At 69.3% G+C, this 91,105-nt stretch carries 84 protein-coding genes (1 of these 84 running past the window's edge); 47 read left to right on the forward strand and 37 right to left on the reverse strand.

Going from position 1 to position 91,105, the window contains the following annotated elements:
- The 3 genes from KY661_RS19230 to KY661_RS19240 all read left to right on the forward strand — a co-directional run.
- Positions 1-996 carry the 3' portion of a 3-deoxy-7-phosphoheptulonate synthase class II gene (locus KY661_RS19230; RefSeq protein ID WP_225411583.1) on the forward strand. Its footprint begins 414 nt before the window's first position, so only the last 996 of its 1,410 coding nucleotides appear in the window; its start codon lies beyond the left edge, outside the window; it ends in the stop codon at positions 994-996.
- Positions 997-1,076: 80 nt separating this feature from the next.
- Positions 1,077-2,150: a Rieske 2Fe-2S domain-containing protein gene (locus tag KY661_RS19235; protein WP_225411584.1), complete on the forward strand. Its 1,074-nt coding sequence runs from the start codon at positions 1,077-1,079 to the stop codon at positions 2,148-2,150.
- A 13-nt stretch (positions 2,151-2,163) separates the two neighbouring features.
- A complete protein-coding gene (locus tag KY661_RS19240) occupies positions 2,164-3,444 on the forward strand; it encodes a YecA family protein (protein ID WP_225411585.1) in 1,281 nt (426 codons plus the stop codon).
- A 3-nt stretch (positions 3,445-3,447) separates the two neighbouring features.
- Here KY661_RS19240 and KY661_RS19245 read toward each other — a convergent pair whose 3' ends face one another.
- From KY661_RS19245 to KY661_RS19265, 5 genes are all read right to left on the reverse strand, one after another.
- Positions 3,448-4,119 carry a DAPG hydrolase family protein gene (locus KY661_RS19245; RefSeq protein ID WP_225411586.1) on the reverse strand — a complete coding sequence of 224 codons (672 nt, stop codon included), beginning with the start codon at positions 4,117-4,119 and terminating at the stop codon, positions 3,448-3,450.
- Positions 4,120-4,173: 54 nt separating this feature from the next.
- Complete coding sequence (locus tag KY661_RS19250) at positions 4,174-5,139, reverse strand: aldo/keto reductase (protein WP_225411587.1); 966 nt, start codon at positions 5,137-5,139, stop codon at positions 4,174-4,176.
- A 24-nt stretch (positions 5,140-5,163) separates the two neighbouring features.
- Positions 5,164-6,405 (reverse strand): cyclic nucleotide-binding domain-containing protein, encoded by a 1,242-nt coding sequence (locus KY661_RS19255; protein ID WP_225411588.1) that lies wholly within the window; start codon positions 6,403-6,405, stop codon positions 5,164-5,166.
- A gap of 16 nt (positions 6,406-6,421) precedes the next feature.
- On the reverse strand, positions 6,422-7,660 hold the full coding sequence (locus KY661_RS19260; protein ID WP_398577209.1) for a cyclic nucleotide-binding domain-containing protein: 1,239 nt from the start codon (positions 7,658-7,660) through the stop codon (positions 6,422-6,424).
- 125 nt (positions 7,661-7,785) lie between these two features.
- Positions 7,786-8,463 carry a class I SAM-dependent methyltransferase gene (locus KY661_RS19265; RefSeq protein WP_225411589.1) on the reverse strand — a complete coding sequence of 226 codons (678 nt, stop codon included), beginning with the start codon at positions 8,461-8,463 and terminating at the stop codon, positions 7,786-7,788.
- A gap of 83 nt (positions 8,464-8,546) precedes the next feature.
- Between KY661_RS19265 and KY661_RS19270 the strand changes: the two genes are divergently transcribed.
- From KY661_RS19270 to KY661_RS19295, 6 genes are all read left to right on the forward strand, one after another.
- On the forward strand, positions 8,547-9,821 hold the full coding sequence (locus KY661_RS19270) for a WD40/YVTN/BNR-like repeat-containing protein (protein ID WP_225411590.1): 1,275 nt from the start codon (positions 8,547-8,549) through the stop codon (positions 9,819-9,821).
- Between the two features lie 2 nt (positions 9,822-9,823).
- On the forward strand, positions 9,824-10,453 hold the full coding sequence (locus KY661_RS19275; RefSeq protein ID WP_225411591.1) for a hypothetical protein: 630 nt from the start codon (positions 9,824-9,826) through the stop codon (positions 10,451-10,453).
- Positions 10,450-11,697 (forward strand): YncE family protein, encoded by a 1,248-nt coding sequence (locus KY661_RS19280; protein ID WP_225411592.1) that lies wholly within the window; start codon positions 10,450-10,452, stop codon positions 11,695-11,697. The genes KY661_RS19275 and KY661_RS19280 overlap by 4 nt, the downstream gene beginning before the upstream one ends.
- Positions 11,694-12,395 (forward strand): c-type cytochrome, encoded by a 702-nt coding sequence (locus KY661_RS19285; protein ID WP_225411593.1) that lies wholly within the window; start codon positions 11,694-11,696, stop codon positions 12,393-12,395. Before KY661_RS19280 ends, KY661_RS19285 begins: the two co-directional genes overlap by 4 nt.
- 69 nt (positions 12,396-12,464) lie before the next feature.
- Positions 12,465-13,211 (forward strand): hypothetical protein, encoded by a 747-nt coding sequence (locus KY661_RS19290; protein ID WP_225411594.1) that lies wholly within the window; start codon positions 12,465-12,467, stop codon positions 13,209-13,211.
- Positions 13,212-13,279: 68 nt separating this feature from the next.
- Positions 13,280-13,687, forward strand: a complete 408-nt coding sequence (locus tag KY661_RS19295; protein ID WP_225411595.1) for a DUF2203 domain-containing protein — start codon at positions 13,280-13,282, stop codon at positions 13,685-13,687.
- 7 nt (positions 13,688-13,694) lie between these two features.
- On the opposite strand, the gene KY661_RS19300 is transcribed toward KY661_RS19295, so the two are convergent.
- Entirely contained in the window at positions 13,695-14,300 is a 606-nt protein-coding gene (locus KY661_RS19300) for a hypothetical protein (RefSeq protein WP_225411596.1), read from the reverse strand.
- 209 nt (positions 14,301-14,509) lie between these two features.
- On the opposite strand from KY661_RS19300, the gene KY661_RS19305 reads away from it, so the two are divergent.
- Positions 14,510-15,427, forward strand: coding sequence for an NmrA/HSCARG family protein (locus KY661_RS19305; RefSeq protein ID WP_225411597.1), 918 nt, complete (start codon positions 14,510-14,512; stop codon positions 15,425-15,427).
- Between the two features lie 54 nt (positions 15,428-15,481).
- Positions 15,482-16,162: a hypothetical protein gene (locus KY661_RS19310; protein WP_225411598.1), complete on the forward strand. Its 681-nt coding sequence runs from the start codon at positions 15,482-15,484 to the stop codon at positions 16,160-16,162.
- A 24-nt stretch (positions 16,163-16,186) separates the two neighbouring features.
- On the opposite strand, the gene KY661_RS19315 is transcribed toward KY661_RS19310, so the two are convergent.
- From KY661_RS19315 to KY661_RS19325, 3 genes are all read right to left on the reverse strand, one after another.
- A complete protein-coding gene (locus KY661_RS19315; RefSeq protein WP_225411599.1) occupies positions 16,187-16,483 on the reverse strand; it encodes a YgaP-like transmembrane domain in 297 nt (98 codons plus the stop codon).
- A gap of 89 nt (positions 16,484-16,572) precedes the next feature.
- Positions 16,573-17,532 carry an ornithine cyclodeaminase family protein gene (locus tag KY661_RS19320; protein ID WP_225411600.1) on the reverse strand — a complete coding sequence of 320 codons (960 nt, stop codon included), beginning with the start codon at positions 17,530-17,532 and terminating at the stop codon, positions 16,573-16,575.
- Positions 17,533-17,564: 32 nt separating this feature from the next.
- Entirely contained in the window at positions 17,565-19,217 is a 1,653-nt protein-coding gene (locus KY661_RS19325) for a M20/M25/M40 family metallo-hydrolase (RefSeq protein WP_225411601.1), read from the reverse strand.
- A 65-nt stretch (positions 19,218-19,282) separates the two neighbouring features.
- On the opposite strand from KY661_RS19325, the gene msrA reads away from it, so the two are divergent.
- Entirely contained in the window at positions 19,283-19,936 is a 654-nt protein-coding gene (gene msrA / locus KY661_RS19330; RefSeq protein WP_225411602.1) for a peptide-methionine (S)-S-oxide reductase MsrA, read from the forward strand.
- Here the strand turns inward: msrA and KY661_RS19335 are convergent.
- Entirely contained in the window at positions 19,933-20,301 is a 369-nt protein-coding gene (locus KY661_RS19335) for a DUF962 domain-containing protein (RefSeq protein WP_093520245.1), read from the reverse strand. The two genes, msrA and KY661_RS19335, sit on opposite strands and share 4 nt — an antisense overlap.
- A 16-nt stretch (positions 20,302-20,317) precedes the next feature.
- Here KY661_RS19335 and KY661_RS19340 point away from each other — a divergent pair, with 16 nt between their 5' ends.
- Complete coding sequence (locus KY661_RS19340; RefSeq protein ID WP_225411603.1) at positions 20,318-21,319, forward strand: hypothetical protein; 1,002 nt, start codon at positions 20,318-20,320, stop codon at positions 21,317-21,319.
- Between the two features lie 138 nt (positions 21,320-21,457).
- On the forward strand, positions 21,458-21,766 hold the full coding sequence (locus KY661_RS19345; protein ID WP_225411604.1) for a hypothetical protein: 309 nt from the start codon (positions 21,458-21,460) through the stop codon (positions 21,764-21,766).
- A 54-nt stretch (positions 21,767-21,820) separates the two neighbouring features.
- Here KY661_RS19345 and KY661_RS19350 read toward each other — a convergent pair whose 3' ends face one another.
- Positions 21,821-23,182: a DUF6271 family protein gene (locus KY661_RS19350; protein WP_225411605.1), complete on the reverse strand. Its 1,362-nt coding sequence runs from the start codon at positions 23,180-23,182 to the stop codon at positions 21,821-21,823.
- Positions 23,183-23,374: 192 nt separating this feature from the next.
- Between KY661_RS19350 and KY661_RS19355 the strand changes: the two genes are divergently transcribed.
- On the forward strand, positions 23,375-24,118 hold the full coding sequence (locus tag KY661_RS19355; RefSeq protein WP_225411606.1) for a hypothetical protein: 744 nt from the start codon (positions 23,375-23,377) through the stop codon (positions 24,116-24,118).
- 24 nt (positions 24,119-24,142) lie between these two features.
- Entirely contained in the window at positions 24,143-25,387 is a 1,245-nt protein-coding gene (locus KY661_RS19360) for an MFS transporter (RefSeq protein ID WP_225411607.1), read from the forward strand.
- A gap of 6 nt (positions 25,388-25,393) precedes the next feature.
- On the opposite strand, the gene KY661_RS19365 is transcribed toward KY661_RS19360, so the two are convergent.
- Positions 25,394-26,131, reverse strand: a complete 738-nt coding sequence (locus KY661_RS19365; RefSeq protein WP_225411608.1) for an SDR family oxidoreductase — start codon at positions 26,129-26,131, stop codon at positions 25,394-25,396.
- 138 nt (positions 26,132-26,269) lie between these two features.
- On the opposite strand from KY661_RS19365, the gene KY661_RS19370 reads away from it, so the two are divergent.
- On the forward strand, positions 26,270-27,112 hold the full coding sequence (locus tag KY661_RS19370; RefSeq protein ID WP_225411609.1) for a helix-turn-helix domain-containing protein: 843 nt from the start codon (positions 26,270-26,272) through the stop codon (positions 27,110-27,112).
- Positions 27,113-27,135: 23 nt separating this feature from the next.
- Here the strand turns inward: KY661_RS19370 and KY661_RS19375 are convergent, their stop codons facing one another.
- Positions 27,136-27,789, reverse strand: a complete 654-nt coding sequence (locus KY661_RS19375; RefSeq protein ID WP_225411610.1) for a DUF5701 family protein — start codon at positions 27,787-27,789, stop codon at positions 27,136-27,138.
- 326 nt (positions 27,790-28,115) lie between these two features.
- On the opposite strand from KY661_RS19375, the gene KY661_RS19380 reads away from it, so the two are divergent.
- Positions 28,116-29,489: an FAD-binding oxidoreductase gene (locus KY661_RS19380; protein WP_225411611.1), complete on the forward strand. Its 1,374-nt coding sequence runs from the start codon at positions 28,116-28,118 to the stop codon at positions 29,487-29,489.
- Positions 29,490-29,514: 25 nt separating this feature from the next.
- Here the strand turns inward: KY661_RS19380 and KY661_RS19385 are convergent, their stop codons facing one another.
- Complete coding sequence (locus KY661_RS19385; protein ID WP_075009304.1) at positions 29,515-29,799, reverse strand: AzlD domain-containing protein; 285 nt, start codon at positions 29,797-29,799, stop codon at positions 29,515-29,517.
- Positions 29,796-30,503: an AzlC family ABC transporter permease gene (locus KY661_RS19390; protein ID WP_225411612.1), complete on the reverse strand. Its 708-nt coding sequence runs from the start codon at positions 30,501-30,503 to the stop codon at positions 29,796-29,798. The genes KY661_RS19385 and KY661_RS19390 overlap by 4 nt, the downstream gene beginning before the upstream one ends.
- A 253-nt stretch (positions 30,504-30,756) precedes the next feature.
- Between KY661_RS19390 and KY661_RS19395 the strand changes: the two genes are divergently transcribed.
- The 6 genes from KY661_RS19395 to KY661_RS19420 all read left to right on the forward strand — a co-directional run bounded on the left by KY661_RS19395 (position 30,757) and on the right by KY661_RS19420 (position 39,031).
- Positions 30,757-33,105, forward strand: a complete 2,349-nt coding sequence (locus tag KY661_RS19395) for an adenylate/guanylate cyclase domain-containing protein (RefSeq protein ID WP_225411613.1) — start codon at positions 30,757-30,759, stop codon at positions 33,103-33,105.
- A gap of 10 nt (positions 33,106-33,115) precedes the next feature.
- Positions 33,116-33,667, forward strand: coding sequence for an SH3 domain-containing protein (locus KY661_RS19400; protein WP_225411614.1), 552 nt, complete (start codon positions 33,116-33,118; stop codon positions 33,665-33,667).
- Complete coding sequence (locus tag KY661_RS19405; RefSeq protein WP_225411615.1) at positions 33,664-34,557, forward strand: M48 family metallopeptidase; 894 nt, start codon at positions 33,664-33,666, stop codon at positions 34,555-34,557. Before KY661_RS19400 ends, KY661_RS19405 begins: the two co-directional genes overlap by 4 nt.
- Positions 34,558-34,814: 257 nt before the next feature.
- Positions 34,815-35,795 (forward strand): NAD(P)/FAD-dependent oxidoreductase, encoded by a 981-nt coding sequence (locus tag KY661_RS19410; protein WP_225411616.1) that lies wholly within the window; start codon positions 34,815-34,817, stop codon positions 35,793-35,795.
- A gap of 51 nt (positions 35,796-35,846) precedes the next feature.
- Positions 35,847-36,620, forward strand: a complete 774-nt coding sequence (locus KY661_RS19415) for an AAC(3) family N-acetyltransferase (protein ID WP_398577210.1) — start codon at positions 35,847-35,849, stop codon at positions 36,618-36,620.
- Positions 36,621-36,661: 41 nt separating this feature from the next.
- Entirely contained in the window at positions 36,662-39,031 is a 2,370-nt protein-coding gene (locus KY661_RS19420) for a PQQ-dependent sugar dehydrogenase (protein ID WP_225411618.1), read from the forward strand.
- A gap of 151 nt (positions 39,032-39,182) precedes the next feature.
- Here KY661_RS19420 and KY661_RS19425 read toward each other — a convergent pair whose 3' ends face one another.
- On the reverse strand, positions 39,183-40,325 hold the full coding sequence (locus KY661_RS19425; protein WP_225411619.1) for a zinc-binding dehydrogenase: 1,143 nt from the start codon (positions 40,323-40,325) through the stop codon (positions 39,183-39,185).
- A gap of 171 nt (positions 40,326-40,496) precedes the next feature.
- Here KY661_RS19425 and KY661_RS19430 point away from each other — a divergent pair, with 171 nt between their 5' ends.
- Complete coding sequence (locus tag KY661_RS19430; protein ID WP_225411620.1) at positions 40,497-41,936, forward strand: hypothetical protein; 1,440 nt, start codon at positions 40,497-40,499, stop codon at positions 41,934-41,936.
- A 21-nt stretch (positions 41,937-41,957) separates the two neighbouring features.
- Here the strand turns inward: KY661_RS19430 and KY661_RS19435 are convergent, their stop codons facing one another.
- Entirely contained in the window at positions 41,958-42,467 is a 510-nt protein-coding gene (locus KY661_RS19435) for a GNAT family N-acetyltransferase (protein WP_225411621.1), read from the reverse strand.
- A gap of 95 nt (positions 42,468-42,562) precedes the next feature.
- Between KY661_RS19435 and KY661_RS19440 the strand changes: the two genes are divergently transcribed.
- Together KY661_RS19440 and KY661_RS19445 are read left to right on the forward strand one after the other, a co-directional pair.
- Positions 42,563-43,843 (forward strand): DNA polymerase beta superfamily protein, encoded by a 1,281-nt coding sequence (locus tag KY661_RS19440; RefSeq protein ID WP_225411622.1) that lies wholly within the window; start codon positions 42,563-42,565, stop codon positions 43,841-43,843.
- Entirely contained in the window at positions 43,840-44,619 is a 780-nt protein-coding gene (locus KY661_RS19445; protein ID WP_225411623.1) for a nucleotidyltransferase domain-containing protein, read from the forward strand. Before KY661_RS19440 ends, KY661_RS19445 begins: the two co-directional genes overlap by 4 nt.
- Before the next feature lie 23 nt (positions 44,620-44,642).
- On the opposite strand, the gene fabG is transcribed toward KY661_RS19445, so the two are convergent.
- Positions 44,643-45,425, reverse strand: a complete 783-nt coding sequence (gene fabG, locus KY661_RS19450; protein ID WP_225411624.1) for a 3-oxoacyl-ACP reductase FabG — start codon at positions 45,423-45,425, stop codon at positions 44,643-44,645.
- A 36-nt stretch (positions 45,426-45,461) separates the two neighbouring features.
- Positions 45,462-46,382 (reverse strand): LysR family transcriptional regulator, encoded by a 921-nt coding sequence (locus KY661_RS19455; RefSeq protein WP_225411625.1) that lies wholly within the window; start codon positions 46,380-46,382, stop codon positions 45,462-45,464.
- A 37-nt stretch (positions 46,383-46,419) separates the two neighbouring features.
- On the opposite strand from KY661_RS19455, the gene KY661_RS19460 reads away from it, so the two are divergent.
- Positions 46,420-47,022: a cysteine hydrolase family protein gene (locus tag KY661_RS19460; protein WP_225411626.1), complete on the forward strand. Its 603-nt coding sequence runs from the start codon at positions 46,420-46,422 to the stop codon at positions 47,020-47,022.
- A 132-nt stretch (positions 47,023-47,154) separates the two neighbouring features.
- Here the strand turns inward: KY661_RS19460 and KY661_RS19465 are convergent, their stop codons facing one another.
- Positions 47,155-48,936, reverse strand: a complete 1,782-nt coding sequence (locus tag KY661_RS19465; RefSeq protein ID WP_225411627.1) for a S41 family peptidase — start codon at positions 48,934-48,936, stop codon at positions 47,155-47,157.
- A 198-nt stretch (positions 48,937-49,134) separates the two neighbouring features.
- On the opposite strand from KY661_RS19465, the gene KY661_RS19470 reads away from it, so the two are divergent.
- Positions 49,135-50,739 carry a PKD domain-containing protein gene (locus tag KY661_RS19470; RefSeq protein WP_225411628.1) on the forward strand — a complete coding sequence of 535 codons (1,605 nt, stop codon included), beginning with the start codon at positions 49,135-49,137 and terminating at the stop codon, positions 50,737-50,739.
- A gap of 74 nt (positions 50,740-50,813) precedes the next feature.
- On the opposite strand, the gene KY661_RS19475 is transcribed toward KY661_RS19470, so the two are convergent.
- Positions 50,814-52,802, reverse strand: a complete 1,989-nt coding sequence (locus KY661_RS19475; RefSeq protein WP_225411629.1) for a CBM96 family carbohydrate-binding protein — start codon at positions 52,800-52,802, stop codon at positions 50,814-50,816.
- Positions 52,803-52,955: 153 nt separating this feature from the next.
- Positions 52,956-53,840 (reverse strand): SDR family oxidoreductase, encoded by an 885-nt coding sequence (locus KY661_RS19480; protein ID WP_225411630.1) that lies wholly within the window; start codon positions 53,838-53,840, stop codon positions 52,956-52,958.
- 82 nt (positions 53,841-53,922) lie between these two features.
- On the opposite strand from KY661_RS19480, the gene KY661_RS19485 reads away from it, so the two are divergent.
- Positions 53,923-54,384: a MarR family winged helix-turn-helix transcriptional regulator gene (locus KY661_RS19485; RefSeq protein ID WP_225411631.1), complete on the forward strand. Its 462-nt coding sequence runs from the start codon at positions 53,923-53,925 to the stop codon at positions 54,382-54,384.
- A gap of 8 nt (positions 54,385-54,392) precedes the next feature.
- Here KY661_RS19485 and catB read toward each other — a convergent pair whose 3' ends face one another.
- Positions 54,393-55,037 carry a type B chloramphenicol O-acetyltransferase gene (gene catB / locus KY661_RS19490; RefSeq protein WP_225411632.1) on the reverse strand — a complete coding sequence of 215 codons (645 nt, stop codon included), beginning with the start codon at positions 55,035-55,037 and terminating at the stop codon, positions 54,393-54,395.
- Between the two features lie 51 nt (positions 55,038-55,088).
- On the opposite strand from catB, the gene KY661_RS19495 reads away from it, so the two are divergent.
- From KY661_RS19495 to KY661_RS19510, 4 genes are all read left to right on the forward strand, one after another.
- Complete coding sequence (locus KY661_RS19495) at positions 55,089-55,835, forward strand: SDR family NAD(P)-dependent oxidoreductase (RefSeq protein ID WP_225411633.1); 747 nt, start codon at positions 55,089-55,091, stop codon at positions 55,833-55,835.
- A 211-nt stretch (positions 55,836-56,046) separates the two neighbouring features.
- Positions 56,047-56,754: a Coq4 family protein gene (locus KY661_RS19500; RefSeq protein ID WP_225411634.1), complete on the forward strand. Its 708-nt coding sequence runs from the start codon at positions 56,047-56,049 to the stop codon at positions 56,752-56,754.
- An 83-nt stretch (positions 56,755-56,837) separates the two neighbouring features.
- On the forward strand, positions 56,838-57,122 hold the full coding sequence (locus KY661_RS19505) for a hypothetical protein (protein ID WP_075009356.1): 285 nt from the start codon (positions 56,838-56,840) through the stop codon (positions 57,120-57,122).
- Positions 57,123-57,251: 129 nt separating this feature from the next.
- Entirely contained in the window at positions 57,252-58,367 is a 1,116-nt protein-coding gene (locus KY661_RS19510) for a hypothetical protein (RefSeq protein WP_225411635.1), read from the forward strand.
- Positions 58,368-58,376: 9 nt separating this feature from the next.
- On the opposite strand, the gene KY661_RS19515 is transcribed toward KY661_RS19510, so the two are convergent.
- Complete coding sequence (locus KY661_RS19515; RefSeq protein WP_225411636.1) at positions 58,377-58,901, reverse strand: GNAT family N-acetyltransferase; 525 nt, start codon at positions 58,899-58,901, stop codon at positions 58,377-58,379.
- Between the two features lie 78 nt (positions 58,902-58,979).
- On the opposite strand from KY661_RS19515, the gene KY661_RS37740 reads away from it, so the two are divergent.
- Positions 58,980-59,462, forward strand: a complete 483-nt coding sequence (locus KY661_RS37740) for a glutathione S-transferase N-terminal domain-containing protein (RefSeq protein ID WP_225411637.1) — start codon at positions 58,980-58,982, stop codon at positions 59,460-59,462.
- Positions 59,463-59,607: 145 nt separating this feature from the next.
- Positions 59,608-60,171 carry a hypothetical protein gene (locus KY661_RS19525; protein ID WP_225411638.1) on the forward strand — a complete coding sequence of 188 codons (564 nt, stop codon included), beginning with the start codon at positions 59,608-59,610 and terminating at the stop codon, positions 60,169-60,171.
- A 26-nt stretch (positions 60,172-60,197) separates the two neighbouring features.
- Here KY661_RS19525 and KY661_RS19530 read toward each other — a convergent pair whose 3' ends face one another.
- Complete coding sequence (locus KY661_RS19530) at positions 60,198-60,791, reverse strand: glutathione S-transferase family protein (RefSeq protein ID WP_225411639.1); 594 nt, start codon at positions 60,789-60,791, stop codon at positions 60,198-60,200.
- A 103-nt stretch (positions 60,792-60,894) separates the two neighbouring features.
- Here KY661_RS19530 and KY661_RS19535 point away from each other — a divergent pair, with 103 nt between their 5' ends.
- Complete coding sequence (locus tag KY661_RS19535; protein ID WP_225411640.1) at positions 60,895-61,794, forward strand: LysR family transcriptional regulator; 900 nt, start codon at positions 60,895-60,897, stop codon at positions 61,792-61,794.
- 16 nt (positions 61,795-61,810) lie between these two features.
- Here the strand turns inward: KY661_RS19535 and KY661_RS19540 are convergent, their stop codons facing one another.
- From KY661_RS19540 to KY661_RS19570, 7 genes are all read right to left on the reverse strand, one after another.
- Positions 61,811-63,898, reverse strand: a complete 2,088-nt coding sequence (locus KY661_RS19540) for a hypothetical protein (RefSeq protein WP_225411641.1) — start codon at positions 63,896-63,898, stop codon at positions 61,811-61,813.
- Between the two features lie 199 nt (positions 63,899-64,097).
- Positions 64,098-64,598, reverse strand: coding sequence for a DUF2505 family protein (locus KY661_RS19545; RefSeq protein WP_225411642.1), 501 nt, complete (start codon positions 64,596-64,598; stop codon positions 64,098-64,100).
- A gap of 253 nt (positions 64,599-64,851) precedes the next feature.
- Positions 64,852-67,062, reverse strand: coding sequence for an ATP-binding protein (locus tag KY661_RS19550; RefSeq protein WP_398577211.1), 2,211 nt, complete (start codon positions 67,060-67,062; stop codon positions 64,852-64,854).
- Between the two features lie 3 nt (positions 67,063-67,065).
- Positions 67,066-68,256 carry a hypothetical protein gene (locus KY661_RS19555; RefSeq protein ID WP_225411644.1) on the reverse strand — a complete coding sequence of 397 codons (1,191 nt, stop codon included), beginning with the start codon at positions 68,254-68,256 and terminating at the stop codon, positions 67,066-67,068.
- Positions 68,257-68,258: 2 nt separating this feature from the next.
- A complete protein-coding gene (locus KY661_RS19560; RefSeq protein ID WP_225411645.1) occupies positions 68,259-68,993 on the reverse strand; it encodes an ImmA/IrrE family metallo-endopeptidase in 735 nt (244 codons plus the stop codon).
- Positions 68,990-69,367, reverse strand: coding sequence for a hypothetical protein (locus KY661_RS19565; protein ID WP_225411646.1), 378 nt, complete (start codon positions 69,365-69,367; stop codon positions 68,990-68,992). Before KY661_RS19565 ends, KY661_RS19560 begins: the two co-directional genes overlap by 4 nt.
- Complete coding sequence (locus KY661_RS19570) at positions 69,354-69,962, reverse strand: RNA polymerase sigma factor (protein WP_225411647.1); 609 nt, start codon at positions 69,960-69,962, stop codon at positions 69,354-69,356. The genes KY661_RS19565 and KY661_RS19570 overlap by 14 nt, the downstream gene beginning before the upstream one ends.
- A 278-nt stretch (positions 69,963-70,240) precedes the next feature.
- Here KY661_RS19570 and KY661_RS19575 point away from each other — a divergent pair, with 278 nt between their 5' ends.
- Positions 70,241-71,044 carry a GNAT family N-acetyltransferase gene (locus KY661_RS19575; protein WP_225411648.1) on the forward strand — a complete coding sequence of 268 codons (804 nt, stop codon included), beginning with the start codon at positions 70,241-70,243 and terminating at the stop codon, positions 71,042-71,044.
- 90 nt (positions 71,045-71,134) lie between these two features.
- Positions 71,135-71,845 carry an iron-containing redox enzyme family protein gene (locus KY661_RS19580; protein WP_225411649.1) on the forward strand — a complete coding sequence of 237 codons (711 nt, stop codon included), beginning with the start codon at positions 71,135-71,137 and terminating at the stop codon, positions 71,843-71,845.
- 82 nt (positions 71,846-71,927) lie between these two features.
- Here KY661_RS19580 and KY661_RS37590 read toward each other — a convergent pair whose 3' ends face one another.
- Positions 71,928-72,992, reverse strand: coding sequence for a LuxR C-terminal-related transcriptional regulator (locus KY661_RS37590; RefSeq protein WP_225411650.1), 1,065 nt, complete (start codon positions 72,990-72,992; stop codon positions 71,928-71,930).
- A gap of 149 nt (positions 72,993-73,141) precedes the next feature.
- The gene (locus KY661_RS19590; protein ID WP_225411651.1) at positions 73,142-73,696 is read right to left on the reverse strand and encodes a hypothetical protein; all 555 of its coding nucleotides are present in this window, start codon (positions 73,694-73,696) and stop codon (positions 73,142-73,144) included.
- A 132-nt stretch (positions 73,697-73,828) separates the two neighbouring features.
- On the opposite strand from KY661_RS19590, the gene KY661_RS19595 reads away from it, so the two are divergent.
- Positions 73,829-74,797, forward strand: coding sequence for an NAD(P)-dependent oxidoreductase (locus tag KY661_RS19595; RefSeq protein WP_225411652.1), 969 nt, complete (start codon positions 73,829-73,831; stop codon positions 74,795-74,797).
- Between the two features lie 46 nt (positions 74,798-74,843).
- Here KY661_RS19595 and KY661_RS19600 read toward each other — a convergent pair whose 3' ends face one another.
- Together KY661_RS19600 and KY661_RS19605 are read right to left on the reverse strand one after the other, a co-directional pair.
- Positions 74,844-75,407 (reverse strand): imm11 family protein, encoded by a 564-nt coding sequence (locus KY661_RS19600; RefSeq protein WP_225411653.1) that lies wholly within the window; start codon positions 75,405-75,407, stop codon positions 74,844-74,846.
- Positions 75,408-75,422: 15 nt separating this feature from the next.
- Positions 75,423-76,832, reverse strand: coding sequence for an AHH domain-containing protein (locus KY661_RS19605; protein ID WP_225411654.1), 1,410 nt, complete (start codon positions 76,830-76,832; stop codon positions 75,423-75,425).
- A gap of 171 nt (positions 76,833-77,003) precedes the next feature.
- Between KY661_RS19605 and KY661_RS19610 the strand changes: the two genes are divergently transcribed.
- Genes KY661_RS19610 through KY661_RS19625 form a run of 3 tightly spaced genes read left to right on the forward strand, consistent with a single transcriptional unit; the run spans position 77,004 to position 81,247 of the window.
- A complete protein-coding gene (locus KY661_RS19610; RefSeq protein ID WP_225411655.1) occupies positions 77,004-78,707 on the forward strand; it encodes a vWA domain-containing protein in 1,704 nt (567 codons plus the stop codon).
- A gap of 3 nt (positions 78,708-78,710) precedes the next feature.
- Positions 78,711-80,549: a sensor histidine kinase gene (locus KY661_RS37305; RefSeq protein WP_263437170.1), complete on the forward strand. Its 1,839-nt coding sequence runs from the start codon at positions 78,711-78,713 to the stop codon at positions 80,547-80,549.
- Complete coding sequence (locus tag KY661_RS19625) at positions 80,546-81,247, forward strand: response regulator transcription factor (protein WP_225411656.1); 702 nt, start codon at positions 80,546-80,548, stop codon at positions 81,245-81,247. Before KY661_RS37305 ends, KY661_RS19625 begins: the two co-directional genes overlap by 4 nt.
- 13 nt (positions 81,248-81,260) lie before the next feature.
- Here the strand turns inward: KY661_RS19625 and KY661_RS19630 are convergent, their stop codons facing one another.
- Positions 81,261-81,818 carry an RNA polymerase sigma factor gene (locus tag KY661_RS19630; protein ID WP_225411657.1) on the reverse strand — a complete coding sequence of 186 codons (558 nt, stop codon included), beginning with the start codon at positions 81,816-81,818 and terminating at the stop codon, positions 81,261-81,263.
- Positions 81,819-82,105: 287 nt separating this feature from the next.
- Between KY661_RS19630 and KY661_RS19635 the strand changes: the two genes are divergently transcribed.
- The 4 genes from KY661_RS19635 to KY661_RS19650 all read left to right on the forward strand — a co-directional run bounded on the left by KY661_RS19635 (position 82,106) and on the right by KY661_RS19650 (position 91,034).
- Positions 82,106-83,491, forward strand: a complete 1,386-nt coding sequence (locus KY661_RS19635; protein ID WP_225411658.1) for a sigma 54-interacting transcriptional regulator — start codon at positions 82,106-82,108, stop codon at positions 83,489-83,491.
- A 15-nt stretch (positions 83,492-83,506) separates the two neighbouring features.
- A complete protein-coding gene (locus KY661_RS19640; RefSeq protein ID WP_225411659.1) occupies positions 83,507-87,352 on the forward strand; it encodes an nSTAND1 domain-containing NTPase in 3,846 nt (1,281 codons plus the stop codon).
- Positions 87,353-87,429: 77 nt separating this feature from the next.
- The gene (locus tag KY661_RS19645) at positions 87,430-89,106 is read left to right on the forward strand and encodes an ADYC domain-containing protein (RefSeq protein WP_225411660.1); all 1,677 of its coding nucleotides are present in this window, start codon (positions 87,430-87,432) and stop codon (positions 89,104-89,106) included.
- Positions 89,107-89,129: 23 nt separating this feature from the next.
- A complete protein-coding gene (locus KY661_RS19650; RefSeq protein ID WP_225411661.1) occupies positions 89,130-91,034 on the forward strand; it encodes a hypothetical protein in 1,905 nt (634 codons plus the stop codon).
- Positions 91,035-91,105: the final 71 nt, after the last annotated feature.

A 91,105-nucleotide genomic window follows, 5' to 3' on the forward strand; every position in this document is an offset into this window, starting at 1 on the left:
GTGCAGCTGCCCGTGTACCGCGGCGACATCGTCAATGACGTGACGGCCCACGCGGACGCGCGGCGCTCGGATCCGCAGCGCCTGCTCCAGGCCTACCTCTACTCCGCCGCGGTGATGAACCAGGTGCGCGCCCTGAGCGGCGAGAGCCTGATGTCGCTGGGCCTGAGCGAGGACGCCTGGCACCTGTCGCGGCTGGGCGAGCTGACGCAGGAGGAGCGCAGCTACCGCCATGTGGTGCAGCAGCTCACCACCATCCTCAAGTCGGCCCCGGACGGGGCCTACGACGCCATCAACCTCTACGTGTCCCACGAGGGGCTGCACCTGGCGTACGAGGAGGCGCTCACGGGCACCGGTGACGACCACCACCCGTACAACCTGAGCACCCACTACCTGTGGCTGGGCGAGCGCACGCGGCAGCTGGACGGCGCGCACGTGGAGTACTTCCGCGGCATCCACAACCCCATCGGGGTGAAGATCGGCCCCAGCTGCAAGCCCGAGGAGCTCCAGGCGCTCATCACCCAGCTCAACCCCAACAACGAGCCGGGCCGGCTGACGCTCATCACCCGCTTTGGCAAGGACCGCATCGCCCAGAGCCTGCCTGCCCTCATCGGCGCCGTGCAGGAGATGGACGCGCGGGTCATCTGGAGCTGCGACCCGATGCACGGCAACGGCATCGTCAGCAGCCAGGGCATCAAGACGCGCCGCTTCCAGGACATCCTCTCCGAGGTCCGCTCCGCCTTCGACATCCACGACGCCGCGGGCAGCCGCCTGGGCGGGCTGCACCTGGAGTGCACGGGCTCGGACGTCACCGAGTGCCTGGGCGGCTCCGCGGACATCCAGGAGGCCACGCTGTCCGAGAACTACACCTCCGCGTGCGACCCTCGCCTGAATGCCTCCCAGTCGCTCGAGCTGGTGTTCATGATCAGCGACTGCCTGCAGCGCCAGGCGCTCCGGGGCGCCTACCAGAAGACCGGCGAGATGCGGGAAATCGGCTGAAGCGGCCGTTGACCGCCTGGCAATGGGCATAGGAGGCTTCGGCCTCCCCACAGTGCAATGTTTGACGAGGTAGGACGCACATGACCGCGACCGCGAAGGACCACTGGCACCCCGTACTCGACAGCCAGGTGCTCAAGGACAAGCCGGTAGGGGTAAAGGTGTGGAACTCGGAGATCGTCCTGTTCCGCACCGCCGGCGGCAAGGTGTCCGCGCTGGAGGACCGCTGCCCGCACCGCTCCATGCGGCTGAGCAAGGGCTGGGTCGAGAACGACAAGATCGTCTGCCCCTACCACCTGTGGAAGTACGACGGCGAGGGCAAGGGCCAGAGCCCCTGCAACCCGCAGATGAAGCCCCGCGTGCAGCGCTATGACGTGACCGAGCGCTACGGCGCCGTCTGGGTCAAGCCCGCGGAGTCCAACGCGCAGATGCCCGAGATGGAAGTCGAGGGCTACCACTACGTGGGCCTGGACACGGGCATCATGTACGCGCCCTTCGAGCTGGTGGTCGACAACTTCATCGAAATCGAGCACAGCCCCACCAACCACGGCGTCTTCGCGTTCGACGCGCAGGGCATCACCCAGGTGGTGCCGAAGGTGGAGACCGTGGGTGACAGCATCCACGTCATCTACGAGGGAGACCAGCGGAACATCCCCTGGTACTCGCCCACGCAGTACTTCATGCCGCAGAACACCCGGCTGATCATCGACTTCATGGCCCACTTCCGGCCCGTGCACTTCATCTACAACATGAAGTGGATGGACCCGAAGACCCAGGAGCTGAAGCCGCACCGGATCCGCGAGTTCGCCTTCCTCACGCCGGTGAGCGAGGAGGAGACGCACATCCACCTGTTCTTCTTCTCCACGCTGAACCTCTTCAGCCCCCAGGCGTTCTCGCCGCTGCGCAAGCTCATCTCCAGCCGCTTCCTGAAGATGGCGCACGACGAGTTCAACCTCGACAAGAACATCGTCGAGGAGGTGGCCCGGACCGACAAGCGCACGGACCTCAAGGGGCTGCAGCTGGGCAAGTTCGACCGGGTGCTGCGCGAGACGCGCCGCCTCATCTCCTCCGCCTACCACCAGGGCCCCCTGGAGCAGCAGGCTCCGCCCGAGCCCGTGCAGCTGAAGGCCACGGGCACCACCGGCGCCCAGGACTGATGCCGCGGCACACGTGAGCAAACCGGGCCGCAACGCGCCCTGCCCCTGTGGCAGCGGCAAGAAGTACAAGGTGTGCCACGCCGCGGAGGATCGCGCCCGCGCCGCCGCGCCCCCCGCGCCGGCCCATCCGCTGGCCGCCGATCTCCGGGCGGCCATGGACCTGTTGGGGGACACGGATGTCTCCCGGCTGTCCGGCGCGCTCGAGCACCTGGGCACCCTGCTCTCCCAGGGGGGGCCCACCCCCGGCCTGCGCTTCGATGCGGCCGCGTTCGACGCCCACGTCTCGCAGCAGCTGCCCACCCTCTCCGAGGCCATCGAGCAGAGCCCGGCGAAGGCCCGGCGGGAGCTGCTCGTGGGCACCGTGCGCCAGCTCGGCACCCGCGCCTTCCTCCAGGGCTTCCGCGAGGCCGTGCTCCAGCGCGCCGGGGAGCCCGGCCGCTCCGCGCAGGACCGGCAGGCGCTGTGCGTGGGCGCGCTGCTGGCCTCGGCCCAGGGCAAGAAGGGCAAGTTCCAGCCCGAGGACATCCCCGTCCTGGACGTCGTCTTCGACGTGCAGTTCCGCGAGTGGTGCGCCCACCACCAGGAGATGGCCAGCCAGTTCGAGGCGCTGGCCCGCTTCGCGGAGGAGGACCTGTCCGCCGAGGCGCGCGAGGCGCTGCGCAAGGCCCAGGCGGGGGATGTGGACGCCCTGCTCCAGCACGTCCAGTCGGACCCTCAGCTCGTCGAGCGCATCACCCGCGAGGGCCGGGAGCGCTCCGCGCGCGTCGAGGCGCGGCTGCGCGAGCCCGCCACCCCCTCGCTCTTCGCGCCCGAGGAGGAGCTGTGGTTCACCTGCGTCCTCTGGGAGCCGCTGCGCGCGGTGAAGGCGGCCTCCCTCGATGCGGCCACCCGCCGCGCCGCCGTGGAGAACCTCATCCGCGCGGTGAAGGGGGCGCTCGACGCGGAGCTGCTGGAGGGCATGCTCGCGCGCCTGCGCGCGAAGGCCGCGGACCCCACCCTCGACGAGGCCACGCGCGCGGGCTTCACCGACGCGGCCATCGCCGTGGAGGCGGAGCCCTCGCGCATGGTGATGGCCGCGCTCTTCACCGCGAACCAGGAGGCGCAGGGCCGCTCCGCCGAGGAGATGGTGCTGCTGGCGGACCTCAAGGCCAAGCCGGTGTGGACCGCGGAGGACCTGGAGCCCTACCTCCAGTTCCTGGAGGCCTCGGGGCCTGCCCCGGCCGCGCAGCGCATCCGCCGCTGCCAGGCGTGGCTGCGAGAGCACCCACTCTCGCTCGCCCCCGAGAGCGTCTGAGCCCTAGCCCTGGGCGGCCACGGGGGCGGGGGCGGACAGCACCTCGCGCTCGTAGAGCTCGGGCAGGAAGAACTCGAAGTTGCCCACCTCTTCGATGTTGTGCTTGAGCCAAGCGTAGCCCATCTCCTCGGTGAAGATGAACGGCCGCAACAGCGGCTGGAAGATGAGCATGCCGAAGGTGTTCTCCGCGCCCACCTGCATCCGGGAGCGGTAGAGCGTGCCCTCCGGGTGCGGCTCGAACCAGTGCTCCAGCCGGAACACCTCGGTGCCCAGCTTGCGCAGCACCAGCCGGATGCCCGTCTCGTCCAGCTTCTCGACGTGCTCGATGCTGTCGATGAGCCAGTCCATGTTGGCGTTGAAGGCCTCGACGATGTGGAACTCGGAGCCCTGGCCGATGGAGCCATCCGGGGCGGGCGCCGTCAGCGCCCAGTGGATGTGGTCAATCGGGTGCCACACGCGGTACCGGGAGTACGTCTTCCCCTGGTAGACCATGTCGCCGCCGATGTTCCGGAACCACCAGTCCAGCATCTTGGGCGTCACGCCCTTGATGGGGTCATGCTCGATGGTCAGCTCGAAGCTGTCATTGGGCAGCAGGTGAAAATTCGTCCGTGCGCTCTCGGGCGGCTTCATCTTCCACTGGAAGTCCACGGGCTCGGGCAGGGTCCATGTCGTCATGAGATGTCCTTTGCTCTACAAGAGCCTCCCGGGCAATTCCAGTGCCTTGGACTTTCAGAGGAAGGGCCGTGACAGCTCGTCGATGCGGCGCAGCTCGTCCTGGGTGAGGGTGAACCCCAGCGCGCCCGTGTTCTCCTCGGCGTGGTGACGCTGGGTGGCGCCCGGAATGGCCACCACCGTGTCCCCGTGGAAGTGGACGAGCCAGTTCAGGGCCACCTGTGAGGCCGTCACGCCGTGGGCGGTGGCGATTTCCCGCAGCGCGTCGATGAGGGGGCGGCTGCGCGCGAGCCCGCTGGGGCGGTACTTCGGCATGAAGCGGCGCGGGCCCACCCGGCTGCGCACGAGCGCGGGATCATCGTGGAACTTGCCCGACAGCAGCCCCTGCGCGAGCGGCGAGTAGGCGATGACGGTGATGCCCAGCGCCTTGGCGGCGGCGAGCACCCCGTTCGACTCGATGCGCCGGTCGAGCAGGCTGTACTGCATCTGGTTGGAAACGAGCGGAATGCCCCGCTGGGCGAGCGCGGCATGCATGGCGCGCATCTTCCGCGCGGAGAAGTTGCTCACCCCCACCGTGCGAATCTTGCCCTCCTGGACCAGCTTCGCCATCGCCTCGGCCTGCGCCCCCACCGAGGCGAACGCCCAGGCGTGGTGAATCTGGTGCAGGTCGATGGCGTAGGGGCTGAGCGCGGACATCCGGGCGCCGATGGTGTTGCCGATGCTGCCGGCGCCCCGCAGCGTGGGCCACCACTTGGTGGCGATGCGCACCTCGCCGGGCTTCTTGCCCAGGCTCGCGAGCGCCGCGGCGAGTGCCTTCTCGGACCGGCCGTGGCCATACACCTCGGCGGTGTCGAACCAGTTGATGCCCCCGCGCAGCGACGTCTCGACGATGTCCTTCACCGTCCCGGTGGGCAGGGCCTCCCAGAAGCCGCCCACCATGCCCGCGCCTTCGGAGAACTGCCAGCACCCCAACCCGAGGGGGGAAATTTCGATGTCCGAGCGTCCCAACCGTCGCAGCGTCATGCCCTCACCCTTGCCAAGGCCCGCTCACACGCGCAAGTCGCCGTCGTGGATTTCCTGGCCCGACAGCAGCTTGGCCGTGCGCTGGAGCCGCTCCGTTCCCACCTTCATCAGGGCGCCCCGGATGCCGGGCAGCCCGAGGATGAGCCGCTCGAAGGCGGCCCGGTCCAGCCGCAGCACCACGCTCGCGGCGTTGGCCCGCACCGTGGCCGTCACGGGCTTGCCCAGGAGCAGGGAAATCTCTCCGAAGACGGAGCCCTCCCGCAGCTCCGGGTAGGCCTTCTCCTGCCCATCCGGCTTCACGTGGTAGGGCGTGCAGCGCCCGCGCAAGAGCAGGTAGAAGGCCTCGCCCTCCTGCCCCTGCTTCAGGAGCACCTCGCCCTCCGCGGCCGCCTTGAGCGTGAACTCCCGCACCACCGCCTGCTTCTGCTCGGGCTTCAGCAGGGAGAACGCCGGGTTGCTGCGCAGCAGGTTGTCCACCATGCGCTCCCGGTAGAAGGCCTGCACCACCGGCCCCACCACCGGGTGCTTGCGCACCAGCGCCTCGAGCTTCGCCCGCGTGAACTCCAGCAGCACCACGGGGGAGGCAGCCACCACGCTCGCCAGCCGGGGCCCCTCGGAAATCAGTGCCAGCTCGCCGAAGAAGGCCCCCTCGGAGAGCGTGCCCACCTGGCGCTGCGCCCCGTCCTGGAAGTGGCGCACCACCTCCAGCGTGCCCTCCACCACGGCGAACATCGAGGCGCCCGGCTCGCCCTCCTTCACCACGGGCTGCCGGGCCGGGCAGGTGCGCACCTCCATGGCCTCCAGCACCGCCGCGAAGGGCTCCTGTCCGAGCTGCGAGAAGAGCGGCACCACCGGCATGCCCTCCGAGGGCCCGGCCCCTTCCGGCAGCAGCTCGAACTCGGCCATAGCCTTCAGGGACGCCGGGCGGCGCGCCCCGGGCTTCACCCGCCAGCCGTAGCGCTCCGCCAGCGACCGCTGCGTCCGGGTGTGCCCTGGCTCCAGCGCCAGCAGCGCCTTGCAGGCCACGATGGCGCGCAGCAACTGCCCGCCCCGCGCCCACGCCAGCGCCGCCTCTTCGTAGGCGGCCACGGCCTGCGCCTTGCGGCCGAGCCGTGCCAGGAGCGCGGCGACCTGCTGGCGGCCCTCCCCATCCCCGGGCGCCGCGGCCACCAGCTTCTCGTACTCGGCGAGCGCCGCCTCCAGGTGGTCCAGCGCGATGAAGCGCGCCCCGCGCTGGCGATGCTGCTGGAGCGTGTCCGTCGTCATCCCCCGCTCCTGCGCCTCACGTGCTGAGCGCGCGCACGCGCGCCGCGAGGTTCCGGGTGAAGAGCCGGTAGATGCGCAGCGCCGCCCCGTCGTGCGTGTCCAGGTAGTGCTGGAAGCCCGCCCGGGTGATGCGCAGCGCCCGCACCGCCGTGCGCGCGCGCACCTGCGCCGAGGTGAGGCCATCCTGGATGAGGGAGATTTCGCCCAGGTACGCCCCGGGCCCCAGGGTGTTGAGCCGCTTGGCGTCCTGCTCCGGGCCGCTGAACACGTCCACCGTGCCCTCCAGCAGCACGAAGAGGCCCGAGCCCTGCGTGCCCTTCTCCAGCACCGTGGCCCCCTCGGGGATGAGCACCTGCTGCGCCACCCGGTACAGGTCCTTCATGTCGTCGAGCGACAGCTCGCCGAAGATGGGAATGGCCTTCAGGTAGCCATAGCCACTGGTGGCCGAGGCCGGGCGGGCCACCTGCGGCACCGAGGAGGGCTGGGGGCTGGAGCCCGGCAGGCGCGCGAGCACCTCGTTGGCCTCCGTGTCCCGGCCCACCCGCTTGAGCAGCCGCGCCTGCTCGGCGAGCACCGCGGGATCCGAGCGCGCATCCTCCGAGCCCCGCAGGGTGTCCACCAGCAGCGCCAGCGCCCGCCGCGTCTGCCCTTCGTGGTCCAGCAGGGTGCAGATGCGCAGCACGGAGTCCAGGTGCCGCGAGTCATCCACCGGCACGCCGCACAGCGCCTCCACCTCGGCGTGCACGTTGCCCAGCTCGCGGTACACCCCCGCGGCCTCCAGCGGCCGGCCCAGGCGCGCCAGGCACTGCGCCATGGACTCGCGCGCCCCCAGGCCCCGGTACAGCTCCAGCGCCCGCTCCAGGGCCCCGCCCCGCTCCAGCGCCTCGGCGGCCCGGGCAATGTCCCCCGAGCGCAGGTAGGCCTCCGCGGCCTCCACCTGGTTGCCGCCCTGCTCATATAAGGATGCGGCCTCCGCCTCCGAGCCGCTGCCTTGCAGCAGCCGCGCCGCGCCGTTGAAGTCCCGCGCCCGCCGCAGCACCTCCACCAGCCCCTTGCGCTCCTCGACCGAGGCGGCCATGGCCTCGCGCAGCAGCCGCTCGCGCTGGGCGGCGCTCAGGTCCTCATAGAGCTGCACGGCCGTGTCCACCTCGCCCCGCATGGCGAGCCACTGGACCACCTGGTAGGCGCTTCCACCGGCCATGCCCACCCCCGACCCATTCTCCAAGATGTCGACCTCCGCCACGGAATGCGCCATGTCGAGTCCCTCGCTGTCCTGAACGGTCGGAGGCCATCTGACCCACACACCTACATCGGCCAACAGGGCAGCAAGCTAGCACAGCCCTTCGCGCGCGGAAGGACATGGCACGGCCCGCGGCCGGCTCAGGACGGGGGCGCGAAGAGGAGGAAGTACTGGTGGGGAAGAAAGCCGTGTGAGGCCGTTTGCCTGTAGCCGGCGGCTTCCAGTTCCTCGCGCACCTGCTCCGGCGCCAACTTGTGCGCGTCCGGCGGGCCCACGGGATGGCCTTTGCGATAGTCGACGATGGCCAGGCGCCCCCGCGGCGTGAGCGAGGCCCGGAGCTTGCGGAAGTACGCCACCCGGTCCTCGATGTGATGGTAGGTGTCCACCACCAGCACCAGGTCCACCGGCTCGGGCAGCTTCGCGTCCCCGGGCTCGCCGAGCACCGGGATGAGGTGGGCCAGCCCCTCGCGCTGGGCCCGCTCGCCCAGGTAGCGCGCCATGTCCGGCTCGATGTCCACGCCGAACACGCGCCCCTGCGGCACGGCCTTCGCCAGCCGCACGGCGAAGTAGCCGGTGGCCGAGCCGAGATCCGCCACCTTCGCATCCGGGGGCAGCGCGAGCGCGGCGATGACCTCGTCCGGCTTCTGCCACGCCTCCCGCTCCGGGTCCTCGAAGCGCCCGGCCCACACCTCCGCCTTCTCGAAGCGGTGGGGCATGCCGCCGGCGTGGGGCTCCCCGGCGGGAGCATGGGCACAGGCGCCCGCGGCGAGCATCATCAGCACAGGGACGGCACGCGGGACGGGGAAGGCTTTCGGCATGGACTCCTCCTGAAGGGACGGGCGGCCATTCTCGGGGTATCCTCGCGGCGGGTCGAGGCAGTCGTTGGTGGGGGCCTTCCGCGATGAAGACACGCTTGTCCTGGGTGGGACTGCTGGTGCTCCCGGCACTCTCCGCCTGGGCACACCTGGGATTGCCGGAGACCTCCAACGTCACCCTGCGCCGGGAGCACCCGGAGCACATGCTCGTCGGGGCCTCGTTCGGCGCCGTCATCTCGCTCGACAGCGGGCAGTCGTGGCGGTGGATCTGCCCCGAGGGCATGGAGATTGGCGCCTGGCGGCCGGAGCGCTACTTCTGGCTGAAGGGCGGCGACATCCTGGCCGCGACGGGCGGCGCCCTGGTCCGCTCGAGGGATAACGGCTGCACCTGGGCCATCGAGCCCTTCTTCAAGGAGACCTGGGTCACGGGCCTCGCCGTGCACCCCACGGACGAGCACCAGATGTTCGTCTCCACGGGAAGGCCCACCACCGGCAACAGCCTCTACCGCTCCGAGGATGGGGGCGCGAGCTGGACGCCCCTGCTGCCGCCCAGCCCGGACATCCGCTACTCCGCCATCCACCAGGCCCCCGCCCAGCCCCGCCGCCTCTACGCCTCCGGCCAGCAGGGCCAGGAGATGTTCCTGTCGCGCAGCGACGACGGAGGGCAGACGTGGACCCGGCTGCCGCAGCCCTTTTCCCAGCTCGTGCGCCCCTACAACCTCATCCTGATGCGCGTGAACGAGGCGTCCCCGGACCGGCTCTGGGTGCAGGTGTCCGCGCAGGGCCTCACCCACATCTTCGAGAGCCAGGATGGGGGCGCCACGCTGACGCCACTGATGGAGCTCCCCGACGTGCTCGTGGGCGTGGAGGCCTCGGCGGACGGCGACACCGTGTGGGCCGCGACCCCCGTCTACCTCTACCGCGCGCGGCAGGGCGAGCCCACCGCCCTCCTGCCCCGCCCCGAGGGCAATGCCTGCGCCACGCGGGTGGGGGACACGCTGTACGCGTGCGGCTCGAGCTGGGTGCACACCTGGGCCCTGGCGCGCAGCCAGGACGAGGGCAACACGTGGGAGCCCCTCTTCGGACTCTCCACCCTTCAGGGCGCGCACCAGTGCGCCGAGGGGACGCCGGTCCAGCGGACCTGTCCGCAGCGCTGGCCCCAGCTTGCCGAGCTGTTCGGCGCGCCCGTTCCCCCGCCCCCCGAGCCTCCGCCCACGGACGCGGGCCTCCCCGAGCCTCTGCCCGAGACACCGTCCAAGAAGGGGTGCGGCGCCGCGGCCGGGCCCGCCCTCGTTCCGCTGGTGCTGCTGACCCTCGCCGCGCTCCGGCCCCGCCGGCGGCGCACTTCCTGGAGCCCCTGACCATGACGATGAAAGTTCGCGTTCTGTGGAGTGCCTGCGCGTCGCTGCTGCTGCTCACTTCCGCCTGCGGCGAGGACAGCCAGACCCCTGCGTGCGGTGAGCCGCTCTATGGCGGCTCCGCCACGGACGAGGCGTGGATGACGATGACGGATGCGGCGAAGAAGCCCAAGGACACCTCGCAAGCGGTGACGGTGGACGCGCCCTCCGAGGGACAGACCTTCGCCGCCGATGCGGCCCCGCCCCGCTTCACCTGGACCCCGCCCATCTCCTCCCGGGCGGTGCCCCCCTCGCCGGTCCGCCACGCTCAGGCCCATCCCCGCCGCACGCCGGGGCCGCTCGCGTGGCTGGGCAACCTGCTGATTCCCACCGCCGAGGCGCACCTGCCGCCCTACACCGGCTACATCTATTGGGTGCAGGTGACGATGCCGGGCAGCCAGTGCCCCGTGAACGTGCTCACCTCGGAGCTGGCCTGGCAGGTGGACGCCGGCTCCTGGAAGACGATGGGCACGGCGGCCGGGAAGGACCTCTCGCTCCAGGTGACGAGCGCCTACCTCCTGGAGAACCGCATCATGGAAGGCCCCTTCCGCCAGGAGACGCCCCGGACGTTCCGCCGGGAGGCCGCCACCCCATGAGCCGCCTCCACCGCGCAGGGCTGCTCCTCGCCTCGCTCGCGCTGGGCGCCTGCCAGCAGGACGACGGCTCGGGGCCGCTGGTGATTCCCGAGCTGGACTACGGCACCGGCGCGCCCTGGCACCCGGCCACGCCCCTGCCGCCACCAGGGCCGCTGGGGCGCGCCCTCATCACCAACAGCAAGGAGGACACGCTCAGCCTTCTGGACCTGGACACCGTGGGCGAGGCGGACTGGGGCGAGCGGGCCCGCATCCCGGTGGGGCTCAACCCCGTGGAGCTGGAGGGGCCGCACCACGCCGCCGTCTCCCCGGACGGCGCCTTCTACTACGTGGGCATCTCCAACTACGTGGAGGGAGGCAGTGGCGAGGGGCCGCACGGCTCGCACGGCACCGGCACCGTGGATGGCTACAGCCTGAAGATGGATGCGCGCACCCACCGGCTCGTGGGCTCGGTGCGCGTGGACCGCAACCCCGGGGACCTCATCCTCGGCCCCGACGGCCGGACGCTGTACCAGACCCACTTCGACGTGCTGCGCATCTCCGAGGTGTTCCAGCGGGGCGGCACCGAGCAGGAGATGTCCGCGCGCCTGGCCATCGTCGACACCCAGACGATGAGCCGCCAGGCCATGGTGCCGGTGTGCCCCGCGCCCCACGCGGTCCGCCTCTCGCCGGAGGGCCGCCGTGCGTACATCGCCTGTTACTCGGACGAGGTGGCCGTGGTGGACCTGGTGTCCCCGGACCACCCCGTCACGCGGGTGAAGGTCGCCGCCAACGCGGGCTCCGCCATTGCCCCGAGACACGAGCCCTACGCGCTCACCGTCTCCCCCACCACGGGCGGGGTGTGGATCAGCTCCCTGCGGAGCCGCTCGGTGCAGTACCTGGATCCGGAGACGCTCACCGTGGACCCCTCGCGCACCGTCTACCTCGGCGGGCCGCCGCTGTTCGGCGCCTTCCGCGCGGACGGGAACCTCCTTTATATGCCCTACCAGCGGGAGGACGCGCTCGCGCTCGTGGACCCCGCCACAGGGACCGTGCTGCGCGAGATTCCCCTGGCCCCCAGCGGGTGCCTCAACGCCCACCAGGTGGAGCTGCTGCCCGGGGGCGAGCTCGGGCTCGTCGTCTGCGAGGGCGACCATGAGGGCCCCGGCACGCTGCACGTGGTGGACCTCCGGGAGGAGAAGGTGGTGAAGACGGTGGAGGTGGGCATCTTCCCGGACTCGGTGGCCCTCCTCCGGGGAACGCCATGAGGGGGGCTGCGCTGCTGATAGGGCTGCTGACCGTGGGCTGCGGCGAGTCCACCGAGCCGGCGGCGGACTTCGGCGAGGCGCTGTTCCAGGACGCCCGGCTCTCGGAGAGCCAGTACAACCGCTTCTCGTGCGCCACGTGCCACGCCACCACGCCCACGCCCCCGGCGGGACGGGTGCTGGCAGGCCACACCCTGCACAACGCCGCGTTCCGGCTGAGCTGGTGGGGCGGCTACGAGACCCAGCTCCTGGACGCGGTGAACTTCTGCTACGTGCACTTCATGCGCGGCGTGAGCCCGCTGACGCCCGAGGAGCCGAAGTCCCGGGCGCTCTACGAGTACCTCGTGCGCATCAGCCCGGACCCGTGGGCCCCCGCGCTGCCCTTCACCGTGGTGAAGGACATCCAGGAGGTGCCACGCGGCACGGTGAGCCGGGGCGCCGAGGTCTACCGCGCCGCCTGCCAGGACTGCCACGGCGAGCCCCACACCGGCCGGGGGCGCCTCACGGAGCTGGCCTCCGTGCTCCCCGAGGTGGTGCGGGACTACGACGCCCTGTTTCCGGGCGTGCCCAAGTCCCTCGTCGTCATCGAGAAGGTCCGCCACGGCCAGTTCTTCGGCGTGGGCGGCAACATGCCGCCTTACAGCCTGGAGGCCCTCTCGGACGAGGACCTGGGGGCGCTGCTTGCCTTCCTGGAGCTGTAGTGGGGGGCCGTGAACGCTCGCGGCCCCAGGGGCTGTGAAAGGGCGGTCATCCCGCTTAACCTGAAGCCCATGAGCTCGCCGCCGGGCACGCAGCTCACGCTCTTCGACGTGCCGGAACTCCCCCCGCTGGAGTCCCGGAAGCTGCCCTCGCGCGCCGAGTCCTTCCCTCAGGCAGCCCGGCTCGCCCGCCAGCTCTCGGAGCGGCTGGGCGCTCCGGTCCACCTCACGCTCACCGACAACCGCGCCACGTTGATCAGCTTCCGCCGCCACGCGCAGGCGGTGCGGCTGCGCGCCCACCACCTCTTCCTGGACGCGCCCGAGGCCGTGGTGCAGGCCATGGCGGACTTCGTGCGGGGCGATGCGGGCGCCCGCTACCGGCTGGAGGACCATGCCCGGCAGCACCAGACGCAGGTGCGGCGCACGCGCCAGCCCGGCGCCCCGCTGAAGGCGCGCGGCCGGTGCTTCGACCTGCGCGCCATCTACCAGCGCCTGAACACCACCTACTTCGACGGGCGTCTCCAGGCGGACATCGGCTGGGCCCGGCGCCCGGGCCAGAAGCGGCGGAAGACCATCCTGCTGGCGGGGTACGACGCCCGGCTGAGGGAGGTGCGCGTGCACCCGGCGTTGGATCAACCCCACGTGCCGGCCTTCGTGGTGGAGGCGGTGGTGTTCCACGCCATGCTGCACCAGCTGTTTCCCGCGGAAGCCGGGGGGGCGCACCCGCCGGAGTTCCACGAGCGCGAGCGGGCCTTCCCCCTGATGGAGGCCGCCCAACGGTGGCAGCGCGAGCACCTGCGCTCGCTGTTGAGGAGTTGAACCTCCGGGGGCCCCTGTACCCACGTCCCTTGGCGTCCCGGGGGCAGGCCAATGCATGCTGGGCGGGCATGCGCTACTTCGGCGTGGATGAGGCGAACAGGGTGGTGCCCCTGCTCACCCGGACCTTCGAGAAGGTCCGGCCATGGGTCTCGCGCGCGCAGGAGCTCTCCAAGGAGCTGGAGGCCTTGAAGAGCCAGGGCAAGCGCGATGCCTTCACGGAGACACTTCAGGAGCAGCACTCCCAGCTGCTCGAGCAGATCCGCACCGAGCTCCACCCCCTCCAGGAGATGGGCATCGAGGTGAAGACCGCCGATGGGCTGGTGGACTTCCATGCCCTGCTGGGCGGACGCACCGTCTACCTGTGCTGGCGCTACGGCGAGACGGCCGTGGGCCACTGGCACGAGCTGGACACGGGCTTCGCGGGGCGCCAGCGCATCGAGGACCCCGAGGCCTTCGCCCCCACCTACCTGAGCTGAGCGCGCCTCACGGGGTGCCGATGCCCTTGCGCAGGAGCCCCAGCTTGTTGCGCGCCGAAAGAATCTGCTGGCGCAGGGACTCGGCCTGCCGGCCCACGTCGGCGAAGTCCTGCGTCTCGGCCTGCTCGACGACGGCCCGGGCCTCCTCCGCCACCTGCCCCATGCGCTCCTGGAGCCCCTCCAGGGCCTGGTGCAGCGCGGCGTTGTGCTCCTCGCCCTGCGCCTGGGCGCGCTGCACGGCGAACTCCTGCATCCGCTGGTTGAGCTCCGCAGCGCTCTGGCCCAGGGCGCCGTAGCGCTCCAGCAGCGACTTGAACAGCTCGGCGCGCTCCTGCAGGTGCAGGGCGTGCGCGTTGACGGAGTCGGCCTCCTGCTGCTGGCGGTCGCGCGTCCTGGCCACCGCGGCCACCAGCGCGCTCACGCTCGCGTTGAGCACCCCATCCTGCTCGGCCACGTCCCGGAGCAGCTTGGAGGCGCGCTCCAGGCTCTTCTCCGAGTTCAACGGCGAGCGGCGGAACTGGTCCGACAGCGACTCGAAGCGGCGCAACTGGGCCTCCAGGGCTTCGGCGGCCGCGGTCAGCTCGGAGGAGGGCGGCTTGTCACGCTTGCTCATAGGGAAACGACCATGGCATGGCCCACGGGCCTTGCCACGCCCAGAAGCCGCCGCCGGCCCCCTTTCCGTTGCACGGTGGACGGCGCGGGCAAGGGGCCCGGCCCACCCCTCCGCGCCGCCTGGCTGCCCTCCACCCGGGCACAGGCCATGTGCTCGCGACGATGACACGGCGAGTCCAACTTACGGGACAGGGATTGGGGAGGAACCACATGGAATCGCATCTTTCAGTTCTGGTGACGGGGGCCACCGGCCAGCAGGGGGGCGCGGTGGCGCGCCATCTCCTGGAGCGCGGACACCGCGTCGTGGCCCTCACCCGGGATGCGGACTCGCCCGCCGCGAAGGCCCTGCACAAGCAGGGCGCGCAGCTGGTGATCGGCGACTTCGATGACCTGAACTCCTTGGAGCAGGCGGCCCGGGGCGTCACGTCCGTCTACGCCATGGCCACGCCCTTCGAGCGGGGGACCGAGACCGAGGTGCGCCACGGGGCCCACCTGGTGGACGCGGCCCGGCGCGCGGGGGTGAAGCACTTCGTCTACTCCTCGGTGGCCGGCGCGGACCGCCTCACCGGCGTGCCGCACTTCGACAGCAAGCACGAGGTGGAGCACTACCTGCGCCACTCGCGCGTGCCCTACACCATCCTGGGCCCCACCTTCTTCATGGAGAACTTCACGGGCCCGATGTTCCGCCACGGGCTGTCCTCCGGAATCCTGGGCCTGGGGCTGCCGCCCACCGTGGGCCTGCAGATGGTGAGCGTGCAGGACCTGGCCGCCTTCGCCACCCTGGTCCTCATGGACCCCGAGGAATTCACCGGCCAGCGCATCGAGATCGCCTCGGACGAGGTGACGGGCCAGCAGGCCACCGACCTGCTCTCGTACGCGAGCGGCCACCGGCTCCACTACCAGCAGCTGCCGCTCGGCTTCCTCCAGGAGGAGAGCGACGACATGGCCCGGATGTACGAGTGGCTGGGCCGGGTGGGCTACCACGCGGACATCCTCACCCTGCGCCACGCGTTTCCGGAGGTGGGGTGGCACACCTTCGAGGAGTGGGCCCGGGGCCAGGACTGGCGCTTCCTGTCCGAGGCGTCACCGTCCTACCTCGAAGAGTCCAGCGCTCCCCCCACCCACTGAGGCCAGCGCCGGACGCGTGAGGTGAGTATTCATTTCCCCAGGAGGAAGTGTCTCATGCGTGCGTGGTGGGGTGTCCTGACTTCAGTGGTGTTCGTGGGCTGCATTCCGAAGGCCCAACTTCGGCCCAGCCCCGAGGCCCAGGCGCTCGCGCAGGAGCCCGCCGCCGCCGTCACCGAGCAAGCGGGCATCCGGCTCGTGGCGGACGCGTCGGCGTGGAAGGGCCGTCCCGGCAACCTGGAGCGGCGGCTGACGCCGGTGGAGGTGCGGCTGGAGAACCGGGGGGAGCGCCCCCTGCGCATCCGCTACGAGCAGTTTGATCTGCTGGGCGGCTCGCGCTTCCAGTACACGGCGATGGCGCCCTCGAGCCTGAAGGACGATGGCAGCTCGCGGACCCGCTGCGTGGCCGCCATGGATCCGCTCTACTGGCACAACACGTGGGGCTGGCGTGGCCCGCTGGGCTGGCGGCGGCCCTGGGGCATGGGGCCCTTCTATGGCCCCTTCTACTCGCCGTACTACGCCCCCAGCGTCGCGTGCGAGGAGCCGCTGCCCACCCAGGACATGCTCAAGCAGGCCCTTCCGGAGGGCACGCTGGCGCCGGGCGGCAGCATCTCCGGGTTCCTGTACTTCCAGGGCATCACCGAGCGGGAGCGCCAGGTCACCCTGCAGGCGCGGCTCGTGGACGCGGAGACGGGGGAGAAGTTCGGCGAGCTGGGCATCCCCTTCGAGGTGCGCTGAGCCCGCGCGGAGGGCCGCCGGCCCTCAGTGCAGGTACATGATGGCGCGGGCAGACGGGCGGGGGGGCGGCCGGCCGATGAGCGGCTCCTCGTCCTTGATGCCCAGGCGCCGCCGGATGTCCGCGCCGCGGATGGAGTGCCCGAACAGGGCGGCCGTCACGCACACGTCCATCGCCCCGGAGACGAGGGAGCCGAGCCCGGCGAGCGCCAGCGCCGCGCCCTTGGGAGAGCCCGAGGCGAGGCCTCCCACCATCATTCCCGTGCCCGCGAGGATGCGGACCCAGCGTCCCGTGCGCGTCGCCATGAACCCGACCAGAAGCATGCGCTACCTCCCAGCGGGGAGGATGGGACCTGTCCGGAGCACCGGCCAGCGGTAACGCCCCGGCGCCGAGGCCTGGCTGCTTGCCCACCTCACGTGCCGAAATCGAGCCGCTGCACATCCTCGTCCCCCAGCGCCGCCTGGTAGATGTGCCAGGCGGCCGCCAGGTCCTGGAAGGGCAGGCCCACGCCCGCGAAGAGGGTGAGCTGCTCGGGCGAGGTGCGCCCGGGCCGCAGCCCCGCGATGATCTCCCCCAGCTCCGCGTGGATGGACTCCTCGGAGAGGCCCGCGCTGCCCAGGCCCCCGGACAGGGCCTGTCCCCGGTGGTCGCAGACAAAGGTGGTGCGCCGCACCAGCGCCGGCGCGAGCTCCACCTTGCCGGACTCCTCGGTGCTCAGCACGGTGACGTGCATGCCCGGCCGCAGCAGCTCGGGCTGAAGCGCGGACAGGCGGCTGGCATTCATCACCACGACGAGGTCCGCCTCCTCCACGGCCTCCTGCACGGAGCCCGCCATCCGGACCGGCAGGGACAGCTGCTGGTACATGCGCGAGGCGAACGCGGCGGCGAGCGTGACGTCCGGGTCGTACACGAACGCCTGGCGCAGGGTGCGCACCAGCCGCAGGGACTTGAGATGGAGCGCGGCCTGTGGGCCCGCGCCAAGGAACGCCACGCGGCTGGCCTCGGGCCGGGCGAGGACGTCCGCGGCCAGGGCGCCCAGCACGCCATCGCGCACATGGGTCAGGTGCGCCGAGTCCATGAGGGCCAGCAGCCCCCCGGAGGCGAGATCATGCAGCTGGAGCACGCTCTGGACGGAGGAGCCCGGAGGAGAGAACCGGGCCTGGACCTTCACGCTGTAGGCGGGCACGCCGGGAAGGCTCCCCGGGAAGAGCACGCTGGTGGAGCCTTCGGCGTGCAAGAGGGCCCGGGCCCACTGGGGGGCCACCGTGCGCGCGAGGGCATCCGTGCGGAACGCCTCCCGCAGGTCCGACAGCAGGGTGAGGGACTGGAGGTTGCGGACCACATCCGAATGGCGAAGCAGAAGAGTGCTCATCGGTCCTGCACCCTACCCGGGCGGCGGCGCGCTCAGGGGGCATTCGGCGAGAAGACCAGGGCCTGCAGGGCCGCGGCGAGCATCCGGGTGTTCAGCGCTAGATGCTCCAGGGAGATGAACTCATCCGGAGACTGGCCCCGGTGGGGCTCGCCGGGCAGCCGGGGACCAAAGTCCACCCCGCCGGGAAACAGCCGGGCATAGGTCTCTCCCCGGAAGGACACGGGCTTGACGCTCTCTCCCCTCCCGCGCTGGAGCTTGTAGACCTCCAGCAGCTTCGTGACGAGCGCCCCGGCGGGCTTCGCCACATGGGGCTCGCCCACGGAGCGCCCCGGGCCCTCCGTCACCCAGCCATCCGTCTCCTGGGTGATGAGCGCCACGGCATGGTCGAGCGCCGTGTGGAAGTCGTCGGTCCCCTCCTCGCTCCGGGGCCGGTGCATGTGCAGCGACAGGGACACCTTCCCGTCCTTCACCCGCAGCAGCGTGGGGGCGACGATGAGCGGCCCCATGAGCGTGTCCTGCCCGGCGATGCCCAGCCGCTCCCCGGAGTGGTCCCCATCCAGCCGGCGCACGGTGGTCCGCAGCACCTCCGTGAGCCCGTTCTCCGACAGGGGGAGCTGCCCGGCGATGGCCGCCAGATCCCAGAGCGCGTTGTGCCCGCGCTCGGGCGTGGCCGAGGGCGCCGCCCGCCCCCGGGCCGACAGGACGATGCGCGAGCCCGTGGCCACCCCTGGCACCCGCCGGAGCTTCGCCTCGGCGTCGAGCGTGGGCCGCTCCCGGCGGACCGCCTCCAGGGCCTTCTGGACGAGGGCCAGCCCCTGCTCGGAGGAGGTCCCCGCCGCGGGCACCAGCTCCAGCGAGGCGGACGCGGGCACCTCGGTGAGCGCCTCGCCAGCGGAGGCATCCACGGCCATCAGCCGCCCGGAGCTCGCCCCCTCCCGGGGGCGCAGGGAGGCCTCCAGGTTCAGCACGGCGAAGCCGGACTGGGCCACCACGACGGGATACTCCGCATCCAGGGAGATGACATGGGGGGGCAGGGGCTGGGTGCGGACGTACTGCTCCATCCCCTTCCAATCGCTCGTCCGGCCATTGCCGATGATGAGGAGCACCCGGCCCTTCCACGGCTTCAGGCCCATCTCCTGGGCCATGGCGAGCGCGACGAGCGCCGTGGCCAGCGGGCCCTTGCCGTCGCTGACGCCCCGGCCATAGAGCTTTCCGTCCATCACCTGGGGATCAAACGGCTCATGCCGCCACGCCCGGGGGGCCGCGGGGGCCACGTCCGCGTGGACGAGAAAGCCCAGGTGCGGCGCCCCCTCGCCCCAGGACAGCTCGAACACGTCCTGGTTGCCCACGGCCCGGAACGCGAAGCCATGGGCCTGGGCCCACTTCTTCAGGAAGCGCCCCAGGGCGGCGGTGCCGGGGCTCTTCGCGGGGGGCTGCTCGCGGCTCACCGTCTTGAAGCGGACGAGCTGCTGCGTCAAGGCCACCACGTCCTCCTGCCCACACGTGCCCACGTACTCGGCATACCGCTCGGAGAGGGGCCTGCCGGGCAAGGCTTCGGCGGAGAACGGCACGGCCCGCTTGGGGCCGGAGCGCTTGCAGTCGACCGGGGGCCTGTCCTTGGACTCCGCGAGCGCGAAGGTGGGCCAAAGCAAGAGGAGGGCGGACCAGAGGGGGGCGCGAAGCATGACGCCTGCACCGTACCCCATACCAAGAGGATGAAAACCGGCCTCCAGGTGGCTAACACTGGGGCATGTTCCTATCGACGAAGAAGCTGAAGATTCCCTCGCCCGCCGAGGCGCTTCCGGGCCGCGCCGAGCCGATGCCCGTCCCCGACAAGCACTTCGTGCTGGGCACGCCGCTGAAGGCGGTGCCCGCGGGCTTCCAGGTGGCGGTGTTCGGCCTGGGGTGCTTCTGGGGCGCGGAGAAGAAGTTCTGGCAGACGCCGGGCGTGTACAGCACGTCGGTGGGCTACGCGGCGGGCCCCACGCCCAACCCCACCTACCGCGAGGTGTGCTCGGGGATGACGGGCCACAACGAGGTGGTGCGCGTCGTGTTCGACCCGGCGAAGGTGAGCTACGAGACGCTGCTGCGCGTGTTCTGGGAGAACCATGATCCGACGCAGGGCATGCGCCAGGGCAACGACGTGGGCACCCAGTACCGCTCGGGCATCTACACCACGGACGAGGCCCAGCAGCGCGCGGCCGAGCAGAGCCGCGAGGCCTACCAGCAGGCGCTGAAGGCGTCGGGGTACGGGGACATCACCACGGAAGTCCTCCCGGCGCCGGAGTTCTACTTCGCCGAGGACTACCACCAGCAGTACCTGGCCAAGAACCCGGACGGGTACTGCGGGCTGGGCGGCACCGGGGTGAGCTGCCCCGTGGGCCTGGGCGCCTCGCGCGCCTAGACGGCCTTGCTCGCGGCCGGGGCGGGGGGCAGGGACGCTCCCGCCTGGGCCCGCTCCAGGTGGGGGCCGAGCTGGCCCACCGCCATCAACCCCAGCATCCGGAAGTCGGAGAGGAAGGACCAGAGGGGGTACTTGAAGGTGGCGGGCCGGTTCTTCTCGATGCCGAAGTGGCCCACCCAGGCGAGCCCATAGGCACACACCAGGGCGGCGGGAATGAGCGCGCCCCGGCCGGACCTCACGGCGACGGTGGCGATGCCCAGCCCCAGCGAGGTGCCCACGAAGTGCAGCCAGCGCGTGACAGGCTTCGAATGTTCGCGCAGATAGAACGGCCAGAACTCGGCGTAGGTGGCGATGCGCTCGGACATGGAAGCGTTCTCCCTCATGGTTGACTGGACCCCGAAGCCCAACCTCGCGGTGGACCTCAAACGCCTGTTCCTCTCGGCCGAAGAGGGCTTCGTGCTCTCGCGGCTGGATGGTGGCACGGCCGCCAGCCATCTGCCAGCGCTCACCGGGCTGCCGCCCGAGCGCCTTCAGGCCATCCTCCAGCGGCTGGTCGAGCAGGGCGCCCTCCAACCGCCTCCTTCAGAACAACGCGCCGCGGCGCCGCCCGCTTCCCCCCCGCCCTCCCAGGAGCCTCCCGAGGCCAGCGAGGCCCCGGAGGACGAGGAGCCCCTGGAAGCCCAGGCCAACCACCGGCAGCTCTTCGAGACGCGGCTCCACCCGCTGGACGAGAACACGCGCCAGGCCCGCGCCCATGCCGCGCAGGAGCCCGAGCTGTCCGCGTTCTGCTTCGACCCGGTGCCCGCCGTCATCAAGGCCGTGCTGGAGAACCCCCGGGTGGGCCTCGGGCACGCGCGCCTCATCGTGCGCCACCACCGCCATCCGGTGGGGCTGGAGGCGGTCTGCGCGAAGGCGGCCTTCGCGGCGGATGGCGGAGTGAGGCGCTGGCTGGTGCGCAACCCGCAGTTGCCCGGCGGGCTTTTCCGGCGCCTCTGGAGCACCCGGCGGCTGATGGAGCTGCACAAGGTGATGGTGGACCGGGACATCCCCGAGGGCACGCGCCGCACGGCGCGGGAGCTGCTGCGCCAGCGCTTCAACAGCGGCCCGTCCGAGGAGAAGGTGGAGTTGATTCTCCACACGGAGGGCCGCTGCCTGCTGGCCCTCTCGGGCCTGCCCGTGGACGGCAAGACGGCCTCGCTCCTGTGTGGGCGGCCCTACCGCTCCTCGCTGCTCATCCAGAACATCGCCCGGTGGGCCGCGGCTCCGCCCGCCTTGATTGCCCACCTGCTGAAGCAAGACGCGGTGAGGCAACAGCCGCAACTGCGCATGCTCCTGGCCCGGCACCCCCACGCCCCCACGGACGCACGCCAGAACGAGCGCTGAACGCGCGCCATTGCAAGTGCGGAGGTAACAAAGCCGCCCAGGTCCGTCTTTAGGGAGGCCGCCGGAACCCTCGGCTGATGCCGAGGCTGTTCACGGCGGCTCAACCCACGGCGCATGCCGTACCTGGAGACCCCCACCATGAAGACTCAGTTCATCGCCGCCCGCCTCGTCGCTGCCTTCCTCGCCCTGTCCGCCGTTGCCTGCGGGGGCGTGCAGGAGGAGTCCTCAGAGAGCATGGCCTCGCTCAGCGAGGTGCAGCAGCAGCTCACCGAGAAGGAGCGCCTGGACTACACGCAGGCGCAGCACCAGCAGCATCCCACCTACGTGCCCGGGGAGCCGACCTCCTATGGCTGCACCCCGGTTCCGAACCGCTGCTGCTCGAACACGATGTTCTGCTGCGTGTGGACCTCCGATACGGAGACCCCGAGCTGCGGCTACCAGATGTAATTGAGCCCAGGCGGTGCGGGAGGTTCCTGAGCCTTCAGGGGCCTCCCGCCGGGCTCACCTCCGGGAAACAACCTGGGCCCGGGAGTGGGACTCCAGGGGCATGCGCATGAGCACCTCCGCCCGGGCGAGCGCATCCGCGCCCCGGATATATGCGGGCCACTCCCGCTGCAGGGCGATGCTTCGGCGGTAATCCTGGTCGAGCTCCTCCAACAAGGACTCGCCGCGCGCCTTCAGCCAGTGGGCCGTCTCCGCATAAGCCGGTTCTCCCGAGGGCAGCAACACCTCCTCGGCAACACGGTCGATCAGCGCCAGGCGGTCCTTCCAAGGCCGCTCTGCCTGGCAGTCACGGAGCACGCCGGCAATCGCCGCGCCCTCTGGAGCGCTCATCGCCGCGAGGCGGGCGAAGGCCTCGCTCTGGCCCACCGCCGTGATGAAGTGGTTGTAATCAGCCAGCTTGATGATCCCCGTCCAGTACGCCTTCAAGTCGCGCTGCCGCCGCCGGACCTCATCGTGCGCATGGACGATCTTGTTGCAATGGTAGACGGCGGGCACGCCCAGCATCGTCCCCAGGATGTAGGTGTGGTAGTCGAACCCAATGCAGCGAGCGCCGATGAAGTTCGGAATCCTCCGGAAGAGGTCCTTCATCGCCAGGTTGCCGCACTCCGGATAGTAGGGCGTGATTTCGGGCGTCTCCGCGCCACTCTCGCAGGTAATCAGGAGCGGCCTCGGCCGGTACTCCTCGTTGCGGCCGCGATACTTGGCGTGGAGGTAGACCGGAATCTGCTGCGGCGGCACGCTCAACAGCTTCAGCAGCGCCGGCAGAGCCTGGGCGTGATGCGCCTCCAGGTCCATGAGGTCCAGGTTCCAGTGGCCAAGGTAATCGCTGCCCGCGATCTGGATCTCCTTGCGCATCGAGGCAGCCGGCAGGCGCTCGACTGTATCCGTCCCGGCCTGGGCCTGCTCCAGCGTCTTGCCCAGGAACCGCAGCTCGCCGAGGACCGGGTACAGCTCCGGCGAGAGCCCCTCCGTGGAGCAATCCGAGTCCCTCCGGTGAATGACACGCCGCCCATGCGCGGCCGCCAGCAGGTAGAGCAGGTTGAAGACCTTGCCGTAATCGCCCGTGTTGGGCTCCGGGTAGAGCAAGTCCCTCAGAACGCCGCGCTCCTGCCCCGTCACCCGCGCCAGCGCGTCGATCAACTGAAGCTGCTCACCGGAGGTGACATGCCGGATGGGCAAACCCGTCTCCCGGCGGAGCCGCGCCAGATCCCGGGCGTTGTGCCGGGAAATCTCCTCGGTGCTGTTGTCGAGGATGAACAGCTCCTCCGGATCCACGCCCGACGCCTGCATCAGGTGCATTTCACGAAGAATCGACCGGGCGGCTGAGTCCACCAGGCGATTCGTGGGGATGGCAAACATGTGCAGTCCTCTCCTCTGTCCCTTCGGCGGGCGGACAATGGACAGCCTGGACCGGCCCTGCGACCTTCGTCTGCCATGCCTGCTCAGTAAGCTTCACTTGCCTCCCACACTGAAGACAGCCGTGGGACACACACACCGGTGGAGGTCCGGGGGCTGCCGGGCCTCCAGGGGGCTCGTGTAGACTGTCCCTCCATGGAACGCATCCGCCCACCGCAGCCCCTTCCCGACCACACCTCCGAGGAGGGCGCCGCGCCCGTGGCACTCTCCTGGCTGCGGGAAAAGGTGAGCGCCCCAGGGGCGGAGCGGAAGGACGTGGATGAGCTGATCACGGGGCTGGAGCGCCCTCTCGCGGACGACGAATCCCCCCGGGAGCGGGCCGACTTCCTGCTGTCCCTGCTCAACTCCCGCCGCCTGTGCTCCATGAAGGGCCGCAAGGGCCGAAGCGTGCAGGCCGCCGCGGTGGGGGGCCTGATGGAGCTGGGCCACCCCTACGCCCTGGAGATTCCTCCCGAGGCCTTGGAGGCCCGGGGCCGGAAGTCCTCCACCTCGCCCGGCACGGAAGCGCGCGGTCTCTCGACGCTGGGCATCATCCTGTCCATGATCGGCAGCGTCCCCGGGCTCGTGTTCGGTCCCATCGGCCTCTTGATGGCGGTGCCCTGCGCGCTCGCGCTGTTTGGGGGAGCGGTCGAGTCCCGCGGACTGCACAAGGCGGGGGTGGTGCTGATGGGGCTGCTGAGCGCGGGCCTGTTCCTCCTCGGTGGCGGGCTGATCCTCGAAGATCTCCGGTCCCCCGGCGGCCTCTATGAAGGGCTGACCACGATGCTGGGCCTGTACGCGCTGGCCCCCGCCCCGTTCCTCGGCCTGGGCGCGTTCCTCCTCCGGAACCCGGGCTGGCGCCCCCAGGATGGGGCCTCCGAGGAAGACACGGCGGCCTGACGGAGTCCGCGATATAGGGCGGGCGTGACTTCCACCCCGGCACCTTCTCCACCGTCCAGCGCCCTTCGACTTCCCGGCTACGCCACATTCCTCGCGACGTTCATGTTGGCCATGATGGCCGACAACATCGAGCACGTCATCAGCTACTGGGTGGCGTTCCAGAAGTTCCACTCGGCGGCGCTGGGGGGCTTCGCGGTCGTCTCGCACTGGCTGCCCTTCCTGCTGCTCTCGGTGCCCGTCGGCGCGCTGAACGACCGCTTCGACTCACGGCGGCTCATCCAGATGGGGATGGTCCTCTTCATCCTCGCGTCGTTGGGCTGGGGCTACTTCTTCGTCACGGACTCGCTGCAGGTCTGGCACGCGATGGTGCTGCTCACGCTGCACGGGTGCGCCGGCGTGCTGTGGAGCACCTCCAGCCAGATGCTGCTCTACGACATCGTCGGGCCCGCCTCGCTCGCCAGCGCCGTGCGGCTGAACGCGACGGCGCGCTACCTCGGCGTGCTGGTGGGCCCTGGCGTGGGCAGCCTCATCATGCGCACGCTCGGGCCGACCTACGGCATCTTCCTCAACGCCCTCTTCTATCTGCCCCTGGCCATCTGGCTCGTCCGCGCGCCGTATGGCCGCCACTACCGCGGCGCCGCGCCGGGCCCAAAGCGCGCGGTGCGGGGGCTCGCCGACATCCTCCAGACGGTGAAGGAGGTTCGCGGCCTTCCCATCGTGTCCGGCATGGTGCTGCTCGCGGGCGCCGCATCCTTCTTCGTCGGCAACAGCTACCACGCCCAGATGCCGGGCTTCGCCGATGACCTGGGCCATGGTGACCCGGGCGCGGCCTACACCGCCCTGCTCGGTGCCGATGCGGCGGGCGCGCTGCTCGCGGGCATTCTCCTGGAGACGAAGGGAAGCTGGCTGCGCATGACGCCCACGGCCGCGATGACGCTCGCGCTGCTGTGGGGGGTGGCCCTCTTCGGCTTCGCCACGGTGCACGTCTACGCGGTGGCGCTCGTGCTGCTCTTCGCCGCGGGGTTCTTCGAACTGTCGTTCAGCAGCATGACGCAGGCCCTGGTGCAGATAAACGCTCCCGATGCGATTCGAGGCCGCGTGCTGGGCCTCTTCGCGATGGCGGCGATGGGCCTTCGCGCCTTCAGCGGCATCGTGGTGGGCCTGTTCGGAAGCGTGGTGGGCATCCACATCTCCCTGGGGCTGGCCACCGCGGGCTTCGTCGCCGTCATCGCCTTCCTCTTCTGGAGAACGAAGCGCGCGGTGGCGTGACGCCCCTCACCCCTGTGCCGTGGGGCGGATGACAATCTCGTTCACATCCACCTCGGCCGGCTGCTCGATGGCGAACGCCATCGCGCGGACAATCGCTTCCGGGGGGATCGCGAGCCTGTCGCGAGACTCCGAGAGCTGCGCCCTCATTCCCGGATGGGTCACCCCGTCCGCGAAGTTCGTCCGGACGAATCCAGGCGAAATGATGGTCACGCGCAGCTGAGCGCCCGCCTCCTGGCGCAACCCCTCGGAGATGGCGCGCACAGCGAACTTCGTGCCGGCATACACCGCCATCGCGGGGGTCACGCGATGCCCTGCCGTCGAGGCGACGTTGATGACATGTCCGGTCCCCTGCTTGCGGAAGACCGGGAGCGCCGCGGCGATGCCGTACAGCACGCCCTTGATGTTGATGTCGATCATCGCCTCCCAGTCCTCGACACGCAGATCATCGAGCGGAGAGACGGGCATGATGCCGGCATTGTTGATGAGCACGTCCAGCGTGCCATACCGCTCACATGCCAGCTGAATGAGGCCAGCCACCTCCTCGCGCCGTGTGACATCCGTGCGTGCCCAGACCGCTTCTCCCCCGGCGCCCACGATACGGTCCGCGAGCGCCTGAAGGCGCTCTGGCCGGCGCGCTCCCAGGACCACCTTTGCACCGCGCTCAGCGAGCAAGCACGCGGCCGCCTCCCCGATTCCGCTGCTCGCGCCCGTGATGACCACCACCTTGCCTTCGATTCCCGACATGCCCTGCTCCCTTCCCAGCGCCTGGGCTACGGGCAATGGAATAGGCATCGGGCGCACGGCGGGCTTGGGCGTTGTTGGCGGAACAGCTCCTGCCAAGAACGCCCAAGCCACGAGGGCGGCGCGCGGTAGAATCCAGGCGTGAGCTCCCCACCTCGCGCCGTCTCCGACGGCCCGCTCTCCATCCGCGTCTTCCGGCCCCCGGCGTTACCGGGCCTGTTCGTGGTGCGCTACAGGACCGACGGACGGCTCTGGCGCTGCGTGAAGGAGGGCTTCTCGGTGACGCTGACGTACACAGGCCGCGCGGAGTGGTGGTCCCGGGGCAAGGTCCGGCTCACCCGGCCGGGGACGCTCGATCTCAAGCAGCGGGGACAGGTCTACCGCGATCTGCGCCGCGATGGTCCCGCCCGCTTCCAGGTGATTGCCTTCGATGAGGCGCTCGTCGCCGAAGCCCGTGAGGCGCTCGGCGCCCCGGCCTCCGCCCAGCTCCAGCAGACCCAGTTCGACCACGGAGAGCCCGCGGCAGCCCCCTTCGTGCGGCTCCATGCCCTGGTGGGCGAGGACAGGACGGCGCCCGCCCACCCCCTCGAACTCCAGACAGCGCTGACCGAAGTGCTCGCGGCGATGGCCAGGTGCTTCGGCGCTCCGGATGAACCCGCGCAGCGCTACCACCGGCCCGTCCGCCGGGCGCTCGAGGCGCTGCACTCGGTCCACGAGCAGGGCATGACGTTGGATGCCCTGGCCCAGCACGCGGGGCTGGACAAGTTCCACCTGTGCCGTGCCTTCCGGGAAGCGGTGGGGATGCCGCCCTACGCGTACCTCACCCACCTGCGCATCTCCCGGGCGGCGGGGCTGCTGACGCAGGGCCTGTCACCCTCGGAGGCCGCGCTCCGGGTGGGGCTGTACGATCAAAGCCAGCTCAACCGGCACTTCAAGCGCATCGTCGGGTTCACCCCAGGCCAGTTCGCGCGCGCCGTGCAGTGACGCCTCGGCTCCGAGGGGCAGCGTCACAGGGCAGGACTGCGCTCCACCGAGAGCCGGGACTCGGCGGAGGCCACCCCCAGCCAGGTGTGGTGGTTCTGCTCCCAGCACCAGCCCAGCACCGGCGCCTTCTGCGAAATCCACAGCGCCGGCACGCGCCGGTCCGTGCCGCGAGAGGCCCCCGTGTGGAAGCATTTGTTCTTCTCCAGGGAGGCCGGGGAGGCGTGGAGAAAGCACAGGCCCTCCTCGATCGTCAGCAGGGTCCTTCCCCGCCCTGCCAGAACCTGGGCTGCTTCTGCGGGGCGGACCCCACAGAACTCCTCGCCCCGCTCGACGCCCATCAGCGCGTAGAGCGCTGCCGCTGGCAGCTCCACGGTGGGGCGGAACGTGTCGGCGTCGGCGAAATGCGGACTGAGCACGCCCGGGCGGCCGCCCCATGTCACCAGCGAGATGCGCTGGGAGGCAGGGACCTGCGCGCCGCTGACCACGAGGACAAACGGCGCCGTCTCGTGACGGGGAGCGGGAGCGCTGGACACCCGGTCCCGCAGCAAGGGACGCAACGGCTCGGCCAGGGCGCGAAAGCCTTGCGCCTGCAAGCCCATCAGTGCCGGGTAATCGAGGGCCACCAGGGTGTCGAGCTGGCGGTCGAACTCCGTATCGAACAAGCCTTCCGTGCGCATGCATGTCCCCGCCCAGATTGCCGATGAAGCCACCACGCGATATCGACATAATCAATCTCAGGCAGCAACACCGGCCCCCCCATCAATTCTGAGGACATGCTGAACTTCAGCCTGAATGGCTTGCGCGATGTACCCATCGGTGAGCCTGCGGGCGTCGAGGACCTGCCCCGAACGCGGGCCCTCCACGCCCTGCAGGGAAGAACTTCGCCATTGAAGCAGCCAGGCGAGCGAGGGCCGGCTGGGCGGGCCGTCACTCACCAAGCGGCCAGACCTTCCCCACACTGTGGGAGCGGAGGAATGAAATGCACACGGAGCTGTCTCCCAGCGTGAGCGGATCCCCCAAGGCCATCCAGCAGAACGCACGGCATGCGGCGAAGGTCGAACGGATTGCCCAGCAGTTGCGGCATCGCAAGAGCACACGGCCCGCGTCCTTCAAGAAGAAGACGCCCCCCCACCAGGTGCCCAAGCGCTTCGACCAGCGGCGCCTCGACGACAAGATCGACCTGAGCGATCTCGACCAGATCATCGAGATCGACGTGGTGGCGATGACCTGCACGGCCGAGCCCGCGGTCACCTTCGACGAGGTGGTCCACGCGACGCTGCGCCATGGGCTCGTGCCCATCATCGTCCCCGAGCACAAGACCATCAGCCTGGGCGGCTCCGTCGCGGGGTGCTCCATCGAGTCCATGTCCTTCCGGCATGGCGGCTTCCACGACACCTGCCTCGAATACGAAATCATCACCGCCAAGGGCGACGTGCTGCGCTGCTCCCCGGACGAGAATCCGCTCATCTTCCAGATGATTCACGGCTCGTTCGGAACGCTCGGCGTCCTGTCCAAACTCAAGTTCAAGCTCGTGCGCGCCGCGCCCTACGTCCACGTGAAGTACGAGACGTATGAGACGCTCGAGGCCTTCCAGCAGGCCATCCAGCGCCACTTCACCGCCCAGGACGCGGACTACCTCGACGGGCAGATCTTCTCCCCCACGAAGCACGTGCTGTGCGTGGGCCGCTTCGTGGAGAAGGCCCCGTACGTGAGCCGCTACGACTGGCTCAAGGCCTACTGCGAGAGCATCCCGCGCCTCAGCGAGGACTACCTCACCGTCTACGACTACCTCTTCCGCTACGACCGGGGCGTCACCCACGTCAAGCCGCAGAGCCTCGTGGGCCGGGCGCTGTTCGGCAAGCTGATCCACTCGGACAGCGTGCTGAGGGCCGCGGACCGCTTCCACCGCTTCCTGCCGGCGAAGAACCCGCCCGTCATCGTGGATGTGTTCGTCCCCTTCTCGCGCACGGCCCAGTTCATGGACTGGTACCACCGGGAGATTCACTACTACCCGGTGTGGTGCGTGCCGTACCGCCGCATGCGGGACTACGAGTGGCTGTCGCCCCGCTGGTGGGCCGGCGTGCAGGATCCGCTGTTCCTGGATCTCGCCGTCTACGGGCTCAAGCAGGAGCCGGGCCGCAACATCTACAAGGAGTTCGAGGACGAGCTGCTCCAGGTCAACGGCACCAAGACGCTCATCTCGTACAACTACTACGACGAGCAGACCTTCTGGAGCATCTGGAACAAGGACACCTACCAGGCGGTGAAACAGTTCACCGACCCGGACAACATCTTCCGGGACCTCTACACGAAGACGTGCCGGGCCGCGCTGGGGCTGGAGGACCCGGCGCCCAAGCCGGAGGGCTCCGTGCACTGAGGCCGCGGCCGGTGCTGGGGACCGCTCACCGCAGTCCCCAGTACACCGCCATGCCCACCGCGATGCCGAGCCAGAGCTTGTGGAACCGCCAGCTCGCCGCGGCGGCCAGCCCCGCCGCCAGGAGCCGCACCCCCGCCTCGCCCCGGTCTCCGGGGAGCGCGGGGACAACGAGGGCGGAGAAGACAGCGATGGGCACGAAGCGAAGGAAGCGCTTCCAGAAGGGCGGCACGCTGGCGCGCAGCCAGAGCCCCGCCAGCCGCGGCACGTAGGTGACCACCGCCATTCCCAGGATGACCGGCAAGGCGCTCATGACGCTTCGGCCTCCGGAGGGTTCTGCTGCTCGGGCTCCGCCGTGAGGAGCGCCCCGGCCAGGCTGCCCACCCCTCCCGCGAGCAGGAGCGCCACGCCTCCGGGCAGCACCTGGGAGCCGCCCAGCGCGATCGCGCCCGACAGCACGGCCACCCCGAGTTCCACCTTCCCGCGCAGCATGGGGATGAGCAGGGCGAGGAAGGCCAGCGGGAACACGAAATCCACCCCGAGCCCCGCCGGGTCCGGCAAGCCCTGGCCCAGCAGCGCCCCCACGAAGGTGAACAGGTTCCACGGCACGAAGACGCTCAGCCCCGCCCCCATCAGATAGGCGAAGGTCGGTTGCGGCTCGGCCAGCACCACCCCGTAGGCCTCGTCCGTGAGCAGGTGCGCGGCCACCCATCGGCTGGGCCCCGTCAGGGGGAGCCGCTGCGAGAGCGAGAGGCCATAGAGCAGGTGGCGGGCGTTGAGCAGCAAGGTGGTGAGGACGATCTCCACGCCCGAGGCGCCCGCCGCGAACAGCCCCGCCGCGCTGAACTGGGCCCCGCCCGCGAACACGAGAGCGCTCAAGAGCTGCGTGTCGAGCACCCCGAGCCCCGCGCCCCGCGCGGTCACCGCGTAGGCGATGGAGAAGGGAATGAACCCCAGCCACAGGGGAATGACCGTGCGGAAGCCCCGGAGGAAGTCACCTGAATGGGAATGGCCCATGCGGCCAACCTACGCAGCGCTGGGGCTCCGTGTCTTGGAGGATCTTGCGCCAGCCGCGTAGCGGCCCGGCGTCATCCCGGCGCGGCGCCTCCAAAGAACGCACTCCTCCTGAGGCCCTCCGGCGGCGGGCCCGCCCTGCGCGGCGATGGCGCCCTGCGGCAAAACGGAGGAGGAGCGGGAGGACGGCACGGGGTCTTGAAGCAACTTGCTCGCCAGGGCGGCTAGAGTGGGTGGACGTGAGGGCGGACGTAGCATGGTGAGTGAAACGCGGAAGGTCCTGCGGCTGCGCCTGCGCAACCACCTAGTGCAGATGGTGGGGGTGGCGCTGCTGGCCACGGTGGTGGCCGCGGCGTGCTGGTTCCTGCGGTTGCTGTGGCTGCCGAACATGGAGCGCCAGCTGTACGACAGCGCGCTCACCACCTTCACGCGCCGGCACGGCCTGTCCGAGGACATCACCGTGGTGGCCATCGACCAGTCCACCCTCGATGGGGTCCGCGCCAACCGCACCTACGCGCGCAACTTCGGCAACTACCCGTGGACGCGCAGCCTCTGGGCCCGCGTGGCCGAGGAGCTGTCGGCGAGCGGCGCCCGGGCCGTGCTGTTCGACGCGGTCATGGATGAGCCGGACACGGACCCCAGCGCGGACCAGTCCTTCGCCACAGCGCTGCGGGACACCGGTCTGCCCTTCTACCTGGGCGTCTCCAGCCATCGCAGCGATCACTCCCTACCGCGGGTCAAGCCCGTGCAGCGGCTCCCCGCGCCCGCCCAGGCGCTCGCGCCCGCCGGCGGCGCGCCGGTCCCGGAGGCCCCCAGCGGCGAGTTCGAGGAAGTGGAGGAGGACGAGGCCTACCCTGCCACGGATCCGCTCCAGGCCGCGCAGGCGCTCGCGTTCCCGGTAAGGACGGAAGGACGCCCCCTGCCACGGCTGGAGTCCGAGCCCGAGCGAGGCCAGCGCCACCCCCACCAGCTCGTCCCGCCCATCGCCCCGCTTCTCCCCGAAGTGGATGGCTTCGGCCTGGTGGAGGTGGAGCCGGACCCGGACGGGAGCATGCGGCGCACGCGCTTTGCGTACACGGACGGGACGAACGCCTACGTCACGCTGCCGGTGGCGCTGGCGGCGGACCTCTTCGGCGCCCAGGAGCTGGCGTTCTCCGGCCGGACGATGAGCCTGGGGCCGCGCGAGCTGGCGGTGAATCCGGACGGCAGCGCGGAGATCGACTTCGGCGGCACGCTGCACGAGCGCTACCACGTCATTCCGCTCATCGCCGTGCTGGATGCCTGGGCTCTGCGGCGCGAGGGCAAGCCCACGGGGCTGTCGCCGGACCTGTTCCGCGGCAAGGTGGTGGTCATCGGTGGCACGGCCCTGGGGGTGGGAGACACGAAGACGACGCCGTTTGGAGCCTCGGTGCCCGGCGTGAACAAGCAGGTGGCGGTGCTAGACAACCTGCTCACGGGCCGCTTCATCACCCAGGCCCCCCTCTGGGTGAGCCTGCTATTCAGCCTGGCGCTGGCGCTGACCTCGACGGTGGTGCTCATGACGCTGCGCCGGCCTGAGCTGGAGCTCGCGTGGCTGCTGCTGCTGATTCCAGTCCTCTTCGGGGTCATGGGCTACACGCTGGCCTTCGGCCGGGTCCACCTGCTCACCGCGATGCCCACCGTGGCGGGGCTGCTGGCCAGCCTGGGGGCGGTGGCCGCCAACCACCTGTTCGCCAACCGCGAGGCCGCGTTCATCCGGCAGGCATTCAGCCGCTACATGGAGCCGAAGCTCATCGAGCAGATGATCGAGGAGAACCAGCTGCCGCGCCTGGATGGCGAGGAGCGGGAAATCACCGCGTTCTTCAGCGACATCCGCGGCTTCTCCACCTTCTCCGAGCGGTTCCGGGAGGATCCGCGCGCGCTGGTCCGCGTGCTCAACATGTACCTGACGCGGGTCAGCTCGTCGCTGCTGAACGAGGGCGGGTGCCTGGACAAGTACATCGGCGACGCGGTGGTGTGCCTGTTCGGCGCACCCATCAACCACGCGGACCACGCGGTGCGCGCCTGCCGCGGGGCGCTCCGGGTGAAGGCCGAGGTGGAGCAGCTGCGCGAGGAGTTCCGCCAGCAGGGCCTGCCGGATGTCTACACACGCATCGGCCTCAACAGCGCGAAGCTCTTCGTGGGCAACTTCGGCAGCGAGCAGCTCTTCGACTACACCGCCATCGGGGACGGAATGAACCTCGCGGCGCGGCTGGAGGGCGCGAACAAGGCCTACGGCTCGCTCATCATGATCGGCCCGAGCACCTACGCGCGGGCCCAGCACGCCATCGAGGTGCGCGAGCTGGACAACGTGCGGGTGGCGGGCAAGACGGAGGCGGTGACGGTGTACGAGCTGCTGGCGCTCAAGGGCCAGCTGCCCGCCCACACGCGCGAGACGGTGGCGCGCTACCACGAGGCGCTCGCGCTCTACCGCCAGGCTTCCTTCGCCGAGGCGGTCACCGTGCTAGAGACGCGGCTGGCGCAGGACCCGGAGGACGGGCCCACCGCCGCGCTGCTGGAGCGCTGCCGGAAGTATGAGCTGTCTCCTCCTCGCCCCTTCGATGGGGTGACGAACCTGGACAAGTGAGCCGAACCGCATGAGTTCAAGAGCACGACTGCTGGGCGCCCTCCTGCTGCTGGGCGCCGCGAGCCCGGCGCTGGCCGCCCCGGCGGAGACCACCCTGTACGTGAAGGCCCGCAACACGCGGCTGATGGCCAGCGCCTCCGCCACCGCCAATGTCCTGGCCGTCCTCCAGCCCGGGAAGGAGGTGAAGTGGCTGGGGGCGGATCCAAAGAACACGCAGTGGCACCGCGTGCAGGCGGGCACCCAGAAAGGCCTGGTGTTCCAGTCCAACCTGGCCAAGAAGCCCCCCAACCTGGAGCTCGTTGCTCAGGACAAGGGGACCCGGCAGGTGGACCCGGTGGCCTTCGCCAACTCGGGGGCCGCGGTGAAGGGCCTCAGCCAGGGCGCCATTGACTACGGCAAGGGCAAGAACGATCCAGGCTACGCACAAGCCCTGCAGCAGCTCCAAACGCTGGAGACCCTGGCGGAGAAGATTGGCCCAGGGGAGCTCGCCGCGCACGCGCGCAAGGCCAAGCTCTTCCCCGTGGTGGGGCCTCAGGCCGTGGCCGGGCGAGGTGGCAAGTGAGCTGGCACCTGCTGCGGCTCTCCATGGTGGGACTGGGCCTGGCGGCCGTTTCGTGCGCAGGCATGAAGCAATCCCTCCAGAGCTACACGACGAAGGTGCCGGTTCAGTCATTCCGTGAGGGCGCCCGCGAGTTCTTCCAGTGCGACAAGCTGAAAGCCGATATCCCCGTGCAGGAGGAGTACGACCTGGGCGGTGCGGTCGCTCTCAATTGGATCCAGCGCGGTGGAGGGCTCCTGCTGGCCAACGCCAGCGAAAAGCAACTGCACCAGTACCTCAATACCGTGGGGCGCAACCTGGCTGCTCAATCGTCCCGGCCCACGCTGCGGTGGACTTTTGGGGCGCTTCAGGACCCAGAGGCCTTCAATGCCATCTCCGCGCCAGGCGGCTACGTCTTTCTCACCCGGCGCCTCCTTCAAGGCGTGGACAACGAGGCCCAGCTCGCGGGAGTGCTCGCACACGAGATCGCCCACATCACGCTCAAGCACTCCTTGAATTCATATGGCGATTTCAAGGTGAAGCAATGCCAGGCGGGCGTCTTGAAATGGGACGGGCCCTTCCTGGATAAGGCCACGGATTGGGTGATCTCCCGCCTCTCGGACGGCCTTGGGGAGGACGATGAGTTCGCGGCGGATGCCCTCGCGGTCCACCTCTTGGTTTCCGCAGGATACGATCCCACGGAATACACCGGCTTCATCGGCAAGATCCCAGAGAGCACGGGAATCACCTCCACGCACCCGAAAAAGGCAGAGCGTCTGAAGCGCATGGTGGCCGTGCTCGCAGAAGCGAAGAATCCCAGCGAGGGCTTCTCCGAGTGGCCCGCCGGGATGCAGGGGCTCGTGGCCCCCCCGCTTCCCCCCGCGTTCTCCGTGGTGCAGGCCAACGGGCGCTAAGGCCGCCGCCGGCTCATTCGTGCTCGCACCAAAGTCCTCCGGGACGCAGGGCCACCGTGCCTGGGCAAGACCCATTCCTCTCCCCGGTATACCACCGGAGCGTTGGCGGCATGACACCTGAGCCCCCGGGGGTCGGTGGCAAGCCAACGCGGCGCTTGGACTTGGGTCGTACCCGGAGCCCAGAGGGGTTGCCGGCCCCAGGCCGCCCCCTCACTGTGCCGGCAAAGTGTCCTGATGCGTCCAAGGGTCCCTACGTCATGAAGGCCGGTGCGGATTACGATGTCATCATTGTCGGAGGGGGCCCGGCGGGACTGTCCGCCGCGCTGCTGCTCGGCCGGTGCCGGCGCCGCGTCCTGGTGTGTGACGATGGGAACCCGCGCAATGCGGCCTCTCCCCGCTCGCATGGCGTCTTCACGCGGGATGGGACGCCCCCGGCGGAGCTGCTGCGGCTCGGACGCGAGCAACTGGTGCCTTACGGCGTCGAGGTGCGCGACGTCCACGTCACCGGTGCCCAGTGCGTGGAGGGGGGCTTCCAGGTGGAGCTGACGGGTGGCACCACGCTGCGCTGCCGCCGGCTCTTGCTGGCCACGGGCGTGGTGGATGAGCTGCCGCCCCTCGCGGGCATCGAGCCCTTCTATGGCCACAGCGTGTGGCATTGTCCCTACTGCGATGGCTGGGAGGCCCGGGATCAGCCCCTCGCCGCGTATGGCCATGGCCATGATGGCGCGGAGCTGGCGCTGGGATTGAAGACCTGGACGGACGACATCGTCCTGTTCACCGATGGCGGGCCCCCGCCGTCTGACGAGCACCAGGCGCTGCTGCGCCATGAAGGCATCCCCTGGTATGGCGAGCGCATCGCGAGGCTGGAGGGCTCCGGGAGGCAGCTGGAGCGCGTGGTGCTCACCAGCGGAGCGTCCATTCCGCGCCGGGGGCTCTTCTTCCACACGGAGCCACGGCAGCGCGCCCCGCTGGCCGAATCGCTGGGATGCCCCTTCACGCGCCGGGGCGCGGTGAAGACCGGCAACCTGGAGGACACGGGCATCCCGGGCCTGTATGTCGCCGGAGACGCCGCCCGGGACCTGCAGTTCGTGGTTGTCGCCGCGGCCGAAGGCACCAAGGCGGCCCTCGCCATCAACAAGTCCCTGCGCATCGAGGACTGCCCAGCCCCCAACCCGTCGCCCGACTCGCCCTTCGCCGTTCCCGAGGGCCCGGAGGCGGCCGAACCCGCCCCCGCCTAGCCCTCTATGGATTTGTGGACAGCCCGCCGTGCGGTCAGGACGATGCGCTTCGTGAGCGACTCAAAGATTGAGCGGGACCTTCGAAACCTGGGGGTCCGCGAGGGAGGCGTGCTGCTGGTCCACACGTCGTTCCGCGCGGTCCGGCCCGTGGAAGGCGGGCCCCTGGGACTGATTGGCGCCCTGCAAGCCGTGCTCGGCCCCCAGGGCACCCTGGTGATGCCAACGATGACGGCCGGAGACACGGTGTTCGATCCACGGTCCACCCCGACGGACGCCATGGGAATCACCGCCGAGCTGTTCTGGCGGCAGCCGGGAGTCTTGCGGAGCACCCATCCCGGGGGGTCCTTCGCCGCCGCGGGGCCACTCGCCGCGCAGATCTGCGCGCCCCAGCCGCTCTCGCCACCCCATGGACCGGACAGCCCCGTGGGCCGCGTGCATGCGCTGGCTGGACAGGTGCTCCTGCTCGGGGTGACGCACAGCGAGAACACGACGCTGCACCTCGCGGAGGCCCTGGCCGGGGTGCCGTACTCGATGTCACACCCCTGCGTCGTGGAGGCCGATGGCGAGGTGAAGACCGTGATGATTCCCGAGACGGATCACTGTTGCCGCGGCTTTCAAATCGCCGACCACTGGCTGCGCGTTCACGCGCTTCAGCGCGAGGGGAAGGTGGGCAACGCCCACGCCCGCCTCAGCGATGCGCGCAGTCTGGTCATGCTCGCGCTCGAGCACCTCACCGCAAACCCGCTCACCTTCCTGTGCCCCGCGGGAACCGGCTGCGAGGAGTGCGATGCGGCCCACGCGAGCATTCCGCCTCCGGGTGCCTGAGGGAGGCTTCGGATGGAGCGGGGACCGGGTTAAAAGCCCCCATGCGCTCGCTTCGATCCTCTTTGATACTCCTCGGGCTCCTGGCCTCTCCCGTGCTGGCCGCTGTGCCCGCCGGCTTCCAGGAGACGGTGTACACGTCTCCCGCCCTGACGCCCGCCACGGGCATGGCCTGGGCGCCCGATGGCTCGGGGCGGCTCTTCTTCACGCAGAAGAACGGCAAGGTGCTCGTCGCGACGATGCGCGATGGGGCGCTCGTCACGCAGGGCACGGCCCTGGTCACCTCCGAGTTCGCCACGGAGACCGTCTATACCAACAGCGAGGGTGGCCTCCTCGGAATCGCGTTCGATCCGAACTACGCCGTCAACCGCTACGTCTACCTGTTCCTCTCGGCGACCAGCGCCAAGCAGCAGATCGTCCGCTACACGGACGCCAATGGCGCGGGCACGGCGCGCACGGTGCTCGTCGACAACCTGCCAACCGCCGGGCAGAACCATGTGGGCGGGGCGATCGGGTTGGGTCCGGACGGCAAGCTGTACTGGGCCATTGGAGACCTGGGCAATGGCACCGGCGTGGACGCGGATCTCACCTCGACAGCGTCCAAGGTGAGCCGGGCCAACCTGGACGGCACGCCCGCCAACGACAACCCCTTCAACGATGGGGTGGGCCCCAACAACGAATACATCTGGGCGCGGGGCTTCCGCAATCCCTTCACCTTCACGTTCCAGCCTGGCACCGGGCGGCTGTGGGTGAACTCGGTAGGCACGGGCTACGAGCAGGTCTTCCTCACCAACGTGCGAGACCATGCCGGCTACGACGATTATGAGAACAACCAGCCCGAGGGCTTCATCCCCCCGGTCATCAAGTACCGCACCAACGGCACGGACACGCGCAGCCTCACCGCGGCCGGCGCCGTGAGAAGCGGCGGCACCGTCACCTTCACCACCACGGCCGCCCATGGCTTCCGCAAAGGCGAGAGGATCACCGTGGCGGGGGTCGCGAACGCGAGCTTCAACGGGGACTTCTACGTGGCCAGCGTGCCGTCCCCCACGGCATGGACGGCAGCGCAAACCGGCCCGGATGAGGGAAGCGGGGGCGGCACGGCGGTGACGCAGAACCTGGGCGGGTCCATCACCGGGGGCATCTTCTACGACTCCACCCTCTTCCCGGATGAGTACCGCGGGAACTTCCTCTTCGGGGACTACAACTCCGGAAGGCTGGTGCGCGCGACGCTGGCCGCAGACAACACGGTAGCCACCGTGGACGCCTGGGGCTCCGGCTTCAGCCAGACCGTGGACATGGATGTGGGCCCCGATGGTGCGCTGTATACCGTGGGCGTCACTTCCGGCTCCGTCACGCGGATCCTTCCCACCGCCGCTGGGCAGAAGCTCATCGTCTCGGCGCTGAACGTGACGCTGGTCGAAGGCGGCCGCTCTGTGTTCACGGTGCGGCTGGCCGAGGCCCCCACCGAGGAGCTCCGTGTCAGTGTGGCGCGGGCCTCGGGCGATGAAGACCTGAAGGTAGCGGAAGGCGCGGAGCTCATCTTCACTCCAGCCAACTGGAATCAGCTTCAGCGCGTCGTCCTCGCCTCCGCCGAGGACGCGGACACGGCCGCGGACCGGGCGGCCTTCACCGTGTCCGTGCCGGGGCTGACCCCCGAGACGGTCCAGGCGGTGGCCATCGACGACAACTCGGCGCGGCTGATGCTTTCCGCCCAGGAGCTGGCGATGGACGAGGGAGGCACCGCCACCTTCACGGTGGCGCTCTCCAGCAGGCCCCAGCGAAACATCTCCGTCACGGTGGCGCGCACCGATGGGGATACGGACGTCACGGTCTCCAGCGGCACCACCCTCACCTTCACAGCGGCCAACTGGAACACGGCGCAAACCGTCACCGTGGCGGCGGCGGGAGATGCGGACACCGTCCAAGATTCCGCCAAGATCACCGTGGCCATGCCGGGAGGGGATGCCCGCACGGTGTCCATCACCGTGCAGGACACGACTCCCGTGGCCCCCACCATCGTGTCCACCCCTATCACCACCGCCGTGGTGGGCACCCCATACCGCTATGAGGTGGTCGCCGAGGGACGGCCCGCGCCCTCCTTCTCGCTGACGAGCAGCGTGCAGGGGCCAGGCATTGACGCCACCAACGGCGTCATCCTCTGGACGCCGACGGAGGCAGGCACGGTGGACCTCCAGGTAACAGCGAGCAACGGGGAGGCCCCAGATTCGGTTCAGTCCTTCCAGGTGGCCGTGACCGCCGCGCCCCAAGATGGGGGGACCGAGCCGGATGGAGGGACGACGCAGCCCGAGGAGGATTCGTCTGGCTGCGGCTGCGGCGCGGGCCCCAGCGGCGCGCTGGCGTGGCTGGGAGGGCTCTGGATGCTGCGCAGGAGACGGGCACGCGGCGGCTGAGCGAGCACGGAGTGGACTCAGGGAGTGGGGGCTTCGATTGCCCCCACTCTCACTCCGGTGCGCCTCATGGCGAAGGACAGGGAGCAGGGGAGCACCGCGCGTCGAGGTTGGGCTTCGGCCCCCCTGACCCTACCAAATGCGCCCGCAGGACCTACTTCAGGCCCTTGTTCGGGTTGATGAGATACTTCTTGCCCGTGGCGCGCTTGCTGTAGACGGCGATCCTGTCGAGTTGCAGTGCCTCGGCCAGCGAGAGCTCCTCGACGTAATGACTGGCAAACGTGGTCTTCAGCTCGGCGGCCACCCGGTCTCGCAGCTTTTGTGCGGCCTGAGCGCCGATCTTCTCCAGGAACGGCATCAGCAGCCAGCCGCCCACGCCCCAGGCCATGCCGAAGCTTCCCACCAGCTCCAGCGGGCGTACATCCAGTCTCCCGTAGATATAGACCTGCTTGTGGACGGTGGACCCGTAAGGGCTGTAGGAGGTGGCGGTGCGGTTGGCTGCGGCTTCCATGCAAGCCAGGATCTGCCCAGCGAGCCGTCCGCCACCGGTGGCGTCGAACGCGAGCGTGGCACCGGTCTCCACCAACGCCTCGGTCAGCTCCTCGGTGAACGTGGCCGAGGTGCTGTCACACACATGGGCCGCGCCCAGGCCTCGCAGGAGCGCCACCTGCTCCGGGCTGCGGACGATGTTCACCAGCCCGAGGCCGTCCTTGAGGCAGATCTTGTTCAGCATCTGCCCGAGGTTCGAGGCCGCGGCCGTGTGCACCAGCGCCTTGTGGCCCTCCCGGCGCAGGGTCTCGACCATTCCCAGCGCCGTCAGCGGGTTGACGAAGCAAGACGCGCCATCGGCTGGGGTCGCGTCGGACGGCAGGACCAGGCACTGGGACGCCTGGAGCACCCGGAACTGGGAGTACATGCCTCCACCCATCGCAGCCACGGTCTTGCCGAGCAGTTCCCGGGCGTTGGCGCCCGCCTGGATCACCACGCCAGCGCCCTCGTTGCCCACACGCAGGGACTTGTCCAGCCGTGACGCCAGCACCTTCAGGTGCTGCTGCGGAACGGAGGCCGTGACCACGGGGCTTTCCGGCGTTCCTCCGGCCCGGACCGTGGACATGTCGGCCGCGCTCAACAGCGTGCCCAGGTCCGAGGGATTGATGGGCGAGGCCTCGACGCGGAGGACCACTTCGCCAGGAGCGGGCTCCGGTATCTCAACCCGCGCCAGCGACAGCTCCAGCTCGCCCTGAGTGCTTATCCTCGAGCGAAGCTCGAGCCCATGCCCTGGATTCTCAATGCTCATATGAGGCCCAGAGCCTGGCATGAGTGCTTGAGCGGAGGGGGAGCTGCCATCCTCCTGCGTCGACTGGTGAACCCTCGCATTCCCCCTTCAGGCACTGGCGGTGGCATGGCGAGTGCGCACGCTTGGCGACGGTGGAGCCACGGGGCTCCTGGGATGGGGAAGGGGAAGGACATGAGACGCAAAAGTGGTGCATGGAAGGCCCTGCCGCTGTTGCTGGCCGTGGGCATGACCGCGTGTGGCGGTGGCGTAGGGAATGAGCGGGCGCCCAGCACACAGGCCGCGCTGGCTCAGGAGGCCAGCGGTCCAGGGGCGTGGAACGGGCCGCTGAAGTGGGCCCAGCACCTGAACGGGCCCGACGACAACAGCGGGAGCATCGTCAGCGACCGGGATGGCGGCTTCCTCGCCCTGCTGAACTTCGTCGGGAGCATCGACCTCGGCACGGGCCCCCTCATGGCTCCGGGAGGCCCCACCAGCAACGCGATAGTGCTGGCACGCTACGACGTCCACGGGCACCTGAAGTGGTCGAAGATTTTCGGTGCGCAGAGCCCGGAGGGGACTGCCTTCGGGCTCCGCCATGCCGTGGACAGGCAGCGGGACATCATCCTCTTCGTCGAAGCGAATGACGTGGACTTCGGCGGTGGCGCCCTGCCCTTCGGCCGGTACCTCGTGAAGCTCGACTCCCGGGGGCGCCTGCGTTGGTCACGCCCCATTGACACCAGCAGGGGCTATGCCGGTGTGAATCGCATCGTGACGGCCCGGGACAACACCATCGCCCTGGCGGGAGAGCTCGCGGGCACGATCGACTTCGGGGGAGGTCCTGTCTCCTCCCGCCAATTGCCGGAGGGGGGCCAGACCACCAGCGCCTTCCTCACGAAGTTCTCGCCCACGGGGGCCAACCTGTGGACCTTCGTCGACGTGGAGCACCAGAGCCAGGGCTTTGGCGCCACCGTGGACAGCGAGGGCAACCTCGTCCTGTGCGGCACGGTCTTCGCGGAGGTCCACACGGAGCCCTTCGTCCTCATGCTGTCGCCGGAAGGACAGGTGCGCTGGAGCCGGCGGTTGGAAGGGGCGCTCGGCTTCGCCTTCAGCGTGGCCACCCATGGCAACCGCGTCGTGGCCGTGGGGACGTTCGCCCAGAGCTTCACCTTCGCGGGGCGCCCCCATACCGCGGCCCCCAATGGCGGCATCGAGCAGGATGCCTTCATCGTCGCGTTCACCCGCCAGGGCGAGCAGCGCTGGGCCTGGAACTTCGGCTTCAGCATCGAGGACGTGGCCATGGACGAGAAGGACGGCGTGACCGTCTCGGGCAGCTACGAAGCCGGCAGTGGCGACCTGGGCGTGCTGAGCTCCCTGCCCGGCAATCCGGAGACCCTGGCCAACGTCTACGTCGCGAAGTTCGACCGGGTACACGGCAAGCCGCTCTGGACCCGTGGCTTCACGGCGAGTGGCGCCGACACCGGTTCTCCCGGGCTTGAGAGCGCCTCCATCGCGGTGACGAAGGACGGCCGTTCCGCCATCCTGGGCCAGTTCACCCAGACGCTCACGGCAGGCTCCGAGCACTGGCAAGCCGAGGGACGCTCCGACTTCTTCCTGCTCGGCTTCGATCGCTGAGGACACCCGGGGGAGAGGCCCTCACGCGCCCCGCGCGAAGAGCCGCAGGGTCTCTCCTCCCGCCGAAAGCGTGATCAACCGCTCGAACGTCAAGCCCAGCCTTCCGAGCAGCTTGATGGAGCTGTGATTGTCGAGCGAGGTGATCGCCACGATGCGCTTCAAGCCGAGCGTGTGGAACCCATACGCCAACACCGAGGAGGCCGCCTCGTAGCCATACCCCTGGCTCCAGAAGCCAGGAAGAAAGGCGAAGCCAATGTCCACATCGGGCAAGGTCTCTCGCCGAATCAAGCCGCAGAGCCCGATCGGAAGGCCGCTGTCCTTCAGCGACACATGGTACAGGCCGAAGCCAAACCGGCTGTACATCGCGAGCGGCCCCGTGAGGAGGTAGTTCCGCGCATCGTCGAGGTTCCTCACGCCCTTATCGCCGATGAATCGCAGCCACGAGGGCTCGTTCACCAGCTTCAAGATGAACTCCGCATCCTCCGTGGAGAGCCTGCGAAGGAGCAGCCGGTCTGTTTCCAGGACTTTCATTTCGGATTCCACGCGGACCTCACACCGTGGGACTGTCAGGCCTGGGCATCTACCACGTCCCTGCCCTTCCGCCCTCCTTGCTCCAGGAGCCCTCCATGACCCGCGACACCTCACCGACCGCCCGGCCCCGGGGCTATGAACAGGTCGACCGGCTCTCGGTTCCCCTTCCCCATGGCACCGAGGTGACGACGCGCGTGGAGCGGCTCGCCGGCGAGCGGCGCATCCCCCAGGGCGTGGTGGGCCGCGTGGCGCGCGCCCGGGACGGCGGCTTCGATGTGCAGATCACCGGCGTGGGCGAGCTCTGGTACGCCCGGGACGAGCTGGTGCCCCGCAAGCCGGGCCAGCTCCAGTTCGCGCTCCGGCGCGCCGCCACCTGGGACGCCCTGCGGCCCTGCGTGGTGCTGGAGACCGTCGTGGGCTCCCGTGCCTGGGGGCTCGCCAACGAGGACTCCGATCTCGACACGCGCGGCGTCTTTGGCCTGCCCCTGCCCTGGCACTTCGGGCTCGCGGACAAAGCGAAGGACCTCGTCAGTGCGGACGGCAGCCACACCTTCTGGGAGTTCTCGAAGGCGGTGGAGCAGGCCCTGCGCGCCGACCCCAACACGCTGGAGATGCTCTTCGTCCCCAGCGCCCGCGCCCTGGACGTGCTCGGCGAGTGGCTGCTCGCCGAGCGCGAGGCCTTCGTGTCCAAGGCCCTCTTCGGCAGCTTCGGGCGCTACGCCATGAGCCAGCTCGACAAGCTCACGCGCAGCCAGCGGCTCGCCGAACACCGGGACCTCGTGCTCGCCTGGTTGTGCGAGGAGCCCACCCCCTCGCTCGACGAGGTGGCCCGGAGGCTGTCCGCCATCTCTCCGCGTACCGCGCCGACGCCCGAGGACGGGCTGCTCGCGGCCAAGACGTACCTCAAGCAGCTCTACCGCTCGCTGTCGGACCAGGGGCTCATCGAAGCCAACGACTTCGCCGCCCTCGTCCGCTACGCGCGCGGCGGAGGACAGCGGCCTCCCAGTGCCCGCGAGCTGCGGCCGAAGAATGCCTACAACCTCTTGCGCCTGGTGGTGCTCGCCACCGGCTGGTTGAAGGAGGGGGTCCCCACCTTCGAGGCGTCCGGCGCCATCAAGGCCCGCCTGCTGGACATCAAGGCCGGGCACGTTCCGCTGGAAGAAGTGCTGCGGGATGCCGAGGCACTCGCCCCGGAGCTGGAGGAAGCCCACCGCACCAGCCCCCTCCCCGCCCTGCCTGACTACGCGCGTGCGGACCGGCTGCTGCGCCGGGCCGGAGAGGAGCTGGCGCGGCGGTGGGTGTTGCAGGAGCCCGGGCCGCTCGGACGGGATGCGCCCTCGCCTCCGGTCTTCGAGGACAAGGAAGAGGAATCATGACGGACCCGCTGATGACGGAACACCAGACCCGTGTCGCCCACCGCGTCCTCGACGAGGAGGCCACGCGCAGGCAGCACCTCACCGTCTCCCTGACGGGCGCACACGCGTATGGCTTCCCCTCGCCTGACAGCGACCTGGACCTCAAGTGCGTCCACATCACGCCCACCTCCCACCTGCTCCGGCTGGAGCAGCGCACCACGCCCGCCGAGCGTCTGGAGGTCGTGGAGGGGGTCGAGGTGGATTACTCGTCCAACGAGCTGGCCCCCGTGCTCCTCGGGGTGCTCCAAGGCAATGGCAACTTCGTGGAGCGGTTGCTCGGGGCCCATACCCTGAGGGGCTCGGCCGAGCTGGAGTCCCTGCGGCCCCACGTGCGCGGGGTGCTGTCGCAGCGCCTCCACCGGCATTACCGCGGCTTCGCCCAGGGCCAGCTGCGCGAGTGGGAGAAGACGGGCTTTCGCTCCACCAAGAAGCTCCTCTACGTGCTGCGCACCACGCTCACCGGCACCCATGTGCTGCTCACGGGCGAGGTGGAGACGGATCTCACCGCCCTGATGGACCGCTACGGCTTCTCCGAGGCGGGGGAGCTGGTCGCCTGGAAGCGGCGAGGAGAGCGCAGCGAGCTGTCCGAGGCCCTCTCCGAGCGTTGGCGGGGACAGGTGGGGCGCGCCTTCGAGCAGCTCGACGCGGCCCGCGAGCGCTCCGTGCTGCCCGAGGCCCCCCAGGGAACGGACGCCCTGGAGGCATGGCTGCTGGAGCTGCGGCGCTCACACTGGTGAGGACGCCCACCGCCCAGGTCTGCTCACATCTGCGCCAGGGCGTCCTGTGATTCGGGCAGCACCTGTCCCCCATCCACGATGAGCGTCTGCCCGGTGATGTAGCCGGCCTCCCGGCTGGCGAAGAACAGGGCGGCATGGCCAATGTCCTCCACTTCGCCCAGCCTGCCCAGCGGCACCGCCGCCGCCATGCCCTTCATGTAGTCCGGGCCCAGCGCCACCATGCCCTCCGTCGCGATGTTGCCGGGCAGCACGGCATTGACCGTGATGCCGTACTTCGCCAGCTCCATGCAGGCCGTGCGCATGAAGCCCAGCTGGCCTGCCTTGGTGGCGCCATAGTGGGTCCAGCCAGGAAAGCCGGTCACCGGGCCGGTGATGGACGAGGTGATGATGATGCGTCCCTGGCCGGATTTCTTCAGGTACGGGATGCACGCCTTCACCGCGAGGAAGGTCCCCTTGAGGTTGGTCGCCATCACCTCGTCCCAGATCTCCGGCGACATGTCTTCCATCTTCATCTGCGGGAAGACGCCTGCATTGGCGCACAGCACGTCCAGCCCGCCATGACGCTCGGCCGCCGCCTGGGCCATCTTCTCCATGTCCTCCAGCCGGGTCACATCCGCGCCCAAGCCGCTGGCCGTGCCACCCGCCGCGACGAGCTCCTGTGCCGCGGCCTCGGCCGCCTTGAGCTCCCGCCCGGTCACCAACACCTTCGCGCCGTGCCGCACGAAGACCCGGGCAATGCCCTTGCCAATGCCCTTGCTGCCGCCTGTGACAATGACGGATTTCCCCTTGAGCGACTCTGCCAACATGCTGCGCCTCCTCCGGCTTTCCGTGGTCCTGGGACGTTACCAAGACCCGCCCGGCCCGAGGCGCTCCCCCTTCGCCTCGAACGCAGCGACCACCGCCTCGATGAGGGCACGCACACGCGGCACGTCCTTCAGGTCGCGGTGCACCACGAGCCACGCCTCGCGCACGGGTGTCGGTGCGGGCGATGGCACGGGGACAAGCCCCCCCTCCTGCTCGGCGTACCAGCGCGGCAGCAGCGCCTTGCCAAAGCCCGCCCGCGCCGCTGAGACCTGCGCCAGAAGTGTGTTGGCACGCAGCACCACGCGCTCGCCGGCCGCGTGCCGGGCCAGCCACTGTGCTTCGGGCAGGTGGGCGTAGGAATCAACGAAGCCAACCCAGGCGGACGTGTCCCCGTCTGGCGCCACGTAGACACCGTAGCCGAGGGAGGCGAGACGGCGGGTGACCAGCGCCCCCGCCTTCGGCCGAGCAAGACGAACGGCCACGTCGGCCTCGCGCTTGGCGAGGCTGAGCGAACGCGGGTCGATCAACACCTCGAGGGTGATGCCGGGATGGCGGCGATGAAACTCCGCCATGCACGGGATGAGGATGAGTTCGGCCAGGGTCTCCGTGGCGGTCACCCGCACCGTGCCGGTAAGCCCGGCCTCCCGGCCCTCACGGCGCATGATGGCGAGCGCACGCTCGTCCATGCCCGCGGCCAGTTCCAGCACTTCATCCCCCTCGGTGGTGAGCGAGTAGCCGCCGGCGTGCCGGTCGAACAGCGTTCGGCCGAGCGTCTCCTCCAGCGCGGCGATACGTCGGCCGACCGTGGCGTGGCTGACCTTCAGCACCCGGGCCGCCGCCGACAGGCTGCCCGCCCGCGCCAGCGCTACGAAGACGCGCAGATCCTCCCAGTCCAGTGGGCCTGACCGTTTTTGCACAGCCATTGCGCGAGGATAGCCAATGGCTGCGCGAATATGCACGGGCTACTCATGAGTGCACCAACCTCAGGAGACTTTCATGACTGCCCCTCGCACCCTCCTCTCCATGACCGGCGCGCCGGTCCATCCTTCCCCGTTCGACCGCGCGGCGCTCGTCATCGTCGACGCCCAGGTGGAGTACACGTCCCGTGGCAACCTGCCGCTGGCCGGCGTCGACGCCGCGGTGGAGGAGACCGCGAACCTGCTCGCACTGGCCCGCCGCCACGGCGTGCCGGTCTTCCACGTCGTGCACCACGGCCCCGCGGGCAGCCCTATCTTCGATCCGCGGGGGCCTGGCAGCGCCATCATCCCCGCCGTGGCCCCTCTGCAGGGCGAGGCGGTGGTGACCAAGGGCCTGCCGAACTCCTTCGCCGGCACCGATCTGCACGCGCGCATCGCGGCGACCGGCCGGAAGGAGCTGATCATCGCCGGCTTCATGACGCACATGTGCATCTCGGCCACGGCGCGCGCGGCCCTCGACCTCGGCTACCGCAACACGGTGGTGGCCGCGGCGACAGCGACGCGCGACCTGCCCGGCGCCCAGGGCGGCGTGGTGCCAGCGTCCGAACTGCAGCGCAACGAACTCGCGGCACTGGCCGACATGTTCGCCGTGGTGGTGAACGACAGCACGGCCTGGGCGTAAGCGCCCGGGAATGCGGCAACCGCCAACGCGCAGACCGTCAAGGTCCAGCAGATCCGCAACGCCACTTGAGAAATCCGTTGGTGGAACTGCCCATGCCCGTGAACGAGGCGATGAAGGCGGATGCGCTCATCGTCACCCACGCGGCTCCAGGGAGGCGCGCAAGGCCTCCATCCACCGGCGCGCCCGCTCCCCGGGACTGTCGAGGGCGCCCCAGACCACGGCGATGTCCGGCTGGAGCCCTTGCTGCTCGTTGGTGCCGTCCCGCCGGTAGCGAATACAGTCCGGCATGTTGATCCGCAGCTTCGAGTGCGTGAGCACCACGGGCAGCCCTCCGTTCGTGTACCCGCAGCCGCTGCCCAGGGTCCGTTCCCCCAGGAGCCGGGCTCCCGCACCATCCTTCAACAGCGCGGCGGCCTGCTCCGCCGCCGACGCCGTCCGCCGGTTGGTCAGCACCACCAACGGCCCTGTGTAAAGCCCCTCCGTGTCATGCCATGCCGCCGTGCCCTGGACGAGCTGGCGCGAGCCGAGCCCCGAGAGCGCATCGGGGGGCAGATCTGGCACCAGCCCGCAGGCAGGCGCTCCCTTGCGGGCCACTCCCGGACACGCCTGCGGGGCCCCCTTGTGGGTCCAGACCTTCTCCCGGGAGCAGGTCCGCCGGGTCTTCCCGCGCAGGTCCAACACCCGCTGGCGGGCCTGGGTGAGGATGCGCCGGTCCCGCGGGGAGAGCCCTGGCCGGGCCAGGTCGGCATCCAGCTCCGCCTTCATGTCCTCGAACTGCTTCGTCCAGTGCGGGTGCCGGATGAAGCCCAACCCGGAGCACGGCATCCCCTTGGGGCCAAAGAGGCGCGTGGCGGGCTCCACCCAATCCGTCCCTCCGCCATTGCCCATCAAGTCCAACACCACCCCCTCCACCTGGGCCGCTTGGAGCTGTCGCACGCGTGCCGCCAGGTCCGCGAGCAGCCGGGGCGCGATCGCCTCCTCCTCGAAGTCCCACCGGCACTCCCCCTCGCACAGCCCTTCCTTGCCCTGGCGCCAGGCGTCCCATGCTTCGGCGCAGGCGGCGGGATACGCCTCCGCGCTGAACAGCGGGATGCGCACCACCCCCCACCGCTTTCCCAAGCCAATGGACAGAAGCCCCGCGGGAAAGGCATTGGACGGCGTTTCGAGCCGCTCGAAGCCTGGGACCGGCTCCCCTTCGTAGGGCGGGCCTGGCAGCCGGGCCTTGGCCCCCATCGCCGCACAGGCCGCCTCTCCGGTCAGCTCGAATGACAGGGGCACAGCAGGCCCCTTCGACGTGAACCGGGTCGACAGCGGCACGGACTCGACCCGGCAAGACAGGGCCTGCCCCGCCTCCGAGCGTCCCTCCACCGTCAGCCCCCCTCGCGGCGCGAAGGGGCCCTGCGTCAGGTACGCAAGCGCCATGTTCCGGCGCCATGTGGCTTCAGGCTCGGGCGCGAGCGGTTCCAGTTCCGCGATCCACTCGGCCACGGGGCGCCCGTTGACGCGCTCCACCCGAGCCCCCCGCTCCAGCGCGCAGCCACCGGGCAGCGGCGCGGCCAGCACCACCCGGTCTCCGTCCTCCCTGAGGTGGACGTCATAAAAAGGCGACGTGTCGAAGAGGACATGCCCCCTCAGCGCCAGTTGCAGGTGGTTGTCCTGGAAGACCGCGATGAACCGCTGAAGCGCTGCAAGGGCTTCCACCTCCGAGCCCGCCCGCTTCAGCGCCTCCTGGGTCTTCTGATCGAGCGCGGGCAGATCCACTCCCCGCGCCGCCGCGTCATCCAGGTTCGCGTACGCCACGGCCATCTGCGCGCGGAGCTGGCGGTAATCCTCCAGCCAGGGCTTTGGGTCGAACGGAGGTGCTGCCCCCAGCAGAACAGTCAGCGCCACCATCCACAGGAAGATACGGGGCATGGGTCTTCTCCCAGAATGCGAGCCAGCTTGGCGCCCCCTCTCCCACCACGCACGCGATGCCGTGACAAGCCAGGTGAACTGTTCTCGATTTACACGTTTAAATCGATTTGCCTGTTGACACTTCGATTTCGGCGCTCGCAATGTGGGCCCGTCGCCGATGCCATCGCGGCCATGACACCCATTGCAGGGGATCCCACCATGCCGAAGTCGAAGCCACTCTCGTCCTGCCTCCGTTCCGCCCGCCAGGCCTGGTCGGCGCTCGCCACCCTCGCCCTGGCCGGCCTCGCCCCGGCGGCCCATGCCGATTCGGCGGTCTACGGCGGCGGCCCGTTCTATTCCGGCGGCACCGCGGTGATGAACGACCTGCGCAACTCGGGCTTCACCACCGTCATCCTGTGGAGCTTCCACATCGAGGACAATGGCGACCTCGTCTACAACGACATCCCGGTGGTCAAGAATGGCGCCTACATCGGCGACCCGGCCTGGCCGGCGCGGCTGGCCACGCTCAAGACCGCGCCCACCTCGGTCAATCGCATCGAAGTGTCGACCGGCGCCTGGAGCGTTCCCGACTTCGAGCGCATGGCCCGGCTGGTCAACGGCACCGCCGCCGGCTGCGGCAGCACCCTGGTCTGCGGTACCGGCAGCAACAGCATCCTGTACCGCAACTTCCAGGCGCTGAAGGCCGCCACCGGCGCCGATGCGGTCAACTTCGATGACGAGAGCGCCTACGACCTCGCCCCGACCACCCAGTTCGGGCAGATGCTGATCGGTCAGGGCTACAAGATCACCTTCGCGCCCTACACCAACCAGAGCTTCTGGAGGAGCCTCAAGAACAACCTCGGCAGCGCGGTCGACACCATCTACCTGCAGGTCTACGACGGCGGCGCCGGCAACAACCCGGCGAGCTGGAACACCGCGATGGGCATGACCGTGGACCCGGGCCTGTGGTCGCGCCATGGCTCCGGCTGCGGCAGCGGTGACAGTCCGGCCACGGTGCAGAGCAAGATGAGCAACTGGAAGTCCTCCGCTGGCATCTCCGGAGGCTTCATGTGGCTGTATGACGATATGCAGGCGTGCTCGGCTCAGGGCACCAGCGCGCAGTACGCGGCGGCGATCAACACCGCCGTCAGCGGCAACACCCCGCCGGTGGCCAACTTCGGCGTCACCGTGAGCGGACTGACCGCGACCTTCAGCGACGCCTCCAGCGACAGCGACGGCAGCATCGCCTCGCGCAGCTGGAACTTCGGCGATGGCACCGGCTCGACCGCGGCCAATCCCAGCCGTGTCTACGCCAGCGCTGGCAGCTACAACGTCAGCCTGACCGTGACCGACAACCGGGGCGCCAGCCACACCAAGACCCAGACCATCTCTGTCGGCGCGGGCTATGCCAACCTGGCGCTCAACAAGCCGGCGACCGGCTCCACCGCCTGCAACAGCAGCGAGACGCCGGCCAAGGCGGTCAACGGCAGCGTCTCCGGCGGAACCACCGACAAGTTCTGCTCGTTGGCCTCCCCGGCCTGGCTGCAGGTCGATCTCGGCTCGGCGCAGACGGTCCGCAGCTTCGTGGTCCACCATGCCGGCGCGGGCGGCGAGTCGAACACCTGGAACACCCGGGCCTTCACCATCCAGACCTCCAGCAACGGCACCACCTGGAGCACCCCGGTGACGGTGACCAACAACACGGCCAACACGTCGACCCACGCCATCAGCCCCACCTCGGCGCGCTACATCAAGTTCAACGTGACCACCGCGAGCCAGAACGGCGATCCCGCCACGCGCCTCTACGACTTCGAGGTGCGCTGACCCCGCCGGTTGCCTTCACGGCTCACCGGGGGTGCCCCAGCGAGGCCCGCCGCCTCGCTGGAGCGCCCGGACCGCTACGGACCGAACTTCAGGAACAGCAGGTCCGGCCAGCCGTCCGCCGGTGCGTGGGACACGCCATCCACGGTGATGGGGAACCGGAACTGGCCTCCCAGCACCGTGCTCCCGTCCGCCGAGGTGCCCAGCTGCGGCGCTTCGATTCGCGGGTCCAGCAGGCGGGACCAGCGATGCGTGCCGGAGGAGGTGAAGCGCGCCACGGCGTAGGCGTCGTGCACGGGATGCCCCAGCTCGCCGCCGCCCAGGTCCACCGGGCCGTTGGTGTGGACGAGGACGGAGAGGTTGCCGGACGGATCCGAGGCGAGGCCATCAGCGTCCTCGAAACCGGTGTCGCCCAGCCCCTTCGCCCAGAGGTCGCCGCCCGCCGGTGACAGCACCCCAACCATTCCGTCTATCCCGGGCCAGGGCTCCGTCCCGTGCTGGCTGGAGAGGGTGGAACCCGCGAAGCTGAAGGTGCCCTCGAAGCGGCCCGCGAAGGCCACACCGCCCCCGGGCATGGGCGCGAGCGAGCCCACGTACCCCACCGGGCCATTGAGCGCGCGGGACCACAGCAGCGTCCCCTCCGGGCTGTAGGCGGCGACAAACGGTGTCCTGTCTTGGGTGGCGCCCAGGCGGCCGGCGCCCGCCTCCCCACCCGCGAAGATGCGCCCGTCCGCGCCGGTGGCCACGTCCCACCCCCAGGTGTCGCCTCCATGAACGCCCGCGGGAACCGCCAGCGACCACAGGGGGGTTCCTTCCCAGGAGAACTTCGCGAGGAACATGCCGGACTGGGAAAGGTCCTCCGAGGACCGGAGCGCCTCGCCACCCAGGTTCAACACGCCGCCAAAGTGGCCGGTGACGATGAGGCTGCCATTGGCGTCAGTGGCCAGAGCACGCGCCATGACGTGGGCGCTGCCCCCCGGTCTGGACGGGATGAAGCCCTGGGCCCACACGAAGTTCCCGGTGGGAGAGAACTTGGCGATGAAGAGTGCGTAGGCGAATGGCTGGGTCCTGGGCAGAGGGCCTCCGCCGAAGTCGGGAGCGCCCATGTAGCTGCCCACCACGAGGATGTTCCCCAGCGGGGTGACGGCCAGGGCGTTGGGGTGGACCTGGATGTCGGCGCTCCCGGGAACGTAGACACGCGACCACTGATGTGCCCCGTTCTCGCCATACCGCATCAGGGCGAGTGCGTGGTTCGTGGTGAAGGTCTGCCCGCCGAAGTGGGCGCTGCCGTAATAGTTCGCCGCAGCGACGAAGCCCCCCTGAGGGTGCGTGGCCATGGCCTTGAACTGCTGTTCGTCCACGCCTCCGCGCGCCCAGGTCCACGCGAGGTCGCCTCCTGTGCCCTGGCGCTCGCAATACGTCCAGGACAGGGTCAGGATGAGCTGCGGTTCGATGGGGCTCCGCTCGCTGGAGGCGAAGTCCACGCCATTGCCACCCGTGGGGACCAGCGCGAAGTTGTAGGTCCCCGCGCCCGTCACCACCGCGCTCACGTCGTACTCGGCCTCGGTGTGACTGCCGACGGCGCCCAGGTCTCCCAGCGCGCCGCCCACGCGCGCGGGGCGGTTGTTCCACGTCAGGGTGTCCGCGCTCCAGTTCGCGTCGGCGCGGTAGAGCGCGGGCCCGTCGCTGCTGCCATCCATGGCATACAGCCGGAGCCGCGCCCGCGTGAGCGTGACGTTCTGGAGGATTTCGGGATCAACGGAGACGCGCAGGTAGGCCTCCATCCGGGGGTTGCCATCCACGAGCAGCAGGTCTCCTCCCTCATGCGTCGCGTCCGGTTCCGCCTCGACCACGTAGGCGTCCTCCGAGACCCTCACGCGGAACTCCATCTCCCGGGTCGTCTGTTGGCAGGACTCCAGCGCGGACTTCTGCTTCGACGCGCCCATCTCCGGTGCCGGACCGGGCGCCGCGGCTTCCTCGGCCACGCCGCAGTGAGTCAACAACATCAGCCCCGCCGTTGCGCCTACCACCCCGCCCACGCGCTTCCACACACTCCACCCTGACATTTCCCACTCCTCCACCTTTGTTACCGCCCTTGTGTTGCATTCGTCGCCCCCATCCCTCCGGCTTCTGGCTGGAGTTCCGTGAGAGGTGACGCGCGCTGTCTGTTTCAAGAGCCGTACCAGGGGCCGGGATGATGTCTGGTGTTTGGGATCGGGCTACCTGCGGTTGTCTGATGCCGGGAGCCCAAAAACCTCGCGCAACCCCTCTGGCAGGATGGCAGGGGGGCGTCCGAGCAACGTCTCAAGGCTGGAGCTCGTCTCCTCCAGCTGGCCACTCCGGATATCAGAGCAGAAGCCGAGGTACCTGCGGGCAAGGGGCTCTGGCACGCCGGCACGCACGGCGTCCGCGACGTACTCCTCGTCGGAGATTCGCATGTAACCGACGGTCCTGCCCGACACCGCGGTGAGGGCGGCCGCCACGTCGTCGAAGGTGTAACCACGAGAGGCGGCGACGACGTAGGTGCGATCCGCGCCCTCATGGTCGAGCATGGCGTTGGCGAGGGCTTCCCCCATCTCGCGGCGCAGGGCGTAGGCGACCTTGCCGTCGCCAGCCGGCAGCCGGATGCCGGTCTCGAAGACCCGCGAGCCACCGACGTAGGCCGGGATGGTGTCGAGGTACAAGGCGTTGCGGAACAGCACGTGGGGCAGCCCGCTGCTCCGGATGCGCTCCTCGGTCTCGAAGTAGTCGCGCATGAGCGTGTTCTCCGAGGCATGGACATCCCTCAGCGATCGGCTGGCGAACCCGATCAGCCCGACACCGGCGCGCCGGGCCGCGTCGATGACGTTCTGGTGCTGCTGCACGCGGCGCTGGGGGGTATTGCCCGCGATGAGCAGGACGCGGTCGACGCCGGCCATCGCCCGATCGAGGGCGGCGGTGTCGTCGTAGTCGCCCATCCGGACCGAGACGCCGCGCGCCACGAGGCCGGCGGCCTTGCGCTCGTCGCGCGCGAGCGCGGCGATGTCAGCGCCGCCAGTGCGCTCCAGCAAGCGGTGGACGACGGCGGACCCGAGCTGTCCGGTAGCTCCAGTGACGAGAATCATGAGCGCTTCTCCCTGACGAGGCTTAGATACATAGCATGCTATCTTTTTTTGGATAGCACGCTATGTTGTAGGCTGGCAACCGATGGATATCGACTACGACACGGGCTACTTCGTCACCCGGACCGCCAGGGCCTTCATGCGCGTGGCCGAGGCGCAGCTGCGCCCGCTGGGGTTGGGCGTCGCCCACATCCCGGTCCTGCTTTGCCTGGCCGAGGAGGGGGCGCTGACCCAGGCGGAGATTGCCCAGCGCACGCACGTTGAGCAGCCCACAGCCGCCGCGCTGCTGCAGCGCATGGCCAAGGCCGGTCTTATCGAGAGATCGCCCGACCCGCGCGACCGCCGGGCCACCCTCATCCGCCTCAGCCCCCGCGCCGAGGAGGTCATGCCAAAGGCGCTCAAGCTCCTCGGGCAGTCGAATGGCGAGGCCACGGCGGGCCTTTCCGCCAAGGAGCTCGAGACGCTCCACGGCCTGCTGCGCCGTGTGCTGGCCAACCTCACCGAGATGACCGGCGACCCGGTTAAGGAGAGCGATCAGAGCGCCTGAGCGGAGGCTCACCCCTCAGGAGCGTTGGCTTGGCGAGCCTGCCACCAGCGGTGCAGCGCCGCGACATCGCCGTCGCACAGCAGGGGCATGGCCTCGTGCAGTTGCGCGTCGGGCCAGTCCCACCAGTTCATCTCCAGCAGCATGGCGATCTGCTCGTCGGCAAAGCGCTTGCGGATTGGCTTGGCCGGGTTGCCGCCCACGATGGTGTAGGGCTCGACATTCTTGGTCACCAGCGCCCGGGTGCCGATGACTGCGCCGTGGCCCACCTGGATGCCGGGCATGAGGATGGCCTCCGAGCCAATCCAGACATCGTTGCCAATGACCGTGTCTCCTGCCGACAGGTAGCCGTCGCGGGCGCCGGCAAAGTGCGGCACCTCCGACATGTAGAAGAACGGGAAGGTGCTGACCCATTCGTTTCGATGGCCCTGGTTTCCCGCCATGATGAAGGCAGCCCCTGAGCCAATGGAGCAGAAGCTGCCCACGATCAGCCGGTCCGCCCCCTGATGGGGCAGCAGGAAGCGGGCACAGTCTTCGAAGCTGTGACCGTGGTAGTAGCCGGAGTAGTAGCTGTAGCGGCCGACGGCGATGTTGGGATGGGTGACTTGACGGTCGAGCGTGATGCCCTTGAAAGGGCTTTCGAAAAAATTGGCCATGTCGCGGCCGACGACGCTGTGCGGGTGGGTGGCCTGACAAAAGGACGAACAATGACCGATTTCGAAGGAAAGATTGCCCTGGTGACCGGCGCGGGCTCTGGCATTGGCGAAGCGACGGCGCGCGAACTGCACCGCCGGGGGGCCAAGGTCTTTTTGGCCACCCACAGCCTGGAACAGGCCGAGCGTCTGGCGGCCGAGCCTGAGCTGAAGGGGGTGAAGGCAGCCCCTGTCGACGTGCGCAAGCGCGAGTCCGTCCGCAAGCTCGTGGCGGAGGCCGTCTCGGCCTTTGGGGGCCTGCACCTCTGCGTCAACAGCGCGGGGATTACCGGTCCGGCGGGAACCGAGATCGCCGACTACGATGCCGATGTGTGGGAGGAGGTCATCGCCACTGACCTCACGGGCATGTTCCTTTGCCTCAAGTACCAGATCCCCGCGCTGCTCGCGTCCGGAGGCGGCGCCATCGTGAACCTCTCCTCGGCCAACGGCGTGGTGGGCATCCCCGGCATGTCGGCCTACACGACAGCCAAGCATGGGGTGGTCGGCCTCACGCGCACGGCCGCGCTGGAGCTCGCTGGCCGTGGGGTGCGCGTGAACGCCGTGGCGCCGGGCTACGTGGAGACGCCCAAGGTCCTTGCCGCAGGCGAAGAGGTGCTGGGCGCCTTTCGGGCGGCGCATCCCATGGGGCGGATGGCCAAGCCCGGGGAGGTGGCCGAGCTGATCCTCTTCCTGCTCTCCGAGCGCAGCGCGTTCGCCACGGGAGGGGTGTACAACCTCGATGGCGGCTATACGGCGCAGTAGGGGCGAACGGACGGGAGGCGGCCATGCCCTGAGGGGCCCCTGCGCCTTGTCCCAAGGAAGAATGGATTTGTCTGCTGGGTGAAGTCCGCGAACCGCTCCCGCTTCCCATCTGACGCACCTCAGGCGATGGACCGCACATGGCGGGGAGCGCTGAATAGGCTCCCACACCATCCCGGGCCTTGGCTTCAAGGAACGGGAAGGGGGGGCTATCGTGCAAAATGTTTTGAAGACGTTCCGCGTCAGCCGAGCCGTTCTGGCCATGGTCCGAGATGCCAATGACCCGGACCGGGTCTTTGATTTGATCGAGGCGCTGTACGCCTCGTCGGATGCGACCCAGCAGATGGTGGAGCGGATGTCCCGGGACCCTGGGATTTCACGCGTACTCCAGGAGCGCCCCCGGCTGGGGCGCATCGACATGGAGGCGCTGGGCCGGCTGCCCGAGGGCACGCTGGGACGCACCTTCGCGGACCACCTGCGTGAGTGTGGCCTGGACCCGGACTTGCTGCGCGTGCTGGAGGCCCCTGACGCGGCCAGCTACGTGAAGGCCCACCTGTTCGAGACCCACGACCTGTGGCACGTGGTGACGGGCTTTCTGCCGACGCCCGAGGGAGAGTTGGGGCTGCAGTCCTTCTACTTCGCCCAGAATGGCTCCCGCGTCTCGATGGGGGTCTTCGTGGCGGGCCTGTGCTTCACCTTCCTGCGCAACTTCGACCTGTGTGAGGTGGCGATGCCGCAGGTGGTACGCGGCTGGCTGCTGGGACGGCGGGCCAAGCTGTTGTTCGGCACCGACTGGAAGACGTTGCTGAGCACGCCCTTGGAGCAGGTGCGGGCCTCCTTCGGCCTGGAGCTCGACAAGGTGGACACCCTCCTGCGCGAGAGCGAGAGCGCCAGGCTCTCCCTGGTGCCCATCAAGGCCTGAATCCGTTTTTCCGAGGCTCTCCGGGAAAAATGTGTTAAACGTGCCATATTTCAATCACACGAATGACGCACCTGGGAGTCGATATGCGCGCGAAGATGATCGGTGGGCTGCTGATGCTGGGACTGCTGTCGGCTGGGTGCGGTGGAGCGGCCACCGAGCCGGCAGTGGACGCGGAGGCTCTGGAGGGCCAGGAGCAGACGCTGGCCGCACCCGCCTGTGCCGCAGGCTACACGGAGTACCTCATCTGGGATTGTGAGCGGACCTGTCCCCGCAGCGGCAATGCCAATGTGTTGAACCGCTACTGCACCAACGGCACCGATGAGTATCTGGCGGGCGCCGTGAGCCGGAGCTGCGGGGCCTGTTACTGAGACAGGGGAAAGTGAGGCGCTCTGGCACTGAGGCCAGGGCGCCTTCAGCGAATGTTCACGGTTTGACCCTTGTGAACATACGGGCCTATGCTGTTGCCACCGCCCCCTTGGAGTCCAGAGGAAGTCCTCATGCTTCTCAGAAGAATTGCAACGTCGGGCTCGACCCATGTCCACGTCGCCTGCCGTGTGACCCCGATAGTGATTTCTCGGAAGTTCAGCGACATCCCCTCCAGCACGGTGGTGCCCACGAAGAAGGTGCTGACGGTCGCGAAGAATGAAATCGAAAACTTCAGCTCCCACACGGAAGTGTGCCCGGCGTTCAGCCCTGACATCAGCACGCTCTTCAAGGTGGTGAAAGAGATCCCCGTCACCAGCAGTTCGCGGGTCCCGGCTGTCGTTGAACATGAATCTTCTTTGTCTTCCCACAAGTATGTGTATGCAGCCAAGCTGGGAAGCTTGGAGGACATTGCCGCCAAGACGGGCTTCTCGCGGCAACGGTTGCTGGAGGTGATCAATGATCCCTATTTCTTCATGGACATGTGGTTCCTCAACGTTCCGTTTGGTGGAGCCCATTTCATCAAGCAGCCGACCGTCCAGACTGCTCCCAAAGGCGTCGTCGCCCAGCTCAACCTGATGGGCGCCACGGAATTTCCGTTCGCCGATCCCATCCAGGTCTCGCACGCCAAGACAACGCCTTTCTTCAACCAGACGTTCGGGCTTATCACCGGCGATGGCGCGCACAGCTCCCTCGCGGACACCTTGCAGCACTCCTTCCTCGCGTCGACGCTTTGGGGCCACGCACTGCCCGGCGCGGTGAGCCACAACTTCCTGATTTACGAAGACATCTTGTATGCCATGTGGTTCGGCACGGGCCGGGGGCTGCCGATTCTGGGCGGAGCATTCAACAACGTTGTCGCGTGCAATTCGCTCATCGGCACGTGGGCCCAGATGGCCCGGAACATGAATGAGACGCTGGAGATGAAGATGTACTGGGAGTTTCTCGCCGAACTCCAGAAGTGCACCACCCCCGAGGCCAAGGTTGTCCTGCTCACGCAGGCCGCCAGAAAGCTCGAATCCCAGCGCGCTTGGATTCCGTGGACGGCCAACAAGCTTGGCACCCTCCACACCTCGGCGGGAGCCCCGGTACGGCTCGGCTCCAAGGGCTATGGCGAGGTCCTCCGCTTCATGGCGTACCTGAGGGGCCGCCAGCACTCCGACGTGAAGTATTCGGCGCGCGACCTGTAGGGGACCTGGTCACCCACCGAGGTCCTTCACCATCCGCACCATCTCGAGCCGGGAGCCGGAGGGCAGTTCGTAGGCGGTGCTGGCCAGGGGGGTGAAGCCCCGCCGGAGATAAAAGGGGACCGCATTGAGCGACGCATGGACATACAGCGTCTGCATGCGTTGCTCCCAGGCGGCCGCTTCCATGGCGGCGAGCAACGCCGTCCCCACCCCCTGCCCCATCTGGCCCTGTTCCACGTAAAGCGCGCCGATGAGGCCATCCTCGCCGGAGAAGCAGCCATAGCCCACCAGGTGGCCGCCGCGGTGGGCGGCATACGTTTGGAAGTCCCTCAGCAAGTGGGCCTCGGCATCCTCCCGGGCGGCATCGCACCAAGCGCTGAGCTCGGACGGGCCGTACGCCTCGCCCCCGTGATGACGAATCGCCCGGAGCTGAAGTTCGAGCAGCAGCGTTGGGTCCGGCGTGGCGCACGCCTCGACTTGAAGGGGTGGCAGGGACGTGCCCCCTGGGACCGCACGCCTGCCGGGTGAGCGTCGCATGGGCACATGATAGGAGGCCTCCGTCCTGAACGGCCACGGTGAGCGGCATCCCCCTGCCGGGCGAGTAACATCCGCCACATGGAGCTCTGGTACGCCCCCACGTCTCCCTTCGCGCGGAAGGTGCGCATCGCGGCGCACGAGCTCGGTCTGGCCGGGTGCCTTCGCCTGGTGGAGGTCACCCCCTGGACCGACGCCCGCCTGCGTGCCCTCAACCCGCTCTCCAAGGTGCCGACGCTGGTCCTCGACAGCGGCGAAGTCCTCTACGAGTCCGGCGTGCTCTGCGAGTACCGTACCTCGACTTCCGCTGGCCGGAACACGGGTGGCGCGCCTCCCATCCGCGCCTCGCCGCCTGGTTCCAACAGATCGACGCCCGCCCCTCGATGCGCGAGACCCGCCACCGGCTCCCGGCGGGCGGATGAGCCGCCCCCCGAGGCCTTCGCCTCGATATGCTGCGTGAACACCGTCGAAGGAGACATCCCCGCCGATGCCCCCCCGCTCCGTGCTCTCGCTTGCGCTTCCCATCCTGCTGCTTGGGCTTGGAGGCACAGGATGGGCCGCTGACGTCACGAAGTGGGAGCCCACCACGGCGGCGGCGCTGCCGGTGGCTCGCGAGGATTCCGGGCGGACGGACACGGCAGGCGCCAGCGCCGCGACCAGGCAGCCACGGAGTCCGAGCGAAATCGCCACCGCGCGCCAGGCATCGCGCGTGCGCCTATTGATAGGCGCCTACGCCCCGTTGATGGGGCTGCTCTGGTTCTGGCTGACCTTGCGCGCGCTGGTGGTCGACCGCCGGGGCGCCTGGGTCCGTCTGATAGTGGTGTGCATCCTCGGTTCGCCCTGTGCGACGGCGCTGCTCGCGCTCGCCGCCGCGGGCGCCTTCACCTCCATGCGGGACAAGTTCCACACGGGCATTGCCGCGTTCATCGGATGCCTCGCCGGTGCCGCGCTGGGCTTTCTCGCGGTCGAAGGGGTGGCCAACCCGACCTTCAAGGATCGCCGGGGCCGCCGCCACTCCCGCCTCAGCGTCCGCGAGCCCTCCCTCCCCCTGCGGTGGCACACCCCCGGGCGGATGTTGTGCCGGTGGGGGCTGGCAGGGGTGGCGCTGGGCTGCGTGGTCCTGAGCGTTGCCTTCGGCTTCATGAGGGACCCCATGGCGGCGCTCGACGCGGGTGGCCTCCAGCCCACGCACGTCGCCACGGGCCTTGCCGTCGCGGCCGCGCTCGCCGGCCTCGGCAAGGTTGCCGCCCTCGAGTTCCGCCGGGCACGGTGAAGCGGTGAGCACGGGCGCACGGCCCCTCACCCCGAGACGGCCTTCCTCACCGCCGGACGCTGCGTGTGGCGCTGAACGTACTCCACCAGTTGCGGATGCCCGTCGAGCCGCTTCAGCGTGTGGGCCAGGTGGAGGATGGAGGCCATCACCGCATCGGCGGCGGTGAACGTCCCTCCCACGAGGAACTCCCTGCCGCCGAGGCCGGCCTGGATGACGTCGAGCAGGGCCGTGAGCCGGGCCCCGTGCTTCGCGAGCGCCTCATCCGCCTCGGGCCGCTGCGCGTGCCTGTAGAACACCATCACTTCGGGGTCGAGGCTCACCTCGGCGAAGGCCATCCATTGGTAATAGGGGCCGCGCTCCGCGGAGCCCACCCGCGGCGCCAGGTGCTTCTCCGGGAACCGGTCGGCCAGATGGAGGCAGATGGCCAGCGACTCCCGCAGCGTGACGTCCCCATCCACCAGGGCGGGGACTTCGCCCAGCGGATGCACCGCCAGGTAGGCGGGGGTGGTGTTCTCCTGCCGGGCGAGGTCCAGCTTGATCAGCTCGTAGGGCACCCCGAGTTCCTCCAACAGCCAGCGGGCACGGACCGCCCGGGTCCGAGGGGCAAAGTAGAGCTTCATGTGGGCGCTCCTGAGGGTCGTGGGAGGCGGCAACATGCAGCGGCCAGGGTTCCCAGACAATCCGGCCCCGGGTGGACGCATTGTCAGGCTAGGCTTGACAGTCATGATCTCACCCGCCGACATGGTGCTCTTCGCCGCGATCGTCCGTGAGGAGAGCTTCACCCGGGCCGCGCGCCAGCTCGGCCTCACCAAGCAGACCCTCAGCGAGCGCATCCGCAAGCTGGAGGAGCGGCTCGGGGTCCGGCTGCTGGAACGGACGACGCGGCGCCTGCGGGTCACCGGGGCCGGAGCGACGTACTACGAGCGCTGCTCCGCCATCGCCGCGCAGATCGACGAGGCGAACCGTGAAGTGCAACAGCGGCAGGCGGAGCCCACCGGCCTGCTTCGGGTCTCCTCGCCGATGCTCTACGGGCGGCGCTACCTGACCCCCGTGATTTCGGAGTACCTCGCCCGCTACCCCCACGCGCGGGTGGAACTGGTGCTGGCAGACCGCCGTGTCCACCTCATCGAAGAGGGGCTGGATGTCGCGATTCACATCGGCCCGCTCGACGACTCGTCGCTCGTGGCGAGAAAGCTCGGCGAGGGGCGGGGCCATTTCGTCGCGAGCCCCCGCTTCCTGGCGAAGTACGGCACGCCAAGTGCCCGGGAGCTCCGCTCCGCGCGTTGCATTGGCTTCAGTGCATTCGAGACCTGGGAGGCCGAGGGGGTGAGGTCTCGAATCGATCCGGTCCTGACCGTGAATGACCTCGAGCTCGCGTGCGAGGCGGCGCTCGCCGGGGTGGGCATTGCGCGCGTCCCGGCCATCCTCTGCCAGGACGCCGTCCTCGATGGCCGGTTGAAGGTCCTCTTCGGTCCCAGGCCCGCGATGCGCAGGCCCATCCACGCCGTCTACCCGAGCCGGGTGAGTCTTCCTTCAAAGGTCCGGCTCTTCGTGGATGCCCTGGCAACGCTGACCGAGCCGAGGGGGCCTCTGCCCAGCGGCTCGCGGCGAAAGCGCTCGTGATGGAGCGGCTCTCCGATTACCGGGGGATGGAGATGTCCAGCACCCTCCCCTGACGGCGGATCTTCAGACGGAGCAGGGTCCCTGTGTTCCCGGCGACGCGTTCGTCCCACTCCACGGGGGAGCCCCCCTTCGTCGGGGTGCCGTCGATCTCGAGGATCTCGTCGCCTTGGCGCAGTGCAGCGGCCCAAACGGGGGCGCCGTTTTCGAACGCGACGACCGGGAGGCCCGCCTCGTTGGACCAGGAGGCGATGAAGTCATCCGCCAGCACGTCACTGGTGGGCTCCGGAACGGGCTCAAGCAGGAGGGTGCCGAGCTCCACGTCTCCCTGGACATCGATGTTGAAGAAGTGTCCCAGGAAGCCGGTCTCGGTCATCGCCACGCGCACGTTTCCTCCCAGCACCCCGCAGAGGGCAGCATCGCCCTGCTCGTCCGCCTCGGCGTATTTCCACTCGAGGCGCTCTCCGTCCCGAAGGACGGGGGCCGCCAGGTGCGCGCGGGCCAGGGGCTGCCGGGTGCCGGCGTGGAGGAGCTTCGCGCGCACGCAGTTCCGGCGTGTGATGGGAACGGTGAGCTTTTGCTTCGAGCCGGGGGTGACCTCCACCTCGGCCTCACCTCCCCCCTCCGCGACGTGGAACGTGAGGCGGTAGCGCCCAGCGGGCAGCCGGGAAAAGAAGCTGGGGATTCCCCGGTTGAGCACGCGCGTCCCACGGGGAGCGAGCGGCTCCAGGAGCCAGACGGACTGAGGGGAGGAACGGTAGGGAATGCCCTCCACGCGCGCCTCGATTTCCGCGGAGGGAAACACCCAGCGCGCGGGGCCGGGGGGCGTAACCCGGAAGGTGCCTGCCTGGGGCCAATCGGAGAGGGAGAGCGTGCAGGGTCTGAGAGGGACCTGCCCGAACACCGCCACCCCATTCGTGTTCGTCGTGGCCCTCCGCTCTTCTCCACCCTCTCCCTCACAAGTGGCCAGGACAAACCTCTGATTGAGGGGCTGGCCCGCATCGTCCACGACGGTGACGGTCAGGGTGGAGGACTCGAGGGAGAAGTCCACGCGCCCGGTCTTGCCTTCCTCCAAGTGGACGGTGCGAGACCTCACCGGCCCCTTGCCCTGCTGAAGCTCCACCGTCACCTCTCCGCCCGTGAGCCCCTCGAAGAGGGCCGTGCCACGCTCATCCAGGGACAGGGTCTGCTCCGGTCCGTCCTGGGAAACGTGGAGGGTGGTGTCGCCCCACTGCTCCTGCGAGCCACGGACCTTGACGAGCAACGCCGCAGCGGGAAGGAGCACCAGCCCCGTGTTGTCCACATTCACGGTCGACAGGGCGATGCGACGCTCGACCGGACCGTATCCCGGGGCCGTCGCAAACAGGACGTAGTCGTCACAGTCGATGCGCTCCAGGGTGAAGCTCCCCTCGGGGGTGAGTGGGAGCTCGACGCCTGGTGCTTCCGGCTCGTCCTCCATGTCCGTGTCGTCCGCAGGAGGCGCTGGCAGGCCGAAGGTGCGTTCGAGGGCCTCGTGCTCCGGACCTGAGATCCAGAGCCTGGCCCCCCGGGGAACCCTGCCCTGGGGGTCCACGAGTCTCCCGCGAATCTCGCAGGCCTGGGAGATGTACAGCGACTCCTCCTTCGAGGTGGCATGCACGTGCACGGAGCGCTTCATGCGGTCCCAGCCGGGATGATCAAGGGAGACCGCATAGGTATCGCGCCGCAGCTCCTCGAAGAGGGCAATGCCCTGGCCATTGGTGAAGGCCTCCTTCCGGAAGCCCTCACGCTCGAGGATGACCCGGATTCCACTGAGCAGCGGAGACTCCTGCCAGGTCTTCCGGGGGAGAGGCTCCAGCTTCACCCTCAGGGTGGCGCGCGCGGGCCGGGGCAGGGCCACCTCGACCTCCTCCAGCGCAGGCTCGTCCGGGAAGGGCGCTGGGCCGGAGGTGTCCGCACCGAGGGGAGCAGGTTCGGTGCTGGGGGCGAGGTGGGAGGAGGACGCACTCGGGGGAGAGGGGAACGGCCCTGAAGAGGCGGGAGGGGGCATCTTCAGGGCTTCTCCCCAGGCCCAGACGCCCATCGCGGCCAGGAGGAGCCCCAGGACTGGGAGGAGTTTCCGTCGCATCGGGCTCATCAACGCAGGAAGGGCCGGTTCGGTTTATTGCGCCCGCCCGGGTTGCACCACTCACCATTGTGGCCGTTACCGTTGCGGCAACGGCTGCAGCAGCACGTGTCAGTGGCAGCCTGGAGCGACGAGGAGATGCGCCGGAGGCTGGTGGAGAAGACCTACGAGCGCGAGGCCATTGAGCGCGTCGGGGACTGGCTCACTTGGACGCGGCGAGGGACTTGTTCAGGAAGACCGCGCTCTCGTCGCCCTCCTCGCGCAATTGCTTCTCGAAGGAAGACTCCACCAGGCCGCCGATCCCGAAGATCTTGGCCTCGACGAGGTAACTGATAACGCGCCGGACACGGTCCGGTCCAATGGGCTCGACGCTCAGCATGGATTCTTGCCTGAGTTTGTCTGCCAGGGTGCTGGGAATCTGCTTCGCCGTCCAGCGCTTCGTGTCCTTGTCGAATCGGCCTTCTTCGATGTACCGGTAGCCGGAGCCAAAGATCTTCATGACCGGACCAGGCAGGTTCATCCGGGGGCACGCGGAGACTTTCCGGGCGATCTCCGTGCTCGTCTCGTTCTGCTCGACGGTCTGATATTCGGGATAGCCCAGGGCCTCGCGATAAAGCCGTTCGTTGAGCTCCTTGTCGAAGAAGAGCTTCCAGAAAGCGTCCTCGTTGCAGTGGATCTCATGCATCACGGTGAATTTGCCCATGATTCAATCCCTCTTGAGTTGTCTTCGATGATGGGTGAGGAGGGGCTGCTATGGCATGCGCCCATCCAGGGCGCCAGCGCAATGGGAACGAGCTGTCCGAAAGGACACCGCCGTCATCGCCGGCACTCGGGAGAGAAGCGACACCGGGCCTGAGCGGCCCGCTCGATGCCTTCCATGAGGCGATGCGCCTCTCGCGGGTGCTGACACGGAAAGGCGCCGTCGAGGGCCCATCCCCCTTTCGGGGGAGTTCCTCTCAGTCCACGAGCAGCCGCTTCACGGGGGCAGGGTCCACGTTGATCATCAAAGGCCGCTTGAAGGAACTGAACGCGGCGAGGGCCTGCCCGGGGGCGAGCCGGGGGACGCGGTTCCAGAGGCTCTCGTCGATGCCGCCCATGGACTTCTGCATCCGGGAGATGACGGTGCTGTCGCTCATCTTGTGGATGATGAAGTTGTTGAGCAGGCCGAGCACCTCGTTGGGCAAATGCTGAGGCAACTGGGTGACGAAGACGAGCCCCAACCAGCGCTTGCGGCCGCGCTTGGCGATGCGGGCCACCTGCTCGAAGAGCACCGGCATCTGTGCAATGCGGCTCGCCGAGAGGAACTCGTGGGCCTCCTCGATGATGATGAGGGCTGGATCGACGGGGCGGTTCTGCTCCTGGGCCCGCTGGTAGCGCTCCTCCTGCCGCTCCTGGAGTCCCCGGAGGATCTCCGCGATGACGAGGTTGTTGATCTGGGGCGAGTCCGTGTCCGACAGATCGATCACCGACACCCGCCCCGGGGTCAGCATGGAGTCATAATCCACCCCCAGAGCGCTCCCCACGTCGAAGATCTTGAGGCGCCGCAGGCGCAGGAGCCTGCCAAACAAGGCCTTCCAGCTCACCTCGTTCCGGCTGCTCTGCTCATGCACCCGGGCGAGGACCCGGTATGCATGCTCCTTGAACGCACTGTAGAGCTGAGGCCCCTGGGAAGGCGCCACCTCAGGGACCGGCTCCTCGATGCCTTCAACGGGCAGTTGGGCTTGCCGGGAGCTTCCCTTCGTTTTGGCCTTGCTCTCCGCCCTGCCCTCGCTGCTGAGGACATAGATGTATGTGCTCACGACATCCAGGAGGTGCTGGAGGGTCATGCAGGGATAGCCCGTGGAGAGTTCATCGAGTTCCAGCAACTGCCGCTGCTCGTCGGGAGTCTTCGGGAAGATCTTGAAGTCCTCCAACAACAGCTTGGTGACCTCGTAGGCCTTGTGGAAGCGCTCCTGCTGCGCGTCCGTCATCTCGAGAATCTCCGCGATGGCGTGCGGGGAGAGGTTCGAGAAGTTCAACGCGAAGGCATGTCTGTGCCGGTGACGGAGGTTGCGGGTGTCACGGCCCGTCAGGTGATGGATGTGGAGATCCTTCACCCCTTCGGGGAGCTGCTTCCTGCGCGCGAGGGCCGCGAGCATCGTCGGATCGTCGGTGGCCTGATCCACATGGGTGTATTCCCCCTCCACATCGAAGACGATGGTGGCGACCCCCGAGGACTGGGTCCGGTGGATGAGCGTCGCGACGGTGGTGGACTTGCCCGCGCCGGTGGTCCCGATGATGCCCGTGTGGCGGGGCAGCACGGACTTGTCCAGGGCATCGATCCGCGCCTCCATCTGCGCGTAGCCCACGACCATTCCGAAACACAGCTCTCCCTTCATCCCCAGGACGTGCTCGCTCTCCTCGTCATCCAGCAGGAAGACCGGGCTCTTGGGGCGGGGGCGGTGGCCGGGCGGAATCAGCTTGCCGTCGCTCTCCTCCCCGAGGATTTCGAGCTCGGCCCGGCCGTGGTAGTCGAAGGTATAGGAGAGCTTCTTGCCCTGGACGACCACCCCCACCGCGATGCTGGAGTTGGCGGCCACGGCATCCGGCTCGGAGAAGGGGCCGCGGACGATCACGCCCAGATAGGAGCGCTTGTCCTCCAGGGACTTCACCCGCACGAGCGTCTGTGAGGGCAACTTGTGCAGATCCTCCCGGGTCATCAACACGGTGAGGAGGTTGTCCTCGCTCGATGCGTTGTCGAAATGGGTGAACCCCACCGCCTTCTCGAGTTCGGGGTCCAGTTCCTTCGCGGCCACATCCGCCTGGGCGCGCAGTTCGGTGAAGGTATCGAGGTCCTCCTTGGAAAACTGCCGGCGGACCTCGTTGGGGTTGCTGTTCGGCTCCGGCGGCTGCCGGGCCACCGCAGGCGGTGCCGGACGGGGAGGAGGAACGGGCTGCCGGGCAGGGGGCGGAGGGGCCTGGCGTATGCCAGCGGCCAGCGGGGAGGCCGGGCTGGGGGGCCGGCCGTCTCTCATGGTTCCCGCAGCAGCCACTGGACGCGGCGCCCTTTCAGGCAGGACGCCCCCCTCGGCGGAGTGAGGCACCTGCCGGGGATCTCCTCCCACGGCCCGCGAGGACTTGCTGCCCTGAGCTACCCCCGGGTACTTCGGAAGATTGTCATTCGCCATGTTCTACCGCTCCCGCTGACGGCCGTAGCGCTCGTTGAGGTACTGGTACTTGCCCCCCGCGCGCGTGTAGGCGTCCTGGACAAGCCCCTGGAAGGAGTCCGTGCCGAACACGCCCCGGCACGAGGAATCCGCGACATCGAGCAGCATGGGAAAGCCCCGCCTGGGATGGATGAGGCTGTCGGCCATGACGATGTGTGCCGCGACGTGCACATGCTCGCGGTGCGCGAAGAAGAGACAGGGGGGCGCGTTCGCGGAGGACCGGAAGAGGCCAATGAGGATGTCACGGCAATACCCCCTCACGAAGTCGAGGACCTCGCTCCGGAGCTCTTCGCTGGGATAGCTCCACCGCTCGGCGAAGTAGGCGCTGTCGGACTCCAGCGTCCGGATGATGGCGTATTCCCCCGCCTGGAGCGCGTGTCCGAGCGTCAGGTAGCCTCGCTCCTCCATGGCATGAGGCACGAAGACGAACTTCTTGTGCTCACCGATGAGCCTGCGCAGCAGCTTGAGCGAGGCCTTCAGCAAGCGGGGATAGCCAGACCCCGAGAGCAGTTCCCGGGAGCAGGGGTTTCCCTGGCCGACGCGCCACTCCGCCTGGGCCTTGTCCAGGAGGATGGCCCGCTCGGCGTAGTCCCGCAGTCCCCGGCGCGCCAGCATGGACAGGTTGTCGCGGCGCCCCATGCCGGAGCGCTCGTGACGCTCACTCATGCACTCCATGGCCGCCTGGACCGGATCCGCGTCCCTGGTGGACAGCTCCTTGCGGAAGAGACGTTGGGAGAACGTGCCAGACGTCCCGCCATAGCCCACGACGGCGGCCCCCAGTTGGGTGATTCCCAGGGGCAAGCTGTCATGGGAGGCCACGCTGCTGGTCACGGCCTCGACCCGGCCCGGGAACAACAACGCCTCGAAGACCGTCCGCAGCCGCTCCTCGCTGGCCGGGTAGACCCCCGCCACGTCGAGCTTCGTGTGCTCCTTGAGCTTGCGGAGAATCCCCGTGCGGACCGTCGCCTGGATGGTCTCTTCAGCGGTCGCCGAACCCGAGACCTGGGCGTGGATGTCGGAAATCAGCTTTTCAATGTCGAGCCCGATCGACCACGTGTCGAGATCGAGCGTGGACTCCAGGTTCTCATTGAAGCCATCCCAGTAGTCATCGTCTCCGATGAAGCGCCCCTGCCCCGCTGTGCCACCACGCGCCATGATCAGTCACGCTCCTCTTCATGCGGTACAGACGTCAGGAAGGGACGCCGGGAAGGTTGCTCTCCCAGCAGCCACCACGCGTAGGTCCGCGCCTCCTTCACCGGCAGCCCGAAGCGGGAGATGAGGCGGGCCTCCAGCGCTGCCCGCCCCCCGTGACTGAGCAGTGGAAGCAGTTCCTGCCGGGGCGCCAACAACTCGAAGGCAAGCCGGTCCGCGCGCTGCTCCGACTCCATCACCTGCCCCGTGCGGGGCTTTCCCTCGCCGTTGCGGTCCATGAAGTTGGTCTGGACGCGGTAGGGAACGCGTTCGAACACGCAGAACAACTGTTCAGCGACGGAGGGCGTCTGGGTACCGTCCAGCACCGGGAGGATGTCCTGCCCCCGCCCATCCAGCGCCCGCTGCCGGGGTTGATGATGGTCGAGGACGAAGTGGGCCACCTCGTGCGCCAACGTGAAACGCTGCTCGTCAGCCGGATCCGTGCTGTTCAGGAAGAGCACGGCCACCCCGGATTGGGCCACCGTGAACCCATGCTTGAGGCCATTCGTTCCCGCGAGTCCACCGTGCGCGCGTTTGTGAGACACCAGCCACTCCAGCCCCTTCTGGGGGGTGAGCTCGGGCAGGGGCACCACGGTGATTGGCAACGCCAAGGGAATGTCCTCCGCCAGGTCCCTGGGAAAGGCAGCGGAGGCGGGCAGGCCGCAATCCTTCACGGCTTTTTGCAGCCAGCCCTCACTCATGTGCCCGTCCCGTCATCCTGGGAGTGGTCGCGCGCCGCCAGCAGATAGGAGTCATCGCGCACGGCGGTACGTCCATTCTCGACCGGGGGGAGCCTGTCCAACACCTCAACCCGCCTGAGCACCGCCGCGAGCTTGCGAGGATCCACGGCGAAACGCTCACCGATCATCCGCAGATGTTCGGCGAAGCGCTCCTGCTCGGGACGGCGGCACAGGGAGAGTTCATCGAGCACCGTCAGGGAGCAGCCCAGCATCGCGGCAAGCTCCTCGGCGGATTTGCCCTCGTGCTTGCGGTATTGCGCGAAGACGTAGGCAAGCGACGCGGGGTCCTCCGCGCTGCGTTCAGCCGCGGCCTTGAGCCAATCAGGCGCCGTCATCTGAGTCCTCCTTTCCGAAGAAACGTTCCAACTGCTTCATGAGGCGGTCCCGGTGCCGCTTCACCTCTGTCTGGCGGTCTTCCTTGGACATCGGGGGCAACCGCAAGGCCTTCGCCAGCTCCTCGGTCGAACTCTCCCCCGTCAGGATCAGCCGGAGCAGGGCTTGGTCCCGCTCGCTCAGAACCTTCCCCTTCTCCAGCGACTCCACGATTTGACGCACCCGCGCAGAGGTTTCCATCCTCTCCATTGGATCGTTCGGAGTCCTCAGCAGGAGTTCGACATCACCCTGTTTTTTTTCTCGCCGGGCCCCCGCCGCGACAGAGCGCCACCGGTCCGCCGCCTTATATTTGGCCACCCCCATGATGTAGGTGAAAGGGTGAACCTTCCGGGGATCGTAGCGCTCCGGCTGTTTGCGGTAAGCCAGGACCGCCTCGAGGGCAGCATCGCGGGCGACATCGACATCGTAGCCAAGCTCCTCCAGCTTCTTCGCGAGCCGATTCATGTACATCTGGAAAACGTCGTAATAGGCCAGCGGATCGCGCTCCAGCAGCCGCTGGTGCAAGACCATTTCTGCTTCCGGTGATGGATTGCGCATCCCCTCCTCCTCGCCAGGACGTGGCCGCTCATGCATCCGATGCATCTCACCCGGTTCTTCGATGCAGCGCCGTGGAGTTCGACAAGCGCATGGCGTGTGACATGACGTTCAAGGTTGGCTCATCTCGCCCTCCGATTCCTCTCCCCCTTTGGGGGTATTGACAACCGCACGCCATCCCATCCAGCCGGATAAAAGCGAGGGCCGCGGCGAACTCGGGCTTCTGGCCACGAACCTTTTCCTGAAGGCACGGCATGACGCCGGGCCATCCCGAGGGGTTCATGACGACATTGAGTTGCCACATCGCCACCACCCAGCAGCAGCTCGACGATGCGCTGCGCGTGCGCTGGGAGGTCTTCGGCAAGGAGCTGGAACTGATCGAGCGCACGGCCCACGCCGTGCCCCGGGAGAACAACGGCTTCGACACCCTGGCGACCACCGCCCACGTCATCGTCTATGCGGATGGCGTGCCCGTGGCCACCACCCGCCTGTTGCTGCCCAACCCCGAGGTGGCCCGCGCCACGGGAAGCCGGCTGGGCATCGATCTGGAGACCAAGGTGGACCTGTCCGAGCTGGGGGGCCCGGACCTGGTGTTCGCCGAGACCACCCGCTTCTGCATCCTCAAGGACTGGCGCCACTCCGCGGTCCTCCTGTGGCTGTACGCCGGGCTCCATCAGGAGAGCCGCCGCCGGGGGGTGACGCACTGGATCGCCTCCGCGAACACGGAGACGGACTCGGCCGAGGACGCGGGCATCCTCTTCCAGGTGGCCGCCTACCAGGGGCTGCTCAGCACCCGGTGGCGCGCGCGGACGCTCACCTGCCCCAGGTCCCCGGAGGCGCCGGCCGCGCCCCTCTACACCCCCGCGCAGCGGGAGCGCGCCCGGCAGGGGCGGTTCGAAGGCTTGTGCCTTCCCCCGGTGTTGTCGCTCTTCTCCGGCAAGCTGGGCGCGCGGTTCATCGCCGAGCCCCTCTACGACGCGCGCTTCCGCCGCTTCTCCCTGCCACTCGTCTCGGCGCTCCAGGATGTTCCCGCCAGCACGCTGGCGTTCTTCGACAAGTTGACCGCCCGGGCCTCGCGCGGCTGAGCCGCGCCGCTCGCGCCCGAATTCCTCCATCTCACCCACTTCACATCCACACCTACGGTCCCCATCCCGGGGCCCGAACAGGAGACGTCCATGCACTCGCACACCGAATCCCCCCACACGATGAACTGGATCACCGCCCTGGAGCACGAGGCGCGCACGCTGCTCGAGGAGCTGGACGCGCACCCCGAGGCGCGGCGGCTTTTCGACGGCAGCATCGACAAGGACCGCTACGTCCACTACCTCATCCAGACGTACCACTACGCGCGCTGGACCACGCCGCTGCTGGCCGAGGCGGGCCGGCGCATGAAGCGCCTGGGCCTGCACCCCCAGTTGGGGGATCTGCTCCTGCAGAAGGCCGCCGAGGAGCGCGGGCATGAGCGCTGGCTGCTGGCGGACCTGAAGAACCTGGGCTGGCCGGCCGAGCGCGTCGAGCGGCAGACGCCCACCCCCGCGGTCACCGCCTATGTCGCCTGGAACCGCTTCACCTCGCGCTGCGGCCGGCCCGAGGCGTTCCTCGGCACGGCCTATGTGCTGGAGTACCTGTCCGTGCACCGCGCCAGCCAGTCCGTGAAGCGGATGCTCGCGGCCAACACCATTCCCAACATCCGCAAGGCCGTCACCTTCCTGAAGGCGCACGGCACCGCGGATGAGGGGCACGTGGAGGAGCTGACGTCGCTGCTGAGTCCCCTGACGGACCGGGAGGAGCAGGCCGCGCTGCTGCTGTCCGCACGCACCACCCGTGTTCTCTATCTGGGCCTCTTCGCGGAGGGGGACCTCATGAGCGCGGCGCATTCCTCCTGAGGAGCTTCGCTGTCCCCACCGTGCCCGAGGGCGCCGGGGCGGGTCCTTCCACGCGAAGGGGCCGCTCCGGCGCCGAAGAGGCTCAAGAGCTATTGGCCAGAACGATGAGTTCGGCCCGGGTCGATACCTTCAATCTCCTGAAGGACGCGTGGACGTGGTCCTTCGCCGTGTCATTGGTGATCCGGAGCTTGTCGGCGATCTGTTTGTCGGCGAAGCCCTGAACCACCAGGGCCACCGCTTCGAACTGTCTGGCCGTCAGTATCTGCCGCCACTTTTCGGGCACCAGATGGACCTCTTTCAACCGCAACTCCCATAGGTCACGGCCGTCGATGCGCGGCAGCCGGGTGAAGCACACCTCCAGGGAACTCATCTCCCCCTTTTCCCGCCACGCGTGCGGGGTGGAATGGAGGAGGGCGTTCGCCGCCATGAACGTGGCCAGCCGATCGCTCCAGGCCCAAGGGATTCCCTGTGCATCCCGGTCAGAGCGAGAGGGGAACCATTTCTCCAGCAATGACGTGACGGCCCCCACCCGGAAGATTTCCTCCCGCCGGGCATCCCACACGATGGCATTGGCCCCCTGCTGGCGAAGCATCTCCTCCAGCAGTTGGCTGTGAGAGAACAGCGCACCGAATCGCGCGATGTTCTGGAACGCCCCCGACAAGGCAGGGGTGAGACTTTGCAACAAGCGCCGGTTCTCCGCGGAGAAAGGTCTGACTCGCTCGCTGTACAGCGCGAGCGCACCGCCGCTCATCTGGCCCCCGGGAGCCAGCAAGACCGCGAGGACATGCCTCAAGTTCAGGTGCGACTCCCGGCTACGCCGGTGCGTCTCTGTCTCCACGAGCTTCTGGCCCCGAAGCATCTCCGTATCGCTCCAAGCGGTGTTGGGGCGCTGCGAGAGCCAGCGAAAGACGAAGTCCTCCTGGTACCACTGGTAATAACTCTGAAGGAAATGTCCCGTCGTGCTCGCTTTCCAATCGAACCCCGTGGGTAATTCCGGATTCATCCGGCAGAACGCCACATGGTCTGCTTGAAAGAGCTTCGACAGAAGCGACTCCGTGCGCTCCTGTAACTGCGCGAGGCTCTGGGATTCGATCAGCCCGCACGTCAAATCGAGGAACGTCCGCTGCGGCAACTGGCTCTTGGCCACGGCTCCTCCATCCTCCGAGGCAGGAACCCCTGCGTCCCGCCTGGCCTCCAGAGAATACCTTGCACTGCTTTATGGGCGGAAGGCCCCACGGCTTGCCCGTGGACTGATTCGGCGCTCCTGGGATGGGCCAGGAGCGCCAGGACAGGGGTTCAGCTTCGCGGCGTGAGGGTTTCCGGATCCGGCAGTCCGAGCCGGATCTGCGCCTCTTGCATCATCTGATGCCGCTTCGCCTCGTCCATCTCCGTGCTCACGCTCTCGCCCTTCCCGCCCACGTCCTCCGCGAGGCCGCTGCCCCTCCAGCTCTCCGCGGGGCCTCCCTTCACGTCCAGGTTCTCCGGCAGCGACATCCGCCGGATCCGGGGCGCGCTCGCCGCGTAGATGTCGATCAGGGTGATGCCCAGCACCGCCACCGTCGAGGCGAACCGCCAGGCGGCAGCCGACGGGCTGGGGCGGTTCAGCGTGGTCCCCAGGAGCGACAGGTCGAGGGCATCCCCCGCCACGCGCGCCCAGAGCCAGGGACGGCGCTCGGGCTGCGACAGGAGGCCAATGCCCGTGAGGAGCTCCCGCGCCCCCAGGGCGCGCACCACCCCGGCGTGGCCTCTGAGCTTCAGGAGCTTGCAGATCCCTTCCGCGAAGGTGAGCTCAGTCAGCCCCAGCCCCACGCTCAACCACCCCAAGCCTCTCGGCAAACGATGCGCATCCATGCGGTATGCCTCCCTGGATTGGAAGGTGGGAGCGGCTCCAGGGAGCGCCAACCCGGAAGCCCAGGGCCGCCCCCCTGCTCTACCGACAGGTGGCCTGGGACAGGCGCCCTCCGGGCGCTTACGCTCCCCTCCATGCGCATTGCCTTCACCAGCCGGACCCCTGACTACCGCTCCTTCGCGGAGCAACTCGCGGCCCGGCTGCCTGCTCACTCGGTGCTCTTCCTGGCAAACCAGCCATATTCCGAGGCGGGTCCCTTCGATGCCTTCGTGACGATGGGGGGGCGCCTCTCCCGGGAGGTCCTGCTGCACTCGTCCGTGGGCTTCGTCCAGACGGTGGGCACCGGCTTCGACAACGTGGACATCCCGGCCGCCACGGAGCTGGGCGTGTGGGTCGCTCACATGCGCGCCTCCGCCACGGGCAACGCCGAGTCGGTCGCCGAGCACGCGATTCTCCTCCTCCTCGCGCTCTCCCGGCAGCTCCGGACCGCCGAGCTTGGGTTGCGCGCAGGGCAATGGGCCCGGCCCCAGGGCTCGGCCCTGCTCGGCAAGGTGGCCTGCATCGTCGGGCTGGGCGATATCGGGACCGCCCTGGCCGTGCGTCTCCAGGCGTTCGGGATGCACGTCCTCGGGGTCCGTCAGGATGCCTCCAAGGGCGGCCCCGCGGGGGTTCGCGTCTTCGGCGCCGATGCGCTCCCTCAGGCCCTGGGGCAGGCGGACTGTGTCCTCCTCGCGGTCCGTGCCAGCGCTCAGACGGAGAACCTCCTGGACGAGGCCGCGCTGGCGGCCATGAAGCCCGGGGCCCTCCTCGTCAACATCGCGCGGGGCAATCTGGTGAAGCCAGAGGCGTTGCTCGCGGCGCTGCGCTCGGGCCACCTCGCGGGGGCCGGGCTGGATGTCTTCTGGGAAGAGCCGGTGGACCCCACCCATCCGCTCCTGCAACTTCCGCAGGTCATCGCCACCCCGCACATCGCCGGCGTCACCGACGTCAACATGTCGCGGAGCCTGGAGCGGATTGCCCTCAACCTGGAAGCGTATGCCCGGGGCACGAAGCCGGAGTTCCTGCTCAATGCCCCCCCACAGCCGCGAAAGCCCCTCACCTGACCCCGTCCCCAGGTAGACCCCGCGGCCCGCCGCTCCGGGTGGGCTGCTAGACCTCCTCGAATCGCGCGCCCGTGACGCCCATGTCCTCGATGGCGTTCTTGAGCTCCTCGGAAACCAGCAAGGCCACCTCCCACCCTTCGGGGCGAAACACCCCGGCGTTCCCAACCCTCCGCTTGTCGATGCGCAGGCGGTCCACGCCCATGTATTGCCCGACCTTGTCGGGAACTCCGTGTTCTGGCTTCCAGAATCGCACCTTGGAGGCTTCCTCATCGATGCAGCGGATGAGGCGCGTTGCCACGAGCACGAGGTACTGATCCCGTTGGCCCTCGATATCCGCGGGGATGAGTTGGACGTCGCCGGGAGCACGATCCGCCAGCATGGAAGCCACCTTGACGTGGACGACGGGGACGCTCAGGAGCGCCCAAGAGAAGTCCAGCGGCCTGCCTGCAATCTTGATGGGAATGCTCAACCGTCCGTCGACGTGGACGGGCGTTCCCCTGATGAAGTCCCAGTCGTGCACTTTGCGGCCACGGCTGTCGATGGGCGTAGCCAAGTACCAGCGGTGGGGAACATCGAGATCGTCGGCGAGCTGGAAGAAGCGCGGGGACATGGGGAATTTCTAGCGTCATTTCTCCAGTGTGACGAGCCGGTTCAACTCCGTTCCACTTGTGGAGATCTGCTTGGCGAGGTCATCCAGCGCGGGCAGCAACCGCGCCCGGCATTCCGCGATGGTACGACAGCCTCCCAGCGCGCTCTGCAAACTCTCCAGGACGAGCTGATGGTATCGCCGCGGGTGAGGCCCCTTGTGCCCCCGGATTGGCACGACGTTGTGGCGGTCCTTCAGCCTCATTCCCGCCCTGGCGAAAAGCTCCTCGAACAGGGGAGTCCATGGGCCACCTCGCAAGGAGGATTTCATGTTCGCAATGGTTGCGATGTGGTGCTTCTCCGTGCGGTCAGCACGCGCGCCGCGCACCGCCATCGCCACCGCGCCCGGTGCCAGAGCCACGCTGAATCCCTCGGCCGTCACAGCCACGGACTCCACCGCGCCCACTTCTGACAACAAGATCCCTTCTCTGCCCGCTGCCTGCATCGACACTTGCGCCGAACCGGGGAGCCTCGCCACTTGCTCCGCGAACCCCTTCGCCGTGTGCGTCAGAAGCGCCATGGCGATCAGGGCGAACGCTTGCGCCGCCTCATGCGAGAACAGCTTGCCGAACTTCTCGCCCGCCTCACGGATCTCCTCGAAGGTGGTTGCGGCTTTCACCTCTTCCATCAACTGGAACCACCCCTTCACGAGGTTGTAGAGCGTGCTGGCGCCCACCCAGAGCACGAGCGCCGCAGTGGCCCACGCGGCTACAAACTTCGTGATGGGCTCGGGCAACGCGAGCAGGACAAGGAGCGTCACCACAGCCCCAAGCGCGGCTTGGAGGACGGCCCGCATGTGCACCCTCTCGCCCAGCGCCTTCTCGAACTCCTCCAGCACCGGACTCTTGCTCAGGGCCATGGCGAGCATGTACCGGCCTTGCTTGTCCAGGTACTTGCCGCCCACGAGCGCGCCCCCCAGGCAATCGCCCTCCACCCCCTGGGCACTCCGGCACCACGCCTTGTACCGGCTGACGAGGTTCTGCTCTTCCTTCGTCAACGCCCCTTCCAGGGGCATCCCTGACGGTCCCAGCGGGAGAATCTTTCGCTCTCCGAGGAGGTAGAGGTAGTCCCCATGGAGCGCGTCGAGTTGAAACAGACGCTCCACGGTCTGCCGGGGTGAGCCTGTCAGACGCACCTCGCGCGCCAGTTTCCGGATCGCCTCCGTCACTTGCTCCGGCGCTACCCCCACCGGCTCTACCGTGGCGGCGCGGGGGATGTAGATCAGGGTTTCTCCGTCTGCTCCAGTATCCACCCGGCTCATCGGCCGAGCAGTGCTGCACCCCAGCAGCATGGCAAGGACCAGTGCCTCGGCCTTCCAGAGGATCCGCCAGACCGCGGGCAGGCGAAGCCCGCCGATTCTGGCCCCTGCGCCCGCACGCACAACGAGCATCGTCTCAGTGTCCCCCTGAACGGAATGACTTCGCCTAGCCTAGACTGCCGGCTTCGGCCCCGCATGAGCAAACCGTGAGGAAGAGATGAGACAGCCTGGAGGCTTCCCCGCCCCCCGGATGCGACGTTACCGGTCGTTCCGGCCACTCCTGGCCGGCCGCACGGAGATGCCATGTCCTTGAAGCTCCAGAAGGCCGCCCTCGCCACGCTCGCGGTGTTCGGGGTGATGGTCCTGGGCCCCGGCTGTGCCCTCGGCCCCCCTTCCCAGCGCCCTCCCGGAGACACCAGCTCCGAAGAAGGCTACACGGAGGCCATCTCCGTCTCCGGCCGGACAGAGCCCTCGGGGCCCCGGCCCCTGCCCCGCCCTCCCCCCAAGAAGGAGACGTCCTCGGAGTTCTCCCGCGTGGCCGTCGTGAACGGCAAGCCGTTCGCGGACATGTACTTCAAGCACTACGGCGTCAACCCCACCATCGACACCGAGGAGGAGAACGTCTCCACCTTCTCCGTGGATGTGGACACCGCCTCCTATTCCCTCGCGCGCGCCTACCTCTCGCGCAACGTGCTGCCCGCCGAGGAGGCCATCCGCGTGGAGGAGTTCATCAACGCCTTCCGCTATGGCTACCGCGACCCGGGCGAGGAGCCCTTCGGCGTGCAGGTGGAGGCCTTCCCCTCCCCCAACCGCCGCGGCTACCACCTGCTGCACGTGGGCCTCCAGGGCCAGAAGGTCAGCGCCGCCCAGCGGCTGCCCGCCCACCTCGTCTTCACCCTCGACGTGTCGGGCTCCATGGACATGGAGAACCGTCTGGGGCTGGTGAAGCGCTCCCTGGCGATGCTGGTGGATCAGCTCGATGCGCGCGACACCCTGGCCATCGTCGTGTACGGCTCGACGGCCCGCACGGTGCTCGAACCCACCCGCGTCCAGGACCGCGAGCGCATCCTGGAGGCCATCAACGCCCTGCACCCCGAGGGCTCCACCAACGTGCAGGCCGGTCTGGAGGTGGCCTACGCCATCGCCGCCAGCCAGGTGCGCGAGGGCGCCACCACCCGCATCATCCTCTGCTCGGATGGCGTGGCCAACAACGGCATCACCCAGGCGGACGCCATCTTCCAGTCCGTGAAGGCGTACGCGCGCAAGGGCGTGCGGCTCACCACCGTGGGCTTCGGCATGGGCAACTACAATGACGAGCTGATGGAGCGGCTGGCCCAGGTGGGCGATGGGCAATATGCCTACGTGGACGCGCTGCCCGAGGCGCGGCGCCTCTTCGTCGAGCAGTTCACCGGCACGCTCCAGCTCATCGCCCGGGACGTGAAGGTGCAGGTGGAGTTCGACCCCGCCCGCGTGGTGCGCTACCGGCTCATTGGCTTCGAGAACCGTCTCCTCCAGAAAGAGGACTTCGCCAATGACCGGGTGGATGCGGGCGACATCGGCGCGGGCCACACCATCACCGCCCTCTACGAGGTGAAGTTCCACGAGGGCCAGGCTCGCGGCGCCTCCCCCTTCGCCACGCTGCGCATCCGCTACAAGGACCCCGCCACCCGCCTGGAGGAGGGCCAGTCCCGCGAAATCACCGAGCCGCTGTCCCCCTCGCTCGTCCGCCACAGCCTGGAGGCCGCCTCGGGCCCCGCCCAGCTCTCGGCGGTGGTGGCCCTGTTCGCCGAGAAGCTGCGCGGCTCGTACTGGGTGCGCAACCTCTCCTACCACCACCTGATGCGCCTGTGGCAGCAGCTCCCGGAGCCCGTGCGCACCCGCGACGAGGTGAGCGAGCTGCGCCAGCTCATCCAGCAGGCCCGGGCCCTGGATGGGCGCGGGGACAAGTTCGAGAAGGAAGCCCCCGTGGCCACCATGGATTTCGATCACATCCCCGTGGTGCGCTGATCCATGTGGCGCAAGCTCCTTCCCACGCTCGTGGCCCTGGGCATCGGGCTCGCGGTGCTCACCGCGGGCCTGCTGTTCCTGCAGGGCATCTTCCTGCGCGAGCGCGAGGGCGGTAGGCGAGCGCTGGAGGATCAGCGGCGGGCGCTGGAGCAGTATGCCCGGCAGGCGTTGACGGACTCGCTGCGGCGGGCGCTGGAGGAGGCCACGCCGCGCATCGAGCAGGCCGCGGCGGATCCGCTCCTGATGGACACCGAGGTGTTGCTGTTCCGCGCGGGCCAGCAGCGCCTGCCCCGCACCGCCGCGCCCCGGGGGGATGACGCCACCCCGGCCCGCACGCTCCATGCCGCCCTGGAGGCCCAGGGGCCCGGGGCGCTGGCCGCCCGCGAGGCGCCAGACAGTGCGTGGGCGGAGCGGCTGCGGCTCATGGATCGCTTTCTTACGGCCCAGCGGGCGGGCCGGCGCCCGGACATCGAGCACGCCTTTCGGGAGTGGCTCACCCACCGCACGAGCTTCGTGCTGCCCGTGGTGAAGGAGACCACCGGCGCCCTGTGGTTGCTGGAGCGGTTCCAGGCCGAGGGCCAGCCCGACCCCGCGTTGATGCAGGCCTTGCTGCGCGAGGGGCTCCAGGGGCGGAGCGGCTCCCGGCTCGAAGGCCTCCAGCGCCTCCTCCTGGAGCGGCAAGCGTCCTTCGGGCACTCCGACTTCGCCTTCCTGCGTGAGCGCGTGGCCCGGCTGGCCGAGCGGACCCATGTCGCCTTCGCCGACTTCACCGCCCGCGTGGACGCAGGCCCCGGGACGCAGGTGGCCCTGGCCTTGCCGCTGGAGGCGCCTCAGCTCCAGGCGGAGGGCTGGTATGTCGAGCCCTCGGGTCCGGAAGGGGCTCGCGGCGTGCGGATCCGTCTGGGTGGGCTCGTCGAGACGGTCCAGCAGGAGATGCGCGAGCGGGGGCTCCTGGACGAGGACGACGCCCTGACGGTGTCCCAGACGGACATGCCCCTGCCGGTGTCCCGGCTGTCTGTTTCCCTGGCGGCGCCCCGCATGGCCGTGGCCGCCTCGGCGCTGGAGTCCGGGTACCGTCTCAAGGCCGTGCTGCTCGCGTGGAGTGGCGCGCTGGCGCTGGCCCTCACCGGGCTCGCGGTGCTGGCGCATGAGCGCAAGCGCCGGTTCCTCGCGCTGCGCTCGGAGTTCATCTCCACCGTGTCTCACGAGCTGCGCACGCCGCTGTCCGCCATCCGGGTCATGGCCGAGACGCTGGAACGCCGCGTCGGCGGCACCCCCGGCGCGGGCAACTACCCCTCGCGCATCATCTCCGAGGCGGATGCGCTCGGCCGGCTCGTGGAGAACATCCTCACCTACAACCGGCTGGAGAAGGGGCGGTGGGATGCCCGGCGCGAGCGGGTGCCCCTGGAGGAGCTGGTGCAACGCACCGTGGAGGACACGGCCCGCTTGCACTCCGCCTCCGTGGACTTGCAGACCACGGGACTGTCTGGGATTGCGCTCCCGGGAGACCCCGAGCTGTTGCGCATGCTCTTCTCCAACCTGGTTTCCAATGCCTGCCGTTACACCGCCCGCTCGCCGGTGGTGCTGCGCGTGGAGGCCCGCCAGGAGGGTGCCACCGTGGTGCGCGTGGGAGACAATGGCGTGGGCATTCCGCCCGAGAGCTGGGAGGCCGTCTTCGAGGACTTCCGCCGACTCCGGCAGGAAGGGCTTCCCGCGCGCGGGGGCAGTGGCCTGGGACTGGCCATCTGCCGGAGAATCCTGTCGCTTCATGGCGGCACCGTCCGCATCGCCACCTCGGGCCCCGAGGGCACCACGTTCGAGCTCACCTTCCCCTCCGCATGAACTCCCCCGCCCCCCGCGTCCTCGTGGTCGAAGATGATCCGAACCTCCGGCTCACCCTGGTGGACAACCTCGAAGAGGAGGGCTACGCGGTGACGGCCGCGAGCACCCTGGCCGAGGCCCGCGCCCAGGTGAAGAGCGCAGGCTTCGACGTGGTAGTACTCGACCTCATGCTCCCGGATGGCGATGGGTACACCCTGTGCCGGGAGCTGCGGCAGGCGAACACCTCCAGCCGAGTGCTCATGCTCACCGCGCGCTCCCTGGAAGAGGACGTGGTGAAGGGTTTCGAGGTGGGGGCGGATGACTATGTGCCCAAGCCGTACCGCTTGCGTGAATTGCTCGCGCGGATCCGCGCCCTGGCGCGCCGGGGGGCCGGGGCGCCCCCGGTTCCCCAGGCGATTGCCTTTGACCGCTTCCGGGTGGACTTGGCCTCCCGGCGTGTTCTGAACGCGGACGGCCAGGCGCTGGAGCTGACCCGCACCGAGTTCGACTTGCTTGTCTATCTTTTGCGTCACGCGGGCACGGCGCTCACGCGGGATCAAATCCTCTCCTCCGTCTGGGGAACGGAGGTCACCGTGGACGGGCATACCGTGGACAACTTCATCTCCAACCTTCGCAAGAAGCTCGAGTGGACGCGCCACTCCCGGTTCGAGCTCCGCTCCGTCCGGGGCGTGGGCTACCGCATGGACTTGCTCGGGTAGGCCCCTTCCCTGCTCAAGCCCAGACATCCGCCTCCGGGGCGCCCAGCGTCAGGGGCTCCAGGAGCTGCCGCAGCCGGCGGCGCGCCCGGATGAGCCGCGTGCCCACGGTGGCCTTGGGGATTCCGAGCCTCTGGGCGATCTCGATATAGGAGCAGCCTTCCAAGGCGTGCAGTTGGTAGATGGCCCGGAAGGTCTCCGGAAGGTGGCTCAAGGCCGCGCGCAGCTCATCGAGGCTGATGGAGGCCCAGCCAGGGAGCGCGTCCTGCCCGGTGGCGCAGAGGCGCTCCTCCACCCGCTCCATCGGGATGTCCCGCTTCAGGTGCTGCGCCTTCGCGCGGCACCGGTCGATGAAGAGCCGGCGCTGAATGGTCATCAGCCAGGCCCGCGCATCCGTGCCCGGCGTGTACCGGTCCAGGTGGCGCAGCCCCCGCTCCAGCGTGTCCTGAACCAAGTCCCTCGCGTCCGCGGGGTTCTGGCACAGGCGCAGCGCCACCGCGTGCAACTCGGACACGTGCGCCCGGACGACGGCGTCATACTCCTGAACACCCAGACAGTCCGATGCGGTTTCCAATCGTTTGAGATTGCAAGAAGAGAGTTCGACCCTGTGCATGTCTTCTCACCTGACGCGAGCAGTCCCGGCCCAATGGGCAGGGGCCCCTGCAAAGGGCGCACCCTGCTTCTGGACGGCTGGGGAACTGCCTCCCGCCGGAGAGGGACCGGCTGGGAGGCCGCAGGGCAGGCAAACTTTGCGCGCAACCCTTGCCTGCAACGATTGCCCGCCCGGTGGCGGTGGGGAAGGGTGGTACGCTCCGCCGCATGCGCGGTGAGGATCAAACGTGGAGCCATGACCAGGTGCGCATGGGCGAGCGTTCCGGCCAGTTCCGCCTGCTCGTGGTGGATGGGACCACGTCGGCCCTGGTGGACCTTCCCCCCCAGGGCATCCTGCTCGTCGGCCGGGCCCCCGAGGCGGACATCCCCCTGACGGACCGCTCCGCCTCCCGCCGCCACGCCCGCCTCTTCGTCGAGGAGGGCGGGGTGCGCGTGGCGGACCTGGAGAGCCACAACGGGGTGCGCGTCAACGGCCAGGCCGTGTCGCAGGTCTACCCCCTTCAGCCCGGTGACGTGGTGTCCCTGGGGGAAGTGCAGCTCGTGCTCTACGCCGGGGCCGGGGGCGCGGCACGGTCCCCCGCCTCGGGCGGGGGGAGCCCGGCGCAGGCCGAGGAGCTGGTCCTGGGCGAGCGCGTCATCGTGGTGGCCGACCCCGCGCTCCATCGTCTGTATGGGCTCATCCGCAGGCTCGCCGCCAGCGAGCTGCCCGTGCTCATCCTGGGCGAGACGGGCGCCGGCAAGGAGAACGCCGCCTTCGCCCTGCACCACTGGTCCCGCCGCACCGCCAAGCCCTTCGTGGCCATCAACTGCGCCACCATCGCCGAGTCCCTGGCCGAGAGTGAGCTGTTCGGCCACGAGAAGGGGGCCTTCACCGGCGCCTCCGCCCCCAAGCTGGGCCTGCTGGAGACCGCCCAGGGGGGCACGGTGTTCCTGGACGAGGTGGGGGAGCTGCCCCTGGCCTCCCAGGCCAAGCTGCTCCGGGCCCTGGAGACGCGGCGCATCCTCCGGGTGGGCGGCACCCAGGAGCGGGAGATCGACATCCGGATTGTCGCGGCCACCCACCGCCACCTGGAGAAGGAGGTGGAGGCAGGGCGCTTCCGCAAGGACCTCTTCTTCCGCCTGGGGGCGGCCAGCGTGGTGCTCCCGCCGCTGCGAGACAGGCCCGCGGAGGTGGGGGTGCTCGCCCGGAGGTTCCTCGCCGAGGCCTGGGGCGCCCAGGCACGGCCCCCTCCGGCCTTGTCCGCGGCCTGCCTGGAAGCGCTGAGCCGCTATGACTGGCCGGGCAACGTGCGCGAGCTGAAGAACGCCATGGGCTACGTGGCGGCCACGGTGGCCGAGGAGACGGTGGAGCCCGCGCACCTGCCCGAGCGCATCCTCGCCGCGCTCCAGGCCCCTGCCCGCCCTGGGGCCGCCCCCGCCGTGCCGCCCTCGCCGGGGCCCGGCCCCACCGAGGGGTCCGCCCCTTCCGCCCCGGGCCCCCGTTTCGGCCCCCTGGCCGAGGAGCTGCGCACGCTGGAGCGGGAGCGCATGGCCGAGGCCTTGCGTGCCACGGGCGGGGTGAAGGTGCGTGCCGCCGAGCTGCTCGGCATGCCCCTGCGGACCTTCACCCTCAAGTGCAAGCAGTACGGCCTCTAAGGAAGCGTCGCCGCCGTGTCCACCTGGGAGCCCCCTCCGTCCTTCGAGGAGTACCGGCTCATCCGCCTGCTGGGGCAGGGGGCCATGGGGCAGGTGTACCTCGCGCAGGACACGCTCCTGGACCGCCCCGTCGCCGTGAAGTTCCTCTCGGGCGTGGCCCCGGACGAGGGCCAGCGGGAGCGCTTCCGCACCGAGGCCCGCGCGGTGGCCCGGCTGCAGCACCCCAACATCGTCTCCATCCACCGGGTGGGCGAGGTGCTGCGCCGCCCCTACCTCATCTCGGAGTTCATCCGGGGCCAGAGCCTCGACACCCTCTCCTGGCCCGTCCCCTGGGAGCGCGCGCGTGAGATTGGCACGGGCCTGACCCGGGGGCTGGCGGCGGCCCACCGGCGCGGCGTGCTGCACCGGGACATCAAGCCCGCCAACGCCATGCTCACCGAGGACGGCGAGGTGAAGCTGCTGGACTTCGGCCTCGCCAAGTTCCTGGATGCGGCCCTGGAGCCCTCCGAGGCGGCACGCGCTCAGGCCCCGCCCGCCCTTGCCCCCGAGGGCCTGCCCGGAGACGCCACGCTGCCCCCGGGGCATGCCGCGCCCCTGCCCGAGGCGTTTCTGGAGGGCGCCCATCTGCCCCCCCCGGCCCCGCAGCCCGGGCAGTCCCCGGCGCTGACCCTCACGGGGGCCTGGGTGGGGACGCCCCGCTACATGGCACCAGAGCTCTGGCGCGGCGAGCCGGCGACGCCCCGCAGCGACGTGTACTCGCTGGGCGCGCTCCTCTACGAGCTGTGCGTGGGCCGGGCCCCCCTACAGGGCCTGGGGCTCCCCGAGCTTCAGGTGGCCGTGCAGCAGCCCGTTCCCCCCGTGGCCGCCCAGGTGCCCGGCATCGAGCCGCGCTTCGCGGCGCTCATCGACCGCTGCCTCTCGCCCCAGCCCGCCCAGCGCTTCGCCTCGGCGGAGGAGCTGCGCGAGGCGCTGGAGTCCCTGGGCGAGGAGGCGCGCGGCGCGCAGGCCCCCGCGGCCCGGCCCTACCCGGGCCTGCATGCCTTCTCCCCCGGCGAGCGGCAGGTGTTTTTCGGCCGGGGCGCCGAGGTGCGCGCGCTGCTGGACCGCCTGCGCGCGGAGCCCTTCCTCCTGGTGGCGGGGGACTCCGGGGTGGGCAAGTCCTCGCTCTGCCACGCCGGGCTCCTGCCCCGCGTCACCGAGGGGGCCCTGGGAGGGGCCTGGCAGGTGCTCACGCTGGTCCCGGGGCGGCGCCCGCTCGCGGCGCTGGCCGCCACGCTCGCCCCGCACCTGGGCAGCCCCGAGGCGCAGGTGCAGGAGGAGCTGCGCACGGGCCCCCTCGCGCTGGCGCGGCGGCTCCGGGCCCTGGCCCACCAGCAGAACCTCCTGCTCGTCGTGGACCCGCTCGAGGAGCTGCTCACCCTGTCCGAGCCCGAGGAGGCCGCCCTGGTGAGCGAGCTGCTGGGGTGCCTGGCCGAGGGCATCCCCGGCGTCCGGCTGCTGGCCACCGTGCGTGGGGACTTCCTCACCCGGCTGGCGGCCCTGCCCCGCCTGGGAGATGGGATTTCCGGCGCGCTCTTCCTCCTGCGGCCCCTGTCGGAGGCCGGGCTCCGGGAGGCCATCACCGAGCCGGCCCACGCCCAGGGCGTCACCTTCGAATCGGAGGCCCTCGTCGAGTCCCTGATGGCGGCCGGCCGGACCGAGGGGGGGCTGCCCCTGCTCCAGTTCGCCCTGTCCGAGCTGTGGGAGGCGCGCGACTTGGAGCGCCGCGTCATCCCCGCCGCCGCCCTGGAGGCGCTGGGGGGCGTGTCGGGGGCGCTGGCGCGGCATGCCGATGGCGTGCTCCACCGGTTGCTGCCCGCGCAGCAGAAGACCGCCCGGCACCTGCTCCTGAGGCTCGTCACCCCCGAGGGCACCCGGGCCCGGCGCCCCCGCGCGGAGCTGCTGGGCCACGGCACGGCCCAGGAGGAGGCCCGGGAGGTGCTCGAGGCGCTCGTCCGGGGGCGGCTCCTGGTGGCGCGCGAGGCGGAAGGGGAGCCCACGTACGAGGTGGCCCACGAGGCGCTGCTCACGGGCTGGGACCAGCTCCGGGGCTGGCTCGCGGGCAATGCCGAGCGCCGGGCGGCCCTCCAGCGCCTGGAGCGGGCCGCAGCGGAGTGGCACCGCCTGGGCCGCGTCCGCGACGCGCTGTGGGGGGCCCGGCTCCTCTCCGAGGTGGAGCCCCTGGGCCTGGAGGCGCTGGAGCCCCGGGAGGCCGCCTTCCTCGCCGCCTCCCGCCGGGCGGTGCGCCGGCGCCGGTGGCTGCGCGTGGGGGCCGTGCTCGCCCTGCCCCTGGTGGCCGCGTGCCTCTATGGCGGCAACCTGCTGCTCCTGCGCCTGAAGACGGACCAGGAGGTGAAGGGGCACGTGGCGACCGCACAGCGCGTGCTCGCGTGGGCGCGGTCGCAGAACGTCGCCGTCGAGGCGCTCCGGGCGCAGACCTTCGCCGCCTTTGACCGCCGCCAGTTCGCGGAAGCCGAGGCCCTGTGGGCCCAGGTCATCCGGCTCACGGGCGAGATGCACGCTCGGGGCTATGATTTGGCGCGCCAGGAGTTCGAGAAGGCCGTCCTGAGGGACCCCCGGCGCCGCGACACGCGCTCCCTGCTCGCGGGGGCCCTCTACGAGCGCCTGGTGCTGGCGGAGCGCGACCACCAGGAGTCCCTCGGGAACCAGCTGGCCTACCAGCTCGAGCTGTATGACGAGGAAGGCACGTACCGCCGCCGCCTCCAGGCACCGGCCCGGGTGGCCCTCGACACGGTGCCCTCGGGCGCCACGGTCTCGGTGCAGCGCTATGCGGACGAAGGCGGACGGCGCACGCTCTCCGCCGAGCAGCCCCTGGGGACGGCGCCCCTGGCCCCCGTCCCGCTGGAGCCCGGCTCGTACCGCCTCGTCTTCCGCCTGCCCGGCCGGCCGCCGGTGCTCTACCCACTGCGCGTGGAGCGGGGGGAAATGCTGCGCCTGCGCATCCCCGTGCCCGGCACCGTCCCCGAAGGGTACGTCTACCTCCCCCCGGGCCGCTTCCTCTTCGGAAGCCATGACGAGGAGCTGGTGCGGCGCAACTTCCTCCAGGCGCAGCCGGTCCACCCGCTCTCCACGGGGGGCTTCCTCATGGCACGCCACGAGGTGACCTATGGCGGCTGGCTCGAGTTCCTGCGCGCCCTGCCCCCCGCGGAGCGGGCCCAGCGCCTGCCCCAGGCGGCCAGCATCGGTGGCAGCTCGTCCGTCGGCCTCCAGGAGCTGCCGGAAGGGGCCTGGCAGTTCACCTTCCGCCTGCGGGAGCACGCCTACGTGGCGCGGGAGGGGCAGCCGATGACGTACCTGGAGCGCGCCCACCGCTCCGAGCAGGACTGGCTGCGCTTCCCCGTGTCCGGCATCTCCTGGGAGGACGCCCGCGCCTACGCGGCCTGGCTGGGCCAGTCCGGCCGCCTGCCCGGCGCGCGGCTGTGCGACGTGTACGAGTGGGAGCGGGCCGCCCGGGGCGCCGACACGCGCATCTACCCCCATGGGGATGTGTTGGAGCCGGACGACGCCAACTTCGACATCACCTACGGGCAGAAGACGCTCGCCTTCGGGCCGGACATGGTGGGCAGCCATCCGGCCTCGGACAGCCCTTTTGGCATCGCCGATTTGGCAGGCAACGTGTGGGAGTGGAACACCGTCGCCGCCGAGCCCACGGTGGCCCTCTATTCGGGGGGCAGCTTCTACCAGAGCCTCGTGGCCGCCCGGAGCAGCAACCACGCCCGGGGCGAGCCCGCGCAGCGCACACCGCATGTCGGCCTGCGCATCTGTGCGCTGCCCCCCGTGCCGGACCCTCCCCCGGGGTGACGCCGGCCAATGGCAAGGTGATTGCAATGCCTCACCCCGGGCCGCGCGCCCCCCCCGTCGGCCAGGAGACCCACCGCATGAATCGCAAGGACACGACGCATTGGTTGAACCGGGTGCTGCTCACCGCCATGGGCGGGCTCATGGCGGCGGCGCCCCAAGCCCTGGCCGAGGGCAACGTTCCCGACCAGGGGCGGCGGCTGCAGGGCACCGCGCGCGAGCGGTTCGAGCGGGCCAGCATTGCCCTGTCCACGGCCCGGTTGAGCAACGTTCTGCTGAGCGGGGTGGCGCTCGACCACGGGGAGTTCCGGGCCCAGGGCATGGCAGGCGCTGCCTTCATCAACGTGAACTTCTCCCAGACGATCGACAATGAGGTGGTGAAGTTCCGCATCACTGGCGCCCAGCGGCACCTGAACCGGTACCTGCCCAGCAACCCCACGCCTTCCGCCACGGTGTGGGAATACAAGGTGGAGTATTCCTCGCCCAGCCTGGGCAATGGCCCGCTGTGCCCGGGAACGGAGGCGGATCAATGGGCCGTGGCCGTTCCCGGCGTCTGGAATGGCGGCAACTACAGCGCCGCCCATGAGCGCTTTGGCTTCGCGTGTCTGCCCCGGACGACGGCGCCGACCGTGGGAGGCGTGGCCGCCAAGTGCGTGGAGCTGGGCTATACGCCCTGGCCGAGCAATGATCCCCGGCTCGACGGCAGCTCGCTGCTGCTCTCCGAGGGGGACGCGCTGCGCCACCATGTGACGTGCACCGCCCTGGCCTCCGCGGACTACTGCGGCGAGGCCCGGCCCAACACCCTCAGTGGGACGCCCATCACCGTCTACCACCAGGGGAACGTGCCGACCGAGACAGGGCAATACGGAGAGGTCCGCATCGCCGGAGGCCCCGTGCGTCAGGACTATTACTTCGAGTCCGCCTGGGCGCTCGTGGATGTGGGTACGGGCCAGCCCGTGACGTCCTCGGTGCTCCCCTCGCGCGTCCGGGCCCAGGCGGTGTGTCTGACCAAGAAGCGCTGGTCCACCCTGCCCCTCAACGGCACCTGCCAGTCCAATCAGGACGCTGACTGGGAAAACGACCGCCTGCCGGACCCCCGGAGGTATCAGCCCAAACCCGTCCACTACTGTGAGGACTACACCCGGGAGGAGTTGATCCAGAAGGGCGCCATCCTGTTCTCCTATTCCAAATTCCTGGATGCCGCGCTCTACCGGTTCAAGCACAAGACCACGAACCAGTATCTCACCACGTCGCAAATCATCATCCTGCCGCACCCCAATCCCACCAACGCCAACGCCCACTTCAAGACCCTCTACCAGCCGGATCCTTCCGTCTTTGCCGATGCGGGCAACTACGAGCTTGCCAACACGGGGCTGCCCGACAGCTACGAGGGGCCGCTGTTCAAGCCCAACACCCCTTCTCACCTTTTCGCGAGCTCGCCGGTGAGCACCGTGCAGCGCCACCACGCGCTGGGGGGCTTTCCTCCGATGCTCTATGATCAATTCCTGACCCGCCTGGACAACAACAGTGTCACGATGCCTTGGGGCTATGCCCTGGATGCCATCGAGGGGTATGCCTATAACGGCGCAGCCCCCCAGGCGCCGGTGCTCCCGTTCAAGCTGTATCAGAACGCGGCAGGCGATAGCCTGTCGACCCGCCACGCCAACCTCGTCCCGCAGGGTGTTGGCTTTGGCGCTGGCACGGTCATGACCCACCTTCGCCCGCTGGAGTACTACGCCGCGCCGGTGCCTTACTAACGCACCCTCCGGGTGGAGGCCTGGTGGATGATGTCCACCCTCAGGTCCTTCACCCGCTGCGGCTTGTTGCCCCCGTTGTCCCGGAGAATCTTGCCGATGCCGTCTCCGGCATTGATGTCTTGAATTACTTCTTCCGCCAGGGCCCGGTGGCCGCGCACCAGCTCACCACCTCGGGGCTGGCCCCGCGCGTCGTCTGGGGCTTCCCCGCCGAGAACACGGGCATTGGCGTCTGGTTCTATCCCCCCGCCCAGCCCACCGAGCTGGTGGTGGAAGGCCCGATGGAGCCCGTGCAGCTCGCCGATGGCCTGTGGGGCGTGAGCTCCGTGCTGACGAGCGACGCGCCGCTGCTGCGCATCAAGAAGGCCGTCCTCGGCAACGTGCGCAACGTCCGGGACTACTTCTACGGGGCCACCCTTCCCCCCGAGTTCGATTACGCGCTCCAGCAGGCGGCACGCGCCAGCACCCTCACGTTCAATGCGCTCGATGGGAAGCACCACATCCAGCTCCGGCTGGAGTACCTGGAGGGGACATCCGGCGCCGTGGAGGGAAGCCAGCTCGTTTTCCGCGCGGGCCCCAGCGGGAAGATCCGCCTGCGCACCACCGCCTTGATTGACTACACCCCGCTGACGCCCATTCCGCTGAATGAGCTGGTCACCGCCGGGGCCGCGAACAACCCCGAGGCCCTGAACGCGCTCGCCTTCCTCTCCTACCGGGAGAAGCTCCTGGCGGGCTCCTGGCGCTTCCTCACCTACTTCGGGCGCGACACCCTGCTGTCCCTGCGCATGCTCATGCCCGTGCTTCAGGCCCCCGTCATGGAGGCGGGCCTGGGCGCGGTGATTGACCGGCTCGGGCCCGAGGGCGCCGTGGCCCACGAGGAGGCGCTCGGGGACTACGCCTGGGTCGTCCGCACCGGCAACCAGGAGCCGCCGCCCCCGCCGCCCGGGGACATGTTCTCGCCCTGGCTCGACTACAAGATGGTCGACAGCGACTTCATCCTCCCCGCCGCGCTTGCCGCCTATGCCGCGAGCCCCGCGGGACAGGGGCACATCCAGGAGTTCCTCGCCCGGAAGACGCCGTCCGGCGAGAGCTACCAGAGCGCCGTGCTGCGCAACATCGAGCTCGTGGTCCGCAAGGCCCAGCCCTTCAGCCAGAACCCCATCGCCTCCAACCTGGTGGCCATCACCCACCCCGAGGTCGGCAACTGGCGCGACTCGGGCGCGGGCCTGGGCTTCGGCAAGTACCCCTTCGATGTAAATGCATCGCTCGTCCCCGCGGCGCTGCGGGGTGCCGCGAGCCTCTATGCGGCGGGGCTGCTCGGCGCGGGCACGGAGCGCGCCGCGACGCTCAACGCCATGGCGGAGGTCTGGGAGACGCATGCCGCCGGGTTCTTCCAGGTGGACGTGGACCTGCCCACGGCCCAGGAGCGCGTGCGCAGCTACGCCACGCGCGTGGGGCTGGAGGCCGCGCCCGCGGTGGCCTCGCTCACCGGGCCCGTCACGTACCGGGCCGTGTCGCTCGACGCGGCGGGCGCCCCGGTGCCCGTCATGAACACGGATGACGGCTTCCTCCTGCTCTTCAACACCCCGCCCGAGGCCTTCCTCACGGAGGCCGCGGGCCGCATCCTCCGGCCGTTCCCCGCGGGGCTGCGCACCGGCTCGGGCATCGTCGTGGCCAGCACGGCGCTCGCGGAGCCGGGCTCCTCGCTGCACAGCACCTTCACCCGGGGCGACTACCACGGCACCGTCATCTGGTCCTGGCAGCAGGCCATGCTCGCCGCCGGGCTGGAGCGGCAGCTCACGCGCACGGACCTGTCGCCGGGCACCGTCACCCCGCTCCGGGCCGCGCAGACGGCGCTGTGGCAGGTGATTCAGTCCGCCTCCGCGCTCAACACCGGGGAGCTGTGGAGCTGGGTGCCCCGGAATGGCTAGGAGTCTGTTGGGGTAACCGAGAGAACCTACTCGACGGGTAGGCGAAGACATGATGGGGTTGCCTACCCATG

This window comes from Allostigmatella hybrida, from assembly GCF_020103775.1.
Classification (GTDB): domain Bacteria; phylum Myxococcota; class Myxococcia; order Myxococcales; family Myxococcaceae; genus Hyalangium; species Hyalangium aurantiaca.

What these genes read in the sequence shown, in the direction of transcription:
- KY661_RS19235 (WP_225411584.1), top strand. Translation starts at nt 1,077, where the DNA reads ATGACCGCGACCGCGAAGGACCACTGGCACCCCGTACTCGACAGCCAG.
- KY661_RS19245 (WP_225411586.1), bottom strand. Translation starts at nt 4,119, where the DNA reads ATGACGACATGGACCCTGCCCGAGCCCGTGGACTTCCAGTGGAAGATG.
- KY661_RS19250 (WP_225411587.1), bottom strand. Translation starts at nt 5,139, where the DNA reads ATGACGCTGCGACGGTTGGGACGCTCGGACATCGAAATTTCCCCCCTC.
- KY661_RS19255 (WP_225411588.1), bottom strand. Translation starts at nt 6,405, where the DNA reads ATGACGACGGACACGCTCCAGCAGCATCGCCAGCGCGGGGCGCGCTTC.
- KY661_RS19260 (WP_398577209.1), bottom strand. Translation starts at nt 7,660, where the DNA reads ATGGCGCATTCCGTGGCGGAGGTCGACATCTTGGAGAATGGGTCGGGG.
- KY661_RS19265 (WP_225411589.1), bottom strand. Translation starts at nt 8,463, where the DNA reads ATGCCGAAAGCCTTCCCCGTCCCGCGTGCCGTCCCTGTGCTGATGATG.
- KY661_RS19270 (WP_225411590.1), top strand. Translation starts at nt 8,547, where the DNA reads ATGAAGACACGCTTGTCCTGGGTGGGACTGCTGGTGCTCCCGGCACTC.
- KY661_RS19275 (WP_225411591.1), top strand. Translation starts at nt 9,824, where the DNA reads ATGACGATGAAAGTTCGCGTTCTGTGGAGTGCCTGCGCGTCGCTGCTG.
- KY661_RS19280 (WP_225411592.1), top strand. Translation starts at nt 10,450, where the DNA reads ATGAGCCGCCTCCACCGCGCAGGGCTGCTCCTCGCCTCGCTCGCGCTG.
- KY661_RS19285 (WP_225411593.1), top strand. Translation starts at nt 11,694, where the DNA reads ATGAGGGGGGCTGCGCTGCTGATAGGGCTGCTGACCGTGGGCTGCGGC.
- KY661_RS19290 (WP_225411594.1), top strand. Translation starts at nt 12,465, where the DNA reads ATGAGCTCGCCGCCGGGCACGCAGCTCACGCTCTTCGACGTGCCGGAA.
- KY661_RS19295 (WP_225411595.1), top strand. Translation starts at nt 13,280, where the DNA reads ATGCGCTACTTCGGCGTGGATGAGGCGAACAGGGTGGTGCCCCTGCTC.
- KY661_RS19300 (WP_225411596.1), bottom strand. Translation starts at nt 14,300, where the DNA reads ATGAGCAAGCGTGACAAGCCGCCCTCCTCCGAGCTGACCGCGGCCGCC.
- KY661_RS19305 (WP_225411597.1), top strand. Translation starts at nt 14,510, where the DNA reads ATGGAATCGCATCTTTCAGTTCTGGTGACGGGGGCCACCGGCCAGCAG.
- KY661_RS19310 (WP_225411598.1), top strand. Translation starts at nt 15,482, where the DNA reads ATGCGTGCGTGGTGGGGTGTCCTGACTTCAGTGGTGTTCGTGGGCTGC.
- KY661_RS19315 (WP_225411599.1), bottom strand. Translation starts at nt 16,483, where the DNA reads ATGCTTCTGGTCGGGTTCATGGCGACGCGCACGGGACGCTGGGTCCGC.
- KY661_RS19320 (WP_225411600.1), bottom strand. Translation starts at nt 17,532, where the DNA reads ATGAGCACTCTTCTGCTTCGCCATTCGGATGTGGTCCGCAACCTCCAG.
- KY661_RS19325 (WP_225411601.1), bottom strand. Translation starts at nt 19,217, where the DNA reads ATGCTTCGCGCCCCCCTCTGGTCCGCCCTCCTCTTGCTTTGGCCCACC.
- msrA (WP_225411602.1), top strand. Translation starts at nt 19,283, where the DNA reads ATGTTCCTATCGACGAAGAAGCTGAAGATTCCCTCGCCCGCCGAGGCG.
- KY661_RS19335 (WP_093520245.1), bottom strand. Translation starts at nt 20,301, where the DNA reads ATGTCCGAGCGCATCGCCACCTACGCCGAGTTCTGGCCGTTCTATCTG.
- KY661_RS19340 (WP_225411603.1), top strand. Translation starts at nt 20,318, where the DNA reads ATGGTTGACTGGACCCCGAAGCCCAACCTCGCGGTGGACCTCAAACGC.
- KY661_RS19345 (WP_225411604.1), top strand. Translation starts at nt 21,458, where the DNA reads ATGAAGACTCAGTTCATCGCCGCCCGCCTCGTCGCTGCCTTCCTCGCC.
- KY661_RS19350 (WP_225411605.1), bottom strand. Translation starts at nt 23,182, where the DNA reads ATGTTTGCCATCCCCACGAATCGCCTGGTGGACTCAGCCGCCCGGTCG.
- KY661_RS19355 (WP_225411606.1), top strand. Translation starts at nt 23,375, where the DNA reads ATGGAACGCATCCGCCCACCGCAGCCCCTTCCCGACCACACCTCCGAG.
- KY661_RS19365 (WP_225411608.1), bottom strand. Translation starts at nt 26,131, where the DNA reads ATGTCGGGAATCGAAGGCAAGGTGGTGGTCATCACGGGCGCGAGCAGC.
- KY661_RS19375 (WP_225411610.1), bottom strand. Translation starts at nt 27,789, where the DNA reads ATGCGCACGGAAGGCTTGTTCGATACGGAGTTCGACCGCCAGCTCGAC.
- KY661_RS19385 (WP_075009304.1), bottom strand. Translation starts at nt 29,799, where the DNA reads ATGAGCGCCTTGCCGGTCATCCTGGGAATGGCGGTGGTCACCTACGTG.
- KY661_RS19390 (WP_225411612.1), bottom strand. Translation starts at nt 30,503, where the DNA reads ATGGGCCATTCCCATTCAGGTGACTTCCTCCGGGGCTTCCGCACGGTC.
- KY661_RS19395 (WP_225411613.1), top strand. Translation starts at nt 30,757, where the DNA reads ATGGTGAGTGAAACGCGGAAGGTCCTGCGGCTGCGCCTGCGCAACCAC.
- KY661_RS19400 (WP_225411614.1), top strand. Translation starts at nt 33,116, where the DNA reads ATGAGTTCAAGAGCACGACTGCTGGGCGCCCTCCTGCTGCTGGGCGCC.
- KY661_RS19410 (WP_225411616.1), top strand. Translation starts at nt 34,815, where the DNA reads ATGAAGGCCGGTGCGGATTACGATGTCATCATTGTCGGAGGGGGCCCG.
- KY661_RS19420 (WP_225411618.1), top strand. Translation starts at nt 36,662, where the DNA reads ATGCGCTCGCTTCGATCCTCTTTGATACTCCTCGGGCTCCTGGCCTCT.
- KY661_RS19425 (WP_225411619.1), bottom strand. Translation starts at nt 40,325, where the DNA reads ATGAGCATTGAGAATCCAGGGCATGGGCTCGAGCTTCGCTCGAGGATA.
- KY661_RS19430 (WP_225411620.1), top strand. Translation starts at nt 40,497, where the DNA reads ATGAGACGCAAAAGTGGTGCATGGAAGGCCCTGCCGCTGTTGCTGGCC.
- KY661_RS19435 (WP_225411621.1), bottom strand. Translation starts at nt 42,467, where the DNA reads ATGAAAGTCCTGGAAACAGACCGGCTGCTCCTTCGCAGGCTCTCCACG.
- KY661_RS19440 (WP_225411622.1), top strand. Translation starts at nt 42,563, where the DNA reads ATGACCCGCGACACCTCACCGACCGCCCGGCCCCGGGGCTATGAACAG.
- KY661_RS19445 (WP_225411623.1), top strand. Translation starts at nt 43,840, where the DNA reads ATGACGGACCCGCTGATGACGGAACACCAGACCCGTGTCGCCCACCGC.
- fabG (WP_225411624.1), bottom strand. Translation starts at nt 45,425, where the DNA reads ATGTTGGCAGAGTCGCTCAAGGGGAAATCCGTCATTGTCACAGGCGGC.
- KY661_RS19460 (WP_225411626.1), top strand. Translation starts at nt 46,420, where the DNA reads ATGACTGCCCCTCGCACCCTCCTCTCCATGACCGGCGCGCCGGTCCAT.
- KY661_RS19465 (WP_225411627.1), bottom strand. Translation starts at nt 48,936, where the DNA reads ATGCCCCGTATCTTCCTGTGGATGGTGGCGCTGACTGTTCTGCTGGGG.
- KY661_RS19470 (WP_225411628.1), top strand. Translation starts at nt 49,135, where the DNA reads ATGCCGAAGTCGAAGCCACTCTCGTCCTGCCTCCGTTCCGCCCGCCAG.
- KY661_RS19475 (WP_225411629.1), bottom strand. Translation starts at nt 52,802, where the DNA reads ATGTCAGGGTGGAGTGTGTGGAAGCGCGTGGGCGGGGTGGTAGGCGCA.
- KY661_RS19480 (WP_225411630.1), bottom strand. Translation starts at nt 53,840, where the DNA reads ATGATTCTCGTCACTGGAGCTACCGGACAGCTCGGGTCCGCCGTCGTC.
- KY661_RS19485 (WP_225411631.1), top strand. Translation starts at nt 53,923, where the DNA reads ATGGATATCGACTACGACACGGGCTACTTCGTCACCCGGACCGCCAGG.
- catB (WP_225411632.1), bottom strand. Translation starts at nt 55,037, where the DNA reads ATGGCCAATTTTTTCGAAAGCCCTTTCAAGGGCATCACGCTCGACCGT.
- KY661_RS19495 (WP_225411633.1), top strand. Translation starts at nt 55,089, where the DNA reads ATGACCGATTTCGAAGGAAAGATTGCCCTGGTGACCGGCGCGGGCTCT.
- KY661_RS19505 (WP_075009356.1), top strand. Translation starts at nt 56,838, where the DNA reads ATGCGCGCGAAGATGATCGGTGGGCTGCTGATGCTGGGACTGCTGTCG.
- KY661_RS19510 (WP_225411635.1), top strand. Translation starts at nt 57,252, where the DNA reads ATGCTTCTCAGAAGAATTGCAACGTCGGGCTCGACCCATGTCCACGTC.
- KY661_RS19515 (WP_225411636.1), bottom strand. Translation starts at nt 58,901, where the DNA reads ATGCGACGCTCACCCGGCAGGCGTGCGGTCCCAGGGGGCACGTCCCTG.
- KY661_RS37740 (WP_225411637.1), top strand. Translation starts at nt 58,980, where the DNA reads ATGGAGCTCTGGTACGCCCCCACGTCTCCCTTCGCGCGGAAGGTGCGC.
- KY661_RS19530 (WP_225411639.1), bottom strand. Translation starts at nt 60,791, where the DNA reads ATGAAGCTCTACTTTGCCCCTCGGACCCGGGCGGTCCGTGCCCGCTGG.
- KY661_RS19535 (WP_225411640.1), top strand. Translation starts at nt 60,895, where the DNA reads ATGATCTCACCCGCCGACATGGTGCTCTTCGCCGCGATCGTCCGTGAG.
- KY661_RS19540 (WP_225411641.1), bottom strand. Translation starts at nt 63,898, where the DNA reads ATGCGACGGAAACTCCTCCCAGTCCTGGGGCTCCTCCTGGCCGCGATG.
- KY661_RS19545 (WP_225411642.1), bottom strand. Translation starts at nt 64,598, where the DNA reads ATGGGCAAATTCACCGTGATGCATGAGATCCACTGCAACGAGGACGCT.
- KY661_RS19550 (WP_398577211.1), bottom strand. Translation starts at nt 67,062, where the DNA reads ATGGCGAATGACAATCTTCCGAAGTACCCGGGGGTAGCTCAGGGCAGC.
- KY661_RS19555 (WP_225411644.1), bottom strand. Translation starts at nt 68,256, where the DNA reads ATGGCGCGTGGTGGCACAGCGGGGCAGGGGCGCTTCATCGGAGACGAT.
- KY661_RS19560 (WP_225411645.1), bottom strand. Translation starts at nt 68,993, where the DNA reads ATGAGTGAGGGCTGGCTGCAAAAAGCCGTGAAGGATTGCGGCCTGCCC.
- KY661_RS19565 (WP_225411646.1), bottom strand. Translation starts at nt 69,367, where the DNA reads ATGACGGCGCCTGATTGGCTCAAGGCCGCGGCTGAACGCAGCGCGGAG.
- KY661_RS19570 (WP_225411647.1), bottom strand. Translation starts at nt 69,962, where the DNA reads ATGCGCAATCCATCACCGGAAGCAGAAATGGTCTTGCACCAGCGGCTG.
- KY661_RS19575 (WP_225411648.1), top strand. Translation starts at nt 70,241, where the DNA reads ATGACGACATTGAGTTGCCACATCGCCACCACCCAGCAGCAGCTCGAC.
- KY661_RS19580 (WP_225411649.1), top strand. Translation starts at nt 71,135, where the DNA reads ATGCACTCGCACACCGAATCCCCCCACACGATGAACTGGATCACCGCC.
- KY661_RS19590 (WP_225411651.1), bottom strand. Translation starts at nt 73,696, where the DNA reads ATGGATGCGCATCGTTTGCCGAGAGGCTTGGGGTGGTTGAGCGTGGGG.
- KY661_RS19595 (WP_225411652.1), top strand. Translation starts at nt 73,829, where the DNA reads ATGCGCATTGCCTTCACCAGCCGGACCCCTGACTACCGCTCCTTCGCG.
- KY661_RS19600 (WP_225411653.1), bottom strand. Translation starts at nt 75,407, where the DNA reads ATGTCCCCGCGCTTCTTCCAGCTCGCCGACGATCTCGATGTTCCCCAC.
- KY661_RS19605 (WP_225411654.1), bottom strand. Translation starts at nt 76,832, where the DNA reads ATGCTCGTTGTGCGTGCGGGCGCAGGGGCCAGAATCGGCGGGCTTCGC.
- KY661_RS19610 (WP_225411655.1), top strand. Translation starts at nt 77,004, where the DNA reads ATGTCCTTGAAGCTCCAGAAGGCCGCCCTCGCCACGCTCGCGGTGTTC.
- KY661_RS37305 (WP_263437170.1), top strand. Translation starts at nt 78,711, where the DNA reads ATGTGGCGCAAGCTCCTTCCCACGCTCGTGGCCCTGGGCATCGGGCTC.
- KY661_RS19625 (WP_225411656.1), top strand. Translation starts at nt 80,546, where the DNA reads ATGAACTCCCCCGCCCCCCGCGTCCTCGTGGTCGAAGATGATCCGAAC.
- KY661_RS19635 (WP_225411658.1), top strand. Translation starts at nt 82,106, where the DNA reads ATGGGCGAGCGTTCCGGCCAGTTCCGCCTGCTCGTGGTGGATGGGACC.
- KY661_RS19645 (WP_225411660.1), top strand. Translation starts at nt 87,430, where the DNA reads ATGAATCGCAAGGACACGACGCATTGGTTGAACCGGGTGCTGCTCACC.